This is a genomic window from Paraburkholderia sp. RL17-383-BIF-A, from assembly GCF_046028015.1.
GTDB lineage: Bacteria > Pseudomonadota > Gammaproteobacteria > Burkholderiales > Burkholderiaceae > Paraburkholderia.
In genome coordinates, this window is record NZ_JARESR010000011.1 from 1 (window position 1) to 115,343 (window position 115,343).

Consider the following 115,343-nt stretch of genomic DNA (forward strand, 5'->3'; position numbering starts at 1 on the left):
GCCTGAAGGCGGCGGCGGTCCTAACTACCCGAACATGTAACTTCCTCACGCGCACAGCGGGACAAGCTGCGCGCGTTCAAGTGATTCCAAGGAGTCTCAAGTGCAAAGAGAAGTGGTTGTTGTCAGTGGTGTGCGCACCGCGATCGGCAAGTTTGGCGGAAGCCTGAAGGACATTCCGCCCTCCGAACTCGGAGCGCTTGTCGTACGTGAGGTGCTGGCACGGGCCGGCGTGGAGGGCGATCAGGTCGGTCAGGTCGTATTCGGCAACGTGATAGCCACCGAACCCAAAGACCTGTACCTGTCGCGCGTAGCTGCGATCAACGGCGGCGTTAGCGAAACGACACCGGCTTTCAACGTCAATCGTCTGTGCGGCTCAGGCTTGCAGGCCATTGTCTCCGCAGCGCAATCCATTCTGCTCGGCGATGCCGACATCGCGATCGGCGGCGGCGCGGAGAACATGAGCCGTGCGCCCTACATCACGCCTGACGCACGCTTTGGCGCACGAATGGGCGACACCCGCCTGATCGACATGATGCTCGGGGCGTTGAACGATCCGTTCCATACAGTACCGATGGGTGTGACTGCCGAGAACGTCGCCAGCAAGTACGGCATTACGCGCGAACAGCAGGACGCACTCGCAGTCGAATCGCATCGGCGCGCCGCCCATGCCATTGCCGAAGGCCGCTTCAAGGATCAGATCCTGCCGATTACGCGGACCGTAAAAGGCAAACAGGTCGTTTTCGACACCGACGAACATGTGCGTCTGGAACTCGATCCCGCTGAACTGAGCGGATTGCGGCCCGTTTTCCAGAAGGAAAACGGCACGGTCACCGCAGGCAACGCATCCGGTATCAACGATGCGGCAGCCGCTGTTCTTTTGATGTCGCGCGAAGCGGCGGATGCGCGCGGCCTGAAACCGCTGGCCCGGCTCGTGTCATACGCGCATGCCGGCGTCGATCCTCTCTATATGGGCATCGGCCCGGTGCCCGCCACGCGCATTGCACTCCAGCGCGCCGGCCTCGGCATCGGCGATCTCGACGTGATCGAGGCGAACGAGGCCTTTGCCGCGCAGGCCTGCGCCGTGACGCAGCAGCTCGAACTCGACCCGCTCAAGGTGAACCCGAATGGCTCCGGCATTTCGCTCGGTCATCCGATCGGCGCGACGGGTGCGCTGATTACCGTCAAGGCGCTGTATGAATTGCAGCGTATCAACGGGCGGTTTGCGCTGGTTACGATGTGTATCGGAGGCGGCCAGGGTATTGCGGCTATTTTCGAGCGCCTACAATAGAACACTGTGTCGCATTGCTGACAAGGAATAGCCATGACAATCAATACCGTTGGGATAATTGGTGCAGGGACGATGGGCAACGGCATCGCTCAGGTCGTCGCAGTCGCGGGACTGAAGGCGATCATGATCGATGTCAACGAGGCGGCGCTTGCGAAGGGCCTGGCCACGCTGACAGGCAGCCTCGAACGGCTGGTCGCCAAGGGCAAGCTCGACGCGGCGGTGAAAGAGGCTGCCCTCTCGCGCATCGAGACGTCCACCGACTATCAGCGCCTCACCACCGTCGACCTCGTGATCGAGGCCGCCACGGAAAATACCGATCTGAAGATCCGCATCTTGCGGCAGATCGAATCCGTCGCGCGGCCGGAGACGATCATTGCATCGAATACCTCGTCGATCTCGATCACCGCACTCGGGGCCGCGCTGACCGATGCGTCTCGCTTCATCGGCATGCACTTCTTCAATCCGGTGCCGCTCCTGCCGCTCGTCGAAATCATTCGTGGCATACAGACCAGCGCGGCCACGATTGAGGCTGTACGTGAGCTGACAGTCAAGCTCGACAAGTCACCGATCAGCGTAAAGAACGCACCGGGCTTCGTGGTGAACCGCATTCTGGTGCCGATGATCAACGAAGCGTTTTTCGTGCTCGCTGAAGGCATCGCCACGGCGGAGGAGATCGACCTCGGCATGCGCCTCGGCGCGAATCACCCGATTGGCCCTCTGGCGCTCGCGGATCTGATCGGGCTCGACGTTTGCCTGTCGGTCCTCGATGTGTTCCTGAAGGACTTCGGCGATTCGAAATATCGCGCAAGCCCATTACTGCGCGAGTTGGTAGCGGCAGGCCACCTTGGACGCAAGGTGGGTCAGGGCGTCTATCGCTACGACTAGAGGTTCGGCAAGGCGATCGGCCACGGTGTCACCCGCGGCCGATTGCGAGCCATTACCCCGCGAACGGCTGCACGCCAATCGGTGACAACGTGGGCCGAACGCGACATCAGGTCATGCAGCACAGCCCACCAATCGTCGCTTTTTAGCGACACGCTGGCGCTTGCAAAAGCGAGCCGATGGTCTATGGCTCGATCTCGAATGGCGGCGCCTGCCGCGTCAAACCGCTCGCATGCCTGCTGCACATTGCAGGCATTTCCATCAGACATGTGACCGCCTTATTGTTCCTGATTCTGGAAGGAACCAATCCATATTATGCGATATGAGGCAAAAAACTCACCGACTATGCTCCCGGTTTCAGCCTCACCCAGCCAGTCTTCGAGGGCATTGAGGCGGTCAAATGAACAATCATAGTTAGGACAACCGTCTGATGAAAAAAGCCGTTATTTCCAGTGCCGCCGTGTCACTTTTCGTCCTTGCCGCGTCCCCCGCATTCGCACAGAGCTCGGTCACGCTGTATGGTCTCGTCGATACGGCGCTCCGCTATCAGACGAATGCCGCCCCGGATGGCAAAGACCAGTTCAGCATGACGGTCGGCCCGGAAACCCACAGCCGTTGGGGCCTGAAAGGCACCGAAGACCTGGGCGGCGGCCTGTCCGCGATTTTCCGCCTTGAAAACGGCTTCGAACTCAACTCCGGGCAACTGCATCAGGCAAACACGCTGTTCAGTCGACAAGCGTTTGTCGGCCTGTCGAGCGACAAGTACGGCACGCTGACCTTCGGTAACCAATATGCGCCGCTCTACGACACCATGGGCGATGTGTTCGACCCGATGACCGTCGGCGATTACTGGCAAGACAGCTGGGCATGGAATGGTATTGGCCCGTACCTCACGATCAACAACTCGGTGAAGTACAAGGCATCGTTCAATGGCCTGAGCATCGACGCAATCTATGGCTTCGGCAATCAGGCGGGCGCGGTCGGACTCGGCAGCACGTATGGCGTGGAAGTAACGTATACGCACGGTCCCGCATCGCTCGACGCAGGCTTCCAGCAAACCTCGGTGACGTCCGCAAGTGGCAGCCTCGTCAATGGCGCAAAGATCAACATGCTGCACGTGAGCGGCGCGTACCAGATCACACCCACCGTACGCCTGCTGGCCGGCTGGTTGCGCGCGCAGGATCGCAGCGGCACCACTGACGCCAACATGCAGCAAGCGGGCGCGCCGAAACTGCCGGGCAGCAGCCCGAACCGTATCGACGACACGCTCTACATTGGCGGCAACTGGCAGGCAACGGCGCCGCTTCTGATCACCGTGGCCGGTTACTACGGTCACGCTCGCAATGCCGAGAAAATCGACGGCACACTCGGCTCGGGTATCAACTACTCCGCCACCGTTCTCGCCGAATACTCGCTGTCGAAGCACACGGAAGTGTATGGCACCGTGGACTTCGCGCGCGGCAATGGCGCATTCGCCGCCGACTACCCCGGCTCGACCAACCCGGCCACCGGCGCGGTCGACACCGTTGGCCGCACCAACAACGTCGGCGCGGCAGTCGGCATCCGCAAAATGTTTTAAAGCCGTATGGGACGGATCTGCCGACACGCGTCAGTCGGCGCCCGGCAGATCCGTCGCCGTCACATCGACGTGAGGCAGACTCCTCGCCAGTCGCGGGATCAACTCCATGACGGGCAGCCGCAGCGTTTCCGCCATCTCGTCGATCGTGATCGACTGGTCGCCGTCCTGACCCAGCAACGTAACGACACTGCCGGTTCGCGCCTGTGCAATGTCCGTGATATCGATCACGGTATGCTGGAAAGAGCGGCGTCCGACGATGCGCGCCGCCTGCCCGTGCACCAGCACGCGACCCAACGGCGGCACATGATTCAGACCGTCCCAGAAGCCAATCGGCACCACACCGATGCGCACACCGCGTTCGAGCCGGATCGGCTCCGCATAGCCGATGCCGAGCATGGACCCGGCCGGATGCTCCTGAACGTGAATGATGCGCCCGCGCACGGCCCGCAACATCGGTCGCAACGGTGCGCGGGCCATCCAGCCCGCGTCGAGCGCGCCGTATAGCAGTCGCCCGGGATCAACCGCCTGATACGCCAGATGCGGATGCGCGAGCATGACTCGCGAGCTCGCCAGCATCGTCGTCACGTTATCGAATCCCGCCGCGCGCGCATCGGCCAGCGCCGCATCGAATACGCCGGCCTGCTTGTGCGTCACATCATCGCTCTCCGGCGAACTCAGATGCGTGTACACGCCTTTGAGCCGAACGGTCGACTGATCGCGCAGTGCTTCGAACGCGGCCTGCCATTGCGACGGCAGAAAGCCGAAGCGCCCGAAGCCCGGATCGATTTCGACGAAGGCATCGACGGCCACGCCGGCCTCGATGAATGCGCGCAGGCTTTCCTGACTCTGGATCGTCACCGTCAATCCCAACGCTGCGACCCGCGCCGCATCCTCGGGCAAGGTCGACGCAAACAGCAGGATGTCGCGATCGATGCCCGCGCGGCGAATCGCGACGCCCTCTTCCGGGCTGCCGACGCAAAAGCCGTCCACACCCGCTTGCGCCGCCAGCCGTGCAACCTTCGCGGCACCGAAGCCAAAACCATCGCCCTTGCAAACGAAGTAGATTTTCGTGGCTCGCCCCACCTGTTCGCGCGCGAGCGCCAGATTCGCCGCGATAGCGCCATAGTCGAGCTCGGCCCAGCTGGGACGCAGCAAGCGCATGCGTTGAGTATCGGTGTCTGGCGCGAGGATTGAACCGGTCATAGTCAAAGCACCTGTCGTAGTCAGAGTTTGCCGAGAGCCGCGGCATCGGCACCGGTGGATTGCAGGAACAGCGCCTCCTGCTTCGCCACGCGCTCCTGACTGGTCAGCGTCTGGAGGCGCTCACGCAGCTCGGCGGTGCGCTGCCCGTCTATGTCGCGCGCCGCGCCTTCGAGCACGACGCCGTACACTTCGCGCGCCAGCTGCTCCGTGATGCGATCGTCCAGCACGTCCTCGCGCACGGCTTGCGGCGAACGCGTCAACGGATCGCCATGGCCCGCGCCGCCCGCCGCGATATGGCAGAAACGGTCGCCCTTGCGAAGCGCGGTCACCGTGCTCGGCATGGTCGGCAGCAATGTGCTTTGACCGTCGCGTGTCAGCAGATTGAGTGACGGGGACCCGCTCAGCCCACCGTGCGAGCCAGTCGGCCGATGCGCGCGCCGGTCCGAGCGCAGTCCGAGCAACGCATGGTCGCTGCGCAGTTCATAAGCGCGGCGCATGGCGAGGCCGCCGCGATGCCGGCCCGCGCCGCCCGAGTTGGTGACGAATCCGTATTCGGTGATCTTGAGCGGCAGACGTGCCTCGATCAATTCGACCGGCTGGTTCGACAGGTTGCCGAGCGGATTCGCAATGCCTTCGCAACCGTCGTTGCGGCCACCGCCCCAACTGCCGAGCACGCCGTCGGTAATCAGCCAGTTGGCGCCACGCGCGCCGCCCTCGCCATCCGGATTGCGCCCGGAAATCGACACGACCGACGGACCGCCTTCGCCCAGCGCCGGAATCGTATCCGGCACGATCTGCGCGAACGCGCCTTGCAACACGTCGAACATACGGTAAGCGATGATCCCGCGCGCCGCGCAGGCCGCCGGTTCAACGGGATTCACGATCGAGCCGCTTTCGGCGTACACCTGCACAGGCCGCGAAAACCCTTCGCAGTTCGGCACATCGACGCCGATCGCGCAACGCACCGCCGCATACGCGACCGATTGCGTGGTCGCGAACGGACCATTGATCGCGCCCTGCACCTGCGCGTCGGTCCCCGTCCAGTCGATGTTCACCACGTCGTCCGCCACCGTGACCTTGACGCGAAACGCGATCGGCACCGGCGTATCGCCCAGGCCGTCGATGAAATCCTCGTAACGGTATTCGCCATTCGGCATCGTGCTGATGGCCTGGCGCGTCAGACGCTCGGCGTAATCGTGCAGCGCTTCGACCAGCCTCCCGAAACCATCCGCGCCGTACTTGTCGAGCAATTGCACGAGCCCCCTTTCCCCCGCCTTGCAAGACGCCACCTGGGCACGCAGATCGCCGCGCAACTGGCCCGGCATGCGCGAGTTCGTCTCCAGCAGCGTGACGAGCGCGTCGTTGACCTCGCCGGCATCGCACAGCTTCATCAACGGAATCCGCAGACCTTCCTGATAGATTTCCGTTGCGCCGATCGCCATGCTGCCCGGCGCCATGCCGCCGATATCGGCATGGTGGACGATGGTCGCCACATAGCCTTCGATACGCGAGTCGTAAAACACCGGCTGAATCAGATACACATCCGGCAGATGCATGCCGCCCGACGTGTAGGGGTCGTTCATGATGTAGATGTCGCCGGGCTTGCCGGCCATGCCGAAGCGGCGCACCACGTTATCCATCGCGGCCGGAAACGCGCCGAGGTGAATCGGCAAGGTCAGGCCCTGCGCGATCACGCGGCCGGCGCGGTCGAATACCGCGGTGGAGAAGTCCATCGAATCACGCACGATCGGCGAATACGCCGTGCGCAGCACGACGAGCGCCATTTCGTCGGCGATCGAGCCGAGCGCGTTCTTGACGATTTCAAGCGTGATGGCATCGGTGCCCGCCGAAGCGGCCTGCAGGGTAGTCATGCGGATTGCTCCAGAAACGTGATGACAATGTTTTCGTGGGCATCGACGCGCGCGCCGGCATTCGGCGGCACGACGCAAGTCGAGTCGTACTCTTCGACGATCAACGGGCCGGTCATCGGCGCGGCGCGCAGATCGGCCCGCGAGATCACCGGGGTGTCGATGAAGCCGTGCGTCTTGCCGAAATACGCCCGGCGCCGCACCGGCGCGCGCGCAGCCGGCGAATTCGCGCGACTGCCGCCGGCGCGTTGCGCGTCGTAGGCGCGGTCTTTCTGCGAGCGCAGCGAACCGACCGCGCGCAGATTGACGAGTTCGATAACCTCGTCTGCGGACGCGTGGCCGTAAGTGCGTTCGTGTTCCGAATGAAACGCGGCGGCAATCGGCGCAATGTCGAGCGGTTCGCCGGCACGCCATTCGATCGGCACAGTCAGCTCGTAAGCCTGGCCCGTGTAGCGCAAATCCAGCGCGCACGTCACGGCGATATCGGCGAAGGCGTTGCCCTCGGCCGTCATGTCCGCCGTGGTCCGCGCTACGAGATCTTCGAGCGCGTTGCCCAATTGCATCGCGGCGGAGTGATCGAGGCGGCAGAACATCGTCTGCATGAACTCGTGCTGGGTCGACGAGAACAGCAGACCGAGCGCGCTGAACACGCCGGGGCTCGGCGGCACGATCACCGTCTTCATGTCGAGCAGCTCGGCGATCGCATGAACGATGACCGGCCCGTTGCCGCCGAACGCGAAGAGCGCGAATTCGCGCGGATCGCGGCCGCGATACGTCGATACGGCTTTCACCGCGCGCGTCATCGTGGAGGCCGCGATCGAGAACACGCCATACGCGGCTTCGTACAGATCCGTGTGCGTGGGCTCGGCGATCTGCGTGCGCATTGCGTCGAGCGACTTCTGCTGATTGATGCGCAACTCGCCGCCGGCAAGGAACGCCGGATTCAGATAGCCGAGCGTCAGCACGGCGTCGGTCAGCGTCGGAATCGTGCCGCCCGCGTCATAGCACACGGGGCCGGGCACCGAACCCGCCGAATCGGGGCCGACCTTGACGAGCCCGCCCGCGTCGATACGCACCAGACTGCCGCCGCCCGCGCCGATCTCCGAGACGTCGATGAACGGCAGCTTCACCGCGTGGCCGCCACCCTTCACGAGCTTGCTGCTGACGTTGATGCCCGCACCCACCTCGTACTCGGTAGTGCGCGCCGGCTCACCCTTCTCGATGATGGCCGCCTTCGCCGTGGTGCCGCCCATGTCCACCGTGATGCAATCGACGTAACCCGACGCGGCGGCGACCGAGGCACCCGCGATCACACCGGCCGCCGGCCCGGACTCGATGATCGTGGCCGGCTTCTGCATGACCATGGCCGCGCTCATCACGCCGCCGTTCGAATGCATGATCTGCACCGGGCCGGTCATGCCGATGCCGCGCAGCTTGTCGATCAGCGAATGCAGATAGCTCACCACCACGGGCCCGAGATACGCGTTGACGACGGTCGTGCTGGTGCGTTCGTATTCGCGGATTTCCGGCAGGATTTCATGCGAGCAGGTCAGATAGACGGAGTCGCCCAACACACTGCGCAACAGATCGCGAATGCGGATCTCGTGTTCCGGATTCGCATACGCATGGATCAGGCTGATCGCGACCGCTTCGATTTTCTCGTCGGCGATACGTTGCGCGATTTCCAGCACTTGCGCATCGTCGAGCGGCGTGTCGACCGAACCATCGGCGAGCAGGCGTTCGTCCACCTCGTAACGGTGCCGGCGTTTCGCGAGCGGCTCCGGTTTCTGATACGCGAGGTTGTAAAGCATCGGCACCCGCAGGCGGCCGATCTCGACCACGTCGCGAAAACCGCGCGTCGTGATCAGCGCCGTGCGCGCGCCTTTGCCTTCGAGCACCGTATTGGTGGCGACGGTGGTAGCGTGAACCAGTTCGGTTATCTGGCGCGGTTGCGCATCGAGCGAGGCGAGCAGCGCCTGCACACCCGCGACGATCGCAATGCCGTAGTCCTGCGGCGTGGACGAAACCTTCCTGGTATGAATCACGCCGTCATCGCCGATCACGACGATATCGGTGAAGGTCCCGCCGATATCGACACCGGCCCGGTAAAGTCTTTCAGTCATTACACACCTTGCTTGTTAGTCGATGCGGCGCAAACGCTTGGCGGGTTTGCGCCGGTCAATGCTGTACTGCTAGAACTTGTGAACGAGTCCCAGGCTGAACACGGCCTGGTTCTGTCCCGAAGAAGGCAACATGGTCTGAATCTGCGAGGCGAGCAGACCGTTCGAGGTCGCGGGCAATGGTCCGCCCGTAGGTCGCGGAAAACCGCCGCCGGCCGCGCGCAGATAAATCACCTCGGTGTAGATGGAGGTCCGCTTGGAGAGGAACTTGTCGACCAGCAGATTGACCTGATGCCAGTGCACCTGCGTAGGACCGCCCGGTCCGCCGGTGATGTTGTCGCTCGTGTACGTGTAGGCCATGCCGAAGAACAGCGTTGGATCGATCGTGAAGCGCGCATTCGCTTCATAGTTGTTGAAGCGATAGTTGATGCCGCTCGTCAGCGTCGTGCCCACGTTGTTGTAGATCGCGTTGCTGTACATCAGGCTCAGCTTGGCCGGTCCGATCACATACGACGCGCCGATGCCCGCAATCTGCTCGCGTTTGGACGTGATCGGCGCATCGCAACAAGTGATCGCACCGTTGGTGTTCACATTCGCGGTGGTGTTCACGCCCGGTTCGTTGTAGAGCGAATAGGCCGCCGCGATAGAAAACGCACCCTGCGAATAGATGCCGCCCACCGACCACATGCGGTTGTTCGCAAAGGCGCCGGGCGCGTTGCTGAATGCGTACATCGCCGTACCGGTGAAGCCCTTCAGATTCGGCGAGACGTATTTGATCGAGTTATTGACGCGCAGAAAGTCGTCGGTATTGTCGTTGTCGTACGGGTGCGAAAACATCACGCCGCCCCACGCGCCGTTGGACGTCATGGTCTGCAAGGTGCCGACGATCGCGTCGTACTGGCGGCCGAAGGTCAGCGTGCCGTAGTTCGTATTCGAGAAACCCACGAAAGCCTGGCGGCCGAACATGCGGTTGTTCTGACCGAGCGCGCCGTTGACCGGATTGAAGCCGCTCTCGAGCGTGAAGATCGCCTTGGTGCCGCCGCCGAGGTCTTCGGCGCCCCGCAGTCCCCAGCGGCTGCCGTACTCGCCGTTGCCGGTGAGTTGCACCGCGCTGTGGCCACCCTGATTCGACGAGTAGGTAATTGCCTCGTTGATGATCCCGTACAGCGTGACCGAACTCTGCGCATGAACGAGACCGCTCCCGCCCATCAAAACCGCCATGATGAATAACTTTTCCTTCACCGCTCTTCTCCAAACAAGGAATCGCGACACCCCGGTCGGCTAGCGATCGATTGATAATAGCAAATGAATCGATTCACCAAAGGCTCAAAAAAATATCCCAAGGTGGGCCGGCTCACTGCTTGACCCGGATCTTCTTTTCTACTGCTCGGACCGCCTCTCCTGTGTCGACCAGCGTTAGTGCTTTAGCATTTACTCTGGTCCCACCCCTATGATGTGCCGGCCGATGCCTTTCGGGATCGCCGCCAGCAACTCCGTCGTGTAGCGCTCGCGTGGTTCGAACAGCACCTGATCCACGGCTCCCGCTTCCACCACGCGCCCTTCCCGCATCACCACCACCCGCTGACACAGTTCGCCAACCAGCGCCAGATCGTGGCTGATCACGACCAGCGAGACACCGGCGCTTTGATGAAGATCGCGCAGCAGGCGAATGATCTCCGCCTGGATCGATACGTCGAGCGCGGAAGTCGGTTCATCGGCAACGACCAGTTCCGGACGGCGCGCGAGCGCCCGTGCAATACCCACGCGCTGGCGCTGACCGCCCGACAGCTGATGCGGATAGCGCGCCAGCACGAATGCAGGCAGCCGCACCATATCGAGCAACTGGCGCACCGGCACGCCGTCGTTGCCGATCGCTTCCGCGAGCGTCGTGGCGATCGTCTTGCGCGGGTTCAGCGAGTTCGTCGTGCTCTGGAACACCATCTGCACGCGCTGGCGGAACGTGGCGTTCTGCGAGCGCGTCATCGTGTTCAATGCGTCGCCCCTGAAACGGATCGAGCCGGCCGTCGGCGCGGTGAGGCCGACCATCATGCGCGCGACAGTCGATTTGCCGCTGCCGCTTTCGCCGACAATTGCGAGCGCATCGCCCTTCGCCACTTCCAGACTCACGCCCGACACGGCATGGAAGCGGCGCCGGTTGAACATGCGCTCCAGCGGCGAGCGCGCCAGCGCATAGGACTTGCCGACCTCCTGCAGCGCGAAGATCGGCTGCGCGGCCTGAGCGGCCTGAATGCCGTTCGGCACGTTAGCGGACATTACGCGTCTCCTCAGGTTGATGACGGCCGGCAGCACGCGTAGCCGGCAAACGCGGAATGCTCGCGATCAGATGCCGCGTGTATTCGTGCGAAGGCCGCAGAAAGATGTCTTCCACCGGGCCGGCTTCGACCACGTACCCCTGTTTCAGCACGACGGCGCGTGAACACAATTCGGCCATCAGGTCGAGGTTGTGCGTGATGAACACGAGGCCGAGATCCATTTCGTCCACCAGCGTTCTCAACAATTCGACGATCTGCGCCTGCACGGTCACGTCGAGCGCGGTGGTGGGTTCGTCCGCGAGCAGCAGCGCCGGTTCGCAGACAATCGCGGCGGCGATCATCGCGCGTTGCTTCATGCCGCCGCTCAGTTCGTGCGGATACGCCCGCGCCGTGGTGCGTGGATCTTTGAAGCCGACGCGTGCGAGCACGGCATGCACTTCGTTGCGGATCGCACGGCCGCGCAGTGGACGGTGGGCGCGGACCACGTCGGCGAGTTGCGCGCCGATCGTGAAGGCGGGATTGAGCGCCGTAGCCGGATCCTGAAAGATCATGGAGATGCGCCGTCCGCGCAATGCGCGCATGCGCGCCTCCGATGCACGGCCCAGATCTTCGCCGTCGAGCACGATACGCCCGCCGCTGATACGGCCAGCGTTGCCAAGCAGGCCGAGCACCGCCAGCGAAGCAACGCTCTTGCCCGAACCCGATTCGCCGACGAGCCCGACTGCCTCGCCACGTCCCACTTGCAAATCGAGCCCATGCAACACTTCGGTCTGCGTCTTGCCCGAACCGAACGTGACGTGCAGGTTTTCAATCGACAGCAGCGCTTCGTTCATAGCGACGCTCCCGTCAGGTTCGCCGCACGCGCATTGCGCCGCCGCGGATCGAGAATAGTGCGCATCGAGTCGCCGAACAGATTGAAGGCAAGCACGCTGACGAACACCGCTGCGCCCGGGAACACCGACACCCACCAGTTGTCGGTGAAAATCAGTGCGCGTGCATCGGAAAGCATCGCGCCCCAGCTCGGCGTAGGCGGTTGCACACCGAGTCCGATGAAACTGAGCGACGCCTCCACGATGATCGTCACGCCGAGCAGCAGCGACGCCTGGATCAGCACGGGCGAGATGATGTTGGGCAGCACATCGGACAACATGATGCGCGCGCCACTCGCGCCTTGCAGAACCCGTGCCGCGACATACTCCGCTTGCGACTCGGCCTTGGCGAGACTATGGGTAAGCCGCGCAAGACCCGGCGCGTACAGCACGCCGATCAGCAACACGAGCTTGGTCTCGTTCGAAATTGCGAGAAAGCCGATATGCAGCGTATCAGTGCCGGTAATGCCGACGAGCGCGATCGCCCAGATCAACAGCGGAATCGACGCGAGCACTTCCATTACTTTCATCAGCGTTTCGTCGAGCCAGGAGCCGGCCTTGTAACCGGCCACTAACCCAATGCCCGTACCCAGCACGAGGCCGATCGCAACCGCGCAGAGTCCAATCGACAGCGACGCGCGAGCGCCCCAGATGGTACGGCTCAGAATGTCACGGCCCACCTGGTCGGTGCCGAGCCAGAACGCCGCACTCGGCGCCTCCAGACGATGCTCGATATAGAGCTGCAGCGGATCCTTCAAGGGCAGCCACGGTGCGCACACTGCAATTACGCCCAGCAGCACGATCGTCACGAGACCGATCGCACCGGCCGGTTCATGCATCAGCGCGCGCAGCAGCCGGCCAGCCGATGCGAGCCAGGCGCCGATAACATGCGGCTTGCGTTGCACGTTGGGTAGAGATGAATCAGCCATCATGTTCTATTCGCCTTCGGATCGAGATAACCATGCAGGACGTCGGCGCACGTGTTCGACGCGATGAAGATCGTGGTGATGACGAGCACGATGGCCTGCACGGTCGGATAGTCACGCTGGAAGATCGCCGTGAGCAACGCGCGCGAGACGCCGGGCAAATTGAAGATCTGTTCGACGATCAATGCCCAGCCGAACATGTAGCCGTAACTCATCGCGGCGGTGCTCACGAGCGACGGCAATGCGTTCTTCAATGCATAGAGGCGAATACGCGACGGCGACAAACCGAGCGCTCTGGCGGTTCGCACGTAATCCTGCGAGAGCGCGTCGACCATGTTCGCCCGCACCAGACGGCTCAGCACGGAGATGTAGTACACCGACATCGTGAGTACGGGCAGCACCAGCGCGAGCAGATGCGTCGCCGCGCCGTCCGACCAGGGCGTGAGACCACCTACCGGAAACCACCCGGTTTTCAGCGCGACATAGCGGATCAGCAGCAGCCCCAGCCAGAACGACGGCACGGATAGACCCACGATTGCCACCGCACGCAGCAGATGGTCCGTGCCGCTGTTCTCTTTCAATGCCGCCACGGTGCCGAGCACGATCGACACCACAATCGTGAAGATGAACGACAGCGTGACGAGCTCGACGGTATTCGGCAGCGTATCGGCGATCTGCGGACCGATCGGATTGCCGGTCACGTAGGACTTGCCGAAATCGAGCGCGAGCGCACCGTTCAGCCACGTGCCGTACTGCGCGGCGACCGGCCGGTCGAGCCCATACTGATGATTGAACGCGGCGACCTGTTCGACGCTCGCGTCGCTACCCAATGTCAAACGCGCGGGCGATACGGGTGTGGCGCGGCACATGGCGAACAGCAACGCGCTGACCACCAGTAGCACGAGCACCGACGAAAACAGCCTCGAAACGGCTTTCATATCGACCTCATACCTTCGCCAGATAGACGTTGTCGAGCTTCAGCGAGAAGCCGGTGTTCACCTGAAAATCCTTCACGTTGCTGCGCCACAAATTCTGCACTTCCAGCGCACCGATCCAGACCGCCGGACAGTCACGCGCCAGCACTTGCTGAAGGCTCGCCAGGATCGGCTTGAGCGCAGCAGGATCGTCGACCAGATAGCTGTCGTCGATCAGCTTCAGCAGTTCTGCGCTTTCGTAGCCGCTCGCTTTCCACAGACTCTCGGTTGGGCGGAACAGCGCGTTGAGCAGGTAAGTCGGCTCTGGCGGTGCGATGAATCCGGTCAACGCCGCTGCGTGGTTGCCGACCAGCACCTGCGAGATCATCTGCCCAAAATCGAGCGGACGCAGATTGACACGGACACCCAGCGACGCGAGTTGCGCCTGAATGAAAAGCGCCGTCGACGACGTGTCGATCAGATACGCAGGCTGCACGTACAGCAAATCGAACGAAGCGCCGCTCGCGTATTTCGAGCTTTTCAACGCCGCTCGCGCGTGGTCCAGATTGAACGCCAGGCTTCCCGCCGAGCCGGAGTCGTACCACGACGACTCCGGCGCAAACGGCATGCTGCTCGCCTTCACTGCGCCGTAGCACAGATCACGGCAGATCTTCGCGCGGTCGAGCACGAGCGAAACGGCACGGCGAAACGCCAGATCGTCGAAAGGCGCCTTGCGGTTGTTCAGGCACATCATCAGCGGGCTGGTCGGCGAGGGACGGCTATCGCCCGCGAGGCCCGCCGACGTGCGGATCTGTGCAAACGTCTGGGCCGGCGGCGCACTGATGATCTGCGTCTGGTTCGACATCAGCGACGCGAGCCGTGACGACTCTTCCGGAATGATGCGAAACACGATCTTGTCCCAATGCGGCTCGCCTTTACCCCAGTAAGCCGGATTGCGCTTCAGTTCGACGAAGTCGTTCGCCTTCGACTGCACGAAGATCGCCGGGCCCGTGCCGACTCCGATCGGCGTCTGCTTGAAGTACTCCGCCGGGTGTTGCTCGCGGCTGCCCACTGGGAAAATGCCCATGTACTTCGACATGTAGTCGAGCAATGGCCGGTAGGGACGCTTGAGGCGGATCACGGCGGTATGCGCGTCCGGTGCGCTGACTGAGTCGATCACAGTCCAGAACGGCCGGCGGAATGCCTTGTTCGCGGGGTTCAACACGTAGTCGAAGCTGTACTTCACGTCGGCCGACGTAAAAGGCTGGCCGTTCTGAAAGTTCACGCCGCGCTGCAAATCGAACGTGTACGTCAGTTTGTCAGGCGAAATCGTCCACGCGCGCGCCAGTTGCGGCACCCGCTGGCCGCGTGCGTCGATGCCGACCAGATTCTCGAAGATCAACTGGTTGATCGCCATGACGTCGTGATTCGGCTGGTTGAGCGGATCGAGCGTTTGCGGATTGCTCGGAATGGCAACCGACAGTACCCCTGCTTCGGCCGCGAATACCCGGCCTTCGAGCGCGAACGGCAGGGAAAGCCCCGCAATGCTTGCGGCGCCCGCGCGGAGCAGTTGGCGTCGCCTGTTGCTGAAAGTCATGAAATCCTCTGCTTTTCCAATGCCGCGCAACTCACCGCGTCTTTCGTGAATCGATTCACAGACAATAGTGAGCTTAGTGCAGCGAGTCAACTTTTCAAAAATATCGGAAACCCTGATTGGCGGGTTCAGCGCGCGTTGCGACGGGCCTAGGCGAGCAGCAACGAGGCGTCGGCGAGCGACAGCACCGTGGTGCGCGAATCGAATGCGGTGGAAAAGAGATGATCATGGACGACCTGATCCGGGTCGAAACAGCAATCCTTCACGGTGTATAAGCGGAAGTCCGAATCGCTCGCATAGGCGACTGACGACAGCACCACGCCGGTCGACGCAATGCCGGCCATGATCAGCGAATCGATACCCTGCGCGGAAAGCCGCGCCTGCAGATCAGTGCCGAAAAATACGCTGGCCCGATGCCCGATGATGAGCGGCTCGTTGGCCTGCTGGCCGAGTTCCGGCGCGATCCTGTCGTTGATGAAAAGGCCGAGTTGCTTGAGCCCCTGCCCGTTCTTGTTCAACGGACTGACTTCCGGATAGCCCGGACTGAACTGGATCTTGGCGAAGTAGACGCTGACGCCTTTAGCCCGCGCGGCATCGCACAGCTTGCGTGTATTGGCGAGCAGAGTAGGCGCGACGGCCGGAAAGAGCGCCAGGATGTCGGTCTGATAATGCATGACCACCAGCGCTGTTTGCGCCGGCACGATCGCGGGAATCCGCGCACCCACGCTCTGCGCGGACGCGGCGCTGATTCCGCCCTCCCCACAGCCATCGAGACCCAGTCCGGTCGCCACTGCGCCGGCAAACACGCCCGCCGTTTTCATAAACCGTCGGCGGCCTGCGCGGCCGCCGCCCTTGCTGTTGTCCTGACCCGACTGTACCCCGTTTTTCCTGTCGCTCATATTGCGCCTCGCGTTTTGGTGAATCGATTCACTACAGGTAGGTACGCACTGTCGGCGGCGAAAAATCCGCTGTCAAGAAACTTTGCGATCGGATAAACCCTAGGATCGAATCCGGCTAGCGCTTTTTGCGGCGTGCAGCGCTGGAGGGTGCGCCGCACGACTCGCGCACGATCATCCGCATGGGATGTTTCGAGCGGCGGATGCCGGACGGCGCAGTGCCGTCGATCAGTTGCAACATCATGTCCGCTGCTTCGCGGCCGACATCACGCGGGTTTTGCGTCACCACGGTCAACGCCGGCGACGCGATGCCCGAATACTCGTGCTCGCCGATCGATATCACCGACAGGTCGGCCGGAATCGACAGCCCGGCTTCCCGCACGACTTCGAGCACGATGGCCACGTCGTTCAGCGTGGCGATGATGGCGGAGGGCCGGTCGGGACCGCTGAGCAAGGCGCGGCAGACGTCCTTGTTAAAGGCGCTGGTACGCAGCACGAGCGCGGGGTCGAGCGCGATGCCGGCGGCCTCGCACGCGGCCTGATAGCCGCGCACCATCTCGCGGCCCACCCACGTGTTTTCATGACCGGCGACGAGCGCAATGGCGCGATGTCCGAGCGATGCGAGATAGCGCACGGCCTGGCGGCAGCCGTCGGCGTGATCGGTCAGGACCGAATTGAATTCGCCCTGTGCATCGCGCTCCCACAGCACGACCGGCATATTCAGCGTATGCAGGAAGTTGAAATAGGAAGGCGTCTCGTCGTCGGAAATCGCGCCGATGAATCCGTCGATACGGCGCTGCTTCAGGCTCGACAGAATGGCGCGCTCGCGTTCGAGATCGTAGTGGGAATTGGCGATCAGAATTTCGAAACCCCTCGCCCGCAGACGCTCTTCGGCGGCGCTGACCATCTGTGCGGCGGTGTGCTGCGTGATGTCCGAAATCAGACAGCCGATTGCGCTGGAACTGCCTTTGCGCATGCTGCGCGCCACCACGTTCGGCACGAAATTCAACTCGGCCACCGCGGCGCGCACCGCCTCCTGAATGGCTGGCGCCACATTCTCGCGGCCGTTCAGCACACGCGACACCGAGCCGACCGACACCTTCGCGAGACGCGCGACGTCCTGCACGGTGGGCGAACCCTGGGGGGATTTGCGGCTGCGCAACGCGGGCTGAACGGGTTTGCTGGCTTTCTCTTTGGGCATGACGGAAGGCGAAAAGGTCGTCGATCGACTCTTAATGAATCGATGCATCGAGCCGATTATAGTGCGTCCCGGCTCCGGCCAATGCCGGCGCGGCTTCGCGGCGGAAATGGGCAGCCCCACCTACAGACAGAAAACAGCCGCCAGGGTATGCGAAAAACAGATACACGTGAAACTGCGACGTGGATTCGGGCGATGCACCGCCTCTTTCGTCGCTCCGCCCACTCCTCGCTTTCAACTCCCGCATGCATGAATGAGGAACTGCTGAAACGCAACGGCCGGCGTATCCAGCGTTGCGCCTTTGCGCCACAACATGCCCGCGTCCATCTGCGGAATCGCGTTGAGAATCGGCCGCGCATCGATCCGCTTGCCTTCCAGCGACCACGGACGAAACACCATATCCGAAAGAATCGTCACGCCAAAGCCATGCGCCACCAGACCGCGCAGCGCTTCCATTGAACTGGTGCGAAACGCGATGTTGGGTTCGACATTGTTCTGCTTCCAGTACCGCAGCGTCGATTGCTCGCCTTCGTCCACGGTAATCAGGATGTACGGATAACTTGCGATATCCGCGAGCGAAGGCGCGTTCAGTTGCGTGAGCGGATGGGTCGGAGAAGTCCACAACTGCCGGCGCGAACGGATCAGCACGTGGTGCCGGAATTGCCTGATATTTTCGACGTTGGACAGCAGGACGATACCGAGATCGACGACTCCATCGAGCACGGCCTGTTCGATCGACTCGCGGTCGAGGTCATGCAGATCGATTTCGATGTCCGGATACGTCGCGCGAAAACGCCCCATCAACTCGGGCAAAAAGTACCCCAGCACCGTATACGACGCAGCAATGCGCACGGTTCCCTTCAGATCGTGCGAGCGGAACGGCGCCTTGTAGACCGCGTCGCGCACCGAATCGAGTATGTGCCGCGCGTGGTTCAGGAAATCGTGCCCGTCCGGCGTCAACGTAACGCCCTGAGGCAGGCGCTCGAAGAGCCGCGTACCCAGGGTTTCCTCCAATGCGAGCACCGCATTGGTGATCGCCGACTGCGACACGTGCTCAGCCGTCGCCGCCATCGAAAACTGCCCGCTCTGGGCTGCCGCCACGAAGTAACGCATCTGCCGCAGGGTAACGTCTTTTGACATGTGTTTTTCGAATAGCAGGATTCGGTATTCGTGATTTTACGTTGGAAATTCCGCTTCCTATACTCCGCCCCAATAAAGCCGCCGGAGACTTCACCATGAACGCCCCGCTAACGCCCCCGCTAACGCCCCCGCTACGTGACGCGCTTGCCGACGTATCGCTCGACGATAAATACACACTCGAAAAGGGCCGCGTCTATATGAGCGGCACTCAGGCGCTGGTGCGGTTGCCAATGTTGCAAAAAGCGCGCGACCGCCGCGCCGGCCTGAACACCGCGGGCTATGTGTCCGGCTATCGCGGCTCGCCGCTCGGCGCGCTCGATCAGGGTCTGTGGAAAGCGAAGAAGCATCTAAAGGAACACGACGTCGTGTTTCAGCCGGGGCTGAACGAAGATCTCGCGGCGACCGCCGTGTGGGGCACGCAGCAACTCAATCTCTGGCCGGGCGCCAAGGTCGACGGCGTATTCGGCATGTGGTACGGCAAGGGGCCGGGTGTCGATCGCACCGGCGACGTCTTCAAGCACGCGAATTCGGCCGGCACCGATCCGAACGGCGGCGTGCTCGTGCTGGCGGGTGACGACCATGCGGCGAAGTCGTCGTCGGTCGCGCATCAGTCGGAGCATATGTTCGTGGCCAGCGGCATTCCGGTGCTGTATCCGGCAAGCGTGCAGGAGTATCTCGACTACGGTCTGCACGGCTGGGCCATGAGCCGCTACGCGGGTCTGTGGGTCGCGATGAAATGCGTTACGGACGTAGTCGAATCGAGCGCGTCGATCGACATCGACCCGGACCGTTTGCAGATCGTCCTGCCGGACGACTTCGAGATGCCCGAAGGCGGCCTCAATATCCGCTGGCCCGACCCGCCGCTCACGCAGGAAGCGCGTCTGCTCAACTACAAGTGGTATGCGGCGCTCGCCTACATTCGCGCGAACAGGCTGAACCGCGTGGTGATCGACAGCCCCAACCCACGCCTTGGCATCATGACCGCCGGCAAAGCGTATCTCGACGTACGGCAAGCGCTCGCCGATCTTTCGCTCGACGACGAAACCTGCGCGCGTATCGGCATACGCGTGCTGAAGGTAGGCTGCGTATGGCCGCTCGATGCGCAGAACGCACGCGATTTCGCCACTGGCCTCGACGAGATTCTGGTGGTCGAAGAAAAACGCCAGATTCTCGAATACGCGCTCAAAGAGGAACTTTATAACTGGCGCGACGACGTGCGCCCGAAAGTATTCGGCAAGTTCGACCAGCGCGACGACGAAGGCGGCGAATGGTCCGTGCCGCGCGGACAGACGCTCTTGCCCGCGCACTACGAGCTGTCGCCGGCCATGATCGCGAAAGCGATCGCCCGGCGCCTCGCCAAAGCCGATCTGCCAGCCGATCTGCGCGCGCGGATCGAGGCGCGCATTGCCGTGATCGAGGCCAAGGAACGTGAGGCGGCCACGCCGCGTTCCGTGACGGAGCGGCAACCGTGGTTCTGTTCGGGCTGCCCGCACAACACGTCGACCCGCGTGCCGGAAGGCTCGCGCGCACTGGCCGGCATTGGCTGCCACTACATGTCGATGTGGATGGATCGCAAGACGGAGACCTTCAGCCAGATGGGCGGCGAAGGTGTCGCGTGGACCGGCCAGATGCATTTCACGAACGAGCGGCACGTATTCGTCAATCTGGGCGACGGCACCTATTTCCATTCCGGCCTGCTCGCGATTCGCGCGTCCATTGCTGCGAGTGCGAACGTCACCTATAAAGTGCTCTACAACGACGCGGTGGCGATGACCGGCGGCCAACCGGTGGACGGCGTGCTCACGGTCCCGCAGATCGCGTTTCAGGTCGTGGCCGAAGGCGCGAAGCAAGTGCTGATCGTCACCGACGAGCCTGAGAAATACGACGCGAACGTGCGCCTCCCGGAAGGCGTCAAGGTGTATCACCGCGACGAACTCGACCGGTTGCAGCGCGAGCTGCGCGAGGTGGCGGGTACGTCGATTCTGATCTATGACCAGACGTGTGCGACCGAAAAGCGCCGGCGTCGCAAACGCGGCACCTATCCCGATCCGGCGAAGCGCGCCTTTATCAACGACGCAGTGTGCGAAGGCTGTGGCGATTGCTCGGTGCAATCGAACTGCCTGTCGGTCGAGCCGCTGCAAACGGCGCTCGGCACCAAGCGCAAGATCAACCAGTCGTCTTGCAATAAAGATTTTTCGTGCGTGAAAGGCTTTTGCCCGAGCTTCGTCACAGCGGAAGGCGCGCAGGTGAAGAAGCCCGCCAAGCATGCATCCGCCGCCGCGTTGCCCGATTTCACGGCACTGCCCCGGCCCGCGATTGCGTCACTGTCGAAGCCGTATGGCGTGCTGGTGACAGGTGTCGGCGGAACCGGCGTCGTGACGATCGGCGGCTTGCTCGGCATGGCGGCTCACCTCGAAAACAAGGGCGTCACCGTGCTCGATATGGCTGGGCTCGCGCAGAAAGGCGGCGCCGTGCTCAGTCATGTGCAGATCGCCGCGACACCCGAACAATTGCACGCCACGCGGATCGCGGCCGGTGAAGCACGCCTGATACTGGGCTGCGACGCGATCGTCTCCGCTTCCGCTGAAGTGCTGGCACGCACGCAACGCAGCGTGACGAAAGCAGCGATCAACAGCGGCGCCACGCCGACCGCGCAATTCGTGCGGGATCCGCACTGGCGCTTTCCGGCCGATCAGACGCAACTGGATCTGCGCGCGAGCATCGGCGAAGACTGCGACTTTATCGACGCCAATCGTCTCGCGCTCGCACTGTTAGGCGACACGCTCTATGCCAATCCTCTGTTGCTCGGCTTTGCATGGCAACGCGGCTGGCTGCCGCTTAGTTACGAAAGTCTCGATCGCGCGATCGAACTGAATGGCGTGGCCGTCGAAAAAAATCGTCTGGCGTTTGCATGGGGACGCTATGTCGCACAGCACGGTGAAGCAGGAGTGGACGCTTTCGCGCCATCGAGCGGCGCGCAGCAGGCCATTGTCGTGCAGATGCCGGAATCGCTGGACCGGCTGATCGAGCGTCACGTCGAGCAGCTGAGTCGCTATCAGAACCCGCGCTATGCGGCGCGCTATGTTGAAGCCGTCCAACGTCTGCGCGCGAAGGAAACGGCTGTCATGGGTGGGGCGAAACCGCGCCTCACACCGGTCGTCGCGCGCAACCTGGCGAAACTGATGACCTATAAGGACGAGTATGAAGTCGCCCGTCTCTATGCAGATCCGGCTTACATGGACAAGTTGCGCGCACAGTTCGAAGGCGAACCGGGTCGCGATTACAAGCTCGCGTTCCATCTCGCGCCGCCATTGCTCGCCAAACGCGATGAACACGGCCACCTGAAGAAACAACGATTCGGGCAATGGACGCTCACCATGTTCCGCGTACTCGAAAAATTCAGATTCCTGCGCGGCACGGCGTTCGACGTCTTCGGCAAGACGGAGGAACGGCGCAATGAACGTGAGTTGATCGAGCAGTACTTCACGCTGATCGACGAATTCTGCGTAACGCTCGACACCGCCCGATTCGATGCAGCGATGAAGCTCGCCAATCTGCCCGACGAGATTCGCGGTTTCGGTCACGTCAAGGAGCGCAACGTGCTCGCCGCGGCGAGTAAGCGCGAACGCTGGCTTGCCGAATACCGGAGCGATGCGGCCAACATGTCACCCGTTTCATCTTCCTCACTTTTCGAAAAAGCGATATGAACACGAACATGCACGACCGTGACGGCGTAATCTGGCTCGATGGCGAACTGGTGCAGTGGCGCGACGCGCAACTTCACTTTCTGACTCATTCGCTCCACTACGGCATGGCGGTATTCGAAGGCGTCAGAGCGTACGAAGCCGCTGCGGGACCGGCGATCTTCCGGCTCGACGACCATACGAAACGACTCTTCAATTCCGCGAAGATCTTCGAAATGGCCGTGCCCTTCAGCTTCGAAACGATTCGCGAGGCTCAGTTGGAAGTAGTGCGCCGCAATCGGCTGACGTCGTGCTATCTGCGCCCGCTTGTCTGGCTCGGCAGCGAACAGATGGGCCTCGGTGCGCGCGGCAATACGGTTCATGTGGGCATCGCCGCATGGCCTTGGGGCAGCTATCTCGGCGAGGAGGGCCTCACGCGCGGCATTCGTGTCAAGACTTCGTCGCTGTCGCGCCACCACGTGAATGTGTCGCTGGTGCGCGCCAAGGCGAGCGGCTATTACATCAATTCGATCCTGGCCAATCGCGAAGTCACCCGCAATGGTTACGACGAAGCGCTGCTGCTCGATACGGAAGGCTATGTGTCCGAGGGAGCGGGCGAAAACGTCTTCATTGTGCGCAATGGCGTGTTGTATACGCCGGACCTTGCCTCGTGCCTCGACGGCATCACGCGTGCGTCGGTCATGGAAATCGCACGGGACCAGGGCCTTCAGGTCGTCGAAAAACGCATTACCCGCGACGAAATGTACTGCGCCGACGAAGCCTTCTTCACGGGCACGGCAGCGGAGGTCACGCCCATTCGTGAACTCGACGATCGCGTGATCGGCAACGGCGAGCGCGGACCGATCACCGCGTCGCTGCAGGAAACGTTCTTCGCCGCGGTGGCCGGCAAGTCGGAGCGCTACGCGCACTGGCTCACGCACGTGGCCCGCTAAACTCGATATTTGCACGGGCCGGGCGCCGCCGCGCCGCCCCCGGCCTACCTACGACACCGGACCATCATGCCCGACTCTTCGTCATCAGAACGCCTTCCCGCCGACGCAATGCCCGTGCTGCGCGTCGTGCCGCAACCGTCGAGCGCCAATGTACACGGCGATGTGTTCGGCGGCTGGATCATGTCACACGTCGATATCGCCGGATCGATTCCCGCCAGCCGGCGCGCGAACGGACGCGTCGTCACCATCGCCGTCAATTCGTTCACGTTCAGGCAGCCCGTTTTTATCGGCGACCTGCTGAGCTTCTACGCGAATATCGTCCGCGAGGGACGTACGTCGATCACCGTCAACGTGGAAGTGTTCGCGCAGCGCATGGGCATGGCCGCGGACGTCGTCAAGGTGACGGAGGCCACGCTGACCTTTGTCGCTACCGACTCGGCGCGAAAGCCACGCCCCTTGCCGCCCATTGAAGCGGTTTGACGCTGTTTGACGCCGTTTCCGCACCTTCTGCCACCCCGACCCTATCCGTGGCCTCGCCGAATCCCATCGGCTAACTGTAGAGGGGCCGCTCCTCACGAACCCCAGCTCGCCGACAACATTGAATTGTCACGCCCGACGCGTTTGGCATCGTGCCAACGTGACTGAAATCAAGGCAGCAGGTCACATCTAAAAACGACCAATCACCTGTGCCTTGCGCGGCGAACCGCCGACCGGGTGTCTCTTGACCCAGATCAAGAGCGACGCCCAGGGCGCCGCTAAAGTCACATTCACGACACTTGTTGCGCCGCACAATCATGGAGCATAAAACGCTCCGTCCGCCCGCGATGTCGTCGTGCCAGCAATTGCTGCTGTCACCGACACAAGTCGCCCCGGCGCGGCTCTTCCGTCATAGCTATCCCGCTGTCGTCAGTTCGTTCGGCCATGTCGCCGTGCGCACAGGGCAATCAAAAGGAATTCAGATGGACACTCGCTCCAGGTTGGCTCCCGCAGGCAATCACACACTGCCCGACAGATCCGCCGCCTCCGCTTCAGCCGCGCCCTTCCGGGAACTGGATCACGCCAAAGAGGCGATGATCGCGCGATTGACGGCGGGCCTGTCGCCGGCCGCGTTGGGCGCGGCATTCTCCGACTGGCTTATCCATCTCGCGGCGGCACCCGGCAAGCAACTGGAACTCGCGTCGCTTTGGGTATTGAACACACGGCGTCTCGCCGACTATTGCGCCCATGTCTCTTCCGGCGCATACGCTCCCTTGCCGGCGGAGCCGTCGCCGAAAGACGACCGCTTTCGTGCCGACGTGTGGCAGACCGAACCCTACCGGCTGTGGCAACAGACATTCCTGCTCGCCGAGCAGTGGTGGAATGCCGCAACGCGCGAAGTGCCCGGTACCACGCGTCACCATGAAGACGTCGTGTCGTTCGTCGCGCGACAGTTGCTCGATATGCTGGCGCCTACCAACTTTCCGCTCACCAACCCGGAGGTATTCCAGCGCGCTATGTCGACAGCGGGCCTGAGCCTGGTTCAAGGTGCGGGCAACGCACTCGAAGACGCCACACGCCAGGCGAGCGGCATGCCGCCTGCCGGACTGGAGCAGTTCAAGGTGGGCGTCAATCTGGCCGTCACGCCGGGCAAGGTCGTGTTTCGCAATCACCTGATCGAACTGATTCAGTACAGCCCCACGACTGACGAGGTGATCGCCGAACCTGTGCTGATCGTCCCCGCCTGGATCATGAAGTACTACATCCTGGACCTGTCGCCGCAAAACTCGCTGATCCGTTATCTGGTCGGACAGGGACACACCGTATTCTGCATTTCGTGGCGCAACGTCGACGCCGACGACCGCGACCTCAGTCTCGAGGATTACCGGCAACTCGGTGTCATGGCCGCGCTCGACACCGTCTCGAAGATCGTCCCGGATCACAAGATCCACGCAACCGGCTATTGCCTCGGCGGCACGCTGCTGTCGATTGCTGCGGCAGCAATGGCCGGCTCGGGCGATCATCGGCTGGCATCGGTCACGCTGTTCGCGGCGCAAACGGATTTCACCGAGCCGGGCGAGTTGCAGCTCTTCATCGACGACAGCGAAGTCTATTTCCTCGAAAGCATGATGTGGTCGCAAGGCTATCTCGATGCCAGGCAAATGGCCGGTGCGTTCCAGCTCCTGCAATCGAACGACCTGATCTGGTCGCGCATCGTGCATGACTACCTGCTGGGCGAGCGCGCCCCGATGATCGATCTGATGGCCTGGAACGCGGACGCCACCCGCATGCCGTACCGGATGCACTCGGAATATCTGCGTCAACTTTTCCTCGACAACGACCTCGCCTCCGGCCGATATCAGGTCGACGCGCGCCCGATCTCGATTCGCAACATCCGGGCGCCGATGTTCGTGGTGGGCACCGAACGCGATCACATCGCGCCGTGGCGATCGGTCTACAAGATTCACGATCTTGCCGACACGGCAATCACCTTCGTGCTGACGAGCGGCGGTCATAACGCCGGGATTGTCAGCGAACCGGGCCACCCGCACCGGCAATTCAGAATCAAGGAGACCGCCGCCGACGATCTGCTCGTGAGCCCCGACGAATGGACGGCCGCCGCCGCCCAACAGGAAGGCTCGTGGTGGCCCGTCTGGTCCGACTGGCTCAAGGCCCGATCGAGTCCCGAGCGGGTCGCGCCGCCGGCCATCGGCACCGAGCCGGGCGCGCACGCGCTTGCGGATGCGCCAGGCACCTACGTTTTCCAGAACTGAGGGGGCACTCGTGAACGATCTTCAGTTGCATAACCGGACCTTCGACGAACTGGCGATTGGTGAATCCGCCTCGCTCGAGCGGACAGCGGGGCAGCTCGACATCGATCTGTTCGCCGCCGTGTCGGGCGACGTCAATCCCGCGCACACCGACGCGACCTTCGCGTCGAGCGACATGTTCGGCCATATCGTCGTGCACGGCATGTGGACCGGCGCGCTGATCTCCGCGCTGCTCGGCACGCGGCTGCCGGGCCCTGGCACCATCTATCTGGATCAGGACCTGCAGTTTCGCCATCCGGTCACGCCGGGCGACACGATCACCGCCACGGTGACGGTGAAGGAAAAGCGCCCCGACAAGCGGATCGTGCTGCTCGACACGCGCTGCACGAACCAGAAGGGCGACGTTGTCCTGCTCGGCACGGCCACGGTGATTGCGCCGTCTACCCCGATTGTCTGGCATCCCTCCCCGCAGCCTGAAGTGTCCGTGCGCCGCCACGACCGTTACGAGGCGTTCATTCGTGAAGCGCGCACCCACACCGCACTGCGCACGGCCGTCGTGCACCCGTGTTCACCGGACGTCATTCAGGCAGTCCTTGAGGCGCGTGACGCAGGCTTGCTCGATCCCCTACTCATCGGACCCGAAGCGAAGATCCGCGCCGCCGCCGAGGCCGCCAACGTGAGTCTCGACGGCATCACGATCGAAGCGGTCGCGCATAGTCACGCCGCCGCCGCTCGAGCCGTCGAGTTGGGCGCAGCCGGCAAGGTTGCCGCATTGATGAAAGGCAGCCTGCATACCGATGAACTGCTCTCGGCGGTCGTCGCCGCCGGGTCGGGTCTGCGGACCGGCCGACGGATCAGCCATGTCTATGCCATGGACATCCCCGCTTACTCCAAGCCGCTGATCGTTACCGACGCGGCGGTCAATATCTCGCCGACCCTCGCGCAAAAGCGCGATATCTGTCAGAACGCGATCGACCTGCTGCATGTTCTGGGCGTCGAGCAGCCGCGGGTCGCCGTGCTCGCCGCGGTTGAAACCGTTAATCCGGCAATGCCGACCACGCTCGACGCGGCGGCGCTTACCGTGATGGCCGCACGCGGCCAGATAACCGGTGCGCTTGTCGACGGACCGCTCGCCTTTGACAACGCGATCAGCCTTGCCGCGGCGGAAACGAAAGGGGTTCACTCGCCGGTGGCCGGTCAGGCGGACATCCTGCTGGTTCCGGATCTCGAGGCGGGCAATATGCTGGCGAAGCAGCTAGTCTATTTCGCCGGAGCCGACGCCGCAGGGCTCATTGTCGGTGCGCGACTGCCGATCATCCTGACGAGCCGCGCCGATAGCCTGCGGGTACGCCTCGCATCGGTCGCGCTGGCGAGGCTCGTCGCCGAAAGCAGCCTTGGCGATCTGCTCGAATCATGAACGCCCCACTGCTCCTCACATTCAATCCTGGCTCTTCAACGGTCAAGATCGGGTTGTTCCGCGTGGTCGCCGGTGAAGCCGTGAGAATCGGCCAGGGCATGATCGACTTCCGGCACCAACCGTTGCAGTTGCATCTCGTGAACGACGGCAAGACGACGGACATCGCACTGCAATCCGCCGTCACCGACGATCTGCACGACGTGCTCGACGAAACGCTCGGCTGGTTCGCCACGCACTTTTCGCTCGACGATCTCGTTTCAGTCGGTCATCGCGTCGTGCATGGCGGCGATCGCTTCGCCGGTCCCGTCGCCATTACAGACGAAACGCTGGAGGCCATTACCGCGCTGGTCCCGCTTGCGCCGTTGCATCAGCCGCAGAGCGTCCGGTTGATCAAAGCGATTCGGCACCTGCGGCCTCATCTGCTGCAGGCCGCGTCGTTCGACACGGCGTTTCACCGCACGCAGACGGCTCTCGTCCAACGTTTCGCGATTCCACGCGGACTCTTCGACAAAGGCATCAAGCGCTACGGCTTTCACGGTCTGTCATATCAATTCATTCGCGGCCAGCTCGAACTTCAGTTCCCGCCACTCGCACGCGGCAAGGTCATCGCCGCGCACCTGGGCAGCGGCGCGAGCCTGTGCGCGTTCGAGGCCGGCGCAAGTCGCGATTCGAGCATGGGTTTCTCGACACTCGACGGCATTCCCATGGCCACGCGATGCGGTGCGCTCGACGCCGGCGTCGTGCTTCACCTGCTCGAACAGCAGGGTCTCAGCGTCAGCGAGGTCGAGCATATGCTGTATGAGCAGTCCGGCCTGCTCGGTGTTTCCGGCATCAGTGCGGACAGCCGCGAGCTGCAGGCAAGCCACCGCCCGGAAGCCCGCGAAGCGCTCGATCTGTTCGCTTTTCGTATTGCGGGCGAGGTCGCGCGGCTTGCCGCCACACTCGGCGGCCTGGAGAGTCTGGTCTTCACAGCCGGGATCGGCGAGCATCAACCCGAAGTGCGACTTGCCGTATGCGAGCGCCTCGCGTGGCTGGGCGTCGAACTCGATCGCGATGCGAACGACAGCAATGCGCGTGTGATCAGCAGCGCCCGCAGCCAGATCACGGTCCTCGTGCTGCCGACAGATGAAGAGCAGATCATCGCCAACGAGGCTATTGCGGTACTGCATCGCGAGGCAATGAAATCATGAATTCCATCATCGATCTTTCCTGCAAGCGGGGGCTGGTTGTCGGCATCGCGAACGAGCACAGCATCGCCACCGGCTGCGCGAAGCTGTTTCGAGCAGCCGGTGCGGAACTGGCGGTCACTTATCTGAACGACAAGGCCGAACCGTTCGTCCGCCCGGTTGCCGAGGCGCTTCATTCTTCTCTCGTCATGCCATGCGACGTACGCATTGCGGGCCAATTGGAAGCCGTCTTCGAACGGATCACGAAAGAGTGGGGACGGCTCGACTTCGTGCTCCATTCAATCGCCTTCGCCCCCGCCGACGACCTGCACGCGAGCCTCGTCGACTGTTCGGCGGAGGGTTTCGCACTCGCGATGGACGTGTCGTGCCATTCGTTTATCCGCATGACGAGGCTCGCGCTCCCATTAATGCCCGATGGCGGCAGCCTGATGACCGTAAGCTTTTTAGGCGCCGAACGCGCGGTCGATCATTACAACGTGATGGGGCCTGTCAAGGCCGCGCTCGAATCGAGCGTGCGCTATCTTGCTGTCGAACTGGCGGAGCGTCGTGTCCACGTCCATGCCATTTCAGCCGGCGCGGTCAAAACGCGCGCCGCGTCCGGCATCGACCATTTCGACGCGTTGCTCGACGACGTCCGCACGCATACGCCCGCGCAGCATCTCGTCACGATCGACGAGATCGGCCGGATTGCAGCCGTGCTCGCGAGCGAGGCGGGCATGACGCTGACTGGATCCACTATTTACGCCGACGCGGGCTTTCATGTCACCGCGTGAGCCGATCGAGCCCGTAAACGGTGCTCATCCAGATCATGGGCCTCACACGGCTCTCACTACATACAAGCTTTCCAAAAGGAGCATGCGATGACAAGAACGGCACTGATTACCGGCGGAGTAAGTGGAATCGGCGCGGCAACCGCGCGACAGTTGAAGAGCGCCGGCTATTCGGTGATTGCCAACTACTTCGGAAACGATGCCGAAGCCGATGCGTTTTATAAGGAAACGGGCATTCCCGTGTTCGGCTGGAACGTGGCCGACTTTGATGACACTCAGCAAGCGATTGCCAAGGTCGTCGCGCAATCGGGGCCGATCGACGTGCTCGTGAACAATGCCGGCATCACCCGTGACAGCACGCTGCACAAAATGACGCTGGAGCAATGGCGTAGTGTGATCGACGTGGATCTGGGCGGTTGTTTCAACACATGCCGGGCCGTCATAGAAAGCATGCGTGAGCGCCGCTTTGGACGGATCGTGAATATCAGTTCTGTTAATGCGCTTTCCGGGCAATTCGGCCAGACGAACTATGCCGCCGCCAAAGCAGGGCTTATCGGTTTCACCAAGTCGCTCGCGCTCGAAGGCGCATCGCGCGGCATCACCGCTAACGTGATTGCCCCAGGCTATACCGATACGGGCATGGTGCATGGTGTGCCGGATGACATTCTCAAAGCGATTGTCAGCGGCGTGCCCGCGGGACGACTGGCAACGTCGGATGAAATCGCGCGCGGCGTCCTCTTCCTTGTTGCCGATGACGCTGCTTTCATCAACGGCGCCACGCTGTCGATCAACGGTGGCAAATATATGGCGTGAGAGTTGCGATGCTGTCGCATTGGCAGGACAACTGCCGCTGCGGACGCATCGCCGGATCTCCTTCTCCGCGATGCGCCCGCTTCGTTGCAAACGGTATGGCTATCCGATCGTCAATTCGTCGTTGACTGCGTGCACGCCGGGTGCCGCCCACGCCGCTCCGCGCGCGATCGATCGCTCCGCATAGGAGCCGACCTTTCCGGTCAGCGTGACCGTGCCGTCACTCACGCTGACGCCGATGCGATTCGCTTCGCGCTCGACATGCCGAACGAGCGCTTTGCGGATACTGTCTGCAATATCGTCACCCGCCGGATTCTCGTGCACAGCGATGAGATTCGAAACCCCCGTCACACCACGCATAGGGTTGATCATGCGCGTGGCGAGATGACGCTGATAGGCCCGCTCGAGCTTGCCTCGCAATGTTACCCATCCATTGTCGACCTGAACCTGCACGTGGACATCCGATACGCCCACGGTCCACTTCAGGATCGACCGGACAGCGTTCGCAATGTCCTCGTCCGTTCTTTCATCTCCGTGCGGCAGGCGGATATCCATTCTGACCGTCACCGCTTTCACGCCCGCCACGCGTTTTGCCGCCTTCTCGGCGGCCAGCTTTTCCGCATAGCTCGTGGGATGGCCGGACAGCGTGACAACCCGGTCTTTCACCTCGACGTCGATGTCAGCTAGCGACACCGCAGGATCCCACGCCAACTCGTCTGCAACTTCTGCCTCCAACTGCTTGTCCGTTTTCATTGCGCTCTCCTGTCAGTTCCATGTGCTCATCTGCCACTTGCAATTCATGATGCCGCTCGCAATGGTTCGCCGCCTTCGAAGGGTGGGATAGCAGGCTCCTCACGCCACGTTTGAATGGACATACGGCCCGCGTCCTGGAGATCCAGCCGCGCGCATTACCATGACACTTCTCTAGCGCCGTTGAGCATGCCGGTAGCGGGCATGCATGGCGCGAAACCCCAACGTCAACGCAAGCGCTGCACCTACCGCCATCAGCGACAAAAGGGATACGTAGCCGATCAACTGCGTGAATTCGTCCGTGCGATCCTGCCCGATCGATGTGATGTACGCGCGCGTGTTATCCGTCGCGTCGGTCGACGTCGTTCGATACAGGAAGAAAGATCGGCAGATATCGTCGTCCGGCTGCCTTGCCGGCAACAGTGAACCGGCCGCAACGCTGCGCACCCCGGCACACTCGGGCGCCGCCATGCCGGCCATGACCGCCGTGTCCAGCGGATGGTCATAGACAGAACCCGTCCACGTTACGGCGACCGCGAGCAGTGCACTCAAGGCGACGAACTGAAACGACCGGATCCACCGTCGATGCCGGGTGCGTTCAGGTTCAAGCGCGTAGTTCATCGGACCCTCCGGCGCTTCGTCGCGAAGCGCTACTCAACTTAGGGTAGCTTTCGAAGCCGCTGCTCCAGTTGAGGTACATCAATCCCTGACTAGAGCGCGTCGGCGTCCGGATGAGCGTTCTGCGGCCTATCGTTGAATCAACGAGCCGCAGTGAGCACCTATGCACACTTGAACCCGTTTTTTTGCGAGCGCATCATGTCACTTCAGAACACCAGCTGCCCACAATGGCTCACTTTCGACTGCTACGGTACATTGATTCAATGGGGTAAAGGCCTGCGGGCCGCCGTCGGCGAAATGCTCCGGCGCAAGCACGGCAGCCACGTCGACCCGGCAAGACTAACGGGGCGTTCATTGCTGCCCGACTACACGCGGGACGCAACGCTCGCGACACTCGATCAGGTCCCGACACTGCTCACTACACCCGGTTGGTAAATTTCAGGGGCAACGATCATGGCGCATACACTCTTATCCACCGGCTCCGCGGCGGCGTCACGCAACGTGCGACTCGATGCAGACGCGGTGATGCAGGCCCGTATCGAACTGGCCGCCTGTTTTCAGCTCGCCGCGCGGCATGGCCTGGAGGAAGGGATTTGCAATCACTTCTCGGCCGTTGTCCCGGGCCACGACGATCTGTTTTTCGTGAATCCGTATGGCTACGCGTTCGCCGAAATCACCGCGTCGCGACTTCTGGTTTGCGATTTCGACGGACATGTTGTCGACGGTGAGGGCAAGCCTGAAGCGACTGCGTTCTATATTCATGCGCGGGTACACCGGTTGATGCCACGCGTGAAGGCTGCGTTTCACACGCATATGCCGAATGCCACTGCGCTGTGTCTGCTGGAGGGTCCGCCGCTGCTATGGCTTGGGCAAACGGCTTTGAAGTTTTACGGCCGCACGGCCGTCGATGAGCAGTACAACGGCCTGGCACTGGACGACTCGGAAGGCGACCGGATCGCCGCCGCGATGGGCGAGGCCGACATCCTGTTCCTCAAGAATCACGGTGTGATGGTGGCGGGGGCGAGCATCGCGGAAGCATGGGACGACCTGTACTACCTGGAGCGCGCCGCAGAGGTGCAGCTCAAAGCGATGGGCTCCAATCAGGCACTCAAGCCCGTGCCGCATGATGTCGCGCAGCGCGCTTACGAGCAAATGCGTCTTGGCGACAAAGAAAGCGCTCGCGCGCACCTCGACAGCGGTATGCGGGAACTACGCAGGTACGGAATTGCGTTCGACAAGTAAGTCCTGCTCCACGAAACAGCAGCAGGTTGATCCGCCGCTCCGCAGTAGAATAAATGTCTCTCGTGCGCGTCGAATACAGAGCGCTATGAAAACCCGTACACGGTTCGCCACGGCGATACTGGCTGTGGCCGTCGTCATCGCGTTGCTCGTCGTCCCACTGCCTCGGCAGGTTGGGTTCGACACGCATATCGTGACGGTTGCGTCCATTCAGTGCCCTCCCAACGTCGTGTTCGACTTCGTCACGACCCCGGCTCACTGGCCGGACTGGCATCCGTCATCGCTCGCGGTCAGCGGCTCGGCCGACCATTCGCTCAATCCGGGCGAGCAGGTGACGGAGGACTTCCGTGTAGCGGGCAGGCGCGGCCGCGTCGTATGGACAGTCATTGCGCGGGAGCCTCCGGGCAAGTGGACGATAGAAGGGAAGATCGACGGCAAACCGGCAGGCACTGTCACCTATTCGCTGACATCGAGCGGAAGCGGAACCCGCTTCCAACGTGAATTCACGTATCGCGCGCCTTCGTTGTGGTTTGCGATTCTTAACTGGCTCGTGCTGCGCGCGCGGATTCAACTGGAGTCCGACACGGCGGTTTCGCAGCTAAAGCGCCTTCTGGAAGCAGCGCAGCATTAGCCGACTCGCTCGGCGGGTGTGGCGGCTTGCGGTTTCGCGGCCAGCGTCGATCGGCGGATACGCTAGGCAAGCAGTGTTTTAACCAGCGCGTTTGTCGAGGGCGCGTCGAACTTCTTCAACAACTTCCCACGAAAGACCTCCACGGTGCGAGGACTGATTCCCAACGCGATTCCGATCTCCTTCGCGGTCTGGTTCTGGATCAGCAGTGCCGCCACATCGCGCTCGCGCCTGGTCATTGAATTCTTGGCGTCCGCAATCAGCTTGTTGGCGGAACTTGCACCGCCCGACAGGCTCGTTGCGACACCCATCTCCGAGAAGAACCACAGCGCCTCGCGATACGGGTCGTCCCGGTGTTCACTGACACCCGTCACGTTGACCCAGAAAAGTTCGCCGTCGACACGCTGCATGGCGCGCGGCTCCGCGATGCGGCCGAACTTCTTCAGCGCCGGAATCACGCGTGCCCCGAACCGTTCGAACGCTACCTGATTGGGGTAAAGCATTCGGACTGACTGCCCTATCAGGGTCTCGCTCGTGGCGCGAAACATATCCATGAATTGCAGGTTGCAAGCGAATATCACACGTTGACGCGTGACCATTAGCGCGACCGGTACGTGCCTGAAAACCTGTTCATAGTCGATCGGACCAGACGCGGGCGCGGCAGCCGGCATGCCTTTCATACGACCTCCCACGGTAAGGGTGACTCCGTACGTAACCGATACGTATTGTTGTACGTATCTTGCACTCCTAGACTTCTACGTGCAATGACAATTAACCCGTTGAATTGGAGGAAAAAATGGACGACTACAAAAATCGCTCGTACGGAGCGGTCGAGATTGGTATGAAGGGTAAGGTCGGGATCGTCGTGGTGGACTATCAACTGGCTTTTACCGAGTCGAAATACCCGCTTGGTGGCGCGCCGCTCGTCATGCGCGGACTGGAAAATACGGCGCGTCTTCTGAAGGTGGCTCGCGCGCACGACGTGCCCATCGCGACATGTTTCACTGCTTACAAGACCGAGCGTGATATGCCGCACTGGAAAATCGCCGCTGTCCGCGATCAATTCAGGCTTGACCATCCGAGTTCCGAATTGGACCCGCGCATCTACGATAAGGAATACGACGTAGTGGTTTGCAAGTTCGGACCGTCGATTTTCTTCCAGACGCCGGTGGTGCCGTATTTCATCAGGGAAGGCGTTGAGACAGTCATCATCACGGGCTGCAATACGAGCGGATGTATTCGCGCATCCACGATCGACAGCTTCCAATGGGGCTTCCGCACCATCGTTCCGGAAGACTGTGTGGGCGATATCGAGGAGGGCCCGCACCGCGACAATCTGCGCGACGTCGGCCGACGATATGCGGACGTGTCGAGCGCCGACGAAGTGATTGCGTATATCAAACAGTCGACGAGATAACGCACGGCAAACAATGGCCGGTATCGGCTTGTGCAAGGACGGCACGCTTATCCGAGGCGTCCGTCCGTCAGCACACCGGACTGGCGAACTACTCGACTCAGCGCGTTCAACTCGACGGTCGCCTCTGCGGACCTGAAAGAACCCGTACGTCCCGCTCCGCTCCTTATCCGCATAGTGTCCAGCTCGGATGGTCGGCGCGCGCTCAATTTCCCATGGAGTTTCCCATGATTCACGCACGCACTCTCGACGGCACTCTCGTACCGGATGAAGTCGAGCACAGCATGAGAAGAATTGCCGTCGCGAGTGTCATTGGCACGACCGTCGAATGGTACGACCTGTTCGTCTTCGCGACTGCTTCGGCCCTCGTCTTCAACAAGGTGTTTTTCCCGGGTTTTGTGCCGTTGATCGGCACCTTGCTTGCGTTCGGCACGTTTGCCTCGGCGTATCTGGCGCGTATTGTCGGCGCGGCGCTGTTTGGCCATTTCGGCGACCGGTTGGGACGCAAGTCGATGCTGCTCGTGTCACTGGTGATCATGGGCATGGCCACGTTTTGCATCGGGCTCCTGCCCTCCTACGCGTCGATCGGCATCTGGGCGCCGCTTCTGCTGCTCACGCTGCGCATCGTGCAAGGCCTCGCGCTCGGCGGCGAATGGGGCGGCGCGGTGTTGATGGCAGTCGAACATGCGCCCGAAAACAAGCGCGGGCTTTACGGTTCGTGGGTACAAATCGGCGTGCCGGCAGGTACGTTGATCGCCAACCTCGTGTTTCTGCTGAGCAGTTCACTGCTGCCCAACGCCGCGCTGCTTGAATGGGGATGGCGTCTGCCTTTTCTCGTCAGCGTATTGCTGGTCGCAGTCGGCCTTTACGTTCGCTTGAACACGTCGGAAACGCCGTCGTTTCGTAAGATCAGAGACACTGACGCCCAGCTCAAGGTGCCGTTGGCCGAGTTGCTGGGCAAACACTGGAAACAGGTGCTGCTGGGTGGCATCGCCACCATGTCGACCGGCACGTCGTTCAACCTGATCGTTGCGTTTGGACTGACCTATGGCACGCAAACACTTGGCTTTTCACGCAATGCGATGCTATCCATTGCGCTCATCGCCTGCGCGCTTTGCATTATGCTGTTGCCCGCGTTTGGACGGCTTTCCGATGTGATTGGGCGCAAGCCAGTGATCGTCGGTGGAATCGTCGCCGAGGCATTGCTCGCATTTCCGCTCTTCTGGCTGCTCGACACGCGCGAGTTTTCCTTCGCGTTGCTCGGATATCTGCTAATGATGACCGCTTTCGCGGCCAACTATGGGCCGATCGCCACGTTTCTCGCGGAACTGTTCGGCGCTCAGATCCGGTATTCCGGCCTGTCAGTGAGCTACATGCTGTCCGGACTGTTGGGCAGCGCCGCGACGCCGATCGTTACGACAGCACTGCTGTCGGCAACCGGGAAAGGCTCGTCGGTTGCCTGGTTCATGGTCGGGTCGGCGGTCATTTCGGCTGCCGCACTGCTGCTGATTGCGGAAACGCGGAGAAGGGATGCACGTACGGCCACCTCGCTCAGCTTCTGATCCACGGTGCCGGCGCGTTTCTCACAGCCAGCGCGCCCTACATGCCCCAACGCAACGACGGCGTATGGACCGGGCTATCCCAGTGGCGCGTCATTTCGTCGTCCAGCACACACAATGTGATCGACGCGCCCGCCATCTCCAGCGAAGTCGTCAGCGCACCCACGTGGGCCCGGCCGATTTTCAGGTCGCGTTGCTGGAGCCATGCTCGTGTTGAATTGAATAGCAGGTAAAGTTCGCCAAGCGGTGTTCCACCCAGGCCGTTGACGAGTACCAGCAATTCAGCTCCGGCTTGGGGCTTGAGGTCATCGACGATCGCTTTGAGCAGCTCTCCCGCAATCGCATCGGCCCCCGCGAACCGCGCCCGGCGCCGGCCCGGCTCGCCATGAATGCCGACGCCGACTTCGATCTCGTCGTCGCCGATCTTGAACGTCAGGGTGCCGGCCGCCGGCACGGTGCAACTGGTGAAAGCGACGCCCATCGACGCCGTGCGCTTGTTGATCCGGTCGCCAAATGCCTTGCACTGTTCGAGGTCTGCGCCGCTTTCCGCCATACTGCCAACCAGCTTCTCCACTATCACCGCACCCGCGACCCCGCGCCGCCCAGTGGTATAACTGGAGTTCTCTACGGCCACATCGTCGTTGATCAGCACCATCGCGTTCGGAACCTCCGTCATCTCGGACGCCATTTCGAAATTCATCAGATCACCGGAATAATTTTTCACGATGAACAGTACGCCGGCCCCGGTATCGACGGCGGCGGCAGCAGCCATCATCTGGTCCGGTGTGGGTGACGTGAAGATCTGGCCCGGACAGGCGGCGTCGAGCATCCCGTAGCCGACAAAGCCCGAATGCAGTGGTTCATGCCCCGAGCCGCCTCCCGATATCAGCGCCACTTTGCCAGGCTTCAGTGTCTTGCGCCTCACGAACACAGGTTCGTTGTTGAGCACGACCAGGTCGCTATGCGCGGCGGCAAATCCCGCCAGGCTTTCGGCAAGGAAATCGTCCACGTGGTTGATGAATTTTTTCATGGTCTGGCCTCCATTCACGGTTGATTTCGCGCGAGGTGCGCGCACACCGCCGCAATCATGATCTGACTGGAACGCGCGCCGGGATCGATATGACCACGCGAGCGTTCGCCCAGAAACGATGCGCGCCCTTTGGTCGCGAGCATGTCGCGGGTGGCAAGCATGTTCTCTTCAGCCACCCGTGGCAACGTATCGAGCACCGTCTGCCGCATAGTGGGCGCCCCGGTTGCGGCCAGTTCGCTAAAACGCGCGGCGACCGGAATCAGCACGTCCATCATCGTCTTACTGCCGACTCCCGTCTTGCCCCGCTGCCCGACCGCCTCGACGCCGGCCGAATAGATACGCGCAAAACCCGCAACGTCCAGGGGATTGTTCGCGGCGGCTTTAGACATCCCGCTCAGCAAGGAAAAGAACAGCGGCCCGGATGATCCGCCGACCGTCGACAGCACCTTGCTCGCCGCCCGTTCCAGCGCGACCCCGAAGGTTTCCGCTTCGATGTCCGCGCGCATTGCAAGCAATGCCTCCATGCCGCGCAGCAGGTTGAAGATGTGATCGCCATCGCCGATCTGCTGGTCGAGTAAGGCTATTTCGTCCGAGTGTTCTTTCAGCGCTGCGTATGCGGCGTCGATACACTCCATGACCGTTTTGCCGTTCATGTCGGGATCCTCCTGCCGTCTGCACGGAAATATAAGAGGCTGCGAGCGGGCAACGACACCCGCACCGACTGCCCGGGGCTGAAGTTGCGTTCGGCCATGGTGGTCGCCGCTACCGAAGTTCCAGCGCGATCCAGAATCAGCAGATGACGCAACGGTGAGTATTCGAGCACCTTCAGGTCCAATGCGACGCGTGCCTGATTTGTGCCGGGTGCATCACGTGCGTCGCCATCGTGCAGCACCACGTCTTCAGGACGAATCGCCACGGTCGCGGTGCCGGCCGGTACGCCTGCTGAATCGAACAGCGTGGGCGGCAGCAGGTTGATCGGCGGCGAGCCGAGCCGCTGCGCCGCGCTCAATGAGGCCGGATTACCGTAGACGTCGCGCGGCGTGCCGAGTTGTACCAGTCGGCCGTGTTCAAGAATGCCGATGCGGTCGGCTAGCGTGGTGGCTTCCACCTGGTCATGCGTGACGTAGAGAATGGTCGCGCCAATCGTACGATGGAGCCGCTTCAGCTCGATGCGCAATTCCTCGCGCAGTTTTGCATCGAGCGATGACAGCGGTTCGTCCATCAGAAACACTTTCGGCTCGCGCACGAGCGCCCGCCCGATCGCAACGCGCTGCATCTCGCCGCCCGACAAATGCGTCGCCATGTTGTCGAGCTTCGCTTCCATATGCAGCATCTTAGCAACCGCCTGCACGCGCGCGCGGACCTGTTCCTCGCTGCTGCGACGACGTGGCGAACGCAACGGAAACGCCAGATTGCCGAACACGGTCAGATGCGGATACAACGAGTATTGCTGAAAGATAAACGCGACATCGCGATCGGATGGATGTACGCCGGTGGCGACCGCGCCGTCGATCAGCACGTCGCCGGTATCGGGACGTTCCAGTCCCGCGATCAGGCGCAGCGTTGTGGTTTTGCCCGCGCCGCTCGGTCCGAGCAGCACGACGAATTCGCCGTCTTTCACGTCGATCGACAGGTCGTCCACCGCAACGATGTCGCCGAAGCGCTTCGATACATTGCGTAGCTGGATTTCAGCCATGGCCCTCTCCGCTGGCAGAAAGCGTGGCAGCAGCGCCCGGCAGCAGGCGCTCAGTAGCGGCGTCATACAGCAGCGTGCGTTCTTTCCGAAATGACAGACCGATGGTCGTGCCCGCGGCAACACCATCGTCTTTGCTTGCCCGCACACGCACGACGCCCAACGCAGTTTCAACCACCAATATCTGGTGCGAACCGAGATACTCGTCGGCGATCACCTGACCGCGCAGCGGACCGCGCTCGTCGATCATGATGTGCTCCGGTCTGATTCCCAGCAACACGCGCGCGGCCGCTGCATCGCAACGTGGTACGGAGACCGCTGCGCCATGCAGACTCACCTGCTCCTGTCCCGCGATAACCGCTCCGTCGACCGGCAAGAAATTCATGGGTGGACTGCCGATGAAGTTGCCGACGAACACAGTGGCGGGAAAATGATAGATCTCGTGAGGCGAGCCCGCCTGCAACACCTCACCCTGATTCATCACCACAATATCGTCCGCCATAGCCATCGCCTCACTCTGATCGTGTGTGACATACACCGTGGTGGCGGTGAGCGCGTTGTGCAGTTTGCGCAACTCCAGGCACATCAGTTCACGAAAGTCCGCGTCGAGCGTGCCGAGCGGTTCGTCCATCAGGAATGCTTTCGGTTGCCGCACGATCGCGCGGCCGAGCGCCACGCGTTGCCGGTCGCCACCGGACAAGCCGCCCGTCTTGCGATCGAGAATGCTCTCGATGCGCAGCATATGCGCCGCTGCATCGACGCGGGCGGCAATCTCGCTGCGCGACACGTGTTCGTTCTTTAGCGGAAACGCGATGTTGTTGCGCACTGTCATATGCGGATACAACGCGAACATCTGGAACACGAAGGCAATATCGCGTTGACGCGCGCGCAACGCGGTCACGTCCTCACCATCGATCAGGATCTGCCCGGAAGTCGGCAACTCCAGACCCGCAATCATCCGCAGCGTGGTGGTCTTGCCGCAGCCTGATGGTCCGAGCAGCACGACGAAGCGTCCCGCGCCGATGATCAGGCTGGTGTCGCGCACCGCGACAAAATCGTCGAAGCGCTTGTGGAGATGAGCGAGAACGATCGTGGACATGATTCAGTCAGGAAAATGGCTGGTAACGACGAACGCGAGCGCACCCACCAGGATGACCGGAAACGACCAGGTGAAAAGAGCCAACGAAAACGGCTGCACGAGCATTGCGATGCCTAAGCCAATCAGTAGTGTCGACGCCCCCTCGCTGTTCCTGCGACGTAACAGCCAACGGTGCGGTGGAATGACTTCGCGTTTCATTTGCGCACGGCTCCGAAGGTGATGCCCCGCAACAGATGCTTGCGCAGCAGAACGGTGAAGAAAAGGATCGGCAGCACGAACAATGTGGTTGCAGCGGCAACAGCCGGCCAGTCCTGACCGCCCTCTCCGATAATGAATGGAATGAACGGCGGCATGGTCTGCGCATCGCCGCTTGTCAGCAGCGAAGCAAATGCGTATTCGTTCCATGCAAAGATCAGGCAGAAGATCGCCGTAGCGGCAATGCCCGTCATCGCTTGCGGTAGCACCACCTTCACGAAGGCCTGCAAACGCGTGTAGCCGTCCACCAGCGCAGCCTCCTCATACTCGCGCGGAATCTCGTCCATGAAACCTTTGAGCAGCCACACCGCCAGCGAGACGTTCACCGCCGTGTACAGCACAATCATGCCGACATAGCTGTCGCTCAAGCCCAGCGCGCGATACATCAGGTAGATCGGAATGGCGACTGCAATGGGCGGCATCATCCGTGTCGAGAGAATGAAGAACAGCAAATCGTCGGAGAGCGGCACCTTGAAGCGCGAAAACGCGTAGGCCGCCAGCGTGCCGAGAAATACCGCAAGAAACGTCGAACCGAATCCAATCACAAGCGAATTCACGAAGCGCGGCAAAACCTTCGAAGGTCCGGCGATCACCATGTTGCGCTTGCGCACCTCACGCTCATACCAGGTCTGCGCAGGCGGCAGGCTTGCAATGAACTCAGGTGTCTGCCGCGAGCGGATCGTGAACAGGTTCACATAGCCTTCCATGGAAGGCTGAAACAGTACGACGGGCGGATACGCTATCGCATCTTCCTGCGTCTTGAAGCTCGTCAGGAAAATCCAGACCATCGGCAACGAGGCAGCCAGCGCGTACGTGATAACGACCGCAGCCGCGAAGCGCTTGGCGCGCGGAGATGACGCCACCACGGAATGTTGTGTCGTAGTCGGTCTCATCGCTGTTTGATCCGGTTAAGTGCCTTCACGTAAATATTCGCCGCACCGAATACCGTCACGAACAGGATGATGGCGAGCGCCGACGAGTAACCCGTCTGCCACTTTTCGAACGCGGCACGCTTGAGCGTGATCGATACCGTTTCGGTCACAGAGCCTGGACCGCCGGATGTCAGCAGGTTCACCATATCGAACATCTTGAAGTTTTCAATGCCGCGAAACAGCACCGCCAGCATCAGGAACGGCATGGTCATGGGCAACGTGATCGACCAGAACTGTCGCCACGGCGTTGCGCGATCCACTTCCGCCGCTTCGTAGATATAGTCGGGAATTGAGCGCAGGCCCGCCAGGCAGATGAGCATGACGTAAGGTGTCCACATCCACGTATCGACCATCACAATGGTCCACGGTGCGAGCGATACGTCACCGATCATCTGGAACGATCCCGGCGCGATGCCGGTGAAGAAGCTGACGATATCGTTGAAAAGCCCTGTCTGCGGTTGCAGCAGGAACGTCCAGAAGTTGCCCACAACAGCGGGCGATAGCATCATCGGCAGCAGGATTAGCGTGGTCCAGAAGCTATGTCCGCGGAACTGCCGGTTGATCAGCAGGGCAAGACCGAAACCCAGCAATACCTCCAGCCCGACCGACCAGAACACGAAACGCGCGGTCACCTGCATCGCATACCAGATATCTTCGTCGTTCAGGATGTCGATGTAATTTCCGATCCCGACAAAACGCGCCGGTACGCTCGGCATGTTCGACTTGAAGTTGGTGAATGACAGTCGAAGCGCCCAGAGCAAAGGGAAGATATTGATCGCAAGCAGCAGCAGAACGGTCGGAAGAATGAAGATCCACGCGATCGCCCGATCCGACAGCCCGCTCAGCCGTTTCGAAATGCGCATTGGCGCACCCGCTTCGAGACGCGTGGAAGAAAAAGGCTTGTCTGCGAACATGCCTGACTCCTTTAAGCGGACCGGAGACAGGCTGCTCAGCCCTCACCGGTCCAGTCAAGTCCAGCTAAACGCTATTACTTTCCCTCTTCCTTAAAGACCTTGTTCCAGTCTTTCACCAGCAGATCCAACGCCTCTTTAGCTGTGCCCTTGTCGGCCACGACGTAGTCGTGCACGCGTTTTTGCATGTCGAGCAACAGTTCGGCATAAGCGGGCTCCGCCCAGAAGTCTTTGACGATCGCCATTGACTTCAGGAACGCGGGTGCGAATGGCGCGCTCTTCGGAAAGTCCGGCGCATCGACCACCGATTTAGCCGCCGAATAGCCGCCGAGTTGCCACCATTTCTTCTGTACGTCCGGTTGCGCAAACCACTTGATGTATTCGAGCGCGTCTTCCTTATGGTCCGAGTACGAGACGACTGAGATGCCCTGCCCGCCCAGTTGCGTGTATTGCTTCACCTCACGTGGATTCACGAAGAAGCCGATCTTGTCGCCGCCGACGTTCGGGTCTTTGTAAAGCCCTGGAAAGAACGCGAACCAGTTCATCTGCATCGCCACCTGGCCTGATTTGAATGCGTCGAGTCCTTCCTGCATGTAGGCGTTGGTCATGCCCGGAGCCGTGCAACACTTATAGAGCGCCTTGTAGTATTCGAGCCCTTTCACCGCGCCCGGCGAGTTCACGAAACCGTCGAGGTGATAGGGCTTCTTCGGATCCTGATACTCAAAGCCGAAGTTGTACAAGGCGTTGGTCACGCCCATCGTGATCCCCTCGGATCCACGCTCCGTGAAGATATACACGCCGTAGACCGTCTTGCCGTCGATCTTGCGCCCCTGAAAGAACTCCGCGGTCTGTTTGAGTTCATCAAGCGTCGTGGGCGGCGCGAGTTCACGGTTGTATTTCTGCTTGAATTCCGCGCGCAGCTCCGGGCGCGCGAACCAGTCTTTACGGTAGGTCCATCCGACCGCGTCAGCCATCGCAGGTAAAGCCCAGTAGTTCGGCGTATTCTTTGGCCACTCGGAATATCCCACCACCGTGGCCGGCACGAAGTCGTCCATCGAAATCTTGTTCTTGGTGAAGAAGTCGTTGAGCTTCACGTAATGCCCATTGACCGCCGCGCCGCCAATCCACTGACTGTCCCCAATGATCAGATCGCACAGCTTGCCGTGCGAATTGAGTTCATTAATGAAGCGGTCGGCATAGCTGGTCCACGGCACGAACTCGAACTTCATCTTGATGCCGGTCTTGGCCGTGAAATCTTTCGACAATTCGACCAGTGCATTGGCGGGATCCCAGGCCGCCCAGCAGAGTGTCAATTGCTTGCCCTGTGCGTGCGCGCCCGTTGCAATGCCGAGCCCCAGCGATATGAGGGTTGCCGCCACTACCCTCGCTGACGTTAGACGTAACATGTCTCTTCTCCTTGTCTTTCTCGGGTCTCCAACCTGATGACATTCAGCGCCCATGCGCCGGGCGCCGTATTTCGGCTCTGGCGGATCAGAAGTCGGTCCGCGTGTCGCGAGCGTCAGGCATGCGCATTCTCACGAAGATAAATCCGGGTTTCCGGCGTGGGGATGGCAAGCGCTCCCCGAACGTCGTTTAGAAAGTTGATGGCGGCGAGCCCCGCCCAATGAACGATGCCGCGGACGTCCTGATCCAGGATCACGTCGATCGCGCGTTCGGATAGTTGAGTGCGAGTTTCCGCGGTGCATTCGTGGCCGATCAGGACCAGGCGGGCCTTGTCGCCGGACTCCTGCAACGCCGCTGCGATGCCGGAGATGCCGCCGCCGGTCACGTAGACGCCGACGAGATCAGCATGGCGCGCGCGCAAACCCTGCACGGCAAGACCGGCACCGTCGTCGTCTTCCGCGAAATCCGGCTCGGCAACCCAGCGCAGGTTGCGGAAATCCTCTTCCAGCACCTGCGAGAATCCGGTGCGCCGCTCCACCTGATCATGCAGGCGGGACGATCCCGACAGCACGGCGACCGTGCCGAGCCGCGTGCCCAGAAAGCGGCCCATCAGCAGTCCTGCGGTGCGACCGGCAATCCGGTTGTCGACACCGACATACGCGGCGCGGCGGCTTGCAGGTAAATCGGAGAACACCGTGACGACCGGCACGTCGGCCTCGCTCATCTCTTCGATGAAACGCTCCACCCACGGATAGTCGAGCGGTGCGAGAACCAGTGCGTCGTAGTCGACCACCTGGGCGGCGAATGCAGCGGTGTCGCGCTGGGTGGAGAAGTCACAGCGATAGAACGAAGGGGTGATTCGATGTTCGCGAAAGAAACTGGCGGACAGCGCAATGTTGCGTTCGACGTGATCCAGAAAGCGCGAGTTGACTTGTGGCAGTGCGAACGCAACGCGGAATGAACCGACTTTTGCTGGACGGCCGCGGCTTGCCCGCTCGTCGCGTAGATTGGCGAGCGCCAGATGGACACGCTCGGCGGTTTCCGGTCGCACGGCATGATCGTCGCGTAAGACGCGATCGACCGTGGCGACGCTTACGCCGGCACGACGCGCAATCATCGTACGAGTAGCCGGCATGGGTCTCCTCCGGTGCCGAGCGTAGAACGGTTTTGTTTACCGAAGGTAGTTTTTCCTCGAAAAAATGCAAGCTTTTTCTCCAAGAAAAAAGCGTCATTGTTTTGCTGTGCGTAGTTATGCTTCGCATTGGGGGTTCCCAATGCGCAGCGGCAAGGGCGGCGATCCCGAGGATAAAATCCGGTAGCGGACACCTGCCCGCCTATGTGACGGTTGAACGGTGGTGTGAAAGAGAGGTTTGAAGTCATCGCTTACTGCGTCGCAAGCGGTGACTACGAGGAAATTGAGGGGGAAGTTGGGGTGCACAAATTTCACATCATATTAAAGTTAGGACGACATCCGAACATGCGAGAGGAGAATCATGAATAAAGTATTCGTCAACATTGGACTCAGCCTAGACGGCTACATGGCACCGGAAGGAATGACCATGGAGAATTGGGACAATCCTGAGTACAGGAACTGGGGTGCCAAGTGGGGCGCGCTGATGGCCTGGATCTTCAATCAACAGTACTTCCGCGAGAACCTCAAGCTTGGACCGGGGGGAGAGACCGGCCCGGTCAATGACCTGCTTCGCAGCACTACGGAGCGCATTGGCGCCAACATTATGGGCAAGCGAATGTTCGACCAGGGCGAGCGCGCCTGGCCGGAAGAAGCTCCGTTTCACACACCGGTTTACGTTCTGACCCATGAAAAACGCGAAGCCTGGGTGCGCCCGGGTGGGACGACCTTCTACTTCATCAATGACGGGCCGGAGCGTGCCCTTGAGCTCGCTCGGGAATCCGCAGGCAGTCGGGATATTCGTATTGCGGGCGGAGCCGATGTGATCCAGCAGTACCTGACCATGGGCGTCATTGAAGAGCTCGAAATCGCTTTGTCGCCCGTGTTGTTCGGCGGTGGGCGGCGTCTCTTCGAGAACCTGCGCGAGCCCGGGCCGCAGTTTCGCATTGACAAGGTTCTTGATGGTCCTGCTGCCACACACTTGCGCTATGTGCGTCTGTGAGGACGGGCTGATACCCGGTGCAGCGGACGGCGCGCTGCTGCAATGTTTCAGGATATAACGCAGCGACGCGCTGGGTCGAGCCTTCGCATTAGCCCTGGTCGCCGCCACCGACAGGCAGTACCGTACCCGTGATATACGACGCTTCATCTGAAGCCAGGAACAGAATCGCACTCACCTGCTCGTCGATTGTTCCGTAGCGATGCATCAGGCTGGACGCTATCGTCTGGTCGACGATACCTTGATACCACCCGGCCTCCCGGTCGCTTTGCCTTTCGGCATTGCGTGGTACTTTGCGCGGAGGCGCTTCAGTGCCACCGGTAGCGACAGCGTTCACGCGAATACGATCCTGCGCATGCTCGAATGCGAGACTCGCGGTCAATGCATTGACGCCCCCCTTGGATGCTGCATATGGCACACGATAAATGCTGCGCGTCGCGATCGACGATACATTGACGATGGCACCGCCCTGCTGCGCGATCATGGCTGGCAAGACGGCACGACAGCACCACAGCGTCGGAAAGAGCGAACGTCGAACTTCCGCCTCTATCTGTGCTTCCTCGTAGTGCTCGTACGGTTTGGCCCAGATGGTGCCTCCAACGTTGTTCACCAGAACGTCGATGCGCGCGTGGGTATCAAGCGCTGCCTGCATCAACAGGCTTGCACCAGCGTAGGTTTCGAGGTCGGCAATGACAGTCAGGCACCGTGCACCCCGCGCGGTGATTTCCGCGGCGGTGTCGTGCACCAGCTCCGAACGGTCGCACAGCACGACCGCAGCACCTTCTTCCGCGGCACCAAGGGCGACGCCGCGCCCGATACCCTGGGCCGCTCCGGTCACAACGACCACTTTGTTCTGAAATCGATGGTTCCTGGTCATGCCTGTCATGGTTGTCATGCAACGTCGTTTGTCGAGAACTTCTCGTAGTGGAAGCGTGCGTGAGTCACACCGATATCGCGCAGGCTATTTCCTCGGGCCGCTTCGGTAGCCCACGCGATCGGGAGGTGGATCAATGCGCTACGAGAATATCGCTGTCGGTCACGCGCGCGGTCGTGCGAATCGCGATGACGCCAAGCATCGCTGCCGCAAGAGGTACGGCCAACGCCAGATAGAATCCGCCCGGGCCTCCGTGGGCAAGGACCGTACCGCCCACAGCGGAACCCGCGATCGCACCGACCCGCCCCATTCCGATTGCCCACCCGGTCGCCGTTGCACGCAGTGTCGTTGGATAGGCGCCCACCACCAGATAATTCAGCGCGATCTGCTGACCGCCGATACCAAGCCCTGCCGCGCCCGCAAGCGCAAAGACCAGGCCCCACGCAGTCCCGGCATAAGCAAGCCCGACGGAAATCGCAATGCCGAGTCCTAGCAGCGCCATCAGCAAACGGCGAGTGCTTACTCTGGGAAGCAGCATCGAGAGGGGAATGGCGCAGACGATGAATACGGCATTCACGATTACCGTACCCATCGGCGCTTGCGAAACTGGCAGGCCCGCGGCTTTCAGCACGGTAGGCAGCCACGACAGGAACATGAACCACGCAACCCAGTTGCACAGATAGACGGCCCAGATAGCAACCGTGTTGCGCGCATTGCCATTGCTGAACAGCGCGGTAACGCTGGCGCGTGCAGTCGTCTTCGGGGCCTGGAATGTCGCGTCGGCCGGCAACGCAACGCTCACGATGCGACGCAATGTGTTGCGCACACGCTGCGCACTGTCGTTGCCTGACCGACTGACCAGATATTGCAGAGACTCCGGCAACGCAAAATACAGCACGACGAGGAGCAGCAGTGGCGCGCCTCCGCCGACGACGAACACACCCTGCCATCCGATCACGGGCATCAAGCGCGCAGCCAGCAGCCCTCCCAGCATCGCTCCGGCTGGCAGGCCCAGCAGAACACCTGTCATGATCGAGCCTCTGTGGCGCGCCGAGCCGTACTCTGCGGCAAGGGCGAGCAGAACCGGTGTACAGCCGCCCATGCCGAGGCCGGCGATAAATCGCAAAGCCAGAATCTGCACGGTGCTACTCGCGAACGCGGTGAGCAGCGACGCAACGCTGAATACAGCGACGCCAACGAGCAGCGCCGGACGGCGGCCGATCCTGTCGCCGATCAGACCCAATGTCATCGCGCCAATCGTCATGCCGAGCGTCCCGGCGATCAGGATGGGCGCAAGATCGCCCGGACGCAAACCGAACGTCGCGACAATCGCCGGGCCCGTAAAGGCGATGGCTTGCGTATCGAAACCGTCGAACACTGCGGTTGCAAAGCAAAGAAGGAAGATGCCCCACTGATAGAGCCGAAGCGGCTCGCGATCAATGAGCGATGCGATGTCGAGAGGCTTGTTCAAGATGTCTCCGTGCGTGCGCGACAGCGTCGCTTTTGTTTTATATCGGTCGGTAACGGGACTCAGGTTATGCGAACCGGCACTAATCCGCCAATACCGATTGGGACTGCCTCCATACCGTCAGCGCATGAAGGTGCTGGCGATCCAGCAGCCTGATGAGCAGGATGCATCCCGTTCGTGTGCCCCGCACGTTGCCCGCCATCCTGAGTCAGGAGGCGGTGCGGCGGCTCATCGCAGCAGTCGGGAAGCTGAAGCAGCAGACCGCACTGCAGCTCGCCTATGGCGCCGGATTGCGCGCGAGCGATGAGTTGGCGCTGAAGGCAGCGACACCGACAGCCAGCAGATGACCCTGCGCCTCGAACAGAGCAATTGCCGCAAGGACCGCTCCTCCGTATCCCACGGGAATTTATAATTCAGCCATGACCTTCGATACTTCAGACCGTGGCATCGCAACGTCCCGGCTAACATTGGTGCCCCCGAGAGATGAGTTCGGTGGCATCTTGCGCGACTTTTATCTCGACAATCGTTCGCATCTTCAACCTTGGGAGCCCCTTAGGTCCGATAGCTTTTTCGACTTGAGCGAGATTCATCGCAGGCTTCAGTCGATGGAGGCGAACTCTGCTTCAGGAAATGCGTTGCACCTGTTTCTATTCCTGGACGAAACAGGCGAATTGGTTGGCGAATGCAACTTTACAAACATCGCACGAGGCCCGTTCCAGGCGTGTCACCTCGGCTTCTCTCTCGGCAGGCGATTTGAAGGAAAGGGGCTGATGTACGAGGCCTTAGCGGCAGCGATTCCATACGTTTTCGCCAATCTCGGGTTACATCGCGTAATGGCGAATTACCGTCCGGAGAATGTGCGCAGCGGCCGGTTACTCCAACGCCTGGGTTTTGAGCGCGAAGGCTTGGCTCGATCGTATTTGAAAATCAACGGAGTTTGGACGGACCATGTTCTTACGTCCGTTATCAATGAAGTAGCGGAGAACTAGCCTGTGAATCGTCGCGGACGAGAGCGCTTGCACAGGCCGCGGCAGAGTTGATTGGCGCATCAACCAGAGAGTGAGAGTGAGATGGCCGATTGCCACATCAGCCGCCACACCCATGTGCGCTCCCACAGGCATACGAGACTCATCAGTTCGCGAGCGCTAGTCCACCAATGCGGAAGTAACGCTCCAGCGACTCTATCCGGTCACTTGCGACGATCGCTCCGACATAACCGTCCGGGCGCACAAGCACCCAATCTCCGGACTGCGGCGCGTACGCATCACGGAAATGACCTCCGTCGTCGATGACATCACCGCGAGCACCAAAGGTATGAATGCGCAGGCCAGCTCGCGGCGCCACCTTATCGCGTTCGACGTCATAGCCTAGCAGTGTCCAGTGAATGCCCCTAAACAACTCGAAGACACGCGTTGAATGGCCGGTTGCACGACGAATGGGCGCATCGGGCGCGCGGTCGCCTGCCAGCAGACCGGCAGAGCGTTCAGGACACTCCATCGCCAGCGAGGACTCGGGGTAGCCGATGTCGAGTTGCTGAACTTCGCGGCCGCGCCGAAGCTCTCCCCGCTTCATCTCGTCGAGAAGCCTGGTCGAAAGACCAAGCATGTCGCCCGCGATTGGCCGGCGTTCTTCCTCGTAGCTATCGAGCAGCTCATCGGAAGCGCCGGCACTCACCGCTGCCAATTTCCAGCCGAGATTGTAGGCATCCTGGACGCTGGTATTGAGCCCTTGGCCGCCCGTCGGCGGATGAATGTGCGCAGCATCCCCGACGAGAAACACGCGACCGTCCCGGTAGCGATCGGCGAGACGCGCGTTCATGGTATAGGCAGACGCCCAGGATACCGAGTGGACGCGCATATCGTCGCGGCCAGTGCGTTCGGCCACCATGGCAGCAAGGCCTGCGGCGGTGAGGTCGACATCGCCTTCCAGCGCAACGGGCGCCTGCACCTGGAACAGATCCGTTCCCGCGAGCGGGCATAGCGATAGCTGCCGCTCCATCGAACCCTCGTTGAATCGATGCCAGGCGTCGCGCTCCAGCCCCGTCAGGAAGACGTCGGCCACGACGGCACGCACGCCAAGTGTCTTGCCTGGAAAACCGATGCCGAGTGCCGCGCGCACAAAGCTGCGGCCACCGTCGGCGCCGACCAGATAGCGCGCATGAACGGTCTGGTCGCCAGCCTGAGCGGCAATACGCGCCGTCACACAGTCCTGGTCCTGTTCGACGCCGACCAGTTCGCAACCATACTCGACCCGATGACCCAGTTCAGCGAGTCGCTCGCGCATGACCGATTCAGTCAGGAACTGAGGAACGAGCAACGGCAGGCGATAAGGTTCGGCGGGCGTCGGGGATGCATGCTCGACGACGTCCGATTCGACGTAGCTGCCGTCGTCACGATATTCGCGCTGCGGCGGATACACGCCCCCTGCCACGACCACGCGATCGATGATGTCGAGATCCTCGAAAATTTCCTGCGTTCGCAGCTGTATGCCTTTGCCCCGCGAGCCCCGGAACGGTTCGTCCATCTTGTCGAGCAAACGGAACGACACGTTTCGTCGCGCCAGCTCGATAGCGAGAGTCAGACCGGCGGCGCCCGCCCCGCAGATCAACAAGTCTACAGCCGGATTTCTCGTCATCACCCGCTCCATTATGTGTAATATGCACGCAATAGGAGGAATGGTATGTCGCCAAGAAGAAATGTGCAAGATACACATATATCCGAGCGTATCCGGGAGTTGCATCTGGCATTGATCAGCATCGTCAGCGTGATGAACCGCCCCGAACTGGACGAGAGAATGGTCCGGGAGGCAGGCATTTCGCTCGATCGTGCGTTGTTTCCGTTGCTCGTCATAGTCGAGCGGCTAGGCCCCATTGGCGTGGTCGATCTCGCCGGACGGGTCGGGCGCGATCACACCACGGTCAGCCGTCAGGTGGGGAAACTCGAGAGCCACGGGCTGGTCGAGCGGCGAGCCGGTATCGAGGACGGTCGCGTTCGGCAAGTCGTCGTCACGCCCAAAGGGAAGGCGATGACCAACGCGGTGGATGCAGCACGCGATCGGCTGGGCCGCGCGTTGTTTGCCAGGTGGGAGGAGGCGGAAATCGACGAACTCGTCCGGCTGATGCGGAGGTTTGCAGAGGATATCGAAACCCAGGCGTCCGGAGCCGGGACGTAAAACGGAAACAGATTCCATCCCGGCATTCACTTCACGGAAGTCGTTTCGATTCAGGTCCCGGCGGCGGCGAAGGTCGACCGCCGCCGCGAAACGACCTCGCTCAGCAACCCGTGCGCGGCGTGACTCATTCGTCCAGACACGCCCGCAACATTCGTGCGAGACGGTCCGCTTCACGCGCATCGACAATGTTTGCGAAGCCCATCACGAGGCCGCGGGGCGTACGTTGCGCGCGGGCGTTCGCGTACCAGATCGACAGCGGCAGCACCGCGAGCCCCGCATCGCGGGCGCGCGAGGCCACGGCAACGTCGTCGACCGGGCCGTCGGGACCGTGGGCGAATTGCGCCGTGAACTGGATTCCGCCTGGTGGCAAGTCAACGATCAGCCGCTCTCCAAAGGCCTGCTCCAGCGCATGCATGATCAGCATGCGCCGCTCGCTGTACAGCGCACGCATCCGCTTCAGATGCCGCGCAAAATGCCCCTGCTCCATGAAGTCCGCCGCCGTCGCCTGAAATAGCGGCGGCGACCCGGCGTTCATGCTGCGTGCCACCCGCCCGACCCGCTCGACGGCCCGCTCCGGCACCACCGCATACGCGAGCCGCAAACCGGGAAACATGACCTTGCTGAACGTGCCGCAATAAACCACGCGATCACGCCGGTCGAGGCTCTTCAAAGCTGGTAATGGGCGGCCCAGATAGCGGAACTCGCTGTCGTAGTCGTCCTCGATGATCCAGCTCGACATTTTCTCCGCCCAGTCGAGCAGCGCGATGCGTCTTGTGAGTGACAGCGTGTGACCAAGCGGGTTCTGATGCGACGGCGTAACCAGTGCGAAGCGCGCGTGCGCATCCAGACCTATGCCGCGTTCGACATCGATCCCTTCGCGGTCCACCGGCACCGGCACGAGTTGCACGCCCGTCTCGGCCAGAAAACCGCGTGCGAGCAGATAGCCGGGGTCCTCGAACCACATGCGATCGGTTGGGCGGGCGAGGCTGCGCAACACGAGTTCGAGCGTCGCACGGTAACCGCCGGTCACGAACACCTGTTCCGGCAGGCAGGTCACGCCGCGCGACAGCCCGAGATAGGTGGCGATATGTTCGCGCAGCGGCCGGTAACCCGCCGGATCCGGGTACGCGAACATCGCCCGTTCGCCGCTACGCGCGCGACGCGAAAGGAGCCGGTTCCATACCTTGCCCGGAAACGCGTCGAGCGCGGGCAGTCCGGGTTGCAACGGCCTTGGCTCTCCGCTCATCGCAGCGGCAATCGCCGGCTGACGAGGCGCCGGCCGACCATCAAGCGCTTCGGCGGGAGTTTGCGGCGCGCCCGTTGCTTCGGCACTCCGCTTGCCGTACGCATCCGGAACACCTTGCGCCTGAGGCGGGCGCGTCACCGACGCCGGCAGCGACGGCGATACGAAGGTGCCCGCCGCGCCACGCATCTGCAGGTAGCCTTCATCGACAAGGATGGTGTAGGCCAGCTCGACCGTGCCGCGCGCCGTGTTCAGTTGCGTGGCGAGGCCGCGCAGCGCCGGCACGCGATCGCCGGGACGCAGATGCCCTGCGGCAATCGCAGTCCTGAAACGCTCGCAAATCTGCAGATAGATCGGCAACTGCTGCTTCCGATCGATTTCTATGGTCAAGCCGGGAGTCGGCGCGGTCATGACAGTTTTTGTCGGACAAGGGGTGAGGGAACAACATGGACTAGTCAGATCGACACTTCTTGGCACTTCTCGATAAAGCATGATTTTTCCACAATAGCCTCACGCGATGCGACTGCGGTGAACACTTTCACTCGATACGCCACCCGCCAGGCGACCCGCGCGTCCATTTACTTTGATCTGGAGAATTTGCCATGAAAATCGTCGTAATCGGTGGGTCGGGCCTGATCGGATCCCGTCTCGTCACGCTGCTTAGCGAGGCGGGCCATGAGGCAATCGCCGCGTCGCCGCGTACCGGCGTGAACAGCGTGACGGGCGACGGCCTGAGCGACGTTCTCGCGGGCGCGGCTGTCGTCGTGGATGTGACGAACGCGCCCTCATGGGAGCCGCAGGCGGTGCTCGACTTCTTCCGCACCTCGGCGCGCAACCTCGGCAAGGCTGAAGTGGCCGCAGGCGTGCGCCATCACGTCGCCCTATCAATTGTCGGCTGCGACCGCACACCGGAGAACGCGTATTTCACTGCCAAGGTCGCGCAGGAAGAGGTGATCGAAGCAGCGGGTGTGCCGTACACGATCGTGCGCGCCACCCAGTTCATGGAGTTCATCGGCGGAATCGCGGATTACGGCACGGTCAGCGGCACGGTGCGCATCGGCGACGGACTGTTTCAACCGATCGCCGCGGACGATGTCGCGGCAAACCTCGCGCAGGCCGCGCTCGCCGCGCCGCTGAACGGCACCGTCGATATCGCCGGCCCGGATCGCGCGCCCTTCGCGGAGATCGTCGCGCGTTACCTGAAATCGGCAGGCGACACGCGCCCGGTGGTGATGGATCCCGATGCGAAGTACTACGGCGGTCGTGTCGAGGAGCAGTCGCTCGTGCCGCTCGGCGACGCGCGGATCGGCCGCATCAGTCTCGATCAGTGGCTGACGCAGGCTAAGAAGGGGTGAATGCCCGCGGTTTTTTAAAAAGCTGCATCAACGTGTCTACGTTTGCCTTGATCGGAGCCGTCGGCCCGATCCGCGTTGAAGCCGAACAAAATTTTCTGGGTCAAGCATGAGCACGTCACACAAAGTTGTCGTCGTTACCGGCGCATCGCAAGGAATAGGCGCCGAAGTCGTCAAGGCGTTTCGCAAGCTCGACTATCGCATTGTCGCGACTTCACGTTCGATCAAGCCATCGGAAGATCCGAACATCCTGACGGTTGCGGGTGATATCGGCGATCCGGCAACCGCCCAACGGATCATTTCCGAAGGCGTCGCGAAGTTCGGACGGATCGACACGCTGGTGAACAACGCCGGCATATACATCGGCAAACCCTTCACCGACCATACGGCAGAAGACTACGCCGCTGTGGTGAACGTGAATATGGCGGGCTTTTTTTACATCACGCAACTCGCCATCGCCGAAATGGAAAAGCATTCGAGCGGCCATGTGGTCAGCGTGACCTCCAGTACCGTCGACGCTGCGATCAGCGGCGTGCACTCGGTACTGGCAGCGCTGACGAAAGGTGGCCTGAACGCCGCCACGAAGTCGCTGGCGATTGAGTACGCGAGGAAAGGCATTCGCGTGAATGCCGTGGCGCCGGGGATCATCAAGACGCCTATGCACCCGCCGGAAACCCACGAAACGCTGGATGCTTTCCATCCGCTCGGGCGCATGGGCGAGATGAGCGATATTGCCGACGCGATTCTGTTTCTTGATTCCGCACCGTTTATCACGGGAGAAATCCTGCACGTCGACGGCGGCCAGAGCGCCGGTCGCTAATAACCTCGGGCATCGCAAGGCGGTGCTCGGTTTTTTTCCCACTCGGCTGAGATGCACACGCACTGTGAAATGCTGCGGAAGCGAGGATTGTTGCCGACAAGGCAACGCGACGAGTTCCTCTAGCTATCTACCGGAATGCAAGCGTTGAACCTACGATAACTTCCGAACGACATAGTAGTCCCCTACCCACCCTTCGACTGTGTCGAGCGTCGGTGGACCCGTTTCGAAACACGCCAGGTTCTGGTCGCCATTACCTGGTTGTTTCCCTGAGCATTTGCCACATGAGTTTGCCGGCAGAAGCCATGGTGGGAGCCAGGGTGGATTGGTCACGCATCTGAACCGAACCAGCATGGCTTCGCGACAGCCTGTGTTGGAATACGAGGGGTATTATCGTGTTTCATCTGAAATCCAAACGAGTCTTATCGAACGCCGCGCGCACCCTCACATGTGTGTTGATGCTGGCAGAAGTCGGAACACAGGCAAATGCGGCAACAGTCACGCGTGCGCCGGAGATTGAAACCTCCGGTTTGCAAGCTTCCTCCTCGGCCCCCCCTTTCGTAGGCGATGACCCGCTTGCCATTCGGGACAGGATCGTGAATCAGCACTTGAGTGGAGGCGCGCCTTCTTTGGGCGATCGTGTCCTGCGCTTGATCCGCATTCCCACCGGTAGCCAGCGCCACAATACCGACCTGACGGTAGCCCATCTCGATCGCGACCTCGCCTTCGTCGTACCCGTTCCGTATGGGATCAGGTATCAGGCGGAGAAGCACCTGTTGACGGTAAACGTGAATTTGTCCGATGCCGACAATCACGCAGGCATCCTCCTCAAAAAGACAGTAAGCGGCCCCAGCGGCCGAAGGCTTGTGGTCGCGCCGGAAGCGAGGTTAAAGGGGTTCATTCAGCATATCGATATGATTGAACTCCAGTCCGGCGACAGTAAGAAGACAACGGTTCACGGACGTGTAACGCTCTCACGCGCGGCGTACGCAGAAGCGAACGGGGACTACGCGATTGTTCTCATGGGTCGCCTGGTGCCACCCTATCTCAACGACCGGATCGATCACAGCGATCCTACCGATGACGAGCCTACTGACATCACGACAAGAACCTCCAGGCTCTATGTTGATATCCACGCCATCTGGCTGGTGAGCCCGCAGCGGGGGATCGTGCTATCGAAGGCACTGCATTTGTCGAGGTAACTCAATCTGATAGTGAATATGGCGCACGGGCCGCTCTTCCGAATGACTTAGGATTTCCCGGCTACGCCAGAGAGGGCTGCGCAACGCGTCGACGACCTCTACCTGCCTTTCCAAACTCGGCGATGGGTGGCTCGCGGACAACACAGTGAGCCCGTTCGCATATCAACGTTACACGCCGCGCCACTTACGATGATTAATTACGGTTTACTGGCGCTGACGGCACACTTCCGACAAACAACGCCATCGCGAAACAGAAGAAAAGCACTGCATAGACTGGCTGGACTCGACCAACAGTTCATGGTTGCTCGATGGGAACCGCAAGAATTCTACGCGACCACCTCCACAACGCGACAAAGCCCTATCCGCCCGTCATTAATTGTTGCCGCCGAGGCAACACTATGAGGTCCTTTTCAGGGCTACTGCCGCAAGACGACCACGCTTACGCTTTGTCCTGACGGTGACGGCACACGCTGCCGGATACAAACCGTGAAACACAAGACCGTAAAAGAAACGTGCAAACGCGCAGGACAAGCCTTCACTGCATTGCGCGCACGTCATTGCCCGCGACAGCAAAAGCTGTTGCGATGCGCGTTACGCAAACCCTCACCATCCGAGGAACGATCCGTGACAGAAGAAGATATTCGCAACAACGCCTTTGCGATGCCCGTACACAATCCGGCATATCCGCGTCCGCCCTTCCGTTTCATCAATCGGGAGTACTTCATCATCTCGTATGAAACGGACATGGATGCCCTTAGGGCCGTCGTTCCGGAACCGCTGACGGTCGACAATGCAATTGTCCACTACGAATTTATCCGCATGCCCGATTCTTCGGGGTTCGGCGACTACACGGAAAGCGGCCAGGTGATCTCGGTGCTGGACGAGGACGGCAATCGCGCCAACTTCACACACGCGATGTATCTCGACGACGAAGGCCCAATCGCAGGCGGCCGAGAAATCTGGGGGTTTCCCAAGAAGCTGGCTTCACCGAAGCTTTGCGTCGACGGCAAGGACACGCTGCTCGGCACGCTCGATTACGGAACGCAGCGCATCGCCACCGGAACGATGGGCTACAAGTATCGTCCTCTCGAGACGGCTGCTGAGCGCCGCAAGCTCGCGGATACGCCCAACTATCTGCTCAAGGTCATTCCGCACGTCGATGGCTCGGTGCGCATCTGTGAACTGGTGCGCTTCTTCCTGCGCGATGTCGATGTGATCGGTGCGTGGGAGGGGCCTGCCGCGCTCGAACTGCATCCGCATGCACTCGCATCGGTGGCCGATCTGCCGGTTCGCAAGGTGATCGGCGCACGTCACATCATTGCAAATCTCACGCTCGACGTCGGCGAAGTGGTCTATGACTATCTTGCCCCTGCCGAGTCGTTGAAACTCGCAGTCAACCAGTAAGCTCTCGGAGGACGTATGGCATTGAATGATAAGGTCGCGCTCGTTACGGGTGCAGCAAGTGGTATTGGCGAGCACTGCGCACGCAAGCTCGCATCAGACGGTGCGACGGTCGTGATCGCGGATCTGAATCTCGATAACGCTCAAAAGGTCGCTGAAGATATCGTTGCCAAGGGCGGCAAAGCGCTCGCCGTCGCGATGGACGTAACCAGCGAAGAAGCGGTCAATGCGGGCGTGGCCGAAACGGTGAAGCGGCTGGGCGGCATCGACGTGCTCGTGTCGAATGCGGGCATCCAGATCGTCAACCGGATCGAGGATTACGCATTTTCCGACTGGAAGAAAATGCTGGCCATTCACCTCGACGGCGCGTTCCTGACCACCAGGGCCGTCATCAAGCATATGTACGCATCGAACAAAAGCGGCGCTGTGATCTACATGGGTTCGGTGCACTCGCACGAGGCGTCGCAGCTCAAATCGGCTTACGTGACCGCGAAGCACGGGCTGCTCGGTCTCGCCCGGGTTGTCGCGAAAGAAGGCGGACCGCGTGGCGTGCGCGCCAATGTCGTGTGCCCGGGCTTCGTCAGAACGCCGCTGGTCGACAAGCAGATCCCCGAGCAGGCGAAAGCCTTGGGAATCTCCGAGCAGCAGGTTGTGAAAGACGTCATGTTGAAGGACACGGTCAACGGCGAATTCACGTCGCTAGCCGACGTTGCGAACACGGTTGCATTCCTCGCCGGCTTCGAGTCGAACGCGCTCACCGGACAATCGATTGTTGTCAGCCACGGCTGGTTCATGCAGTAAGGAGACGACCATGTATCCGAGCCAGCGTAACAAGCTGCAGCAACCCCATCGCATCAAGCTCCCCGCCTATGACGAAATTGGACTCGTGCTGCAGGGTGGCGGTGCATTGGGCTCATATCAGGCCGGCGTGTATGAAGGAATGGCCGAGGTCGGTGTGGAACCGACACGAATATCCGGAGTATCCATCGGTGCGCTGAATACGGCGATCATCGCCGGCAATGCGCCTGCGGACCGGGTGGAAGCGCTGCGCGGCTTCTGGAACACGATCAGTCAACCTGCGGATTTCTTCTCACATATCGGTGCGCGCATTCCAGCGTGGCCGGGGTTTGAAGATATGGGGCGCAGGTGGTCGAGCGCATGGGCTGCGACGCGTACGCTGATGGAAGGTCAGGACGGGTTCTTCTCTCCGCGCACGCCTATGCCTCTCGCCGGGCTCGGCAGGAAACGGCCTGACCAGGTCAGCTATTACGACACGTCGGCGTTGCGTGAGTCGCTTTTGCGGTACGCAAACTTCGATCGCATCAATGACGGGAATATTCGCGTATCCGTTGGGGCGGTCAACGTGCGAACGGGCAATCTCGTCTACTTCGACAATTCGACAATGCGTCTGGCGCCGGAGCATTTCATCGCATCCGGTGCGCTGCCGCCCGGCTTTCCGGCAGTCGAGATCGATGGAGAGTTCTACTGGGACGGCGGACTGGTTTCCAACACGCCGCTTACCGAGATCATCAAGGAAAGCCAGCATAAGGACACACTCGTTTTCCAGATCGATCTGTGGAGCTCGCGAGGCAAGCTGCCAGGCGACTTCCTCGACGTCAGCGAGCGCACCAAGGACATTCAATATTCGAGCCGAACACGAGCGATCACCGCGTTCATGTCGCAGAACCAGAAGCACGCGCAAATGATCAAGGCGCTGCTCGAACACATTCCCGAAAAAGTGCGGCTTGCGCACCCGTTGCTGCGGGAGGCGCAGAAAACGGCGGATGGCAGTGCGGTGAATGTCGTGCACCTGATCTACAAGAACAAATCGTTCGAGGGGCACTACAAGGACTATGAATTCAGCAAAGATACGATGCGTGAGCACTGGGCCAGCGGTCTCGAGGATATTCGCCGCTCGTTCGGACACCCCGAGTGGTTCGATATTCCGAGCCGCGAAACCGGCTTCGTCACGCGGGACGTGCATCGTTATCGGCAGGAAGTCAGCGAAACCGCCGCACTGGACAAGGATGCTTTGCCGCCATCGAAACGCACGCCAGAAGAAGAACTGTCTGGCGCAAAGTAGCGCGTATCGACTCCCTCGGGTGTGGCCAAGCTTGCAAGGCTACTTCAGCGACATTCATGCAGAGCGATGAACGAACTTCGAGACGGGCACGCACATGCCACAAGGAGACCACCATGTCGTCCCACGAATTGATCGCACGGTACGGAATGCTAGTCGTATTCCTGAATGTGCTGGGTTCTTCGCTTGGCCTGCCGTTGCCTGTCATTCCGACATTGATCACCGTTGGAGCAGGCACTGCGCTCGCCATGCACACGGTGTCGTCGACATTGTTGCATTTCGCGACGATACTCGGCTCCGCTGTCATTGGCGGTGTACTGGGCGACCTGATCTGGTTTCAGGGTGGCAAGCGATACGGCGAACGCACGCTCCATACCGTTTGCAAACTGTCGCTCTCGCGCGAAACGTGCGTCAGGAAGACGGAGCGCTTCTTTGGGCGATGGGGAGTCCGCGTGCTGGTCGTTGCGCGCTTCGTACCTGGCTTATCGCTCGTTGCCGTGCCACTGTGCGGCGCGATGGCGGTCAGGTTGCGTTCTTTTGTCCTGCATGATTGCGCAGGCGTTGCGCTGTGGGCATCGGTCGGCCTGGCGATCGGTACGCTATTCGCGTCGCAGATTGACGTGGTGTTCGTACTTATCTCCCGCCTTGGCTGGCAGGCATTGATCGTGATCGGCATCGCGCTGGTGCTTTTCGTGTTGTATCGATACTGCCGGAGAATCATGCTGGCAAAAGCGCTCGAGAAGACGCGGATCAGCGTGGGCGAGTTGCATGCGTTGCTCGCGAATAATCCGCGGCCAATCCTGTTCGATATCCGCTCCGCCGAGCGGAGAATGCTCGACCCGTTTGTCATTCCAGGCGCCGTATTTGCCGATGAACGGAAACTGCCGCAGATCGTGGAGCGCTACGGAGCGAACCGGACGCTCGTCATCTATTGTTCTTGCCCAAACGAAGTCTCCGCGGCGTGGATGGCCAGGCGGCTGCGGCTGGCCGGCGTCAAGCTTGCATTACCACTTACTGGCGGTATCGAAGCATGGCGTGTGGCAGGCTTCGACGTCGAGCCGATAATCGCGCTGAGCGACGCTGCAATCAGCGAAGAAGGGAGAAAACTTTTTGCGCATTGATTACATGCGTGTCCACAAAGCGACAAGGCGGCCCGCGGGAGGCACCCTCACGGCGATGGCCATTCCAGAATGACAAACCGCTAACTAATGCCGAGCCCACCTTCCACGGGGATGACTTGCCCTGTCACGTCATCTATTCGCCAGGGGTTACCGCGGACGCCACGAGATTCCACGGCCGACCGCTTCCTGCCGTCTCCGGCCCGTTGACCATGTGAGAACTTCGCCCATTCCTCGTACCGGGGAAATAGCGCGGTGAGGACGCCCACACATCCATCGCAAAAAAACTGCGAACGATGTCACAAATAACAGTGGTAATACGTCTGGCTTAGCATGGACTCCCCAACCCGCGCCCCCATCTTAGCTTTCCCATCACGCTGCCCTACCGCAGGCGCCGACGATCCGTTTGCAAGCAGATTTGCGACCAGTTACGCAGGCGTCGTTTCGTTTCTGGCCGTTGCCAGTGAAGGCAGCTTTGCCCGCGCAGGCGATCGCCTCGGCATTGGTCGTTCCTCGGTTAGCCGCAACGTGCAGAAACTCGAAGCGCAGCTCGATACACGTCTCTTCCTGCGCACGACTCGCAGTACGTCGCTGACACGCGAAGGCGAACTCTTCTATGAGAACTGCCAGCCGGGTATGGAGCGCATCGCCCAGGCGCTGGAAGACATGCGAGAGCTGCGCAACGGGCCGCCGCGCGGCCATTTGCTCATTGGCTCGACGCCTGGCTTCGGCCGCAAGATTGTCGCGCCGCTGCTGCGAGGTTTTCACACGCAATATCCCGAGATCGCCCTGGAACTGTTGCTGAACGACCGCCCCGCCGACGCCGACTTCACTACCGATCGCGTCGACGTATCGTTTCGCGATGGGCGCATGGAGGACAGCGGAATCGTAGCGCGGCAGCTGATTCCGATGCAGATGATCGTCTGTGCGTCGCCCGCTTATGCGCGAATTCACGGCTTGCCGCGGCATGTCGATGAACTGGCGGATCATCGCTGTATCAACTTCCGGACGGCGTCTGGCCGCGTTCGGACGTGGGAATTCAAGGTCGACGGTCTCTCGCAGCGGCGCCAGCCTGTCGCGCTGCATACGTTCAACGACGAGGATCTGATCCTGCAGGCGGTGCTCGATGGGGTCGGCATCGCGCAGTTGCCTGCCTACCAGGTTTGCGATCGGCTTGGCAACGGGCAGCTCCTCCGCTGCCTCGCGCAGCATGCACCCGAAGACGGCGGTCACTACCTCTGCTATCTCAGCCGCAAGCATCTTCCGGCCCGGATCCGTGTGTTCATCGACTACATGACCGAGCACACGAGAGCACTCGATCTGCAGTGTCTGACGACTATGACGGCGTTATCGGCCGTCGACTGATGCGCTCGGAACGACGCTGCGTTGACTGATGTTTCTGATGCAACACAGCGAAGCATTCAGGGGTCCTACCGCGTGACGTAGCGCACGCCTAAGATGCTTCCTGTACAGACGGCCCGCGAATCGCGGCCAGGCCAGCAAAACACAGCAAAGCACATACGCAATATGATGCAAGCCGAATTCTAAAAATCGCCAACGGTTTGACAGCCGCACTCGAGCTCACGCCGTCGTTGCGGCGTCGCCCACATCGGGCGAAAACCTGAAGGAAGCACTGACGGTCACAATGTGCGTCATTGCTCCGTGAACTTCGACGTCGTTCCGAGAGACGCACGCCGCGCAATAAGCGGCAAGCATCCACGAGGCACACCATGACAACATTGCGTCCACCGCCGCTGACATTGCTCGATAAGTATGACGGGCAAGTCGCGCAAACGCTGTATTCAACCACTGTCACCGTAACAGGCGGCGACGCGGGTCACGGACGCGCGTCGGGAATTGCCCGCTCGGATGACGGCCAGCTCGCAGTCGATTTGCGATTACCGGAGGCACTAGGCGGCCCTGGCGGCGGCACCAATCCGGAGCAGCTATTCGCGGCGGGCTACGCAGCCTGCTTTCATGGCGCGATGAGTCTGCTTGCGGCCCGGTCGGGCATTCCGATTCCCGGCGCCTCCGTGGACGTCACGGTCGACTTCGGCCGCGACCCGATCGACGGCTTGTTCAAGCTGACGGCGCACACCCGGGTCTGCTTGCCCGGTGTCGAGCGCGCCGTCGCGGGGGAACTGGTGCGCAACACGGAACGCTTTTGTCCTTACACCAAGATGGCACGGCATGGAATTGAAAACGTCGTCGCGCTTATGCCGCCGGACGACGACAGCAACTCATAACGGCGCGTGCTTGATTTCTTGAGGGAACTCGAACAGGAACAAAAGCGGCTCTGTCGAAAGAAGGCGGTTCGCCATGATGAGCTAACCGGCATGAGCGACTGAAACTCTCGTTTCCAACTGCGTATCAAGCGCCCGCAAGGGGCGCTCCTTCGTCACCGCGCCCGGGCATGGTCGTTTGTCCGGCCGTACGTTACCGGCCGTAGTAGCCAACAAAAGATGCCTTGCCGAGCACCTTGTCACCCAACGCCTTGTTCAGTGCAAAACCATGCAGCGCAGCGGTGCCGGTCTTTGGAATGCCCGTCGCGGCGTAGAAATCGTCGACCGACAGCGCATACAGCGTAAAGATATAACGGTGGGGCTTGTCGCCCTCCGGCGGGCACGGGCCACCATAGTTGCCGTTGGCTCCTGCCGCGCCGGTGTCCTGGAAGTCGTTCATGCCCGCATTGGCGCCGACGGGCAAACGGGACGGATCGTTGCCGGCCCCTCGGGGCAGTTGCGTCACGGCTGCGGAAATGTTGTAGACCGTCCAGTGCCACCAACCGCTACCGCTCGGCGCATCCGGGTCGTATACCTGTAGTGCGAACGACCGCGTCCCCGCCGGCGCATTTTTCCAGACGAGTGCGGGTGACACGTTGCCACCGGTACAACCGAAAGCGTGGAGCACGAATTTGTTATCGATCTTGCCGCCCGGAGCAATGTCGGGGCTCGAGAGCTCGAAGTCGGTCGGCGGCTGCGCAACGGCCGACGCAGCCAGAAGGATAGACAAGCTTGCGGCAGACAAAAGACGACAAAGTAGCTTCATTGAAATCCTCGCGTATGTGAAGCGTGCCTACTCAGTGAGCACCCGCCGCCCCGGCGCCACCCTTGCCGGGCTTGGTGAGCCAGACCAGCGGAATGATCACAATGAAGATCATCGACGAGAGCCAGAAGATATCGTTCAGTCCGAGCATCGCGGCCTGCGCATTCAGTGAGCGTTCGAAAAACGCCGCGGCCTGGTCCATGCCACCGCCAAGCGTCGCCTGGAGGTTTGCGATCGCACCCATATAGTCGGGGTTGTTCACGCTCGACTGTTCGGCGAGTTGCGCATGGTGCAGAATCGTGCGGTCGTTCCAGCCCGTCGAGATCAATGACGTGCCGACGCCGCCCGCGAACACGCGCACGAAGTTGGACAGGCCGGCGGCCGCCGGAATTTTGTCGGGTGACAGCCCAGACAGGATAATCGCGGTGAGCGGTGTGAAAAAGAGCGCCATGGGGATGCCTTGCAGCAGCGTCGGCAACACCAGGGTATAAGGATCGACGCCCGTCGTGTAGTGCGAGCGCATGAAAAACACGCCCGCAAAGCCGAGGAAAGCCAGCGTCGCGAGTACCCGTGCATCGGACTTCGGCATGATCTTCGCCATCACGGGTGCGAGCAGCACGGCAAAAATTCCGAGCGGCGCGGTCACGAGACCCGCATCCACCGAACGATAGCCGAGATAGCCCTGGATCCACTGCGGCAAGATCACAAGGTTCGAGAAAAACACCGCGTAAGCGACCGAAATCGCAATCGTGCCGCCGCGGAAATTGCGTCCTGCGAAGAGGCGGAGATCGACAATCGGGTTCTTCTCCGTGAACTCCCAGATCAGGAAGAACAGGAAACTGATCGCCGCGACAATCGCAAGAATGCAGATCACGGCCGAGCTGAACCAATCGAGATCCTTGCCCTTGTCGAGCATGATTTGCAGTGACGCGACCCAGACGACGAGCGACATCAGGCCGACCTTGTCGATGGGTAGTTTGCGCGCCGGTGTCTCGCGGTCGCGGTAGATCATCCACGTCACGGTCGCGGCAAACAGACCCACTGGAATGTTGATGTAGAAGATCCACGACCAGCTATAGCTATCGGTGATCCAACCGCCTAGCGCGGGACCCGCGATCGGCCCGACTGTCGCCGTCATCGCCCACAGCGACAGCGCCGTCGAGCTTTTTTCCTTCGGATACGAGCCGAGCAGAATCGCCTGCGAGAGGGGAATCAGCGGGCCAGCGACGGCGCCCTGCAATACGCGCGCAGCGAGCAGCACGATCAGGTTCGGCGCGACGCCGCACAGCCACGACGAGAACACGAACAGCACGATCGCAGCCACGAACAGTTTGATCTGGCCCACACGCTGCGTGAGCCAGCCCGTCAGTGGAATCGCGACCGCATTGGCCGCCGAGAACAGCGTAATCACCCATGTACCTTCATCGACGGATACGCCGAGATTGCCCGAGATAGTTGGAATCGCAACATTGGCAATGGATGAGTCGAGCACGTTCATGAACGTCGCGAGCGCGACGGCGATTGTCGCGAGAACCAGCTTTCCACCTGTCAGCGGAGGCGGTGCAAGTTGCGTCGAAGAATTCATCTCGCTTCCAGTCTGAAGTTTTCGACAGATCCGGCGCATTGATCCGGCCTGTCAGACTATTGAAAAAACCAGGGCGCGACTACGAGGTGCACCCTGGGATGCGATTTAACCTGCTCGCTGTTTAGCGCCACGCTTGTCGCTTGCGTCGCGCTTCTCGGAAGGTGTCGACGATACGACGTTGCCGATGGACCCGGCATGCAAAGGGACCATGTTCTGCGCGATGATCTTCTCGATCTCGGCGTCTGCCTGCGCGCCGTATTCGGCAAACACGTCTGTGCGATACGACGTGTTCGTCGCCGCGCCGAGCTGCGGGCCCGTGTCGTCGCGCGTATCGACATCGACATCCATCGACAGGCCGATGCGCAGCGGATGCGCCTGGAGTTCCTTCTGATCGAGCTGGATACGTGCGGGCAGACGCTGGACGATCTTGATCCAGTTGCCCGTTGCGTTCTGCGCCGGCAGGCTCGCGAATGCGCTGCCCGTACCCGCCGAGAAGCCGACGACGCGGCCGTGATACTTAACCTTACCGCCGTACACATCGGCCGTCAGCGTGACGGGTTGACCGATACGCATGTTGCGCAACTGGCTTTCCTTGTAGTTCGCGTCGACCCACACGCCGTCGAGCGGCACGATCGCCATCAACGGTGTGCCCGACGACACGCGCTGGCCGACCTGCACCGATCGCTTCGCGACATAGCCAGTGACGGGCGCCGGCAACGTGTTGCGCGCATAGGCTAGATACGCATCGCGCACTCTCGACGCGGCGGCTTGCACGTTCGGGTGCTGTTCGATCGTCGTGCGGTCCGTCAACGCACGGTTGGCTTGTGCCTGTTGACGCGCGGCGTCGAGCGCGGCCCGCGCGGCCGTCATGGTGTCGCGCGCGTGCGCGATGTCTTCGGCCGACACGGCGCCCGTCTCGGCAACGGTCTGGCGGCGGCGCAGATCGTCCTGCGCGCGAGCCAGATCGGACTGCTTCTGGGCGACGTTCGCCGCATAGAAATCGTTGTTCACGTACAGGCTGCTCACCTGCCGTACGGTCTGTCCCAGTGTCGCCTCGGCGTTGCCGAGCGCGACTTTCGCATCGGCGTTGTCGAGCGTGACGACCGGGTCGCCGGCCTTCACGATCTGCGTATCGTCGGCATTCACGGCGACGACGGTGCCGGCCACCTGCGGCGTCAGTTGCACGAGGTTGCCGCTGACGTATGCATCGTCGGTGGATTCGTGATAGCGCGCATAGGTCATGTAATACGCGCCATAGGCCGCCGCCGACACGACGACGGCCACGCCGAGCAGCGCAAGCAGCGCCTTGCGCTTGCGTGTGTTGGGTTCCGTTGCAACAGAAGCCTTCGTCTGTGCCGCGTCATGTTTCGCGCCCGCCACTTGGGTCTCCTGGCGCTCCGTTGCATCGATTTCGCTCATTTCAAGTCTCCAGACAGAATCGGTAGGCAGCTGCTCAGCGCGCGGCGACGACAGGCGTGCTGGGTGCGGACGCGTCGGCGCGCGGCGCTGCTCCGGCGTTTTCGTTCGAGGTATCGACGAAACCGCCGCCCAGCGCAGAGGCCAGTGCAATCTGCTGGTCGAGGCGGTTCATGCGCAAATTCGCGACACTCTGATTGGCGGAAAGCGCGTTGACGTCGGCATTCAACACGGTCAATTGATTCGTGAGACCGGCCTTGTATTGCACCAGCGCGAGTTCAGCGGCTTTGCTAGCGGCGTCTTGCGCGGTCTGCGCATCGACAAGCTGCGCATCTGTCGAACGCAGGTCGGCGAGTTGCGTTGCGACTTCGCTCAACGCTGCGACGAGCGCCTGGTTGTAGGTCGCGACGGCATAGTCGAAATCGGCATAGCGGCCCTTCAGTTGCGCACGCAGCTCGCCTGCGTCGAAGATCGGCAGGTGGATTGCCGGACCGACCGACGCCGTGCGGCTCGCTGCCGTCAGAAAGCGGCCGAAGCCAAAAGCGTCGAGTCCGATTGCAGCGCTCAGGTTGATGTCGGGATAGAACTCGGCCTTCGCTTCCTTCACGCCATGCGTCATCGCGTCGACGCGCCAGCGCGCAGCGACGATCTCCGGGCGGCGACTTACGAGATCGGCCGGCAGGTTGTCCGGCAGGCGCACTTCGTCGCCAATGCCAAGCGTCGGCCGTGCGATCTGCAGGCCACGGTCGGGCCCCGCGCCGAGCAGCGCGGCGATCTGATAACGCGTCGTGAGGATCTGCCCATCGAGCGATTTCAGCGCAGCACGGCTCGTTGCAAGATTGGCCTGCGCGGTCTTGCGTTCAACTTCCGTTTCAAGGCCCGTCGCGATCCGGCCCGCGGTAATACGATCGATATGTTCGCGCTGCGTGATTTCCTGTTGCGCGATATCGCGCAACGCATACAGACGCGCGAGCCGGTTGTACGTGCGGGCAATCGACGTCGTCAGAGTCAGCTTGACGATTTCGACGTCGGCCTCGCTTGCCTGAAGCTGCGAGATCGCCGCTTTGAGCGCTTCGCGGTTTTTCCCCCACAGATCTAGATCATAGGAAGCGCTCAGCAGGCCTTTGTTCTCCGTCTGCCACGAGCCACCAAACGGTGGCGGTATGAATGTCGTATTCGAGAACTGTTGACGTGTGAGCGAATAGCTCGCGTCGACGCGTGGCATCGTGCCCGCCCGCGCCGTTTCGCTGTATGCCGATGCAGACGCAACGCGGGCATGCGCCTGGTCGAGCGTCGGGTTGCTCCTCAGTGCTTCGTCGATCAGCGCCTTGAGTTGCGCGTCGCCGAACTGGTCAGCCCAATTGGCGCCGGGCCAATGTCCCTGTTCGGCAGGAAGGCTTTGCTGCGTCGCGTACTGCTGCGGATCGGCCGTTTTCGCGTCGCTGTGAATGCCGGCGTAGTTCACGCACGCCGACAGCACCGCCGCTAACATCGCCGAGACACCCAGCTTGGGCACGCGTGATGCGCGCTCTCCGGTGTGTGACTGAATGCTCATTTTCTGGCCTATCGGATCGTTGAGTAAAAGAGTTCTTCGTAGAGAAACGCGGTGCACATCTAGTGCGACCTCGACGACATGCAGTGCAGCCTAAACAGCGACGGTCCCGGCGAGTCGGCTTCGCGTGGCCTTGGGGGGCATACATTCGGTCCTTGCGAGCGCAAAGAGCGTCTTGATGCCTGTCCACGGATTCCTTAAGCAGCGGCGTACCTGTTCACTACGTCCAACGCCTAGTACACACCATGTGCAGAAGTGTTCGCAGTTATTGGTCAGCAACCGATATTGGTCTTCGCCGAGGCGGGATCTAGCCCTCGCCACAGCATCAGTTCCGGTATAGATGGCGTCTGGTTCAGAGCGAACTTTTATTCCCTTTCCTGCTGCAAAACGGTGCAGCGGAATATATTCAATGGGGCGTCGTTTCGCGGAATGATGAAAGCCCCCATAGTGAATAACCTGTCCATTCCCGACATAAATTCCGTGGTGTGTATAGCCTTCCCGCTCACTGACAAGATGGGCACCAACCGCGATGACGCGTTCTGCGCCGGTCAACGCCGGCGAAGTTGCGAGCCAATCAACATATGGAGTTTCCATGGCGAGCTACCAATGTCATATCCGTGATGAGTTCAGCACTACCGGCGAAACTTTTCATCAACACATCAAAGAGCCAATTTCCCCCCAAGGGCGGAAGGCAAAGCGAGTCCTTCCGAGGAGCCTCCCCTCAGGAAAAGTGGGCCACTTCATCACAGTGGATTTACATTCACCGGCCGTCGACAAATGGGCGGCCAGGCAGATGGAGCGGCGCGGTCGCCTCAATCACATCCATGCGGATTGCCAATCCAGTTAAATGTCCGCTTGCGAGCCGGGTCTTTCAGTTCTCGTGCTTCGCTGGCTATGGGAGAGCGCGTTCAGGAGGCAGATATCAGACTCAGAAAATGCCGCTGAACGAGACAGCAACTGCAAGTCCGACACTGACCGCGGATAGCATGATCCAGCCTACAAACACCGACAGGGGTCCGAGACGCAACATGACGCCCTCCACTAGCGACCTCAACGACCTGTCAAGTCAGTCGAGTCAATCGCGAAGCCATGTTGGAATAGTAGGCGCCGAGTCCCGACCTCGGTAGATACGCATCGGACCACTCACTGTTGCCGCGTAGACACCAATAGGTGCAGCCACGGTACCGCTCGCCGAAGCTGTCGGGATATGTACGATTTCGTCGACCACAATGGCTCTTTGAAGAGGTAAGTGATTAAAGCCCTCAGCCGGTCATTACCGACGCAAATATCTTTGTGCAATGTGAGTGCGGTTTGTGACCGCGAAGCATATCGATAATGTGATCGCACCACATATGGGGTCCATGAGTAGCCTCACGCCTGACGCCCGTTTTCCAGATCGTCCGGATTGAATTCCCCCAGGCAGAATGGGTTGAGCGCCCGAATCTCCTCCGTCATGAAATCAACAAGCACGCGAATGCGCGACGGCAGATTCTGTCGGCAGAGATAGCAGATGTAGTGGCCCCGGTCGTCCGGCAAGTACCGCCTTAAGGCCATGACGAGTTCGTTGCGCGCGACGTAATCACATATCTGATAGCCCGGCATCTGGGCAATTCCGCGACCTTCCAGGACTGCCCGCAATACCAGGTCTGCATCATTGAACGTCAATCTGGCGGTCGGCAGATACTTTCGCATATGTCCGTCGACCTTGAAATCCCACTCAAAGACGCGACCGTTGGATCGCAGGTTGATACAGTCGTGCTGCGCCAGATCTTCCAGCGTAGAGGGTAGTCCCCGCTCTTCGGCATAAGCAGGGGATGCGCAGAGTACCCTCTGCATTGGAATGAGCTGTTTCGCAATGATGCTCGAGTCCTCAATGAACCCATCGCGAAACGCGACATCGATCTGTTCTGCAGCGAAATCGGCGGGCCTGTCATCCAGGCTTAGATCTACCGCGATATCCGGGTAAACCTCGGAAAACTTGAAAAGCAACGGAGCAACCACCTTGCGTCCAAATCCAACTGTCGAGCGGATTCGAACGAAGCCACGAGGTGGACCTTGGCGGAGGTCCAGCATGTCGTTCATTGCCTCGACGATATGGGTCACGCCCTGGTTGCAGTTCTCGAAGAACCTTTCGCCCTCCTGCGTCAGGTTTGTGGTCCTTGTCGTTCGGAGAAAAAGGCGAGTGCTTAGCTGTGTTTCAAGCTTCTGAACATTTCGACAGACGGCCGAGCGTCCAATCCCCAATCGTTCCCCGGCTTTGACGAAGCTTCCCTCGGTCGCGACCGCCATGAACGCGATGATCCCCGCGTAGCTGGTCGCGAAACAGGTAGACAAGGCATCAGCGTTATTTGGTATGCCAACGCGAAAGCCTCGCTGTGATGTATCCGATTGATCCATTGATGGCCCCACTACTGACACATGAACGGGTGAGTCGTCCAGGGCGCCAGCATGCGTTCTCGCGCCGACAACGACTATTCGTGCTACAGCTGGTGACCGTGATTGACGCGGCCCGGGCGAGACGGGGAACGCCTATGAATGCAGCTCGGGGACCATCGCACAGCAGTCCGGGACCAACGCTTTAGCCGGACAGATACCGCCGGCTGCTTCAAGGACGGTCAGGATTTCCTTACAAGTGTTCCTTATTCCGCTCTGTCTGACCCGTCGAGACGGCCGCATACGGCGCCGTCAGACTGCGGTCTGACGTGTAGAAGTCTAGCACTTGCCTGGTGCAAAAAAATTGCTGAACTCGGCCGCTATCATCTGGCCGATGCGATTGGGTTCACTCAATTTTCATCTGCTTCGCCCGGCTCGATGGAGACCCGCCCGTCTTGATATCCGACGTCCATCCACACGCCCGCGCGCGATCCACGAATCGATCAGCCATCTTGAGCGCGTGTCGCGCGCGTTTCAGTTTCGTATGACCAATTTGGATTGGCGCCAAACCGGAAACATCATGTCTCCCTGGACGACTCTACCGTTGCCATTCGCGCTCATCTACCATGGGACGGCGTTGTCCCGTCGCCGACCAGAAATCGGGGCGAGCGAGAGGTCACCCCATTTACTATATGATCGTTCGTTCCATTCAACGCCTCGAAGTCCCGGAGACCGTGCTTGCTCCTGCGAGTGCGGGCCGCACCGATAAGGCAGGCTTCGACAAATTGACGGCTGAGAGCCGGAACGCGCTTCACTGAACTCGAGACCGCACCATGGACGACAAGAAGCTGCAAGCTCCCCCGCTTTCTCTCCTCGACAGGTATCGGGGCCGGGATTTTCGTCCACTGTACACAACCACTGTCACCGTTTCCGGCGGCGAGACGGGACACGGTCGTGCATCTGGTGTGGCTCGTTCAGATGACGGAAATCTTGTCGCGGAACTGCGGCTACCCACTGAGTTCGGCGGCCCCGGTAACGGGACCAATCCCGAGCAGTTGTTCGCGGCGGGTTTTGCGGCGTGCTTTCACGGGGCGCTAAACCTGATCGGGAAACGCGCTGCAATGGATATCCACGATGCTGTTGTGGAAGTGCAGGTTGCGTTCGGTCGTGATCCCATGGATGGAGGCTATGCATTGGTCATCGATGTTCGGGTTCGGATGCCGGGCGTTGACCGAGGCGTAGCGGAAGAGATGGTTCGGACCGCTGAACGCCTGTGTCCGTATGCGAAGATGGCCAGACAGGGGACTGTCAATATCGTGACCGTTGTTGATTGACTCAACGCCTCTCGCGCGACAGCAACGTGTGATTGTCTGTTGAAGACGTTCATTGCCGCTGCCGCACGTGACTGACGCACTCCGCTCACCGCAACAGCCAGGGCGGCGCCAACAGGTTAGCCGAAGGACGCTTGCGGGTTACCCGCTGCCAACGCTTCGGTACGGTTCGGCGCCGGCGGGTAGATCCACTGCGTGTTGATCATCTGTTTGCGTGTCTTTCCTTCTGCGTGCGTCAGTTTGATCTGTCTATCCCAGCCTTCCGAGTAAATAGCCCCCCACTCGCCGAGGTCGAGGCAGGTCGCATAGAACGGCTGCCTGTATTCGAGTGTCGGAACGCCGATCAGGTCTGCTGCCACGTTGTGCCCACCGAATTGCCCCATCACGATAGCGTGTTGACAGGACATCAATGCATAGTGCCCGTCGTCGTCGCTCCGAGCTCGCGCAACATCGCCCGCTACAAATACTTCAGGTGCTTCTGGAACGCGAAGATCAGGTGTGACCTCGACACGTCCAAGTGGGTCAAGATGCGAGGAAACTTGCGCAGTCAGCGAGCTGGCACGCATTCCACCCGCCCAGATCACGGTCATGGCTTCGATACGGTTACCCGCCGCAGTGCGAACCCCGTCCGCGTCGACCGACACCACGCCAGATCCAAGTACCGTCTCAACGCCCAGCGAGTCAAAAGCTTCAGATACATACGGTCGAGGATTGGCGCCGAGATCGGGACCGATATCGTCCTGGGATCCGATCACGACCACGCGGACTGCCGCGTCGGCGCCAAACAACTCGCGGATTCGCTTAGGCAATTCAGTTGCGACCTCGATACCCGTAAAGCCACATCCGACAACTGCAATAGTGTTGCGTGCCGGCGAATCCGGCCGTTTCGCCAGTTCTCTTAAGTGGTTGTCGAGCACTACCGCGTCCTCGATACGATCGACAGAGAACGCGTACTCCGCCAGGCCCGGAATTGGTGGCCTGTTCAACCTGCTGCCACTGGTCAACAGCAACCGGTTATAGGCGAGCGAAAGCGTCGACCCGTTGGCCGACACGACACTTACCGTTTTGTCATGAACGGATATCGCTTCGACACTGCCTTCCAGAAACTTTACGCCCACGACGTCCAGAAGCGGACGCAGCGGTGCAGCCATCCGCTGCGGCTCGCTTTCATACAGCCGCGGACGGATCTGCAATTCGGGCTTCGGAGAGATCAATGTGATTTCAACGTCACTGGTCCTTACGCCAGCACCATCGAGGACGCGAGCTGCGCCTAGTGCACCCCACACTCCAGCGAAGCCGGCACCCACTATCAGGATTTTCTGCGACATGATGATTGCCTTCGGTTGAAAAATTACGAAGTCGACGATAAGCACCGAACTCATAGCAACGGGTGCCTGCTTTATTCAGCGGCGAGTGTCGAGATCGCTGAGCATGATTCCCGAACTCGGAGAACGATGGCGGCCGCGCACGCAAGCGACGTTACAGACGTCGCTTGCGCGGCACCGTCAGGACAGATCGTAGGCTCGGACATCGAAGGGCAGTAGCCCCGCGAGCGAACTCATCATGTTGCCTCGAGTGCAACAATCAACGAGACGGTACGACAGTGGTATCAATCGCCCCGCTTACGTCCTTTGCGCAAAACCGAGTCGATGTCCGAGTGTGAGTGTGGGCAATTGCCCGTAGATGACATGCGCAGTGAAAGGGCGGCGCTTTCCGACGGGCGGAGTCCTTGATCTGTCTTTGATTGGTGCCGGACGGGAAACGCCGTGTGTCTGTTTGGATGTCTACCGCAACAGACGGCACCCGCCTACGATCACGATGTGCTTTAACGAGCATAGCGCATGCTCAGGGCACATCCGGCCCGCAAAATGCACTGTCGGAGTCCACTTCAACCAGCGACACCGAGGATGACTGTCCATCGGAACCAGCGCTGCGACGGACAGTTGGACCCACGCGCCGGCCACCCGTGGTTGTCGGCCTCAATGCAGCCCGAACGCGGGTCACTAAAGTGCGAGTTGATCGTGGGAATATCGCGAATCAGGTCGATTCATCCGCGAAAAATCCCAGGTTTTTCCTCACCTGCATTCGAACCCGCTTGGGGTATCGAGTGGTCGACAAAGGATAGCAAACCATGAAAATCGTCGTCATCGGCGGCACCGGCCTGATCGGCTCGAAGGCCGTCGTCATTCTTCGCCAGAACGGGCACGAGGTCGTCGCCGCCTCGCCAAGAAGCGGAATCAACAGCATCACAGGAGAGGGGCTCAAGGACGCCTTGGCCGGCGCGCAGGTGGTGATCGACCTCGCTAATTCACCATCGTTTGATGACAAGGCGGTATTGGAATTCTTCGAGACCTCCGGCCGAAACATTCTCGCGACTGAGGCCGCAGCAGGTGTCCGGCACCATGTTGCGTTATCCATCGTCGGAATCGACCGGACGCCCGACAATGGCTATTTCCGCGCCAAGGTCGCGCAGGAGAAGCTGATCGAGACCTCCGGCATCCCCTACACCATCATCCGCTCCACGCAGTTCATGGAATTCCTCGGCGGTATCGCCGCGTCGAGTGCGGATGGAAACGTAATCAGGGTTTCGCCAGGCCTGTTCCAGCCCATCGCGGCTGACGACGTTGCCGCGATCGTTGCCGATGTGGCGCTCACGGCGCCGCGAAACGGCATCGTCGAGATCGCTGGCCCGGACCGAGCGCCGTTCAACGAAATCATCGCCCGCTATCTGACGGCCACCGGCGATCCGCGTGAGGTCGTAAAAGACCCCGAGGCACGATATTTCGGCGGCCTGGTCGAGAAGCATTCGCTCGTGCCTCTGGGCGAGGCGCGCCTCGGCCGCATCGGTCTCGACGAATGGCTCCAATTGATTGACATGACTAGCTAACCATCATGCGTACCATCCAGATCCTGCTTCAAACGACCATCCTGCCTTGCAGCGACGACTGGTCGATCGCGCGATTCAGCCGCCTGGCGGAATTACTGAAAACACATCAGGATCCTGAAGGGCGCGTGACGTTCAGGGTCGTTGCTCGGGACCGCGAGCGGCTCGGGCAACCGGACCCGATTCTTTCCCGACTCGATGAAACCGGGTTCGACGAGTTGTGGTTGTTTGCCGTTGACGAAGGCGACGGTCTGACCTCCGAAGATTGCGAGGGGATCACGCGATTCCGACGGGCAGGTCGTGGTTTGTTGGTCACCAGGGATCACATGGATCTGGGCAGTTCGCTGTGCAGTTTGGGCGGGGTGGGCAAGGCACATCACTTCCACACGCGCAATCTCGACCCCGACCAATCCAGGCGTGTGGCGGACGACCCATTCTCACCCCACATCTCCTGGCCCAATTTTCACTCGGGCACAAACGGAGACTTTCAGGAAGTCACGATTGTTGGACCCACCCATCCCGTATTGGCAGACCCTGACTCTCCTGGTGGCGCAATCCGGTTCCTGCCCGCACACCCCCATGAAGGTGCCGTCGACGCTCCTGAGCATGAACCGGCTCGAGTGATCGCACGAGGCAAAAGCAAAGTAACAGGAAAGAGTTTTAATCTTGCAGTCGCATTCGAACCTTCGGTCCGCGGAGGTCCCGCAATCGCCCAAAGTACTTTTCATCATTTTGCGGACTACAACTGGGACACGCGACTGGGTTGCCCGAGCTTTGTGACCGAACCTCCTGGGAACGGGATGCAGACCGAGCCGCAAGCCCTTCGGGACATCCACCGTTACTCGGTCAACCTCGCGCTGTGGCTGGGTGGAGCGCTCCGAAGCTGATTGCGCACAACCGGACTATCGAAGTGAGCCATCGGCGCTGCACCGAGTTCAAATCGCATTCAGATTCGCTTCATGCGCCATCAACGCAAACGATTTCTTAATTCACCAGAAACAAGTACTGATAAATCTCATGCTGATCTTTCCCGCTCGAATGCTACGACCACGACAAAATCATTTCCACAGGATTACCCAATGTTTACCCATGAGTTGCTTTCCCAGTATGGAACGTTGATCGTATTCTTCAGCGTGCTAGCCTCGTCGCTCGGTCTACCGTTTCCCTCCATCACAGCCCTGATGACGGTCGGCGCGAGCATCGCTACTGCAAGATATGACCTCGCGCGCGCACTGCTCCACTTCGCCATTCTGCTCGCCGCCGCCGTTTCCGGTGGAGTTCTTGGCGACTTGCTCTGGTTTCAAGGCGGCAAGCGCTACGGCAGACGCGCCCTTCAGTTGGTATGTAGGCTGTCGTTCGTGAAGCAATCGAGCGTTGCCAGGTTCGAGTGCTTCTTTTCTCAACGTGGCGCGCGTGCATTAATGATTGTCCGTTTCGTGCCCGGCCTTTCGTTGGTCGCCGTTCCTCTTTGCGGAGCAATGGCAATTAAAACGCGCTCCTTTATTTTGCACGACTGCGCCAGCGTATGCATATGGGCATGCGCTGGTCTCCTCGCAGGTGCGCTGCTGGCCGATCGACTCCACGGATTGTTCGCACGCGTTCACCAATCTGGATGGCAGGTGTCGTTGTTGGGCATCGTCGCGGTGGGTCTTCTTTGCCCTGTATGGTTTGCTCATAGGGCTCGCACACGCCCCCCGGTCGTAGCCAGGCAAGCGGGCACGCCCCTCTGTGCCGCCGACATCGCGGGTTATTGCTGATCAACGCGGGACCACAGCGGCACGAACACCGCAGGCCCTCACTCAAGCGTCGAATAGCCCGGATTCGTCTGGTCCGATATTCGTAAGCCTTGTCTTGTCTCGTCACCAGGCACATGGTTTCGCGCAAACACAGAATTGAGTCTTCAGTCTCACTGCCTTGCAGCACCCCATGGTTGGTCGAACCGGGAGTGGAAATTTGAGCAATGCCAGACTCAGACGTCTGCTCATACGCATTGTTTGCAGGATTCGCGAGATCATCAGGATTGTCGAAGGTCGCGAGTGCGACCTGGCTAAGGCAAGCGTAGCGCCGTTACAAAACGAGGCGGTCAATACCCCGTCAGGGCCAACGGAGAACGACGTGATTCGTGTCACTTCTCGGAAATCGACTCGCGCACAGGCGTTTGAACACACGGCGCTGACACACTGGCAACGTTTGATCGAGGTCCCGTTGGCTTGTGCCGGTCTGGACGTCGTGAGCCGCCTGTCACAGCTAGACGAGCGCTCTTCCGTTCGAAGAGTGACGTCCGCGCGTGTCGACGCGGCGCCATTGGGACGATAGACCCGGCGGCACAGTGTGAGCCAAGGTCTGGTGATGGGTGTCGTGCCCTTCAATGAAGATGAAATGGACCCAGCCGCGCAAAGCATGGCCGCGGCCCTACGCGAGAGCGCATGAGCAGCTCAACCGAGGCAAGCCGGCACCTGTTGACGCCGCTTACGGCAAAGTCTAATGCTTCCGATCTCTGTGGCGGATGCATCTGGGCGCGCTTTACCTGCGCAGATCCGCCGGAAGTGGAAGCGGCTCGCGACGACGCGAACGCCGATGCCCTTGGCAAGCCAAACGGGCAAAATCAGAGCGTCGCCGCACGAGCGTGCTTACTTCTCCGGCACGAGAACAGGCGCACCCTTGTTCTTCAGAAGAAGCACGATGAACTTCGCGGGTTGCGTCTGGCTCGCGTTGCGCCCGACGGTGTGCACGTCGTTAGGACCTTCATAGAAAGTCTGTCCAGGCGTGAGCGTGACCTCCTTGCCGCCCTTGACCTGCATCACGATCGAACCCTCCAGCACATAGACGAAGGCGTCCGCGTAATGCCGATGAACTGGATCGACAGAACCCGGCGGATAGGTCACGGTGATCATCAGCGCTTCCTTGCCCGGAAAGTCGTCGAGCGGCTTTGTCATCAGCGGTGTCACGACGGCTTCAGGAGCCGCCGCACAGGCCCCGCCGATATGCGCGCCCGCGACGACGAGCATTACGATTGCGGTGTTCTTTAGTGAAAACATGATGTGCCTGCCAAATAACGCGTTCCGCACATGCGGAACGACGGTGGAAAGGAACAGAAGAACCAGACGGTTCAGGTGAGGTTAGCCTTGTCGAGGCCGAATACCTTGTCGGCCGAACCCGGCACGGTCCTGAATGCGACGTTCGCGCGGTTCCATGCGTTGATCGACATGATTTCGTACGTCAGGTCGGACAGTTCCTTCTCGGAGAACTGGGTACGCACGCGTTCGTAGATATCGTCCGGCACGCCCAGCTCGGCAAGCTTGGTCAACGCTTCAGTCCACGCGAGTGCGGCGCGCTCGCGCGGCGCGAAGAGCGTCGATTCGCGCCACACCGCCAGGTGATGGAGTCGCAGTTCACGCTCGCCGTGCAGGCGTGCTTCCTTGACGTGCATGTCGACGCAAAAGCCACAGCCATTGATCTGTGACGCGCGGGTCGAAACGAGATCGCGGATCGATTGTTCGATTGCGCTGTCCCTCAGTTGATTGCTGAACTCAAGGAATTTCTTGAACAGTTCCGGCGATTGCTGAATGTAGTTGATACGCTGTGTCATGGACTTCTCCTGGTGAGTACTCGCGCCTGGCGGATGTCGTCAGCGGCAATGCGCCGCACGAAGTCATCGTAGGTCGACGTGGCGTAGCGCGGTAGACCCGCAAACGGGATCACGGTGTTGTCTCTTTGGCACCAATCAAACGCAACCTGGCGCGCACAGGCAGGAGAAATAGCAGCGTTCAGGTGTTGCAGTGTGCCGCGGCGATACGCGCCAGCTTGTCGGGATTACGCTGCACGAGAATACGGACGATGCGCGTGCCATCCGTTTCGAATGACTGCGCCGATTCGAGCTCGCCCTCGACAAATCGCAGCAGCGCCCATTGACCATTGAGCATCACGAGCTTGACGCGGAGTTCGCTGCCGTAGCGCCGGTACGAGGCGTAGAAAAGCTGTGCGATGCGCCGGCCGCCCACCATCGGCTTCGGAAAACTCGGCACCTTGCCGCCGCCGTCGCCGATCAGCATTGCGTCGTCGGTCAGCAAGGCATTGATCGCGGTGAAATCGCCGCGCTCCAGCGCCTGCGCGAACGTCTGCAGCAGGCGGAGATGCGTTTCGCGCGGCACGGCATAGCGTGGCCGCTCTTCGCGTAGTTGCGCTTTGGCGCGGCTGACCAGTTGGCGGCACGCGGCCTCCGTCTTGCCGATGGTTTCGGCGACTTCGTCATAGTCCGCGTCGAATACCTCGCGTAGCAGGAACGCTGCGCGTGCCTCCGGGGTCAACCTCTCGAGCAGCATCAGAAAAGCCACGGAGACGTCGTCGGCGCGTTCCTTGACCCCTTCTGGCGTAGCAGAAGGGTCGGTCATTTCAGGTTCCGGCAACCATATACCTGAATAATGCTCACGTTGAATTTTTGCGGCGCGAAGACGGTCGATGCACAGGCGCGTCGCAACCGCGACGAGCCACGCCTCAACATTTTCGATGGCCTCCCGGGGCGCCGCATGCCAGCGCAGCCAGACGTCCTGCACGATATCTTCGGCCTCGGCAATCGACCCCAGCATCCGATACGCAATCTTGTGTAACCGAGGGCGAAGCCCATTGAAGGCACGAGCGTCGTCATTCATGAACATGATCTCTCCAGCCGTGTGAATACATGAGCGCCGGTCCAATAACGCTCTGACACCAGGATATTGCCACGCATGGAATTGAGGTGGCCGTGTGAGACGTTGTTGGCCGGATGGTCCGAGCATAGTGCGACGCCGGAATCGAACCTGGCCGTCCGCATATGCATGTCTTGCCTTCAACAGAAGACCAAAAACGGACGCTTCGGTGTTGTCTAAAGAACAACAGTCACAACTTGGGTCAACCATTTAGCATGAAGTCTGACGAAAGATTTTTCGGTCATATGTCACAGAATTCGAGCGTGCAACGTCTTAGTGGGGAGCGGTCCGGACGGTACCAATTGGACGAGGAACGTGGCGCTGCTGGGTGCGCACGTTGTCCGCGTCCTTTTTCACTACTCACCTACGGTAGCCTGAGACACAAAAATGCACCTTGGAAAATCCTATAAGCTATTGGAGTTTTTGATCTGGACTCGGCGACAAATCTACGGACTTCTCGTTTGCGGTTCTGTACCGGTCGTTCTGTACAAGTTTTTCGGTCTTACATGGCTGTCGGTACCTCTGACGATTGTGGTTTTGCTCGGAACCGCAACGTCGTTTATCGTTGGCTTCAAAAACGTTCAGACATACAACAGGGCAATGGACGCCCTCGACATCTGGATTGACATCTTGAGCAGAAGCCGCCGCTGGGGCCAGGCCGCACGGGATCTTGTCAAAGACGAAGACATTTCCCGAAAACTGGTGTATCGACACCTTGCCTGGCTGACCGCGTTGAGATATGAACTGCGTCGACCCCGTATCTGGGAAAGCACGAGCAGGCGTCCCAACGCTGAATATCGTCGGTTCTATCGTGTGCCGGAGTGGGAAAGAGACATTAGCGAATTATTGCCAGAATATTTGTCTCCCTCGGAAACCGCGCAAGCCCTTTCCTCCACTTCTATCGCTACATTCATTCTGAGCCTGCAAGGCGCTTCGCTCAAGATGCTTCACATTGCGGGGCACCTGAATTCAAGCTTCTATATGGAGCTCCAAAAGGCGGTTGGGGATTTCATGGATCTCCAGTCGAGATCGGAACGTTTCAAGAATTTCCCCTATCCACGTCAATATGCAACGGTCAGTTCGCTATTCGTGAGGTTCTTCTGTTTGCTTTTTCCATTCGGGCTGCTTCACGAATTCGATAAGCTGAATGATGGAGTGAGTGGCTTCATGCATGGCAACATGGTATGGCTGGTGGTGCCATGCAGTGTCGCAGTATCGTGGATGTACACGTCGCTCGAACAAGTTGGGGAAAGCACGGAGAATCCGTTTGAAGGCGGCGCAAATGACGTTCCCATTTCAACGCTGTGTAGCATCATTGAGCGCGATCTGAAAGAGATGCTCGGAGAACATGCGGACGATCTATCGAGCCAGACAATCATTGCGCTATAGAGAATACCGGTACAAGCGTCGGGGTTCCCTAGCGGAAACTTCATCGATTACTTGACATCTAAACTATCTAAGCCTAAATTATCCCTATCGGCAGCGTTCACATATGGGGAACAAGCATGCGCATCGTTTGTATTGGCGGCGGCCCGGCCGGGTTGTACTTCGGTCTGTTGATGAAGGGCCGTAACCCGGCCTACGATGTCACGGTAGTCGAGCGCAACCGCCCCTACGACACCTTCGGCTGGGGCGTCGTCTTCTCCGACCAGACGCTCGGCAACCTGCGCGCCGCCGACGCCCCCAGCGCCGACGCGATCCTCGACGCCTTCAATCACTGGGACGACATCGAGATCAATTTCCGCGGGCAGCAAATCCGTTCGTCGGGTCACGGCTTTTGCGGCATCGGCCGTAAGCGCCTGCTGAATATCCTGCAAGCGCGCTGCGAGGAACTGGGCGTGAAGCTGGTCTTCGAAACCCAGGTTACGGACGACAGCGTCTACGAAGCCGATCTGATCATCGCCTGCGACGGCGCCAACAGTGCGATCCGTCAAAAGTACGCGGCCACGTATCGCCCCGCCGTCGACATGCGCGATTGCCGCTTCGTGTGGCTCGGCACGAAAAAACTTTTCGACGCTTTCACCTTCGCCTTCGAAGAAACCGAATTCGGCTGGTTCCAGGCGCATGCCTATCGTTTCGACGATCAGACTTCCACCTTCATCGTTGAAACGCCGGAGCGCGTGTGGCGCGCCGCCGGTCTCGACGAAATGAGCAAGGAAGACAGCATTGCCTTTTGCGAAAAGCTGTTCGCCAAGTATCTGGACGGCAATGCGTTGCTGTCGAACGCGGCGCATTTGCGCGGCTCGTCGCAATGGATTCGCTTCCCACGCGTGGTCAACGAAGAATGGGTGCATTGGCGCGGCAACGCGGACGGCACCCAAACGCCTGTCGTCCTCATGGGCGACGCCGCGCATACTGCCCATTTTTCGATCGGCTCGGGTACCAAACTCGCACTCGAAGATTCGATTGAACTCGCCAACAGCATCCGCACGCATCCCGGCGATCTCGCCGCTGCCTTGAAGCACTATACGGACGTCCGCAGCATCGACGTATTGCGTATTCAGAATGCCGCGCGCAATTCGACGGAATGGTTCGAGCATGTCGACCGCTATACGTCGTTCGAGCCGGAACAGTTTGCGTATTCGCTGCTCACGCGCTCGCAGCGCATTTCGCACGAAAATCTGCGTGAGCGCGACGCCAACTATCTATCCGGCTTCGAAGACTGGCTGGCCAGGCGCTCAGGCGTGGAGCGCGCGCCGGAGAAGCATTCCGTGCCGCCCATGTTCACACCCTTCACCTTGCGCGGCATCACGTTGAAAAACCGCGTGGTGGTGTCGCCCATGGCGCAATATTCGGCGGTGAACGGCATTGCGGGCGACTATCACCTGATGCATCTCGGCGCCCGTGCAATGGGCGGTGCGGCGCTCGTCATGACGGAAATGACCTGCGTCTCGCCCGAAGCGCGTATCACGCCCGCGTGTCCCGGCATGTATGCGCCTGAACATGTCACCGCGTGGAAGCGTATTGTGGATCTCGTGCACCGTCAGTCGGATGCGAAGATCGGCATTCAGCTCGGCCATTCCGGCGCGAAAGGCTCGACACGCGTCGCATGGGAAGGCATCGATCAACCGCTGACGGAAGGCAACTGGCCGCTCGTCTCGGCATCGCCGCAACAATATCTGCGCGGCGTCAGCCAGCATTCGCGCGAAGCCACGCAAAACGAGTTGCGCGAAATCGAAGCGCAATTCGTCCGCGCTACGCAAATGTCCGCCGAAGCAGGTTTCGACTGGCTCGAACTGCATTGCGCGCACGGCTATTTCCTGTCGAGCTTTCTGTCGCCGCTGACCAATCATCGCACTGACGAATACGGCGGCTCGCTGGAGAATCGCCTGCGCTACCCGCTGCAGGTTTTCAAGGCGATTCGCGCGGTGTGGCCGCAAGACAAGCCGATTTCCGTGCGTATCTCCGCGAACGACTGGGTCGAAGGCGGCACGACGCCCGACGACGCGGTCCAGATCGCGCGAGCCTTCAAGGCGGCCGGCGCCGACATGATCGACGTGTCGTCGGGCCAGGTCAGCAAGGAAGAAAAGCCCGTATTTGGCCGCATGTTCCAGACGCCGTTCGCCGACCGCGTTCGCAATGAAGCGGGAATCGCGACCATCGCGGTCGGTGCGATCTCCGAGGCGGATCACGTGAACAGCATCATCGCCGCAGGCCGCGCGGACCTGTGCGCGATTGCCCGCCCGCATCTGGCCAATCCCGCCTGGACGTTGAACGAAGCAGCCAAGATCGGCTATTTCGACGTGACATGGCCGAAGCCCTATACCGCGGCGAAATCGCAACTCGAACGCAACCTTGAACGCGAGCGCGCCCAAGCCGCTGCGAACGTGGGTCTGTCGCCGCAAGAACGTGCGCAACGCCCCGAAGGAACCACGTGAACACACTCCATTCGACGCTCGCCGGGCAGCACGCAGTGGTCACGGGGGGCGGCAGCGGAATTGGCGCTGCGATTGCAGAAGCCCTGCTACGCGCCGGCGCGCGTGTCACGTTGATGGGCCGCAACGCGGAGCGGCTCGACGCGCAGCGCGAGAAATGCAGCGCATTGGGCAACGTGGCTTGCATCAGCGTCGACGTCGCGCAAGAAGACTCCGTTGCGAATGCGTTCCGCGAAGCCGGCGCGGTCGATATCCTCATCAACAACGCGGGGCAGGCGCAGGCCGCACCGTTCATCCACACCGACATGGCGCTCTGGCAGCGCATGCTGGACGTGAACCTCACCGGCGTCTTTCTCGGCACGCGCGCGGTATTGCCCGGTATGCTCGAACGCGGTCATGGCCGCATCGTCAACGTGGCAAGCACGGCAGGACAGATCGGCTATGCGTACGTCGCCGCTTATTGCGCTGCGAAGCATGGCGTGATCGGTCTCACGCGTTCGCTTGCGCTGGAAGTGGCGACCAAAGGCGTCACTGTCAACGCCGTGTGTCCCGGCTATACGGAAACAGAACTGCTGCACGCATCGCTTGAACAGATCACCAGCAAGACTTCGCGCACCGAACAGCAGGCGCGCGAAACCTTGCTTCGCTCGAATCCGCAACATCGCTTCGTGAGTCCCGAACAGGTCGCCAATGCAGTGCTTTGGCTCTGCCAGCCCGGCTCGGACGCCGTCACGGGGCAATCCCTTTCCGTCTCCGGTGGAGAAGTCATGTGACCAAGTCAACGAACATCAGGAAGCCCGCAGCGGCGGCTGAAACGAAACCGCCGCGCAAAGGCGTCGCCAAACCCGCGGAGAACGTCGTGGACCTCGAAATGAGCACGGGCGCGGATAGTCACATGGGCTTGCGTCTGTGGCTGCGCATGCTGACCACGACCAATCTCGTGCAGGCCGAATTGCGCAAGCGCTTGCGCAACGAATTCGATACCACATTGCCGCGTTTCGATTTAATGGCGCAGTTGGAGCGTCATCCGGAAGGCCTGAAGATGACCGAGCTTTCCCGTCGTTTGATGGTGACGGGCGGCAACATCACCGGCATTACGGATCAGCTCGAGAAAGAAGGACTCGTGTCACGCGACACCGACCCGAACGACCGCCGCTCGATCAGCGTGTGCCTGACACCGGCGGGTCGCAAGGCGTTCGACAAGATGGCGGTCGCGCATGAGCAATGGGTGGTCGAACTGTTCGGTGGTTTGAGCCTCGATGAAAAATCGCGCACTCATCAGCGCCTCGGCAAACTCAAGAAACATCTGCTCGACAGTCTGAAAGACTGATTCGCATCGAAACGAGGAGACATTCATGACACGATCCAACGCCGACGCCCTACTGGCCGGCAACCGCCTCACGTTGGCGAACCATGAAGCGCGGCACTTCGGCTGGTCGGTCGCCGACAAAGTCGCGACGATCACGCTGAATCGCCCTGAACGCAAGAACCCGCTGACCTTCGAGTCGTATGCGGAATTGCGCGACCTGTTCCGGCAATTGACCTATGCGACCGACGTCAAAGCAGTGGTCATTCACGGTGCAGGTGAAAACTTCTGTTCCGGCGGCGACGTGCACGACATCATCGCGCCGCTGATCGATCTGCCCATGCCGGAGTTGCTGCTCTTCACGCGCATGACCGGCGATCTCGTGAAGGCCATGCGCCATTGTCCGCAGCCGGTGATCGCGGCCGTCGACGGCGTTTGCGCCGGTGCCGGCGCCATCCTCGCGATGGCGTCCGACATGCGGCTCGGCACCGCCCGCAGCAAGCTCGCCTTTCTGTTCTCCCGCGTCGGCCTCGCCGGCTGCGATATGGGTGCCTGCGCGATCCTGCCACGCATCATCGGCCAGGGGCGCGCCGCCGAACTGCTCTTCACTGGCCGCTCGGCAAGCGGCGACGAAGGCCACGCATGGGGTTTCTACAACCGGTTGTGCGAACCAGCCGCGCTGCTTGAAGACGCGCAGAAGCTCGCAGCCGATCTCGTCGCCGGTCCGACCTTCGCGCATGGCATCACGAAGAAAATGCTGCATCAGGAATGGAGCATGAGCATCGATGAAGCGATCGAATCGGAAGCGCAAGCGCAGGCGATCTGCATGAGCACGCGCGATTTCGAACGTGCATATAGCGCGTTTGCTGCGAAGTCGCGTCCTGTGTTCGAGGGAGACTGAATTGAGCGCCCACACCGAACCGGATCTGCATAGCGCGCTGGCGTGGCCGTTCTTCGAGCCGCGCCATCGCGAACTGGCCGCGGGTATCGAAGCGTGGTGCCACGCGAATCTCTCGCACCAGGATCACAAGGACGTGGACGCCACCTGCCGTCATCTGGTACGTGAACTCGGCGCGGCGGGCTGGCTGACATATGGCGTGGGCGGCGTAGCCTACGGCGGCCACGGCGACACGATCGACACGCGCGCCGTCTGCCTGCTGCGCGAAACACTCGCCAAACACTCCGGACTCGCGGACTTCGCGCTGGCGATGCAAGGACTCGGTTCGGGCGCCATCTCGCTCGGCGGCACGCACGAACAAAAGACGCGCTATCTGCCGCGCGTCGCCAACGGCACGGCAATCGCGGCGTTCGCGCTGTCCGAGCCCGACGCTGGATCGGACGTCGCCGCCATGGCGCTCGCCGCTCGCGAAGACGGCGACGCCTACGTGCTCAACGGCGACAAGACGTGGATCTCCAACGGCGGCATCGCCGATTTCTATGTGGTGTTCGCGCGAACCGGCGAAGCGCCGGGCGCACGCGGCATCAGCGCATTCATCGTGGATGCGGATACGCCGGGGCTGGAAATCGCCGAGCGCATCGACGTGATCGCGCCGCATCCGCTCGCGCGTTTGCACTTTGCTGGAGCGCGCGTACCGCGCAGCCAGATGCTCGGTGCGCCCGGCGAAGGCTTCAAGCTCGCCATGCGCACGCTGGATATTTTCCGCACGTCGGTGGCGGCGGCATCGCTTGGCTTCGCGCGGCATGCGATGGCCGAAGGTCTCACGCGGGCCGCTTCGCGCAAGATGTTCGGGCAGACGCTCGGCGATTTTCAACTGACGCAAGCCAAACTCGCACAGATGGCCTTGACCATCGACAGCAGTGCGTTGCTGGTCTATCGCGCGGCCTGGTTGCGCGACCAGGGCGAAAACGTCACACGCGAAGCCGCGATGGCGAAATGGCACGCGAGCGAAGGCGCGCAACAGGTGATCGACGCCGCCGTGCAACTCTATGGCGGCATGGGCGTGCAAAGCGGCACGGCCGTCGAGATGCTGTATCGCGAGATTCGCGCGCTGCGCATTTACGAAGGCGCAACCGAAGTACAGCAACTGATTGTCGGACGCGATCTGTTGAAAGCACATGCTGCCGCCACTGCCGGAGCCCATACGCAATGAGCGCATCTTTCGAACGGCCCGTGCGGATCCGCTTCTCGCATTGCGACCCGGCGGGCATTGTGTTTTTTCCGCAATATCTGGTGATGACCAACGCGCTGGTCGAAGACTGGTTCAACGAAGGTCTGCATATCGACTACGCGCAGATGATCGCTCAACGCCGCGTCGGCTTGCCGATCGTCAAACTCGATTGCGAGTTTTCGCGGCCGAGCCAGATGGGCGAAACGATCACGCTGACGCTCAAGGTCGAGGCGATCGGCCGTCGCTCGATCAGGATCGAGATTGTCGGCCATTGCAACGGCGAAACCCGCTTCCGCGCGAAACAGGTGCTCGTCACGACTTCGCTGGAAATCGGCACCTCCATTGATATTCCCACCGACATCGCGAGCGCGCTCGCGACGTTCGCCCCACAGCCCGACTCCATTGAGGCGCATCGCTCATGAAAAAAGCTCTTCTCCCCGCCGGTTGGGTCAAACCACGCGGCTACGCGAATGGCGTCGCGGCGACCGGCACGCAGGTGTTCATTGCCGGCCAGATCGGCTGGGACGAACAGGCGCGTTTCCAGACGACCGACTTCGCCGCGCAAGCCATCCAGGCGCTCAAGAATGTGATTGCCGTTTTGCACGAAGCGGGCGGCAAGCCTGAGCACCTAGTGCGATTGACGTGGTACGTCACCGACAAGCGCGAATATCTCGCGTCCTTGAAAGACATCGGCCGCGCGTTTCGCGAATTGATCGGCGACTACGACATCGCGATGAGCGCGGTGCAGGTCGTCGCGTTGATCGAAGACGAAGCGAAAGTCGAAATCGAGGCGACCGCCGTGGTCCCGCAGTAACAGAGCAACAAAGCACACGAAAAGAAACCACCAAGCCAACCGAAGCGCATTTAGCCGGCTCAACGCCCGGGAGACCATGATGGAACCGTCAGCACACGTCGATACCTTCGCGCGCGACAATCTTCCGCCGCAGGATCAATGGCCTGTCTTTCTGCTCGACAACCCTGACGTTGCCTACCCGGCGCGCTTGAACTGCGCGACGGAGTTGCTCGACAGAACCATTGAGGCGGGCCACCGCGATCGTCCCGCGATCTGGTCCGATGTGGACGGCGCCCCACGCGCCACGACGTATGGTCAACTGTTGGCGCTGGTGAATCGCAGCGCGCATGTGCTGGTCGATGAAATGGGGCTAAAGCCCGGCAACCGTGTTCTGCTGCGTGGGCCCAACTCGCTGCATATGGCCGTGACGGCACTCGCGGCGCTCAAGGTCGGCCTCGTCGTGGTGCCGACCATGCCTTTGCTGCGAGCCAAGGAACTGAAACAGATCATCGACAAGGCGCAGGTTAGCGCGGCGTTGTGCGACGCCCGCCTGACCGCCGAACTGGCACGCTGCACCGATCCGCAAGACGAATTCTATTGCGCCGGCCTGAAGCAAACGCGCCTCTTCCACGACGACGCACCGGATTCGCTCGACACGCTCGCGATCAACAAGCCCGACCACTTCACCGCGTGCGACACCGCCGCCGACGACGTCTGCCTGATCGCCTTCACCAGCGGCACGACGGGCGCGCCGAAGGGCTGCATGCACTTTCATCGCGACGTCGTCGCCATGTGCGATCTGTTTCCGCGTCATGTGCTCAAGCCCACGGCGAACGATATTTTTTGCGGCACGCCGCCGCTCGCGTTCACGTTCGGCCTTGGCGGCTTGTTGTGCTTTCCGTTGCGCGTGGGCGCTTCCACGGTGCTGATCGAGAAGCTCACGCCCGAAACTCTGTTGCAGACCGTGGAGCGGTTTCACGCGACCGTCATGTTCACCGCGCCCACCTTCTACCGGCAAATGGCGCCACTGGTTGCGCACCACGACATCTCGACCTTGAAGAAAACCGTATCGGCGGGAGAAGCGTTGCCCGATTCGACGCGGCGACTCTGGCACGACGCGACCGGTATCGACATGATCGACGGTATCGGCGGCACCGAGTTGATCCACATTTTCATTTCGGCGCAGGGTGACGAGATTCGCCCGCATGCGATAGGACGCGCCGTGCCGGGTTACGTGGTGCAGGCCGTGGATGACGACATGCAACCGGTCGCGCCCGGCACGATCGGCAAGCTCGCGGTGCGTGGCCCGACCGGCTGCCGCTATCTCGCCGACGAACGGCAAATGAAGTTCGTGCGCGACGGCTGGAATCTGCCCGGCGATTCGGTCTATCTCGACGAGGACGGCTATGTGTTCTACCAGGCGCGCGCCGACGACATGATCGTCTCCGCCGGCTACAACATCTCCGGCCCTGAAGTGGAAAGCGTCCTGCTGCAACACGACGCGGTGTCCGAATGCGGCGTGATTGGCGTGCCCGATGAAACCCGCGGCCAGATCGTCAAAGCGTTCGTCGTGGTCAATCCCGGTTACGTCGCGGACGGCAAGCTGGTCGCGCAACTACAGGATTTCGTGAAAACTAGCGTGGCGCCGTATAAGTATCCACGCGAAATCGTTTTCGTCGATGCACTGCCGCGTACCGAAACCGGCAAGCTCAAACGGTTCGAGTTGCGTACGATGGGTTAGTGCGCATTTCCCGGGCAACCATCCTGCACGGGAGCGCAGACTCACCGCATGGCCGCCACTTTCATGGCGGCCATGTCGATCAATCCGCGAACGATTAAACGTTCGATATGCGGTCGATGGCGAGATCGAGAAACGCCCGCAATCTGCCCAACCTGCGCAGATCGCGATGGTAGCCAAACCACACATCTCGTCCTGGCGGCGCTTCCCCAAGATCGATTCGTTCGATCCCGGCGGTGTTGTCGCCCAACGGGCAAGGCAGAACAGCCAGCCCGCCTCGTTCCGCGCACATGCGCGCCTGCGCCTCGCGGTTGTTGCTGCCGAAAGCCACATGCGCGTTCGGCAAAACTTCACGCAGCCATTTCACGTCGGGTAGCGTTTCAAAGGCGCTGTCCATGGTGAGCAGCGCGTATCCCGTACCGTCGCCGCGCTGCGGCGGCACGATGTTCAACGGGCCGTACAACGCGTAGTCCATTTTGATGAACTTGCGCTGGATGACGTCGGCTTCATCGAACGGCGTGATCCGGAATAGCAGATCGGCGTCGCGACGCGCCAGATTGAGCCGCCGCGAATCGGTCACGAGTTCGATCGACACCAACGGGTTCACACGCAGAAACTCCGCGACGACCGGCGTCAACACATGCACGCCAAACCAGTCGGACGACGAAATCCGCAGCAAGCCGGTAAGTTGCTGTTGCTTCCCCGCTAACGCGCGCTCGAACGCGTGCGCTTCGTCTTCCATCCGCTCGGCAGTGGCGAACACCGCGGAGCCCTCTTCCGTCAGCACGAAGCCGTCCGCTGTGCGCTGAAACAGCGTCTGCCCGACCGATGCCTCCAGCATCCGCAGCCTGCGGCCGATAGTCGGCTGGGTCTGGCCAACCTGCCTTGCGGCGCGGCCCAACGTTCCCTCGCGGGCAATTGCCAGAAAGATCCGAACGTCGTTCCAGTCCATATAAACCCATGCAATTTTGTTTAGACAACGTGCAAAAACGTCGATTTACATACTTTCTCGCATGAACCACTATTAATCAAGCCGTTCCGGCACACCATCGAGAGAAATGTCATGACTATGCAAGCGCTTGTGCTCAACCGTTACAACGGTCCTCTGGAACTTACCGACCTCCCGACGCCGACAGCCGAACGCGGCCAGGTCTTGGTGCGCGTGAAGGCTGCCGGCCTCAATCCGCTGGACACCAAAATCCGCTCGGGTAACGCCGCGCATGCGAAGCACCCGCTGCCGCTGGTGCTTGGCATCGACATGGCCGGGACTGTCGAGGCAGTCGGCGAAGGCGTGAGCGGCTTCAGCGTCGGCGATGACGTGTACGGCATGACCGGCGGCGTGGGTGGCTTGCAGGGCTCGCTTGCGCAGTTCCAGGCCGTGGACGCACGATTGCTCGCTCATAAGCCGAAGAATCTCTCGATGAAAGAGGCCGCGGCGATTCCTTTGAGCTTCATCACATCCTACGAAGGCATCGCGGACCGGGCGAAGTTGCAGGCGGGTCAAACGGTGCTCGTGCAGGGCGGCGCAGGAGGCGTCGGCCATGTTTCGGTTCAGCTGGCGATTGCGATGGGCGCACAGGTCTTCGCGACGGTCAGCGCAAAGGATCTGGACGTGATCAAAGCGTATGGCGCTACGCCGATTGACTATCGTGCGAACTCGGTCGAAGCGTATGTCGATGCGTTGACCCAAGGCGAAGGGTTCGATCTCGTCGCCGATACCGTGGGTGGCGCGTCACTCGATGCTTCGTTCAAAGCCGTTAAGCAATTTGGTCACGTTGTCAGCGCATTGGGCTGGGGAACGCATGCGTTGGCTCCGTTGTCTTTCCGTGAGGCCACGTATTCGGGTGTCTTTACGCTGTCGCCGCTGCTCACCGGCAAACATCGCGAGCACCACGGCGACATGCTGCGTATAGCGGCCCGACTCATCGAGGAAGGCAAGCTGGTGCCGAAGCTGGACTCACGCAGTTTCGACTTCGGCAACGCGGAGCTTGCTTACCAGTCGATTGTCGATGCGACGAACACCGGAAAGATCGTGGTCGACGTGGACTAAGAACCGGGCGGGAATGTACCGTACGACGAAACGGTCGCGCATTCGCGGGATTTCGGGAAAAATAGCGAGGCGTCGTAGAGATACCCTCGCGTCATCGTTATGCCGGTGCATTGCCGCATACCGAAACCGGCAAACTCGAACGCTTCGAGTTGCAGACGATGGCCTGGCTCACATTCCCCAGGCAATCATTTTGCGTGGGATCGTTTTGCATGGGAGACACACCGCATGACCGCCTCTTTCATCGAAGTCGTCGCCCAGGATGGCGGCCGGTTCAACGCCTACATCGCCCGTCCGGCGCAAGGGTCGGGACCGGGACTCGTGCTGCTGCAGGAAATTTTCGGCATCAACGACATCATGAAGGCGACGGCCGACCGCTTCGCCGAAGAAGGTTACGTCGTGCTGGTGCCGGACCTGTTCTGGCGGATCAAACCGGGCATCGATCTTGGTTATGGCGAGGCCGACATGAAACAGGCGCTCGATTATCTCGGCCAGTTCGACACAGACCTGGCCATCGACGATATCGCCGCCACCATCGCGGCGTTGCGCACCCTGCCCGAACAGGCCGGCAAGGTAGGCACAGTGGGTTACTGTCTTGGCGGCAAGCTCGCGTTCCTGAGCGCCGCGCGCACCGATATCGACTGCGCGGTCAGCTACTACGGCGTGGGCCTCGAAGCGTATCTGGATGAAGTGCCGGCGATTCGCTGCCCGATGGTGTTTCACTTCCCCGAAAACGACTCGCACTGTCCGCCGGCAACCCGCGAACGGATCAGCGCGGCGTTACGTACGCGGCCGCAGATCGAGCAATACGTGTATCCCGGTTGCGATCACGCGTTTGCCGCGCCGTCGCGCCCGCAATACGACAAACCCGCCGCGATGATGGCGTATTCGCGCACGCTTGCGCTGCTGCGCAAAGTGCTGGGGCCCGTCTATGATCTCAACGCGCTGTGGGAAGCTCACTGCTATTACGAGTTCGCCACGCGCGACGTGGACGCCGTCATGCCGACCATGGTCGCGCAGCCCTACGTCAATCACGTTCCGACCATGACCGGCGGTGTCGGCCATGACAACCTGAAGCGCTTCTATACGCATCACTTCGTCAACTCGAATCCCGCCGATACGAAGCTGATTCCGATTTCGCGCACCATTGGCGCGGATCGTATCGTCGATGAATTCATTTTTAGCTGCACACATAGCTGCGAGATCGACTGGTTACTACCGGGCGTCGCTCCAACCGGTAAGTATTTCGAGGTGCCCATGCTGGCTGTCGTGTGTTTTCGCGGCGACAAGCTCTATAACGAGCACATCTATTGGGATCAGGCTTCCGTACTCGTGCAGGTCGGCTTGCTGAACCCCGAGGGACTGCCGGTCGCCGGGATCGAAAGCGCGCGCAAACTGCTCGACGAAACGCTGCCGTCCAATCAGTTGATGGGCGCCAAATCAAGCGTGTGAGCTGCGACTAGAGGCCTGCCTCTGCACAACGTCCTTATGATGTGACACTTCATTGGCCAACATCCCCCGACCCATGCTGACCGTTCATCATCTGAACAACTCCCGCTCGCAACGCGTCTTGTGGCTGCTCGAAGAACTTGGCGTTCCCTATGAGATCAAGCGTTACGAGCGCGATCCGGAAACGATGCTCGCGCCGCCCGAGTTGCGCGCGGTGCATCCGCTCGGCAAGTCGCCCGTCATTACCGACGATGGCCAGACTATCGCCGAGTCGGGCGCGATCATCGAATACCTGATCGACAAATACGGGCAGGGACGCTTTGCGCCGGCACCTGCCACGCCGGAGCGGCTGCGTTATACCTACTGGCTGCACTACGCGGAAGGTTCGGCGATGCCGCCGCTGCTGCTCAAACTCGTCGCGCTGCGCATTGCCAGCGCGCCGATGCCGTTCTTCGCCAAGCCAATTGCGCGCAAGATCGCCGCCACACTGCAATCGAGTTTTATCGATCCGCAGTTGAAGCTGCACCTCGGCTATATCAATCAGGAGTTGAGCAAGACCGGCTGGTTCGTCGGCAACGACTTCACGGCGGCGGACGTGCAAATGAGTTTTCCGCTCGAAGCCGCCACGGCGCGCGGCGGCATGGAAGGCCAGATTCCGGCGGTGGTGGATTTTCTCAAACGCATTCATGCAAGACCGGCTTACCAGCGGGCGCTGGAACGTGGCGGCAAGTACGAATTGCTTGGCGGCGATTGAGATCTGCGCGGCCCTGGAAATCGTAGTTGTGGGCCAAAAGTCGCGGATGCTAGACTGGAAAATCCCATTGTCGGCAACGCGTGTCGTCAAGCGCGTTTTTGACGACACGTTTTGTTAGCGCGTTTCGTCAGCGCGTTTCGTCGTCAACGCATGGCCCACTGGCTGGTCGGCGCAGCGCCGGGTTGCGTTTCTCTTGGCGCGGTGCCGACTTCAGCAGCCGCGCGTCCGGCATCCATCGACCACGGCCAAGGAGCCGCCCGCATGACCCATTCCATCCACGGCAACAAACGCTGGCTTGCACTGATCGTGCTGTGCCTCGGCGTGCTCATGATCGTGCTCGATACCACGATCGTGAACGTTGCGCTGCCGTCCATCGCGGCGGATCTCGGTTTTACCGAAACGTCCCTCGTGTGGGTGGTCAATGCGTACATGCTGACCTTCGGCGGCTGTCTGCTGCTGGGTGGACGGCTCGGTGATCTGTATGGACACCGCAAGTTGTTTCTTATCGGCATCACGTTGTTTACGTTGGCGTCGCTTGCGTGCGGCATTTCGAACTCGCAAGTGCTGCTCGTGTGCGCGCGGGCCGTTCAAGGTGTGGCGGGCGCTATCGTCTCTGCTGTTTCGCTATCGCTCATCATGAATCTGTTCACCGAACCCGGCGAGCGAGCGAAAGCCATGGGCGTGTACGGCTTCGTGTGCGCGGGCGGCGGCAGCATCGGCGTGTTGCTCGGTGGGTTGCTCACCAATCTGCTGAGCTGGCACTGGATCTTTCTCGTCAATCTGCCGATCGGCATCGCTGTGTACGCACTGTGTGTTGCGCTGTTGCCGTCGGCGCGCGGGCATGCGCATGGAGAGAAGCTCGACGTGGCCGGCGCGGTGTCCGTCACCGTTTCGCTGATGCTCGCCGTCTATGCCGTCGTGAATGGCAATGAAGCTGGCTGGACTTCGGCGCAGACGCTCGGCTTGCTGTTCGCCGCGTTGACGCTGCTTGCCGTGTTTCTGGCGATCGAATCGCGCGTCCAGCATCCTTTGATGCCGCTCGGTCTGTTCCGCTTGCGCAATGTTGCGACCGCGAACGTGGTCGGCGTGCTGTGGGCGGCTGCAATGTTTGCGTGGTTCTTTATTTCCGCGCTGTATCTGCAGCGCGTGCTCGGTTATCGGCCGTTGCAGGTCGGGCTCGCGTTCTTGCCGGCTAATCTGATCATGGGGTTCTTTTCGCTTGGGCTGTCGGCGCGGGTGGTGATGCGCTTCGGCCTGCGTGTTCCGCTTGCGGTAGGGCTGCTGGTCGCGGCGTGCGGTCTTGCGTTGTTCGCCCGAGCGCCGGTTGGCGGCAGCTTTGTGCTCGACGTCATGCCGGGGATGATTTTGCTGGGCTTCGGCGCCGGTATTGCATTCAATCCGATGCTGCTGGCCGCTATGAGCGATGTCGATCCGAGTGATTCAGGACTCGCGTCCGGAATCGTTAATACGTCGTTCATGATGGGTGGCGCGCTTGGGCTTGCGGTACTGGCGAGTCTTGCTGCGGCGCGGAGTGAGGCGATGCAGGGGGCGGGTGATGCCGTGGCCGCGCTGAATAGTGGGTATCACGTCGCGTTTTTGTTCGGGGCGATTTTTGCGGCCGCGGCGGGGGTGATGGGTGGGGTGTTGTTGCGGACGGGGGTGGCGAGTGGAGTTCAACACGAAAGCCACGGCGGCCAGCACGCGCCAGCCACAGAAGGGCAGTCGAGAGCCGCTGGAAACAATGCCGCAAGCGAGAATTATTGAGCAGCCGTAGACCTGTTGCCGGGCGGCTGGGTTAGTACGTTTCGATTGGGACTTGTGTGGGAGCAAGGCACTGTTTGACGAAGATCTGTCCGAACGCGATCAGTCTGAGCATGGCGGCCAAGCCGCTTCGCTGTTGAAAACCGCAAGCACGATCAAATACGGCAGCCTGCGTCGAGCTATGCTGGTTCCATGCTGACATGAGATCCCACATGAACCCGGTTGGAAAAGCGCTGTGGTTTATCGAAAGCCACTTTGCCCGCGAGTTGTCACTGGAAGACATCGCCGACTGCGGATGCGTGTCGCGCTTTCACCTGGCGCGCGCCTTCGAAGCGGCCACGGGCTTTTCGGTGATGCGCTATGTTCGCGCGCGTCGGTTGAGCGAATCGGCGCGGCGCCTGGCGAGCGGCGCACCAGACATTCTCGCGGTCGCCATCGAAGCCGGCTACGGTTCTCACGAGGCATTCACGCGCGCATTTCGCGAGCAATTCGGGCTCACGCCCGACGCGCTGCGCGCGCGTGGCCATCTCGACAATCTCGCCATCGTGGAGCCGATCAAAATGGACGAAACCCTGCTAGCCCATCTCGAACCGCCGCGCTTTGAAGACGGTAAAGCGCTTCTGGTTGCGGGTCTGAGCGAACGCTATACCTGCGAAACCTCCGCTGCGATCCCATCGCAATGGCAGCGCTTCAACCACTACTTCGGCAAAGTGCCGGGCCAGATCGGCAACGTGGCGTACGGCGTCTGCTACAACGCCGACGACGCGGGCAACATCGACTATCTATGCGGCGTCGAAGTCGGCGATTTCTCGGCATTGCCGGGCGAGCTGAGCCGCTTGCGCATTCCCCCGCAACGCTACGCGGTGTTCAGTCACCGCGAGCATGTTTCGGCCATCCGTCGCACCTGGAACACGATCTGGAATCAATGGTTGCCGGCATCGGGACAAGTGCCTGCGGATGCGCCGAATTTCGAGCGATATGACGAGAAGTTCGATCCGGTGAGTGGAATGGGCGGGCTCGAGATCTGGTTGCCGTTGAAGATATGATCGACGCGATTGTCGACACGCGGGTGGATGCGTATCGCCCCCCACCCACGCATAACCCGCACCCAACCCCACCTCATCAAACATCTCCCGCCCAATACGCGAACGTTGCATTAACGATCGCCGGTTGCAACAGGAAGTCGTGCGCCGCCTGCGCCAGATCTGCCCGCACGGGTTTGATCGTCCCGGCGGCCATCGCCAGCAAGGCGAGTTCGGCCGCGTTCTCCATCGAGACTGCGAGATAAATGCTTTCTTCAATCGAAGCACACGCACAGATATAGCCGTGATTGACAAGCAAAGCCGAGCGCCGGTCGCCTAATGCCGCGCTGATGATTCGGCCTTCTTCATCGTCGATTGGCACGCCGGGCCATTCCTCAAGAAAGCCGCAGTCGTTGTAGAACATGCAGGCGTCCATATGCGCGACCGGCAACGGTATACCCAGCATCGAGAGCGCGCTGATGTGTCGCGGATGCGTGTGCACAATCGCATGAACGTCCGGCCGATGTCGATAAACCCACGTATGAAACCTCACTGCCGGGTTCGGAGTTCCGTCGCCTTCCAACACCGTCAGTTCATCGTCCACCAGAATCATCGATGCGGGCGTCACCTCTGCAAAGCTTTTTCCGAGAGCCGGCGTCCAGTATCCGCGGTTCGACGCATCGCGCCACGTGATCTGACCGGCGAGACTCGCCATATGACCTTTCGCGTGCAGGATGCGGCAGGCATCGGCGAGTTTTTCGAGGGGGAAGGACGCTTGCGCGTTCCCGATGCCCGTAATGGTTGACCGTTGTTTCATTGAATCACTCTCCTTGCGAATGGCGCGGCGTTGGCGTCGTGGGGGCGCTTTTCATCAAACGTGTGCAAAGCACGGCGAGCGCCGCGAGTGCGCCGACATAGATCGCGATCGGCTGCAGACCGTGATATTGCGCCACCAGTGAAGTCGCCACGATCGGCGCCAGCCCGCCACCAATCGCCGCTGCAAACTGAATACCGATCGATATGCCGGAAAGCCTCACATTGACTGGAAACTGCGCGGCAAAGAGTGCCGACTGCGGACCGAATAGCAACGCATAGTTGAACCCTAGCGCAATAGCCACCGCAACCTGTAACGCCGTGAGGCTGCCGCTATCGATCCACCGCAGCAGAGGCACGACGCTAAGCGCCATGACGACAGCGCCGAACATATAGAACCGGCGTACGCCTACCCGGTCGGCCAGCCAGCCGAATAGCGGCAAGGTGACGATCTGGATTGCCGCGCCGATCATGACGGTCTGCAACACCGCGCTACGGCTGAATCCCAAACGCGTCGACGCGTAAGAAACCAGAAATACGGTGAGTACGTAGTAAAGCGTCACTTCGGGAAGCTTCGCGCCGATTGCCAGCAGCAATGACTTCTTATGACGCGTGAGCAGTTGCCACAGCGGCACGTCTACCCGTTGTCGCCCGCTTGCGGCTTTTTCGAAGGCGGGCGACTCACCAACGCTTCGCCGTACGAATGCGCCTAGCAAGACCAGCGCGATGCTGGCAAGAAACGGAATACGCCATCCCCAGCTTTGAAAAGCCTCTTCCGGCAGTCGGCTCAAGAGACTGAACGCCGATGTAGAAAGAAGTAAGCCGATCGGCGGACCCATTTGAGGCAGGCTTCCGAAGAGGCCCGCGCGACTGGACGGCGCATGCTCGACTGCCATGAGCACGGCTCCGCCCATTTCGCCGCCCAGCGCGATGCCTTGCAAAATGCGTAGCGCGACGAGCAGCACCGCGGACCACGTGCCGATCACGGCGAAGTTCGGTATCAGACCAATCGCAATGGTAGAAAAGCCCATCAGGAACAACGAGAAGGTCAGCACGGACTTGCGGCCGAGCCGATCGCCAAAATGCCCGAACAGGATGGCGCCGAGCGGCCGCGCGAACAGCCCGGTCGCGAATGCGCCGAACGACGCGAGTGTCGCGCTCGTCGGGTCGAGGTTGGGAAAGAACTGCCGGTTGAATACGAGCGCGGCGGCCGTGCCGTAGGCGATAAAGTCAAAGCCCTCGATGATCGATCCGACTGTGGCCGAGATGACCGCCTTATAGCGGGCCGGCAGCGGCGATCTGCGCGTTGTTGTGCTCACGCCTTCGAGCGCGGAAAACGGGTCGTTCACGGGTGATCTCCTCACTTCGGTGGTCGGCGGGAGGCGGCCGAACTGGCGTCAGTATTGGTCCGGTGAACGACGCGGGATATGTGCCCAGAAATAACTCTGGATTAACCTGAAGTTATCGCGCCTTGCGGGCCCGCGCGCAAGGCAATTTCAAGTGCGGCGTCGAACGCCCGCGACTGGCCGCGCACGCTGCGTGATATCGCGACCAGCCGGCGCGATGGGACCGCATTCAACGGCGTACGGCGCAGCCCACGATCCTCGACCATATCGCGCGGCAAGCTCTCCGGCAGGACAGTCACGCCGCCGCTGATCGACACGAGCCGCAAACTTAGTTCGAGCGAATCGCATTCGATATACGGCTGCACACTGCCGCCCAGCGATCGTTCGACCATGCGGCGCAACGCGTAAGGTTTTGGCGGAAGGATCAGTTTCAGCGCGGCCAGGTTGGTCAATGCATGCGCGTCTGTATCGTCGTCTGCGGCGGTGTACAAGGCCAGCCGCTCTTCGAAAAGCGGTTCGCTGATTAGATCCGGCACATCCACTGCGGTCTCGTAGACGAAGCCGATATCCGCTTTGCCGCGCTCCACGCTTTCGACCACGTTCGCGGAACTGTCGCAGTGAATGGTGAGGTGAACATCGGGATAGAGCGCGAGCATCTGACGGCTCAACTCCGGAACGAAATACGCGATCAACGTTTGAACGGTTGCAATGCGCAGCGTCCCGCCCTGCCGCGACAGATGCCCCGAATGTTCGAACGCGGCGTCGAGCGAATTCAGCAGCGGCTCGACTTTCAAAAAGAGCGCGTGACCGTCGGGCGTCAGCTGCATGCCGCGGCCGTGGCGAAGAAATAGCTTCGTGTCGAGCGCTGTTTCGAGTGCGCGAATCTGCTTGCTCAGAGCGGGCTGCGTGATAGCGAGAATCTCGGCTGCCTCGCGCAGCGAACTCGCCTTCGCTACGGCGACGAACATGCGCAATTGATTGTCCCGGCTGGCAAGCGTTTTCATAGAAAGGAGGATTGGTGGATGAAATGCCGCTGGCGTACATGTTACCCATCCGGTGAGCCGATCGCGGCGGGCAGCATCGATCGACTGCGGATGTTGTCCGTGCAGTCGATGATCACGGCATGGACACGGTTCTATGATTGTCGGCGCTTTATGAGCCGACCCCGATCAGGAACAAGACCGCAGCGAGACAGCGATTGTGGGTCGTCTGGAAGACTGTGCCCAATAAGCTATATCGAGCGATGCGGCGCTGCACCGCATCTGCTTCGGAATGCGCTTGCCGTTCGTTCCGAGCTCTGAAGATTCGCTGCGAACGACAAGCACAGGTTCAGGAGCGCACAGAGGGCGCCGCGGCTAACAAGCCGCGCAGAAACACCATGATCATATGGCCGATGGGTGCGTCGGAAAGCAGCGACCGCTGCAAAGCGAGGCCCTGCGAAAGCCCCATGAAGGACGCCGCCAAGACGGTCGGCGATTCGGGCGGCACTTTTTCCAGTCTGGCGAAGATCTGCCCGATGCAATAGGCAAGGCCATAACGGTGAGCGTCCAGCAACGCCTGTGAGGCTTCTTCAAAAACGGGATTGCGACGCCCCTGAAGCTTGAATTCAACGCCCAACACCGACCACTCGGGCTCGGCATCGAGTGTCTGCGCCCAGACTTCCAACGCGCTCAAAATGTCGTCCGCGGACGAGGATGGGTCATTCAACGTACGGACGATATCGCCCACTTGCGCCTTTGACCGCTCTCGCATCAATTCGACGAACAGCTCTTCCTTGCTCGCGAAATTCGAATAGAAAGCGCCCTGCGTGTAGCCTGCTTCGGCCGCGATATCTCTTAGAGAAGTGGCGCCGAAGCCTCGCTCGACAAACAGCCGCTTCGCCGCGGCAAGCAAATGCGTGCGCGTTTGCAATCGGCTTTCTTCGCGGCTCAGGCGCGGGGGTGGGGTCGCCTTCTTCATGGCCGGAAGGATATCAGTTGATATTTAAAATTCAACTGGCTATTATTACGAATCCATTTCGCATATCACTTGATATGCGAAATCAGGAGCCTCGGGTGGTCCTCTGAGCGTGCTTACGCAACGCGATGAGGGCGAGCCTGCGGAGTCAACTGCGAGCCAACCGCAAACACCAGGGCGCAATGCAACAACCTGGTCATGTACTACGGAAAGAAAGCATGAGCAGCAGGGTAAAGATGTTGAAGCAGCAACTCGCCCAACTCGATGAGCGGATATTGGTCGCCTGGCAGCAGGAACAGAAAGCCGCGATCGAACACGTCCGGCAGGTCATGAACTTCTTCAACCTTGTGCCGAACCAGTTGCGCGTCGACCGGCGCGGCAGGTACAACACCAGGCCGCCTCAAATGAAGTATCAGGACCCCGTCACCGGCGCGACGTGGAGCGGCCGTGGCCGCGCGCCTTCGTGGATCCGCAACCGGCGCTACGACGATTTTCTGGTTAAGCAGCCTGACGACGCCGGATCGAACTAAGGGTTGCAGACGTTCAAGCGTATTCCATGCGCCCTTGATCCGCGAGTTTGATAAGGATGTCTATCTCTTTGCGAATCATCATGGTGCGCACAGAGTAACGTCGATCAAGCCGCCCGCCCTCAGGCAAGCGTTCGAATCGAGTTGCTGATACCGCGCGCGCAATCGATCACGGCGGGGGCCAAGCGTGCTTCAGCTTCCGCCGGCGTCCACCGGCTCGTCGGCGCAACGACGTGAACCGCACCGACCGGCCGACGCTCCCCGTCGAGCACCGGCGCCGCGATCGTCATATCGCCGATGAACAGTTCCTCGCGGTTCGACGCATAGCCATTGCGCCGTCCGAGCGCGAGCCGCGTCACGATCTCGTCGATATCCGTTACGGTGTACTGCGTATGCGCAACGCGATCGCTCGCGAGCAGCAGCGCATGTGACTCGTTTTCCGGAAGCGCCGCGAGATACGCTCTCCCCGACGCCGTGCAGTACATCGGAATGCGGCTGCCGATCGGCATGTGAATCGGCACGAACTTCATACACACGAAGCGCGCCACGTAGACCATATCGACGCCATCCGGCTCGGTCAGATTGGTCGTCTCGCCGGTGACATTGGTGAGTTCGGAGAGAAACGGATTGGCGACGTCGATCAACGTGTCCGCAGCCAGATAGTTGAAGCCGATCTGCATCACACGCGGCGCCAGTTGATAGCGCCTGGTACGCGGATGCTTACGCACGTAACCGAGTTTCTCCAGCGTGTAGATCATGCGTTGCGCGGAGCTTTTGGTGATTGCCGTGGCCTCCGCGACTTCCGGCAATGTCATCGACCTTCGCTGTGCACTGAACGCGCGCAGCACCGCGATGCCCTTCTCCAGCGACTGATTGAACAGTGCGTCCGGCGTTTCCTCCGGTTCCGGGGGCGCTTCCGGCGGTGCGTTGAGCGTCTTGCGTGTCATGGAATCACCCAATTGTTCTCTATCGTTATTGACTCTAGCATATCGTATATCGATACGCAAATTTCATCCACCGATATTTTTGATTCGAATAATATGCACCAACTGATGGTTACCGATATTCCGAACGACCGTCGTCAACTCGTGGAGAGACTCATGTTCCAGTTCGCCAAACGCTTCGCCAGTGTCTTTGCAACAGGATTGCTGCTCGCCGGTGCGCCGGCCTTGTCCGTGGCCGCCACTACGTACGAGATTGGAGCGACGGCCACCGGTGTGCCGTTCACCTTTCTCGATGTGAAGACCAATTCGATCCAGGGCCTGCTGGTCGACGCGATCACCGCGACCGGCAAGGCGGCGGGCTTTGACGTGAAGATCGAACAAACCACGTTCTCCGCGTTGATTCCGTCGCTGACCACGAAGAAGATCGACATCATCTCGGCGGCCATGCTGAAAACGCCGGCGCGCGAGCAGGTCGTCGATTTCTCCGACACCGTGTACTCCTATGGCGAAGGCCTGATCGTGCGCGCCGACGACAAAGGACAGTACACGTCCATGGACGACCTCAAGGGCGAAGTGGTCGGCGCACAGGTCGGCACCGCGTTCGTCGATGCATTGAACAAGAAGGGCATCTTCAAGGAAGTGCGCACCTACGATTCAGTCGCCGACATCATGCGCGACGTCGCGCTCGGCCGCATCAAGGCGGGCTTCGGCGACCATCCGATTCTGGCCTACCAGCTTCAGCACAATCCCAATCCGCAATTGCGCCTCGTCAGTGGCTATCAACCGTCGGTGAAAGGCCAGGTGTGCTTCGTCGTGCGCAAGGGCGACACGGCGACGCTGGAGCAGTTGAATGCCGGCATCAGAAAGATCAAGGCCGACGGTACGCTCACGCAAATCGTCAAGAAGTGGCAGGTGGAATGACGTCGCTTTCCGAATAAGGAACGTCCGCCATGTTCTTCCAGAACGCCGTCGAGTTTCTGCCGATCCTGCTCAAAGGCGCGGTTGTCACGATCGAGATCACCTTCTGCTCGTTCGTTCTGAGTACCGTGCTCGGCCTCGTGCTTGCGCTGATGCGCGTGTCCAGCAACCGCATCGTATCGAACGCCGCCGCGACTTTTATCAACGTGATCCGCGGCCTGCCCATCATCGTTCAGCTCTTTTACATCTACTTTGTGCTGCCGGACCTCGGCGTGCAATTGTCGGCGTTCCAGGCGGGTTTCATTGGCCTTGGCGTCGCGTACTCGGTGTATCAGGCGGAGAACTTTCGCGCCGGCATTCAGGCGATCGATCACGGGCAGATCGAAGCGGCGCAGTCCATCGGCATGCGCGGCGCAATGATCATGCGGCGCGTGGTATTGCCGCAGGCGTTCCGGATCGCACTGCCGCCATATGGCAATACGCTCGTGATGATGCTCAAGGACTCGTCGCTCGCATCGACTATCACCGTCGCCGAAATGACGCGCGCCGGACAGCTCATCGCTTCGTCCACGTTTCAGAACATGACGGTCTTCACGCTGGTCGCGTTGCTTTACCTCGGACTCAGCCTGCCGCTCGTCTATGGATTGCGGCGACTCGAACGCCGTCTCGGACTGAAGGGAAAACGATGATCAAGGTCGACTCGATTCACAAGCGGTTTCACGATCAGCATGTGCTCAAAGGCGTCAGTCTGAGTGTCGAACGCGGTCAGGTCGTGTGTCTGATCGGTCCGTCCGGATCAGGCAAATCGACGCTGCTTCGATGCATCAACGGACTGGAGCGGCACGACGCCGGCACGATCACGGTGGAAGGCCAGGCCGTCGACGCAGCTTCGAAACAGATCCACGACCTGCGCGCGCAGGTCGGCATGGTGTTCCAGCGCTTCAATCTGTTTCCGCACCGTACCGCGTTGGAAAACGTGTTCGAAGGTCCGGTATTCGTGAGAAAAGAAGCGCGTGCACAGGCACGCGAGCGGGCCCGCCATCTGCTCGAGAAGGTCGGCCTCGCGCATCGCATGGACGCGTACCCCGCCGAGATGTCGGGCGGACAGCAACAGCGTGTGGCCATTGCGCGCGCGCTGGCCATGGAACCAAAAGCGATCCTCTTCGACGAGCCGACTTCGGCACTCGATCCGGAACTGGTCGGCGAAGTACTGGGCGTGATGCGCCAACTCGCCGACGACGGCATGACCATGATCGTCGTCACGCATGAGATGGGCTTTGCGCGCGAGGTCGCCGATCGCGTGTGCTTTCTTCATGACGGCACGATCCACGAGGAAGGCTCCGCCGCCGATCTGTTCGAACGTCCGCGCAATCCTCGCACTCGCGAGTTTCTCGGCAGGATGCCCACGCTTACCGACGCCCCCCGGATTTGAAAACATCATGAGCCTGGTTGAAGTTGCAAAGCCGTTGCCTCCCTCTTTGTGGGCGGCAACGGCGGAACCCGCGGTCGATACACCGCCGCTAGACGGCTCGGTCACAGCGGACGTGGCGATTGTCGGCGCCGGTTACACGGGTTTGTCGACGGCCTTGCATCTCGCGGAACAAGGCATACGCGTCTGTGTAATCGACGCCAACGAGCCCGGTTGGGGCGCGTCCGGCCGTAATGGTGGCCAGGTGATTCCCGGCCTGAAATACGATCCCGACGAACTCATCCGACGCTACGGCCCACGCGATGGCGAAGCACTCGTGCAAATGGCGGGCGGCGGCGCCGATTCGGTTTTCGCACTGATCGAGCGCCATGGCATTCAGTGCAACGCGACTCGCGCCGGCTGGATTCAGCCGACCCATTCGAGCAAGCTGCTCGGCACACTACACAACCGGGCGCAGCAGTGGGCGTCGCGCGGCGCGCCGGTCGAATTGCTCGACCGTACGCAGATATCGAGGCGGCTCGGCACGGACGCATTCGTCGGCGGTTGGGTCGACCTGCGCGCGGGCAGCGTGCATCCGTTGAGCTATGCGCGCGGCCTCGCACGCGCGGCGCAAACGGCGGGCACGGCGATACACAGCGGAACCCGTGCTGCGAGCGTCGAGCGTGGTCCGAAAGGATGGAGGATTCGCACGGCACAGGGTTCGCTCATCGATTCGAAGCAGGTGCTGCTGGCAACCAACGGTTATACGGATGGGCTTTGGCCGCAACTCGCTCAATCCGTGATCGCCGCAAATAGCTTTATCGTCGCAACGAGGCCGCTACCTGATGATGTCGGCGCAACGATTCTGCCCGGTGGCGAAGTGGCTTCCGATTCACGGCGACTGCTGCTCTATTTCCGCAAGGACGCACATGGACGTCTGCTGATGGGCGGACGCGGCCCCTTTCGCGAGCCTCGCAATGCCGCGGATTGGGCGCATCTCGAACGTGCCGCCCGGTTGATGTTTCCACAACTGAAGGACATCGAATACGAATACCGATGGGCGGGTCGTATCGCCATCACCCGCAACTTTTTGCCGCACGTGCATGTGCCGGCAGAAGGGATGACGATCGCGCTGGGTTACAACGGACGCGGCATTGCAATGGCGACGACGTTAGGAAAACATCTGGCCGCTTTGATCGGCGGGACGACACGTGGCTTGCCGCTTCCGCCGACCTCTATCGAACCTGTGCCGTTTCATGCGTTGCAGCGGTTTTATATCAGCGCGGGCGTGGCATGGTATGGACTGCTCGATGCGCTTTCTTGAAGCATAAGTTCGGGTGTATGCGGTGTGGCTGGCGCAGCTCCTATTGAATCGGTACGCATCCTTTTCGGCATGAATAAGAGTCGGCGGCACAGCGATTGCTGCGCTTTTGGTCGGGCAGGCGACGACCGTCTGTTTCTTTATTCAGTCCGATAAGGAGGGATGGATCATGAGCAAGGCAATCAGCACATTGATCGCGGCCATCGCCGCACTTACGCTGTCGGGTGGCGCTTATGCACAGACAGCGGGAGGTTCGAACGGCACCGGTTCAGCGGGTAGCACGGCAAGTCCCGCGAATCAGGTGAATCAGCCGAGCAGTGGAATGAGTGGTTATGGCACGCCTGGCGCTACGAATTCGGATAGCGGGATGGCGACCAGGGCGCCGAATTCGGGTTTGCCGAGTGGCTCGAATAGTAGCTCTACATCTGGGACCAGCGCTCCTAAAAGCAACAACACGTTGGCGAGGCCAAGTGTCGTTTCGCCTGCCGCTGGCCAATGAGAGATGTAAAGCTCAAGACCAACCGCGAATATGAGCGTAAGTAATTTCGACTTGCGCCCCACTTCCGCAGTAGCAGGAATGAGTCAATACGACCGGCCTCCGCCGGCGCACGCTGCCGAGCGTTGCAGAGAGCGAGGACTTCGCCACAGCACGCGCGGTGACGGATGCGTGAGTATCGATGAGGGTGTAACCTATTCACGCCTCGGTGGAGAAGGCCATCGCGAGTCAGGGCTCGATTCGTAGCTGACGATTTTCGTCGAAGTCCGTCGCGGAGAAATTCGGGTCGGTCATTCGCCATTGGTCGCATGAAGGGCCGCTGCCCGGTCGGACAGCGGTCATTCGTCTTTTCCTGACATTTTCCTAACGGTCGCGCCACTACACGCTTAGTCGGCACACCGTAATCTGGATCGTCCCGATCTTTTAAAAGTATGTGGTCTCTGGGCTACCAAACAACCGCAACTGTAATGGGATAGTAAAAGGAATCCTTAACATTGGCGATTTTCTCTACCCATCCTTCATTGCGATTAACCGTTCTCGCTATGTTCGGGATCTAACAGAACAACGCATACAGAGCAAATATGATCTAACCGCTGCGGAGCATCGTCTGCCATGAGCAACTGTCAGTTATATAAATTACAGTCTGCTTTCGTTCGCAACCAATCAGCTGGCTGCGAACAATGCTGCAGAGTGCACATATAACTCGGAACATAAATCAGGAAACCGAATGGATATGGCGACCCAACATGCTCCTGATCTTGGCGGCAACGCATTCATCGGGTCCCCTAGCCGGTTTCCGGAATATCTCTCTTCGTTAGAACGCAACGGTTTTCTTTGCGTACCGGACTTTGCATCGGCTGACGACGTACAGTTCATCAATGCCACACTGCAGAAACTCCTGCGCGATGGTACGGGTTTCAAGGAAGGCGCTCGGCGCGACCTGGTCGATCCCAACGATTCCCTAGGCTCCGATAGCTTGACCGAACTGGTGTTGCCGCACAACTATGCGCCCGAGCTTCATCAGACACGCTATTTTGCCGACGCCCTTCGGCTCGCCCGCGCCATCCTTGGACCCGAAGCCGAGTTTGCCTTCGACCATGCCATTCTCAAGCCCGCACTGCATGGCGCACAAACGCCGTGGCATCAGGACGAGGCATATCAGTCGGGCCCGGAGCAGGGGCGCCGGCAGATCGCGGTGTGGATGGCAACCTCGGCGGCAACGCTCGAGAACGGGTGCATGCGTTACGTGGCGGGCTCGCATCTGGGCGAAGTCCTGACACATCGTCCCTACCAAGGAGACGAGCGGGTTCATGGGCTCGAATGCATCGACGCATTCAATCCAGACGACGTGAACTACTGCCCTGTCGAGGCTGGCGGAATCGTGATTCATAGCGGACGCACGCTGCACGGCGCTGGTCCAAACCAGACGACTAGTGCACGTCTTGCCTACATCGTCGTCTTCGCTGCGCCCGGCGCTGTGGAACATGTACCACGGGAATTCAGCTGGCTGCAGCGGCCCGCCGAGGCGGCTTCACAACGCCGTCGGCAATGGCTGATACGAGGGGGCGTGCTGATCGAGGTCGCTCGCAAAGTCCGGCGTTCACGTCAGCGCGCAACAAGCGGATTCGCACAGCAATTGCAGCAGGCGCTCATGCGTCGAATTCGCGGAAGACTGGGTGGCCGCGGCGCGTCGAAATCCAAGTAGTGCGCAAGACGTTTTCGAGGAGCGTCGCTCCCCATAGAAAGGCGCTGGTGGCAGGGCGTTGGATCAACGCGGCAGAGCCCGCGGAACGCGACATTCGTCGCTTAATGCGATCACGAGCCGCAGTGGGTTGGGAGTGCCAGTTCATCGATTCAAATAGCGGGCGTCCAGTTGCTTGATGCCACCGGCGTGAGCAACGGGACACCTTGCTCACGCCGGATCTAGCACGTTTCAATGTCGGCATTGGCCGAACAATGCGTATTAGGATCACCACCAAGCTTCGCAGTTCCTCCTGCCGACGTGGTTGCGATGACGAGCGATACGCACGTACGCCGCAAAAAAGAAAAATCGCTTTAAACAATACTATCCAACGCCTTCGCAAGCCTCGCTACCGCAGCTTCGACGTCATGCAGCTTGTCCAACCCAAACAATCCAATGCGGAAGGTCTTAAAATCCTCAGGCTCGTCGCATTGAAGCGGAACGCCAGCCGCAATCTGCAAACCCGCATCGGCAAACTTCTTACCCGATCGAATTCCATCATCGTCGGTGTAGCTGACGACAACGCCCGGTGCCTCAAACCCTTCAGCCGCCACGCTTCTAAACCCCTTATCCGCAAGAAGTGACCGAACACGCTTCCCAAGCTCAAGCTGCTCCGCTCTCACTTTATCGAAGCCGTATGCCTCGGTCTCCTTCATAACGTCACGCAACGTAGCGAGACCGTCCGTAGGCATCGTCGCGTGATACGCGAACCCACCGTTCTCGTAGGCTTCCATGATCTGCAGCCATTTGCGAAGATCACACGCGAAACTGGTACTCGTCGTCCCGTTGATTCTTTCGCGGGCAAGCTCGCTCAGCATGACCAGACCGCAGCACGGCGACGCGCTCCATCCCTTTTGCGGTGCGCTGATCAGGACGTCAACGTCGCTCGCCTTCATGTCGACCCAGACCGTACCGGAGGCAATGCAATCCAGTACGAACATGCCGTCGACGGCATGCGCAGCGTCGGCCACCGCGCGCAAATAAGCGTCCGGCAGCATGATCCCGGATGCGGTTTCGACATGCGGCGCAAAGACCAGATCCGGCTTGTGTTCCCTGATTGCGGCGACCACGTCTTCGATAGGTGGCGGTGCATAGGCAGCCTGTCTCCCTTCTTCGACCGGGCGCGCCTTCAGCACGATCGATTCAGACGGAATGCCGCCCATGTCGAAAATCTGCGTCCAGCGGAAACTGAACCAGCCATTCCGGATGACCAGGCACTTCCTGTTCGTTGCGAACTGCCGGGCGACGGCTTCCATGCCGAACGTCCCGCTGCCAGGTACAACAACGACCGACTTCGCGTTGTAGACCTTCTTCAGAGAATCGGAAATATCGCGCATCACTCCTTGAAAGAGCTGCGACATATGATTGATTGATCGGTCGGTGTAAACGACTGAGTATTCGAGGAGCCCCTCGCGGTCGACATCGGGAAGTAAGCCTGGCACGTTTGTCTCCGGTTATAGATGAATATTTGTACGTGAAACAGATTCTAGCGAAAGCTATGTGCGGCTGCGGCAAAAAGCATTTTGCATTGCTGCTGCCGGCCCGTGGCGCCGGTCGCTGCCAGGCCAGCGGGGCATCCGCCTGGCTTGATAGAACGAGCCACTCCGTCGGTTTGAACCGTCGCCTCGCCCTCCGCAGACCCGCTTCCTACTTGGAACTATACTAGGACACTTGGAGGTCCCCATGCCCGACCACGACAAACCGCATCCACTCCGCCCGTTCCTGAAAAATTGGATTTGGGAGCATGGACGGATCGGCACTCGCTATCTTGACTACGCGGATGCCGAGATCAAGTTTGATGAAGGCAAGAAATCGCATTTCGCAGCCGAGAAATACACCTACGTACCCCTCGGCAAGGACGCTCAAGACGACGTGTCCAAAGATGGTCCCGCGATCCAGGAAGCGGGACTCGCCCGCTTTCTGCGAGCCGCGCAATTGGGCACGCCAGAGGAAGCAGGTTCTGTCGCGGAGGTTCAACGCGCCGTGCAGGACTGCGTCGAACTCGGCCTGTTCAGCGCCTATCAATCACAGGCTCGAGAAGCATTTGGCCGCTACGCGCAAGAACCCATGTTCGACGACGAGATTCGCGCAGCGGTTGTCGACGACATCAGGCGTATGTACGCTGGCATGCCAGAACAACTGGCGCTATACGATTTCAGCGTGCTTTACGGCTTGCCCACACCGCTGCTGATCAACGAGGCGCCGTTCATCGACTGGCGTGTGCGCGCCAGTCCGGCACTTCCGTTTGTATCGCTTCCGCTGGGACCTTACTGCCTGCTCGTAGGTGCGCCGTCTGGGAGGCAAAGCCGAATCGGATCGGTGGTCTGGAAAGCAGCTGCGGCGATGGGCCCGTTGAAGGACCACAACCGCCAGATCGCGGAGCACGCACGTCTTTGGCTGGTGGCGACCAATGATGACCAACTCGTCGCTGAAAAAAACCGCATCGCCGCGGCGTCGGGGGTTATTCCTCGACGCACGTAACTGTTGAACGTAGACGTTATCCGGAGGCACGCCATGCAGGACGAGACAATACGTGAGGCACTGAATGCGCACTGGCAAGCGTCGGCGGCCGGCGATCTCGACGCGGAACACGATATTTACCATGACGATGCCATCTGTGACTATCCGCAGTCAGGCGAGCGAATCCTCGGGCGAACGAATTTGCAGGCACTGCGGAGTCATCATCCAGGCAAGCCAGCAGGTTTCGATGTCAGGCGCATTCAAGGGGAAGGCAATCTATGGATAACGGAATACGCCATCAACTATAACGGGCGGCTGGCGTACACGGTCAGCATTATGGAGTTCTGTAACGGCAAGGTTATTCACGAGACGCAGTATTTTTCCGATCCATTTGAAGCGCCGAGTTGGCGGAGTCAATGGGTTCAGCAAATCGCGTGACTATGCGATGCATTGCCCCTCTTCCTTACGCCTCTTTCAACCAAGGCATTTCCACAGGCGACACCACCAACTGCCTACCCTCGCGCTTCAGTTCGAAGATAAACCCCACCAGAATCATAGAATCGGCATAAGGGATCGGAAATACGTGTGGATTTTCCGCAGCGCGCAGCGGCCGAGCCGGCGTGTCCGCCGTCACCGCAGCATTCTCGCGGACGCTTTCCAGCTCGTCAGCCATGGCCTGACCACTGAGTTTCACGACACGGCTACGCAGGTCGCTGAAGGGTTCGATACGTGCCGCATCTTCGTTGTATTCGGGCACTTCATAGATGAACCAAGACATGTGCAGCTCCCAAGGAAAGGGCCGCCATTCTAACAGCGGCTTAATCGGTCGCGGATTCAACCGGTCGATGCAATAGCCAGATCGAATCGCGCAACCACCGCCTCAAGCCTACGCCTTCCGCCCCACATTCTCCAACTCAAACGGCGTATCGCGCAACCGCTTGCCCGTCAGCCTGAACACCGCATTAGCAACCGCCGGCGCCACCGAAGGACTCGACAACTCCCCCACGCCACCCGGTTTCGACGTATCCCCCTGCACAATCAGAACGTCGACCTCCGGCATATCACTCATCCGCATGACCCGATAACTATCGAAGTTCTTCTGCTGAATCTGCCCATGCCGAATATCAATGCGATCCGCTGTCGCATGCCCGAGCCCCCACATCAATCCACCATAAAGCTGTTCCTCTACACCACCAGGCGAGACAGCCAACCCACAATCCGCGACACAGGTGAGCTTCTCGACTACAACCCCATCGCCCTTGCGAGCCACCCGCGCCACGACCGCCACATAACTGCTATACGCCTGATTCGTCGCCACACCCAAAGCAGTCCCGGCAGGCAACGCCTTCCCCCACCCAGCCCGTTTCGCCGCCTCACGCAAAACAGCCTGATGCCTCAGATCCTTCATATGCGCGAGCCGAAACTCGACCGGATCCTGATGCCCCGCATGCGCCGCCTCATCCATGAACGACTCGACCGCGAACACATTCGGGATATAACTCACCGCCCGATACCAGCCGGTCGGCACCCCCGTCTCATGCCGCACCCAACCAATATCCACATGTGGCGCCCCATAAGCGAACTCATACTTGCTGATCGCCTCCGTGGTGCTGTAATCCATCCGATCCGGCCGATCGAAGTACCCCGGCTCCCATTGTTCCGGCGAAGCAGGCATGACCGCGCGCAATTGCAGCGTCGCCAGATTGCCGCGCGCATCGAGCACGGCCCTCGCCCGGTGATAGCTCGCCGAGTGATAGTAAAGCGCGCGCATTTCGTCCTCGCGGCTGTTCATCAGCTTGACCGGCTGCCCAACCTTCAACGCAAGCCACGTCACTTCAAAAAGCCAGTACTTCGATTCACGCGACCCAAAGCTTCCGCCTGAAACCAGCTCATGCAGCACCACACGATCCGCCGGAATGCCGCCGATCACCTCGGCCGCCTCCTGCACCGTCGAAGGCACCTGCAGACCACCCCAATACTCGATCTGCCCATCCTTCGCCCACGCAGTGACGTTGATCGGTTCGAGCGGATTCTGCGCCTTATAAGGCATCGAATAAGCAGCTTCGATCACCCGCGCACCATGCGGCCACGCCGTCTTCACATCGCCGCTCTGAATGGTCGGCACCACCCTTGCCGCGGGATCGTCGAGCCACGCCGCCTGACGCGCAGCAAGCGTGCTGCTATCGAAAGTTTCAAGCGGACTATCTTCCCACTCCACATGCAACGCCGCCTGCCCCTTATGCGCCGACCAGTAGTCATCAGCCAATACGGCCACGCCCGCCTGATTGCCGCCGAGAATGTCCGGCCTCCCAGGAATCTGCACGACCTGCCGCACACCGGGCACGGCCAGCGCGGCTTTGGCATCCACGCTGCGCACGCGCGCATCAATCACCGGCGCACGTGTGACGACCGCGACCAGCATGCCCGGCAACGACACGTCGATGCTGTACGGAAACGCGCCTCTCGCCTTCTCCGCAGCGCCGCGTTTCTTCTGCAATTTGCCGATGTATCTGAACTGCGACGGGTCTTTCAACGCGACGTCCTTAGGCGCGGGCAATCGCGCGGCGACCTGCGCCAGCGAGCCATAGTTCGCACGCTTGCCGCCAGCCTTGTCGATGACGAAGCCGTTTTCCGTCGAACATGCCGATGGCGCCACATTCCATTGCTTCGCCGCGGCAGCGATCAACATCGCCCGCGCTGTCGCGCCTGCACGTCGCAAGCGGTCGTATTCCAGCGAGACGCTCGTACTCCCGCCCGTCGAAAACACCTTCCACAACGGATGAATGTAATCGCCGTAAAACGGATTCTCCGGCGTAATCACATCCACGCGAAACGGATCGACATCCAATTCTTCCGCGACCAGCGCAGCGAGCGCGGTACGCGTTCCCGTGCCGGAGTCGTGTTTATGGACGACGAGCTTGATCGTGTCGTCCGGCAGTACGCGCACCCACGCATTCGGTTCGAATTCGCCGGCTTGCGGTTTGGGGTCGCCGCTTGCGCTATTACCGTTGGCGAACGCTTCAGGCAACTGGAAGCCGATCGCAAGCCCCGAGGCCAACAGCGCCGAACTCTGCTTGATGAAGCGACGGCGCGCGGCGCCGCGAGCGCTGGTCAGCGCGTCTTTGTCGTTGCGCATTCAAGCCTCCTCGTTCGTAGCATGAAACGAGCAGGCGGACGCGCAACCAGGCATCTCTACCGCCGCCAGCGATGCATCACCCGAAGCCGCCCGCTTGATCGCCTTGCGAATCCGCGAGTACGTGCCGCATCGACAGATGTTGCCCGACATCGCCGCCGTGATGGTTTCGTCGTTGACGGTCGGCTTGTCCTTGAGAAACGAGGCCGCCTGCATCAGTTGACCGGACTGGCAGTAGCCGCATTGCGGTACATCCTCGGCGACCCACGCGAGTTGCAGCGGATGCCGGCCGTCCTTCGACAATCCTTCGATCGTCGTGATGCGTTTTCCGGCCACCGCGGCTATCGGCAGCAAACACGAGCGAACCGCCTCGCCTTCCAGATGCACCGTACACGCACCGCAAAAGCCGCCGCCGCAGCCGAATTTGGTGCCGGTCAATTTGAGCCGGTCGCGCAACACCCACAACAGGGGCATGTCTTCCGGTACATTGTCGAGCGAGTGCCGCGTGTCGTTGACCACGATCTCGATCATGCGCTGTCTCCTGAATGTTGTTGTGCAGCGCGGCGCATGCATGAACGAGAGCGTGAAAGACCGCGTGCTTGCGGCCATTATTGAAAGCCGTAAAGCACAGCGCCAGCGACGATTTCTTCCATCACCCGTAAGTCCGGCTAACACCATGTTGAAGCGCTATCCGTCCATCCAGTCGATGCAGGCCTTCCTGCTGGCAGCGCGCCTCGGCAGCTTTTCGAGCGCGGCGCGGCAGTTGTCGCTCACGCATAGCGCGATCAGCCAGCAGATTCGCACGCTCGAAGAATTCGTCGGCCAGCCGCTTTTTGTGCGCGAAAGCGGCCGCGTGGTGCTGACGGATGCCGGTGTGCTGTTCGCCAATCAGTTGGCCGATGGCTTCGAGCAGATCGATCGCGCGTTGTCGTCGGTGAAAGAGCGCCCGGTCAAACAGTCGATCACGCTCGACGTCGATCCCGAACTCGCGCAAAGCTGGCTGGTGGCGCGCTTGGCGGCTTTGCTCGGCGCGTTGAGCGGCACATCCCTCACGGTGTTGTCCACGCCGCGCCATGACCGCAGCGCGTTCGAGCGTGTGGATATTGCGTTGCGGTACGGATATGGCGAATGGGACGGCTTCGAAAACACGCTGATCTGCGGCGACCGTCTAACGGCCGTGGGCTCGCCATCGCTGCTGGAGGAACGCGGGCTTACCGTGCCGCTCACGCCGGAGCAACTCCTTGAATTGCCATTGCTCGGCTATACGAAGCGTTCGTGGATTCCCTGGCTCGCCGCCGCGGGTCTACCCGAAGTCGAGCCCGATGCGGTAGCGGTTTTCGACAACGCAGCCGGCTTGATCGCCGCGGCGAGTGCAGGCGTGGGCGCGGGTTTGGCGCGCGGCCTGCTCGCCGCCGACGCGCAACGCAACGGCACGTTAGTCGAACTAACACAGGTGGAAATTCCCACGCACTACAACCTCTACGCGGTATGGCCGCGCGAGAAAGCCGAGCGCGTGGCACCGCTGATCGACGTGATACGCGACCTGGTAGCGAAAACGGTCAGCACACGCTAGCCGCCACTTCCCGCACAGTATCGAGAAAGAGCGACAGCACCGGCGAAGGCGTCCCCGCACGATAACGCGCATACAGCGACACTTCGGGACGCGGCGCCGCCACCGGCACAAACACGACACCACCCGTCGACAATTGCCGCGCGGAAGAAGGCAGCAAGGCCACACCCAGCCCTTCCCGCACGAGGCACAACAGCGTATGCACCTCGACCACTTCCTGATCGATTCGCGGTGTAAACCCCGCCTCGACGCAACAGTCCT

Annotated in this window: 105 protein-coding genes and 2 pseudogenes (1 of these 107 running past the window's edge); 57 read left to right on the forward strand and 50 right to left on the reverse strand. The window is 60.7% G+C overall.

The features are described 5' to 3' along the window. Positions 1-100 precede the first annotated feature (100 nt). Both bktB and P0D71_RS14895 read left to right on the forward strand, forming a co-directional pair. A complete protein-coding gene (gene bktB, locus P0D71_RS14890) occupies positions 101-1,288 on the forward strand; it encodes a beta-ketothiolase BktB (RefSeq protein WP_408295184.1) in 1,188 nt (395 codons plus the stop codon). Positions 1,289-1,321: 33 nt separating this feature from the next. Then, the gene (locus tag P0D71_RS14895) at positions 1,322-2,173 is read left to right on the forward strand and encodes a 3-hydroxybutyryl-CoA dehydrogenase (RefSeq protein ID WP_091805982.1); all 852 of its coding nucleotides are present in this window, start codon (positions 1,322-1,324) and stop codon (positions 2,171-2,173) included. On the opposite strand, the gene P0D71_RS14900 is transcribed toward P0D71_RS14895, so the two are convergent. Then, positions 2,170-2,439, reverse strand: a complete 270-nt coding sequence (locus tag P0D71_RS14900; RefSeq protein ID WP_408480749.1) for a hypothetical protein — start codon at positions 2,437-2,439, stop codon at positions 2,170-2,172. The genes P0D71_RS14895 and P0D71_RS14900 overlap by 4 nt on opposite strands. Before the next feature lie 161 nt (positions 2,440-2,600). Here P0D71_RS14900 and P0D71_RS14905 point away from each other — a divergent pair, with 161 nt between their 5' ends. Continuing rightward, a complete protein-coding gene (locus tag P0D71_RS14905) occupies positions 2,601-3,749 on the forward strand; it encodes a porin (protein WP_408187197.1) in 1,149 nt (382 codons plus the stop codon). Positions 3,750-3,779: 30 nt separating this feature from the next. Here the strand turns inward: P0D71_RS14905 and alr are convergent, their stop codons facing one another. From alr to P0D71_RS14965, 12 genes are all read right to left on the reverse strand, one after another. Then, positions 3,780-4,952 (reverse strand): alanine racemase, encoded by a 1,173-nt coding sequence (gene alr / locus P0D71_RS14910; RefSeq protein WP_408187196.1) that lies wholly within the window; start codon positions 4,950-4,952, stop codon positions 3,780-3,782. 20 nt (positions 4,953-4,972) lie between these two features. Continuing rightward, positions 4,973-6,823, reverse strand: a complete 1,851-nt coding sequence (locus tag P0D71_RS14915) for a hydantoinase B/oxoprolinase family protein (protein WP_408480751.1) — start codon at positions 6,821-6,823, stop codon at positions 4,973-4,975. Further along, positions 6,820-8,943 carry a hydantoinase/oxoprolinase family protein gene (locus tag P0D71_RS14920; protein WP_408480753.1) on the reverse strand — a complete coding sequence of 708 codons (2,124 nt, stop codon included), beginning with the start codon at positions 8,941-8,943 and terminating at the stop codon, positions 6,820-6,822. The genes P0D71_RS14915 and P0D71_RS14920 overlap by 4 nt, the downstream gene beginning before the upstream one ends. A gap of 69 nt (positions 8,944-9,012) precedes the next feature. Further along, entirely contained in the window at positions 9,013-10,182 is a 1,170-nt protein-coding gene (locus tag P0D71_RS14925) for a porin (RefSeq protein WP_408480755.1), read from the reverse strand. A gap of 189 nt (positions 10,183-10,371) precedes the next feature. Next, a complete protein-coding gene (locus P0D71_RS14930) occupies positions 10,372-11,214 on the reverse strand; it encodes an ABC transporter ATP-binding protein (RefSeq protein ID WP_408480756.1) in 843 nt (280 codons plus the stop codon). Then, positions 11,204-12,046: an ATP-binding cassette domain-containing protein gene (locus P0D71_RS14935; protein ID WP_091805962.1), complete on the reverse strand. Its 843-nt coding sequence runs from the start codon at positions 12,044-12,046 to the stop codon at positions 11,204-11,206. The genes P0D71_RS14930 and P0D71_RS14935 overlap by 11 nt, the downstream gene beginning before the upstream one ends. After that, positions 12,043-13,014 carry an ABC transporter permease gene (locus tag P0D71_RS14940; protein ID WP_408295160.1) on the reverse strand — a complete coding sequence of 324 codons (972 nt, stop codon included), beginning with the start codon at positions 13,012-13,014 and terminating at the stop codon, positions 12,043-12,045. Before P0D71_RS14940 ends, P0D71_RS14935 begins: the two co-directional genes overlap by 4 nt. Then, complete coding sequence (locus tag P0D71_RS14945) at positions 13,011-13,946, reverse strand: ABC transporter permease (RefSeq protein WP_408295157.1); 936 nt, start codon at positions 13,944-13,946, stop codon at positions 13,011-13,013. Before P0D71_RS14945 ends, P0D71_RS14940 begins: the two co-directional genes overlap by 4 nt. A 7-nt stretch (positions 13,947-13,953) precedes the next feature. Beyond that, positions 13,954-15,519, reverse strand: a complete 1,566-nt coding sequence (locus P0D71_RS14950; protein WP_408480757.1) for an ABC transporter substrate-binding protein — start codon at positions 15,517-15,519, stop codon at positions 13,954-13,956. Between the two features lie 146 nt (positions 15,520-15,665). Next, entirely contained in the window at positions 15,666-16,337 is a 672-nt protein-coding gene (locus P0D71_RS14955) for a cysteine hydrolase family protein (protein ID WP_408480917.1), read from the reverse strand. Positions 16,338-16,530: 193 nt separating this feature from the next. Next, positions 16,531-17,613 (reverse strand): LacI family DNA-binding transcriptional regulator, encoded by a 1,083-nt coding sequence (locus P0D71_RS14960; RefSeq protein ID WP_408480759.1) that lies wholly within the window; start codon positions 17,611-17,613, stop codon positions 16,531-16,533. 231 nt (positions 17,614-17,844) lie between these two features. After that, positions 17,845-18,750 carry a LysR family transcriptional regulator gene (locus tag P0D71_RS14965; protein ID WP_408187188.1) on the reverse strand — a complete coding sequence of 302 codons (906 nt, stop codon included), beginning with the start codon at positions 18,748-18,750 and terminating at the stop codon, positions 17,845-17,847. Positions 18,751-18,845: 95 nt separating this feature from the next. On the opposite strand from P0D71_RS14965, the gene P0D71_RS14970 reads away from it, so the two are divergent. From P0D71_RS14970 to phbB, 8 genes are all read left to right on the forward strand, one after another. Further along, positions 18,846-22,457 carry an indolepyruvate ferredoxin oxidoreductase family protein gene (locus tag P0D71_RS14970; RefSeq protein ID WP_408480918.1) on the forward strand — a complete coding sequence of 1,204 codons (3,612 nt, stop codon included), beginning with the start codon at positions 18,846-18,848 and terminating at the stop codon, positions 22,455-22,457. Continuing rightward, positions 22,454-23,386, forward strand: coding sequence for a branched-chain amino acid transaminase (locus tag P0D71_RS14975; RefSeq protein ID WP_408350443.1), 933 nt, complete (start codon positions 22,454-22,456; stop codon positions 23,384-23,386). Before P0D71_RS14970 ends, P0D71_RS14975 begins: the two co-directional genes overlap by 4 nt. A 66-nt stretch (positions 23,387-23,452) precedes the next feature. Continuing rightward, complete coding sequence (locus tag P0D71_RS14980; protein ID WP_408295142.1) at positions 23,453-23,866, forward strand: acyl-CoA thioesterase; 414 nt, start codon at positions 23,453-23,455, stop codon at positions 23,864-23,866. Between the two features lie 479 nt (positions 23,867-24,345). Further along, entirely contained in the window at positions 24,346-26,136 is a 1,791-nt protein-coding gene (locus tag P0D71_RS14985; RefSeq protein WP_408295139.1) for a PHA/PHB synthase family protein, read from the forward strand. Next, positions 26,105-27,550 (forward strand): bifunctional enoyl-CoA hydratase/phosphate acetyltransferase, encoded by a 1,446-nt coding sequence (locus P0D71_RS14990; protein WP_408480762.1) that lies wholly within the window; start codon positions 26,105-26,107, stop codon positions 27,548-27,550. The genes P0D71_RS14985 and P0D71_RS14990 overlap by 32 nt, the downstream gene beginning before the upstream one ends. After that, positions 27,547-28,740, forward strand: a complete 1,194-nt coding sequence (locus tag P0D71_RS14995) for an acetate/propionate family kinase (protein WP_408480763.1) — start codon at positions 27,547-27,549, stop codon at positions 28,738-28,740. Before P0D71_RS14990 ends, P0D71_RS14995 begins: the two co-directional genes overlap by 4 nt. A gap of 8 nt (positions 28,741-28,748) precedes the next feature. After that, a complete protein-coding gene (gene fabI / locus P0D71_RS15000) occupies positions 28,749-29,510 on the forward strand; it encodes an enoyl-ACP reductase FabI (protein WP_408480919.1) in 762 nt (253 codons plus the stop codon). An 87-nt stretch (positions 29,511-29,597) separates the two neighbouring features. Further along, a complete protein-coding gene (gene phbB / locus P0D71_RS15005) occupies positions 29,598-30,320 on the forward strand; it encodes an acetoacetyl-CoA reductase (protein ID WP_408295130.1) in 723 nt (240 codons plus the stop codon). Between the two features lie 99 nt (positions 30,321-30,419). Here the strand turns inward: phbB and P0D71_RS15010 are convergent, their stop codons facing one another. Further along, positions 30,420-31,070 (reverse strand): BON domain-containing protein, encoded by a 651-nt coding sequence (locus P0D71_RS15010; RefSeq protein WP_091805926.1) that lies wholly within the window; start codon positions 31,068-31,070, stop codon positions 30,420-30,422. A gap of 171 nt (positions 31,071-31,241) precedes the next feature. Continuing rightward, positions 31,242-31,688, reverse strand: a complete 447-nt coding sequence (locus P0D71_RS15015; protein WP_408295124.1) for a hypothetical protein — start codon at positions 31,686-31,688, stop codon at positions 31,242-31,244. 195 nt (positions 31,689-31,883) lie between these two features. Here P0D71_RS15015 and P0D71_RS15020 point away from each other — a divergent pair. The 3 genes and pseudogenes from P0D71_RS15020 to P0D71_RS15030 form a co-directional block, all read left to right on the forward strand. Beyond that, a pseudogene (locus tag P0D71_RS15020) lies at positions 31,884-32,027 on the forward strand (haloacid dehalogenase type II); the annotation flags it as partial. A gap of 111 nt (positions 32,028-32,138) precedes the next feature. Next, entirely contained in the window at positions 32,139-32,927 is a 789-nt protein-coding gene (locus P0D71_RS15025) for an aldolase (protein WP_408480764.1), read from the forward strand. Positions 32,928-33,012: 85 nt separating this feature from the next. After that, on the forward strand, positions 33,013-33,555 hold the full coding sequence (locus tag P0D71_RS15030; RefSeq protein ID WP_408480766.1) for an SRPBCC family protein: 543 nt from the start codon (positions 33,013-33,015) through the stop codon (positions 33,553-33,555). 62 nt (positions 33,556-33,617) lie between these two features. Here the strand turns inward: P0D71_RS15030 and P0D71_RS15035 are convergent, their stop codons facing one another. After that, positions 33,618-34,232 carry a LuxR C-terminal-related transcriptional regulator gene (locus tag P0D71_RS15035; protein WP_408295115.1) on the reverse strand — a complete coding sequence of 205 codons (615 nt, stop codon included), beginning with the start codon at positions 34,230-34,232 and terminating at the stop codon, positions 33,618-33,620. A 116-nt stretch (positions 34,233-34,348) separates the two neighbouring features. Here P0D71_RS15035 and P0D71_RS15040 point away from each other — a divergent pair, with 116 nt between their 5' ends. Both P0D71_RS15040 and P0D71_RS15045 read left to right on the forward strand, forming a co-directional pair. Beyond that, a complete protein-coding gene (locus P0D71_RS15040; RefSeq protein WP_091805904.1) occupies positions 34,349-34,969 on the forward strand; it encodes an isochorismatase family protein in 621 nt (206 codons plus the stop codon). Between the two features lie 224 nt (positions 34,970-35,193). Then, positions 35,194-36,528: an MFS transporter gene (locus P0D71_RS15045; RefSeq protein ID WP_408480769.1), complete on the forward strand. Its 1,335-nt coding sequence runs from the start codon at positions 35,194-35,196 to the stop codon at positions 36,526-36,528. A gap of 37 nt (positions 36,529-36,565) precedes the next feature. Here the strand turns inward: P0D71_RS15045 and dhaK are convergent, their stop codons facing one another. The 9 genes from dhaK to P0D71_RS15090 form a co-directional block, all read right to left on the reverse strand. Further along, the gene (gene dhaK / locus P0D71_RS15050) at positions 36,566-37,555 is read right to left on the reverse strand and encodes a dihydroxyacetone kinase subunit DhaK (protein WP_408480771.1); all 990 of its coding nucleotides are present in this window, start codon (positions 37,553-37,555) and stop codon (positions 36,566-36,568) included. 14 nt (positions 37,556-37,569) lie between these two features. After that, a complete protein-coding gene (dhaL, locus tag P0D71_RS15055; protein ID WP_091805895.1) occupies positions 37,570-38,208 on the reverse strand; it encodes a dihydroxyacetone kinase subunit DhaL in 639 nt (212 codons plus the stop codon). Further along, positions 38,205-39,251, reverse strand: a complete 1,047-nt coding sequence (locus P0D71_RS15060; RefSeq protein ID WP_408480773.1) for an ABC transporter ATP-binding protein — start codon at positions 39,249-39,251, stop codon at positions 38,205-38,207. The genes dhaL and P0D71_RS15060 overlap by 4 nt, the downstream gene beginning before the upstream one ends. After that, on the reverse strand, positions 39,244-40,347 hold the full coding sequence (locus P0D71_RS15065) for an ABC transporter ATP-binding protein (RefSeq protein WP_408480774.1): 1,104 nt from the start codon (positions 40,345-40,347) through the stop codon (positions 39,244-39,246). Before P0D71_RS15065 ends, P0D71_RS15060 begins: the two co-directional genes overlap by 8 nt. Before the next feature lie 3 nt (positions 40,348-40,350). Further along, positions 40,351-40,545, reverse strand: a complete 195-nt coding sequence (locus P0D71_RS15070) for a hypothetical protein (protein WP_408480776.1) — start codon at positions 40,543-40,545, stop codon at positions 40,351-40,353. After that, on the reverse strand, positions 40,542-41,495 hold the full coding sequence (locus P0D71_RS15075; protein WP_408480778.1) for a carbohydrate ABC transporter permease: 954 nt from the start codon (positions 41,493-41,495) through the stop codon (positions 40,542-40,544). The genes P0D71_RS15070 and P0D71_RS15075 overlap by 4 nt, the downstream gene beginning before the upstream one ends. Next, complete coding sequence (locus P0D71_RS15080; RefSeq protein ID WP_091805880.1) at positions 41,492-42,448, reverse strand: carbohydrate ABC transporter permease; 957 nt, start codon at positions 42,446-42,448, stop codon at positions 41,492-41,494. Before P0D71_RS15080 ends, P0D71_RS15075 begins: the two co-directional genes overlap by 4 nt. A gap of 74 nt (positions 42,449-42,522) precedes the next feature. Further along, positions 42,523-43,851, reverse strand: a complete 1,329-nt coding sequence (locus P0D71_RS15085; protein WP_091805878.1) for an ABC transporter substrate-binding protein — start codon at positions 43,849-43,851, stop codon at positions 42,523-42,525. Positions 43,852-43,964: 113 nt separating this feature from the next. After that, positions 43,965-44,984, reverse strand: coding sequence for a LacI family DNA-binding transcriptional regulator (locus tag P0D71_RS15090; RefSeq protein ID WP_091805875.1), 1,020 nt, complete (start codon positions 44,982-44,984; stop codon positions 43,965-43,967). Between the two features lie 358 nt (positions 44,985-45,342). Between P0D71_RS15090 and P0D71_RS15095 the strand changes: the two genes are divergently transcribed. Then, positions 45,343-45,981: a dihydrofolate reductase family protein gene (locus tag P0D71_RS15095; RefSeq protein ID WP_408480780.1), complete on the forward strand. Its 639-nt coding sequence runs from the start codon at positions 45,343-45,345 to the stop codon at positions 45,979-45,981. A gap of 88 nt (positions 45,982-46,069) precedes the next feature. Here the strand turns inward: P0D71_RS15095 and P0D71_RS15100 are convergent, their stop codons facing one another. Both P0D71_RS15100 and P0D71_RS15105 read right to left on the reverse strand, forming a co-directional pair. Further along, positions 46,070-46,855 (reverse strand): 1,6-dihydroxycyclohexa-2,4-diene-1-carboxylate dehydrogenase, encoded by a 786-nt coding sequence (locus P0D71_RS15100; RefSeq protein WP_408187506.1) that lies wholly within the window; start codon positions 46,853-46,855, stop codon positions 46,070-46,072. A gap of 130 nt (positions 46,856-46,985) precedes the next feature. Next, on the reverse strand, positions 46,986-48,323 hold the full coding sequence (locus tag P0D71_RS15105) for an MFS transporter (RefSeq protein ID WP_408480781.1): 1,338 nt from the start codon (positions 48,321-48,323) through the stop codon (positions 46,986-46,988). A 149-nt stretch (positions 48,324-48,472) separates the two neighbouring features. Here P0D71_RS15105 and P0D71_RS15110 point away from each other — a divergent pair. Together P0D71_RS15110 and P0D71_RS15115 are read left to right on the forward strand one after the other, a co-directional pair. Continuing rightward, positions 48,473-48,705 (forward strand): annotated as a pseudogene (locus tag P0D71_RS15110) (site-specific integrase); the annotation flags it as partial. Between the two features lie 34 nt (positions 48,706-48,739). Next, entirely contained in the window at positions 48,740-49,309 is a 570-nt protein-coding gene (locus tag P0D71_RS15115) for a GNAT family N-acetyltransferase (protein WP_408480783.1), read from the forward strand. A gap of 142 nt (positions 49,310-49,451) precedes the next feature. On the opposite strand, the gene P0D71_RS15120 is transcribed toward P0D71_RS15115, so the two are convergent. Then, positions 49,452-50,954 carry an FAD-dependent oxidoreductase gene (locus P0D71_RS15120; protein ID WP_408480784.1) on the reverse strand — a complete coding sequence of 501 codons (1,503 nt, stop codon included), beginning with the start codon at positions 50,952-50,954 and terminating at the stop codon, positions 49,452-49,454. 45 nt (positions 50,955-50,999) lie between these two features. Here P0D71_RS15120 and P0D71_RS15125 point away from each other — a divergent pair, with 45 nt between their 5' ends. After that, positions 51,000-51,491: a MarR family winged helix-turn-helix transcriptional regulator gene (locus tag P0D71_RS15125; protein ID WP_408480786.1), complete on the forward strand. Its 492-nt coding sequence runs from the start codon at positions 51,000-51,002 to the stop codon at positions 51,489-51,491. 124 nt (positions 51,492-51,615) lie between these two features. Here P0D71_RS15125 and pdxR read toward each other — a convergent pair whose 3' ends face one another. Beyond that, positions 51,616-53,145 carry a MocR-like pyridoxine biosynthesis transcription factor PdxR gene (gene pdxR / locus P0D71_RS15130; protein ID WP_408480788.1) on the reverse strand — a complete coding sequence of 510 codons (1,530 nt, stop codon included), beginning with the start codon at positions 53,143-53,145 and terminating at the stop codon, positions 51,616-51,618. Between the two features lie 191 nt (positions 53,146-53,336). Here pdxR and P0D71_RS15135 point away from each other — a divergent pair, with 191 nt between their 5' ends. From P0D71_RS15135 to P0D71_RS15175, 9 genes are all read left to right on the forward strand, one after another. Next, positions 53,337-54,089 carry an SDR family oxidoreductase gene (locus P0D71_RS15135; protein WP_408480789.1) on the forward strand — a complete coding sequence of 251 codons (753 nt, stop codon included), beginning with the start codon at positions 53,337-53,339 and terminating at the stop codon, positions 54,087-54,089. 106 nt (positions 54,090-54,195) lie between these two features. Continuing rightward, positions 54,196-54,906: an SDR family NAD(P)-dependent oxidoreductase gene (locus tag P0D71_RS15140; protein WP_408480791.1), complete on the forward strand. Its 711-nt coding sequence runs from the start codon at positions 54,196-54,198 to the stop codon at positions 54,904-54,906. A gap of 392 nt (positions 54,907-55,298) precedes the next feature. Next, on the forward strand, positions 55,299-56,105 hold the full coding sequence (locus P0D71_RS15145) for a hypothetical protein (protein ID WP_408480793.1): 807 nt from the start codon (positions 55,299-55,301) through the stop codon (positions 56,103-56,105). A 624-nt stretch (positions 56,106-56,729) separates the two neighbouring features. Further along, positions 56,730-57,509: an acetoacetate decarboxylase gene (locus P0D71_RS15150; protein ID WP_091805840.1), complete on the forward strand. Its 780-nt coding sequence runs from the start codon at positions 56,730-56,732 to the stop codon at positions 57,507-57,509. Between the two features lie 15 nt (positions 57,510-57,524). Beyond that, the gene (locus tag P0D71_RS15155; protein WP_091805837.1) at positions 57,525-58,307 is read left to right on the forward strand and encodes a 3-hydroxybutyrate dehydrogenase; all 783 of its coding nucleotides are present in this window, start codon (positions 57,525-57,527) and stop codon (positions 58,305-58,307) included. Positions 58,308-58,317: 10 nt separating this feature from the next. Beyond that, positions 58,318-59,589 carry a DUF3734 domain-containing protein gene (locus tag P0D71_RS15160; protein WP_408480794.1) on the forward strand — a complete coding sequence of 424 codons (1,272 nt, stop codon included), beginning with the start codon at positions 58,318-58,320 and terminating at the stop codon, positions 59,587-59,589. Between the two features lie 113 nt (positions 59,590-59,702). Next, the gene (locus P0D71_RS15165) at positions 59,703-60,707 is read left to right on the forward strand and encodes a DedA family protein/thiosulfate sulfurtransferase GlpE (protein ID WP_408480795.1); all 1,005 of its coding nucleotides are present in this window, start codon (positions 59,703-59,705) and stop codon (positions 60,705-60,707) included. A gap of 330 nt (positions 60,708-61,037) precedes the next feature. Beyond that, complete coding sequence (locus P0D71_RS15170) at positions 61,038-62,069, forward strand: LysR family transcriptional regulator (RefSeq protein WP_408295053.1); 1,032 nt, start codon at positions 61,038-61,040, stop codon at positions 62,067-62,069. Between the two features lie 365 nt (positions 62,070-62,434). Beyond that, the gene (locus P0D71_RS15175) at positions 62,435-62,950 is read left to right on the forward strand and encodes an Ohr family peroxiredoxin (protein ID WP_408480796.1); all 516 of its coding nucleotides are present in this window, start codon (positions 62,435-62,437) and stop codon (positions 62,948-62,950) included. A 190-nt stretch (positions 62,951-63,140) separates the two neighbouring features. Here P0D71_RS15175 and P0D71_RS15180 read toward each other — a convergent pair whose 3' ends face one another. From P0D71_RS15180 to P0D71_RS15205, 6 genes are all read right to left on the reverse strand, one after another. Continuing rightward, positions 63,141-63,752, reverse strand: coding sequence for a YbhB/YbcL family Raf kinase inhibitor-like protein (locus tag P0D71_RS15180; RefSeq protein ID WP_408480798.1), 612 nt, complete (start codon positions 63,750-63,752; stop codon positions 63,141-63,143). A gap of 31 nt (positions 63,753-63,783) precedes the next feature. Next, positions 63,784-65,334: a DHA2 family efflux MFS transporter permease subunit gene (locus P0D71_RS15185; RefSeq protein ID WP_408480800.1), complete on the reverse strand. Its 1,551-nt coding sequence runs from the start codon at positions 65,332-65,334 to the stop codon at positions 63,784-63,786. Between the two features lie 105 nt (positions 65,335-65,439). After that, positions 65,440-66,753, reverse strand: a complete 1,314-nt coding sequence (locus P0D71_RS15190; RefSeq protein WP_408480802.1) for an HlyD family secretion protein — start codon at positions 66,751-66,753, stop codon at positions 65,440-65,442. Between the two features lie 34 nt (positions 66,754-66,787). Next, entirely contained in the window at positions 66,788-68,305 is a 1,518-nt protein-coding gene (locus tag P0D71_RS15195; protein WP_408480804.1) for an efflux transporter outer membrane subunit, read from the reverse strand. Positions 68,306-68,395: 90 nt separating this feature from the next. Continuing rightward, a complete protein-coding gene (locus P0D71_RS15200) occupies positions 68,396-68,896 on the reverse strand; it encodes a lecithin retinol acyltransferase family protein (RefSeq protein WP_408187487.1) in 501 nt (166 codons plus the stop codon). A 777-nt stretch (positions 68,897-69,673) separates the two neighbouring features. After that, positions 69,674-70,699: a LysR family transcriptional regulator gene (locus P0D71_RS15205; RefSeq protein ID WP_091805805.1), complete on the reverse strand. Its 1,026-nt coding sequence runs from the start codon at positions 70,697-70,699 to the stop codon at positions 69,674-69,676. Between the two features lie 809 nt (positions 70,700-71,508). Here P0D71_RS15205 and P0D71_RS15210 point away from each other — a divergent pair. Beyond that, entirely contained in the window at positions 71,509-72,009 is a 501-nt protein-coding gene (locus tag P0D71_RS15210) for an Ohr family peroxiredoxin (protein ID WP_091805803.1), read from the forward strand. Positions 72,010-72,125: 116 nt separating this feature from the next. On the opposite strand, the gene P0D71_RS15215 is transcribed toward P0D71_RS15210, so the two are convergent. Further along, positions 72,126-73,334, reverse strand: a complete 1,209-nt coding sequence (locus tag P0D71_RS15215) for an NAD(P)/FAD-dependent oxidoreductase (RefSeq protein ID WP_408295226.1) — start codon at positions 73,332-73,334, stop codon at positions 72,126-72,128. 803 nt (positions 73,335-74,137) lie between these two features. On the opposite strand from P0D71_RS15215, the gene P0D71_RS15220 reads away from it, so the two are divergent. From P0D71_RS15220 to P0D71_RS15230, 3 genes are all read left to right on the forward strand, one after another. Continuing rightward, on the forward strand, positions 74,138-74,893 hold the full coding sequence (locus tag P0D71_RS15220; RefSeq protein WP_408480806.1) for an SDR family oxidoreductase: 756 nt from the start codon (positions 74,138-74,140) through the stop codon (positions 74,891-74,893). 5 nt (positions 74,894-74,898) lie between these two features. Next, a complete protein-coding gene (locus P0D71_RS15225) occupies positions 74,899-75,777 on the forward strand; it encodes a hypothetical protein (RefSeq protein WP_408480808.1) in 879 nt (292 codons plus the stop codon). A 72-nt stretch (positions 75,778-75,849) separates the two neighbouring features. Continuing rightward, positions 75,850-76,647 (forward strand): DedA family protein, encoded by a 798-nt coding sequence (locus tag P0D71_RS15230; RefSeq protein ID WP_408480809.1) that lies wholly within the window; start codon positions 75,850-75,852, stop codon positions 76,645-76,647. 873 nt (positions 76,648-77,520) lie between these two features. On the opposite strand, the gene P0D71_RS15235 is transcribed toward P0D71_RS15230, so the two are convergent. The 3 genes from P0D71_RS15235 to P0D71_RS15245 form a co-directional block, all read right to left on the reverse strand. Continuing rightward, the gene (locus P0D71_RS15235; protein ID WP_408295024.1) at positions 77,521-77,928 is read right to left on the reverse strand and encodes a cupin domain-containing protein; all 408 of its coding nucleotides are present in this window, start codon (positions 77,926-77,928) and stop codon (positions 77,521-77,523) included. Between the two features lie 71 nt (positions 77,929-77,999). Next, positions 78,000-78,479 (reverse strand): carboxymuconolactone decarboxylase family protein, encoded by a 480-nt coding sequence (locus tag P0D71_RS15240; RefSeq protein WP_408480810.1) that lies wholly within the window; start codon positions 78,477-78,479, stop codon positions 78,000-78,002. Positions 78,480-78,657: 178 nt separating this feature from the next. After that, positions 78,658-79,539 carry an RNA polymerase sigma-70 factor gene (locus P0D71_RS15245; RefSeq protein WP_408295223.1) on the reverse strand — a complete coding sequence of 294 codons (882 nt, stop codon included), beginning with the start codon at positions 79,537-79,539 and terminating at the stop codon, positions 78,658-78,660. 423 nt (positions 79,540-79,962) lie between these two features. On the opposite strand from P0D71_RS15245, the gene P0D71_RS15250 reads away from it, so the two are divergent. The 9 genes from P0D71_RS15250 to P0D71_RS15290 all read left to right on the forward strand — a co-directional run bounded on the left by P0D71_RS15250 (position 79,963) and on the right by P0D71_RS15290 (position 89,419). Then, the gene (locus P0D71_RS15250; RefSeq protein ID WP_408480812.1) at positions 79,963-80,964 is read left to right on the forward strand and encodes a bestrophin family protein; all 1,002 of its coding nucleotides are present in this window, start codon (positions 79,963-79,965) and stop codon (positions 80,962-80,964) included. 116 nt (positions 80,965-81,080) lie between these two features. Next, positions 81,081-83,453 carry a bifunctional salicylyl-CoA 5-hydroxylase/oxidoreductase gene (locus P0D71_RS15255; RefSeq protein ID WP_408480813.1) on the forward strand — a complete coding sequence of 791 codons (2,373 nt, stop codon included), beginning with the start codon at positions 81,081-81,083 and terminating at the stop codon, positions 83,451-83,453. Beyond that, positions 83,450-84,223: an SDR family NAD(P)-dependent oxidoreductase gene (locus P0D71_RS15260; protein ID WP_408187448.1), complete on the forward strand. Its 774-nt coding sequence runs from the start codon at positions 83,450-83,452 to the stop codon at positions 84,221-84,223. The genes P0D71_RS15255 and P0D71_RS15260 overlap by 4 nt, the downstream gene beginning before the upstream one ends. Continuing rightward, a complete protein-coding gene (locus P0D71_RS15265; protein WP_091805774.1) occupies positions 84,220-84,780 on the forward strand; it encodes a MarR family winged helix-turn-helix transcriptional regulator in 561 nt (186 codons plus the stop codon). Before P0D71_RS15260 ends, P0D71_RS15265 begins: the two co-directional genes overlap by 4 nt. A gap of 25 nt (positions 84,781-84,805) precedes the next feature. Continuing rightward, positions 84,806-85,657, forward strand: a complete 852-nt coding sequence (locus P0D71_RS15270) for an enoyl-CoA hydratase family protein (protein ID WP_408480814.1) — start codon at positions 84,806-84,808, stop codon at positions 85,655-85,657. Position 85,658: 1 nt separating this feature from the next. Beyond that, positions 85,659-86,867 carry an acyl-CoA dehydrogenase family protein gene (locus P0D71_RS15275; protein WP_091805768.1) on the forward strand — a complete coding sequence of 403 codons (1,209 nt, stop codon included), beginning with the start codon at positions 85,659-85,661 and terminating at the stop codon, positions 86,865-86,867. Next, complete coding sequence (locus P0D71_RS15280; protein WP_091805765.1) at positions 86,864-87,307, forward strand: acyl-CoA thioesterase; 444 nt, start codon at positions 86,864-86,866, stop codon at positions 87,305-87,307. Before P0D71_RS15275 ends, P0D71_RS15280 begins: the two co-directional genes overlap by 4 nt. Beyond that, positions 87,304-87,699, forward strand: coding sequence for a RidA family protein (locus P0D71_RS15285; RefSeq protein ID WP_091805762.1), 396 nt, complete (start codon positions 87,304-87,306; stop codon positions 87,697-87,699). Before P0D71_RS15280 ends, P0D71_RS15285 begins: the two co-directional genes overlap by 4 nt. A gap of 79 nt (positions 87,700-87,778) precedes the next feature. Continuing rightward, positions 87,779-89,419 carry an AMP-binding protein gene (locus P0D71_RS15290; protein WP_408480921.1) on the forward strand — a complete coding sequence of 547 codons (1,641 nt, stop codon included), beginning with the start codon at positions 87,779-87,781 and terminating at the stop codon, positions 89,417-89,419. A 94-nt stretch (positions 89,420-89,513) separates the two neighbouring features. Here the strand turns inward: P0D71_RS15290 and P0D71_RS15295 are convergent, their stop codons facing one another. Beyond that, the gene (locus tag P0D71_RS15295) at positions 89,514-90,368 is read right to left on the reverse strand and encodes a LysR family transcriptional regulator (RefSeq protein ID WP_408480817.1); all 855 of its coding nucleotides are present in this window, start codon (positions 90,366-90,368) and stop codon (positions 89,514-89,516) included. 111 nt (positions 90,369-90,479) lie between these two features. Here P0D71_RS15295 and P0D71_RS15300 point away from each other — a divergent pair, with 111 nt between their 5' ends. From P0D71_RS15300 to P0D71_RS15320, 5 genes are all read left to right on the forward strand, one after another. Next, the gene (locus tag P0D71_RS15300) at positions 90,480-91,466 is read left to right on the forward strand and encodes a zinc-dependent alcohol dehydrogenase family protein (RefSeq protein ID WP_408480819.1); all 987 of its coding nucleotides are present in this window, start codon (positions 90,480-90,482) and stop codon (positions 91,464-91,466) included. 225 nt (positions 91,467-91,691) lie between these two features. Then, entirely contained in the window at positions 91,692-92,915 is a 1,224-nt protein-coding gene (locus P0D71_RS15305; protein WP_408480820.1) for a dienelactone hydrolase family protein, read from the forward strand. 73 nt (positions 92,916-92,988) lie between these two features. Beyond that, a complete protein-coding gene (locus P0D71_RS15310) occupies positions 92,989-93,666 on the forward strand; it encodes a glutathione S-transferase (RefSeq protein WP_408480822.1) in 678 nt (225 codons plus the stop codon). 261 nt (positions 93,667-93,927) lie between these two features. After that, positions 93,928-95,430 (forward strand): DHA2 family efflux MFS transporter permease subunit, encoded by a 1,503-nt coding sequence (locus P0D71_RS15315; protein ID WP_408480824.1) that lies wholly within the window; start codon positions 93,928-93,930, stop codon positions 95,428-95,430. A gap of 209 nt (positions 95,431-95,639) precedes the next feature. Beyond that, complete coding sequence (locus P0D71_RS15320; protein WP_408187455.1) at positions 95,640-96,473, forward strand: AraC family transcriptional regulator; 834 nt, start codon at positions 95,640-95,642, stop codon at positions 96,471-96,473. A 76-nt stretch (positions 96,474-96,549) separates the two neighbouring features. Here the strand turns inward: P0D71_RS15320 and P0D71_RS15325 are convergent, their stop codons facing one another. The 4 genes from P0D71_RS15325 to P0D71_RS15340 form a co-directional block, all read right to left on the reverse strand. Then, positions 96,550-97,266 carry an aldolase gene (locus P0D71_RS15325; protein ID WP_408187456.1) on the reverse strand — a complete coding sequence of 239 codons (717 nt, stop codon included), beginning with the start codon at positions 97,264-97,266 and terminating at the stop codon, positions 96,550-96,552. Positions 97,267-97,270: 4 nt separating this feature from the next. Further along, the gene (locus P0D71_RS15330; RefSeq protein WP_408480826.1) at positions 97,271-98,611 is read right to left on the reverse strand and encodes an MFS transporter; all 1,341 of its coding nucleotides are present in this window, start codon (positions 98,609-98,611) and stop codon (positions 97,271-97,273) included. A gap of 101 nt (positions 98,612-98,712) precedes the next feature. Beyond that, positions 98,713-99,612, reverse strand: a complete 900-nt coding sequence (locus tag P0D71_RS15335) for a LysR family transcriptional regulator (protein WP_408480828.1) — start codon at positions 99,610-99,612, stop codon at positions 98,713-98,715. A gap of 325 nt (positions 99,613-99,937) precedes the next feature. Beyond that, positions 99,938-100,567, reverse strand: a complete 630-nt coding sequence (locus P0D71_RS15340; RefSeq protein ID WP_408480830.1) for a TetR/AcrR family transcriptional regulator — start codon at positions 100,565-100,567, stop codon at positions 99,938-99,940. A gap of 215 nt (positions 100,568-100,782) precedes the next feature. On the opposite strand from P0D71_RS15340, the gene P0D71_RS15345 reads away from it, so the two are divergent. Further along, positions 100,783-101,094: an H-NS histone family protein gene (locus P0D71_RS15345; RefSeq protein WP_091805727.1), complete on the forward strand. Its 312-nt coding sequence runs from the start codon at positions 100,783-100,785 to the stop codon at positions 101,092-101,094. Positions 101,095-101,213: 119 nt separating this feature from the next. Here the strand turns inward: P0D71_RS15345 and P0D71_RS15350 are convergent, their stop codons facing one another. Beyond that, a complete protein-coding gene (locus P0D71_RS15350; protein ID WP_408187460.1) occupies positions 101,214-102,038 on the reverse strand; it encodes an IclR family transcriptional regulator in 825 nt (274 codons plus the stop codon). 153 nt (positions 102,039-102,191) lie between these two features. Between P0D71_RS15350 and P0D71_RS15355 the strand changes: the two genes are divergently transcribed. The 6 genes from P0D71_RS15355 to P0D71_RS15380 all read left to right on the forward strand — a co-directional run bounded on the left by P0D71_RS15355 (position 102,192) and on the right by P0D71_RS15380 (position 107,883). Continuing rightward, complete coding sequence (locus tag P0D71_RS15355) at positions 102,192-102,956, forward strand: substrate-binding periplasmic protein (protein WP_091809055.1); 765 nt, start codon at positions 102,192-102,194, stop codon at positions 102,954-102,956. A gap of 29 nt (positions 102,957-102,985) precedes the next feature. Continuing rightward, positions 102,986-103,642 carry an amino acid ABC transporter permease gene (locus P0D71_RS15360; protein ID WP_091805720.1) on the forward strand — a complete coding sequence of 219 codons (657 nt, stop codon included), beginning with the start codon at positions 102,986-102,988 and terminating at the stop codon, positions 103,640-103,642. Then, positions 103,639-104,385, forward strand: a complete 747-nt coding sequence (locus P0D71_RS15365; protein WP_408480831.1) for an amino acid ABC transporter ATP-binding protein — start codon at positions 103,639-103,641, stop codon at positions 104,383-104,385. The genes P0D71_RS15360 and P0D71_RS15365 overlap by 4 nt, the downstream gene beginning before the upstream one ends. 7 nt (positions 104,386-104,392) lie before the next feature. After that, positions 104,393-105,685: an NAD(P)/FAD-dependent oxidoreductase gene (locus P0D71_RS15370; protein WP_408480833.1), complete on the forward strand. Its 1,293-nt coding sequence runs from the start codon at positions 104,393-104,395 to the stop codon at positions 105,683-105,685. A gap of 166 nt (positions 105,686-105,851) precedes the next feature. Next, entirely contained in the window at positions 105,852-106,181 is a 330-nt protein-coding gene (locus P0D71_RS15375) for a hypothetical protein (protein ID WP_408187464.1), read from the forward strand. 724 nt (positions 106,182-106,905) lie between these two features. Next, a complete protein-coding gene (locus P0D71_RS15380; protein WP_408294960.1) occupies positions 106,906-107,883 on the forward strand; it encodes a phytanoyl-CoA dioxygenase family protein in 978 nt (325 codons plus the stop codon). Between the two features lie 350 nt (positions 107,884-108,233). Here the strand turns inward: P0D71_RS15380 and P0D71_RS15385 are convergent, their stop codons facing one another. Then, positions 108,234-109,361, reverse strand: coding sequence for an aminotransferase class V-fold PLP-dependent enzyme (locus P0D71_RS15385; protein WP_408185901.1), 1,128 nt, complete (start codon positions 109,359-109,361; stop codon positions 108,234-108,236). 241 nt (positions 109,362-109,602) lie between these two features. Between P0D71_RS15385 and P0D71_RS15390 the strand changes: the two genes are divergently transcribed. Beyond that, complete coding sequence (locus P0D71_RS15390) at positions 109,603-110,400, forward strand: hypothetical protein (RefSeq protein ID WP_408480834.1); 798 nt, start codon at positions 109,603-109,605, stop codon at positions 110,398-110,400. A 33-nt stretch (positions 110,401-110,433) separates the two neighbouring features. Beyond that, on the forward strand, positions 110,434-110,817 hold the full coding sequence (locus P0D71_RS15395; protein ID WP_408480835.1) for a nuclear transport factor 2 family protein: 384 nt from the start codon (positions 110,434-110,436) through the stop codon (positions 110,815-110,817). A gap of 25 nt (positions 110,818-110,842) precedes the next feature. Here the strand turns inward: P0D71_RS15395 and P0D71_RS15400 are convergent, their stop codons facing one another. The 3 genes from P0D71_RS15400 to P0D71_RS15410 form a co-directional block, all read right to left on the reverse strand. Continuing rightward, positions 110,843-111,157: a helicase gene (locus P0D71_RS15400; RefSeq protein WP_408480837.1), complete on the reverse strand. Its 315-nt coding sequence runs from the start codon at positions 111,155-111,157 to the stop codon at positions 110,843-110,845. Positions 111,158-111,265: 108 nt separating this feature from the next. Next, complete coding sequence (locus P0D71_RS15405; RefSeq protein WP_408480839.1) at positions 111,266-113,515, reverse strand: xanthine dehydrogenase family protein molybdopterin-binding subunit; 2,250 nt, start codon at positions 113,513-113,515, stop codon at positions 111,266-111,268. Beyond that, positions 113,516-114,043, reverse strand: a complete 528-nt coding sequence (locus P0D71_RS15410) for a (2Fe-2S)-binding protein (RefSeq protein ID WP_408480841.1) — start codon at positions 114,041-114,043, stop codon at positions 113,516-113,518. A gap of 145 nt (positions 114,044-114,188) precedes the next feature. On the opposite strand from P0D71_RS15410, the gene P0D71_RS15415 reads away from it, so the two are divergent. Next, a complete protein-coding gene (locus P0D71_RS15415; RefSeq protein WP_091805684.1) occupies positions 114,189-115,085 on the forward strand; it encodes a LysR substrate-binding domain-containing protein in 897 nt (298 codons plus the stop codon). Here P0D71_RS15415 and P0D71_RS15420 read toward each other — a convergent pair. Next, positions 115,072-115,343 carry the end of a LysR substrate-binding domain-containing protein gene (locus P0D71_RS15420; RefSeq protein ID WP_408480843.1) on the reverse strand. Its footprint extends 616 nt past the window's final position, so the window shows 272 of its 888 coding nt (coding positions 617-888); its start codon lies off the right edge, out of view; the stop codon is at positions 115,072-115,074. The genes P0D71_RS15415 and P0D71_RS15420 overlap by 14 nt on opposite strands.

What these genes read in the sequence shown, in the direction of transcription:
- P0D71_RS14945 (WP_408295157.1), bottom strand. Translation starts at nt 13,946, where the DNA reads ATGAAAGCCGTTTCGAGGCTGTTTTCGTCGGTGCTCGTGCTACTGGTG.
- P0D71_RS15080 (WP_091805880.1), bottom strand. Translation starts at nt 42,448, where the DNA reads ATGTTCGCAGACAAGCCTTTTTCTTCCACGCGTCTCGAAGCGGGTGCG.
- P0D71_RS15300 (WP_408480819.1), top strand. Translation starts at nt 90,480, where the DNA reads ATGACTATGCAAGCGCTTGTGCTCAACCGTTACAACGGTCCTCTGGAA.
- P0D71_RS15165 (WP_408480795.1), top strand. Translation starts at nt 59,703, where the DNA reads ATGTCGTCCCACGAATTGATCGCACGGTACGGAATGCTAGTCGTATTC.
- P0D71_RS15045 (WP_408480769.1), top strand. Translation starts at nt 35,194, where the DNA reads ATGATTCACGCACGCACTCTCGACGGCACTCTCGTACCGGATGAAGTC.
- P0D71_RS15405 (WP_408480839.1), bottom strand. Translation starts at nt 113,515, where the DNA reads ATGCGCAACGACAAAGACGCGCTGACCAGCGCTCGCGGCGCCGCGCGC.
- P0D71_RS15070 (WP_408480776.1), bottom strand. Translation starts at nt 40,545, where the DNA reads ATGAAACGCGAAGTCATTCCACCGCACCGTTGGCTGTTACGTCGCAGG.
- P0D71_RS14935 (WP_091805962.1), bottom strand. Translation starts at nt 12,046, where the DNA reads ATGAACGAAGCGCTGCTGTCGATTGAAAACCTGCACGTCACGTTCGGT.
- P0D71_RS15345 (WP_091805727.1), top strand. Translation starts at nt 100,783, where the DNA reads ATGAGCAGCAGGGTAAAGATGTTGAAGCAGCAACTCGCCCAACTCGAT.
- P0D71_RS15175 (WP_408480796.1), top strand. Translation starts at nt 62,435, where the DNA reads ATGACAACATTGCGTCCACCGCCGCTGACATTGCTCGATAAGTATGAC.
- P0D71_RS15305 (WP_408480820.1), top strand. Translation starts at nt 91,692, where the DNA reads ATGACCGCCTCTTTCATCGAAGTCGTCGCCCAGGATGGCGGCCGGTTC.
- P0D71_RS15245 (WP_408295223.1), bottom strand. Translation starts at nt 79,539, where the DNA reads ATGAATGACGACGCTCGTGCCTTCAATGGGCTTCGCCCTCGGTTACAC.
- P0D71_RS15415 (WP_091805684.1), top strand. Translation starts at nt 114,189, where the DNA reads ATGTTGAAGCGCTATCCGTCCATCCAGTCGATGCAGGCCTTCCTGCTG.
- P0D71_RS15360 (WP_091805720.1), top strand. Translation starts at nt 102,986, where the DNA reads ATGTTCTTCCAGAACGCCGTCGAGTTTCTGCCGATCCTGCTCAAAGGC.
- P0D71_RS15280 (WP_091805765.1), top strand. Translation starts at nt 86,864, where the DNA reads ATGAGCGCATCTTTCGAACGGCCCGTGCGGATCCGCTTCTCGCATTGC.
- P0D71_RS14895 (WP_091805982.1), top strand. Translation starts at nt 1,322, where the DNA reads ATGACAATCAATACCGTTGGGATAATTGGTGCAGGGACGATGGGCAAC.
- P0D71_RS15270 (WP_408480814.1), top strand. Translation starts at nt 84,806, where the DNA reads ATGACACGATCCAACGCCGACGCCCTACTGGCCGGCAACCGCCTCACG.
- P0D71_RS14990 (WP_408480762.1), top strand. Translation starts at nt 26,105, where the DNA reads ATGCGCCAGGCACCTACGTTTTCCAGAACTGAGGGGGCACTCGTGAAC.
- P0D71_RS15370 (WP_408480833.1), top strand. Translation starts at nt 104,393, where the DNA reads ATGAGCCTGGTTGAAGTTGCAAAGCCGTTGCCTCCCTCTTTGTGGGCG.
- P0D71_RS15100 (WP_408187506.1), bottom strand. Translation starts at nt 46,855, where the DNA reads ATGACCAGGAACCATCGATTTCAGAACAAAGTGGTCGTTGTGACCGGA.
- P0D71_RS15320 (WP_408187455.1), top strand. Translation starts at nt 95,640, where the DNA reads ATGAACCCGGTTGGAAAAGCGCTGTGGTTTATCGAAAGCCACTTTGCC.
- P0D71_RS15390 (WP_408480834.1), top strand. Translation starts at nt 109,603, where the DNA reads ATGCCCGACCACGACAAACCGCATCCACTCCGCCCGTTCCTGAAAAAT.
- P0D71_RS15255 (WP_408480813.1), top strand. Translation starts at nt 81,081, where the DNA reads ATGCGCATCGTTTGTATTGGCGGCGGCCCGGCCGGGTTGTACTTCGGT.
- P0D71_RS15215 (WP_408295226.1), bottom strand. Translation starts at nt 73,334, where the DNA reads ATGTCGCAGAAAATCCTGATAGTGGGTGCCGGCTTCGCTGGAGTGTGG.
- P0D71_RS15010 (WP_091805926.1), bottom strand. Translation starts at nt 31,070, where the DNA reads ATGAAAACGGACAAGCAGTTGGAGGCAGAAGTTGCAGACGAGTTGGCG.
- P0D71_RS15185 (WP_408480800.1), bottom strand. Translation starts at nt 65,334, where the DNA reads ATGAATTCTTCGACGCAACTTGCACCGCCTCCGCTGACAGGTGGAAAG.
- P0D71_RS15015 (WP_408295124.1), bottom strand. Translation starts at nt 31,688, where the DNA reads ATGAACTACGCGCTTGAACCTGAACGCACCCGGCATCGACGGTGGATC.
- P0D71_RS14975 (WP_408350443.1), top strand. Translation starts at nt 22,454, where the DNA reads ATGAACACGAACATGCACGACCGTGACGGCGTAATCTGGCTCGATGGC.
- alr (WP_408187196.1), bottom strand. Translation starts at nt 4,952, where the DNA reads ATGACCGGTTCAATCCTCGCGCCAGACACCGATACTCAACGCATGCGC.
- P0D71_RS15325 (WP_408187456.1), bottom strand. Translation starts at nt 97,266, where the DNA reads ATGAAACAACGGTCAACCATTACGGGCATCGGGAACGCGCAAGCGTCC.
- P0D71_RS15235 (WP_408295024.1), bottom strand. Translation starts at nt 77,928, where the DNA reads ATGTTTTCACTAAAGAACACCGCAATCGTAATGCTCGTCGTCGCGGGC.
- P0D71_RS15075 (WP_408480778.1), bottom strand. Translation starts at nt 41,495, where the DNA reads ATGAGACCGACTACGACACAACATTCCGTGGTGGCGTCATCTCCGCGC.
- P0D71_RS15240 (WP_408480810.1), bottom strand. Translation starts at nt 78,479, where the DNA reads ATGACACAGCGTATCAACTACATTCAGCAATCGCCGGAACTGTTCAAG.
- P0D71_RS15225 (WP_408480808.1), top strand. Translation starts at nt 74,899, where the DNA reads ATGCGTACCATCCAGATCCTGCTTCAAACGACCATCCTGCCTTGCAGC.
- phbB (WP_408295130.1), top strand. Translation starts at nt 29,598, where the DNA reads ATGACAAGAACGGCACTGATTACCGGCGGAGTAAGTGGAATCGGCGCG.
- P0D71_RS15040 (WP_091805904.1), top strand. Translation starts at nt 34,349, where the DNA reads ATGGACGACTACAAAAATCGCTCGTACGGAGCGGTCGAGATTGGTATG.
- P0D71_RS15395 (WP_408480835.1), top strand. Translation starts at nt 110,434, where the DNA reads ATGCAGGACGAGACAATACGTGAGGCACTGAATGCGCACTGGCAAGCG.
- P0D71_RS15250 (WP_408480812.1), top strand. Translation starts at nt 79,963, where the DNA reads ATGCACCTTGGAAAATCCTATAAGCTATTGGAGTTTTTGATCTGGACT.
- P0D71_RS15135 (WP_408480789.1), top strand. Translation starts at nt 53,337, where the DNA reads ATGAAAATCGTCGTAATCGGTGGGTCGGGCCTGATCGGATCCCGTCTC.
- P0D71_RS14940 (WP_408295160.1), bottom strand. Translation starts at nt 13,014, where the DNA reads ATGATGGCTGATTCATCTCTACCCAACGTGCAACGCAAGCCGCATGTT.
- P0D71_RS14980 (WP_408295142.1), top strand. Translation starts at nt 23,453, where the DNA reads ATGCCCGACTCTTCGTCATCAGAACGCCTTCCCGCCGACGCAATGCCC.
- P0D71_RS15290 (WP_408480921.1), top strand. Translation starts at nt 87,779, where the DNA reads ATGGAACCGTCAGCACACGTCGATACCTTCGCGCGCGACAATCTTCCG.
- P0D71_RS15125 (WP_408480786.1), top strand. Translation starts at nt 51,000, where the DNA reads ATGTCGCCAAGAAGAAATGTGCAAGATACACATATATCCGAGCGTATC.
- P0D71_RS15090 (WP_091805875.1), bottom strand. Translation starts at nt 44,984, where the DNA reads ATGCCGGCTACTCGTACGATGATTGCGCGTCGTGCCGGCGTAAGCGTC.
- P0D71_RS14900 (WP_408480749.1), bottom strand. Translation starts at nt 2,439, where the DNA reads ATGTCTGATGGAAATGCCTGCAATGTGCAGCAGGCATGCGAGCGGTTT.
- P0D71_RS15155 (WP_091805837.1), top strand. Translation starts at nt 57,525, where the DNA reads ATGGCATTGAATGATAAGGTCGCGCTCGTTACGGGTGCAGCAAGTGGT.
- P0D71_RS15315 (WP_408480824.1), top strand. Translation starts at nt 93,928, where the DNA reads ATGACCCATTCCATCCACGGCAACAAACGCTGGCTTGCACTGATCGTG.
- P0D71_RS15085 (WP_091805878.1), bottom strand. Translation starts at nt 43,851, where the DNA reads ATGTTACGTCTAACGTCAGCGAGGGTAGTGGCGGCAACCCTCATATCG.
- P0D71_RS15375 (WP_408187464.1), top strand. Translation starts at nt 105,852, where the DNA reads ATGAGCAAGGCAATCAGCACATTGATCGCGGCCATCGCCGCACTTACG.
- P0D71_RS15200 (WP_408187487.1), bottom strand. Translation starts at nt 68,896, where the DNA reads ATGGAAACTCCATATGTTGATTGGCTCGCAACTTCGCCGGCGTTGACC.
- P0D71_RS14930 (WP_408480756.1), bottom strand. Translation starts at nt 11,214, where the DNA reads ATGTCCGCTAACGTGCCGAACGGCATTCAGGCCGCTCAGGCCGCGCAG.
- P0D71_RS14970 (WP_408480918.1), top strand. Translation starts at nt 18,846, where the DNA reads ATGAACGCCCCGCTAACGCCCCCGCTAACGCCCCCGCTACGTGACGCG.
- P0D71_RS15210 (WP_091805803.1), top strand. Translation starts at nt 71,509, where the DNA reads ATGGACGACAAGAAGCTGCAAGCTCCCCCGCTTTCTCTCCTCGACAGG.
- P0D71_RS15120 (WP_408480784.1), bottom strand. Translation starts at nt 50,954, where the DNA reads ATGACGAGAAATCCGGCTGTAGACTTGTTGATCTGCGGGGCGGGCGCC.
- P0D71_RS15295 (WP_408480817.1), bottom strand. Translation starts at nt 90,368, where the DNA reads ATGGACTGGAACGACGTTCGGATCTTTCTGGCAATTGCCCGCGAGGGA.
- P0D71_RS15115 (WP_408480783.1), top strand. Translation starts at nt 48,740, where the DNA reads ATGACCTTCGATACTTCAGACCGTGGCATCGCAACGTCCCGGCTAACA.
- P0D71_RS15140 (WP_408480791.1), top strand. Translation starts at nt 54,196, where the DNA reads ATGAGCACGTCACACAAAGTTGTCGTCGTTACCGGCGCATCGCAAGGA.
- P0D71_RS14955 (WP_408480917.1), bottom strand. Translation starts at nt 16,337, where the DNA reads ATGAAAACGGCGGGCGTGTTTGCCGGCGCAGTGGCGACCGGACTGGGT.
- P0D71_RS15350 (WP_408187460.1), bottom strand. Translation starts at nt 102,038, where the DNA reads ATGACACGCAAGACGCTCAACGCACCGCCGGAAGCGCCCCCGGAACCG.
- P0D71_RS15410 (WP_408480841.1), bottom strand. Translation starts at nt 114,043, where the DNA reads ATGATCGAGATCGTGGTCAACGACACGCGGCACTCGCTCGACAATGTA.
- P0D71_RS15180 (WP_408480798.1), bottom strand. Translation starts at nt 63,752, where the DNA reads ATGAAGCTACTTTGTCGTCTTTTGTCTGCCGCAAGCTTGTCTATCCTT.
- P0D71_RS15230 (WP_408480809.1), top strand. Translation starts at nt 75,850, where the DNA reads ATGCGCCATCAACGCAAACGATTTCTTAATTCACCAGAAACAAGTACT.
- P0D71_RS15095 (WP_408480780.1), top strand. Translation starts at nt 45,343, where the DNA reads ATGAATAAAGTATTCGTCAACATTGGACTCAGCCTAGACGGCTACATG.
- P0D71_RS15310 (WP_408480822.1), top strand. Translation starts at nt 92,989, where the DNA reads ATGCTGACCGTTCATCATCTGAACAACTCCCGCTCGCAACGCGTCTTG.
- P0D71_RS15035 (WP_408295115.1), bottom strand. Translation starts at nt 34,232, where the DNA reads ATGAAAGGCATGCCGGCTGCCGCGCCCGCGTCTGGTCCGATCGACTAT.
- P0D71_RS14950 (WP_408480757.1), bottom strand. Translation starts at nt 15,519, where the DNA reads ATGACTTTCAGCAACAGGCGACGCCAACTGCTCCGCGCGGGCGCCGCA.
- P0D71_RS14965 (WP_408187188.1), bottom strand. Translation starts at nt 18,750, where the DNA reads ATGTCAAAAGACGTTACCCTGCGGCAGATGCGTTACTTCGTGGCGGCA.
- dhaK (WP_408480771.1), bottom strand. Translation starts at nt 37,555, where the DNA reads ATGAAAAAATTCATCAACCACGTGGACGATTTCCTTGCCGAAAGCCTG.
- P0D71_RS15380 (WP_408294960.1), top strand. Translation starts at nt 106,906, where the DNA reads ATGGATATGGCGACCCAACATGCTCCTGATCTTGGCGGCAACGCATTC.
- P0D71_RS15065 (WP_408480774.1), bottom strand. Translation starts at nt 40,347, where the DNA reads ATGTCCACGATCGTTCTCGCTCATCTCCACAAGCGCTTCGACGATTTT.
- P0D71_RS15190 (WP_408480802.1), bottom strand. Translation starts at nt 66,753, where the DNA reads ATGAGCGAAATCGATGCAACGGAGCGCCAGGAGACCCAAGTGGCGGGC.
- P0D71_RS15025 (WP_408480764.1), top strand. Translation starts at nt 32,139, where the DNA reads ATGGCGCATACACTCTTATCCACCGGCTCCGCGGCGGCGTCACGCAAC.
- P0D71_RS14905 (WP_408187197.1), top strand. Translation starts at nt 2,601, where the DNA reads ATGAAAAAAGCCGTTATTTCCAGTGCCGCCGTGTCACTTTTCGTCCTT.
- P0D71_RS14960 (WP_408480759.1), bottom strand. Translation starts at nt 17,613, where the DNA reads ATGCCCAAAGAGAAAGCCAGCAAACCCGTTCAGCCCGCGTTGCGCAGC.
- P0D71_RS15335 (WP_408480828.1), bottom strand. Translation starts at nt 99,612, where the DNA reads ATGAAAACGCTTGCCAGCCGGGACAATCAATTGCGCATGTTCGTCGCC.
- pdxR (WP_408480788.1), bottom strand. Translation starts at nt 53,145, where the DNA reads ATGACCGCGCCGACTCCCGGCTTGACCATAGAAATCGATCGGAAGCAG.
- P0D71_RS15220 (WP_408480806.1), top strand. Translation starts at nt 74,138, where the DNA reads ATGAAAATCGTCGTCATCGGCGGCACCGGCCTGATCGGCTCGAAGGCC.
- P0D71_RS15285 (WP_091805762.1), top strand. Translation starts at nt 87,304, where the DNA reads ATGAAAAAAGCTCTTCTCCCCGCCGGTTGGGTCAAACCACGCGGCTAC.
- P0D71_RS15400 (WP_408480837.1), bottom strand. Translation starts at nt 111,157, where the DNA reads ATGTCTTGGTTCATCTATGAAGTGCCCGAATACAACGAAGATGCGGCA.
- P0D71_RS15030 (WP_408480766.1), top strand. Translation starts at nt 33,013, where the DNA reads ATGAAAACCCGTACACGGTTCGCCACGGCGATACTGGCTGTGGCCGTC.
- dhaL (WP_091805895.1), bottom strand. Translation starts at nt 38,208, where the DNA reads ATGAACGGCAAAACGGTCATGGAGTGTATCGACGCCGCATACGCAGCG.
- P0D71_RS15060 (WP_408480773.1), bottom strand. Translation starts at nt 39,251, where the DNA reads ATGGCTGAAATCCAGCTACGCAATGTATCGAAGCGCTTCGGCGACATC.
- P0D71_RS15340 (WP_408480830.1), bottom strand. Translation starts at nt 100,567, where the DNA reads ATGAAGAAGGCGACCCCACCCCCGCGCCTGAGCCGCGAAGAAAGCCGA.
- P0D71_RS15365 (WP_408480831.1), top strand. Translation starts at nt 103,639, where the DNA reads ATGATCAAGGTCGACTCGATTCACAAGCGGTTTCACGATCAGCATGTG.
- P0D71_RS15205 (WP_091805805.1), bottom strand. Translation starts at nt 70,699, where the DNA reads ATGGATCAATCGGATACATCACAGCGAGGCTTTCGCGTTGGCATACCA.
- P0D71_RS14985 (WP_408295139.1), top strand. Translation starts at nt 24,346, where the DNA reads ATGGACACTCGCTCCAGGTTGGCTCCCGCAGGCAATCACACACTGCCC.
- P0D71_RS15160 (WP_408480794.1), top strand. Translation starts at nt 58,318, where the DNA reads ATGTATCCGAGCCAGCGTAACAAGCTGCAGCAACCCCATCGCATCAAG.
- P0D71_RS14995 (WP_408480763.1), top strand. Translation starts at nt 27,547, where the DNA reads ATGAACGCCCCACTGCTCCTCACATTCAATCCTGGCTCTTCAACGGTC.
- P0D71_RS15195 (WP_408480804.1), bottom strand. Translation starts at nt 68,305, where the DNA reads ATGAGCATTCAGTCACACACCGGAGAGCGCGCATCACGCGTGCCCAAG.
- P0D71_RS14920 (WP_408480753.1), bottom strand. Translation starts at nt 8,943, where the DNA reads ATGACTGAAAGACTTTACCGGGCCGGTGTCGATATCGGCGGGACCTTC.
- P0D71_RS15170 (WP_408295053.1), top strand. Translation starts at nt 61,038, where the DNA reads ATGGACTCCCCAACCCGCGCCCCCATCTTAGCTTTCCCATCACGCTGC.
- P0D71_RS15355 (WP_091809055.1), top strand. Translation starts at nt 102,192, where the DNA reads ATGTTCCAGTTCGCCAAACGCTTCGCCAGTGTCTTTGCAACAGGATTG.
- P0D71_RS14915 (WP_408480751.1), bottom strand. Translation starts at nt 6,823, where the DNA reads ATGACTACCCTGCAGGCCGCTTCGGCGGGCACCGATGCCATCACGCTT.